At 71.1% G+C, this 111,883-nt stretch carries 106 protein-coding genes, 4 tRNA genes and 1 pseudogene (1 of these 111 running past the window's edge); 52 read left to right on the top strand and 59 right to left on the bottom strand.

Translation table 11 applies throughout. The features are described 5' to 3' along the window. On the bottom strand, positions 1-689 hold the beginning of the coding sequence (locus ACYVC6_RS04960) for a clostripain-related cysteine peptidase (RefSeq protein WP_460711572.1). It extends 1,300 nt beyond the left edge of the window; only the first 689 of its 1,989 coding nucleotides appear in the window; it begins with the start codon at positions 687-689; its stop codon lies beyond the left edge, outside the window. Positions 690-963: 274 nt separating this feature from the next. On the opposite strand from ACYVC6_RS04960, the gene ACYVC6_RS04955 reads away from it, so the two are divergent. From ACYVC6_RS04955 to ACYVC6_RS04935, 5 genes are all read left to right on the top strand, one after another. Continuing rightward, entirely contained in the window at positions 964-3,915 is a 2,952-nt protein-coding gene (locus ACYVC6_RS04955) for a (Fe-S)-binding protein (RefSeq protein WP_460711570.1), read from the top strand. A 91-nt stretch (positions 3,916-4,006) separates the two neighbouring features. Further along, positions 4,007-4,933 (top strand): hypothetical protein, encoded by a 927-nt coding sequence (locus tag ACYVC6_RS04950; RefSeq protein ID WP_460711568.1) that lies wholly within the window; start codon positions 4,007-4,009, stop codon positions 4,931-4,933. Positions 4,934-5,025: 92 nt separating this feature from the next. After that, a complete protein-coding gene (locus ACYVC6_RS04945) occupies positions 5,026-5,577 on the top strand; it encodes a toxin-antitoxin system HicB family antitoxin (protein ID WP_460711566.1) in 552 nt (183 codons plus the stop codon). Positions 5,578-5,671: 94 nt separating this feature from the next. After that, the gene (locus ACYVC6_RS04940) at positions 5,672-6,496 is read left to right on the top strand and encodes a DUF4097 family beta strand repeat-containing protein (protein ID WP_460711564.1); all 825 of its coding nucleotides are present in this window, start codon (positions 5,672-5,674) and stop codon (positions 6,494-6,496) included. Between the two features lie 73 nt (positions 6,497-6,569). Next, positions 6,570-6,716, top strand: coding sequence for a hypothetical protein (locus tag ACYVC6_RS04935; RefSeq protein WP_460711562.1), 147 nt, complete (start codon positions 6,570-6,572; stop codon positions 6,714-6,716). A 7-nt stretch (positions 6,717-6,723) separates the two neighbouring features. On the opposite strand, the gene ACYVC6_RS04930 is transcribed toward ACYVC6_RS04935, so the two are convergent. The 4 genes from ACYVC6_RS04930 to ACYVC6_RS04915 all read right to left on the bottom strand — a co-directional run bounded on the left by ACYVC6_RS04930 (position 6,724) and on the right by ACYVC6_RS04915 (position 10,738). Beyond that, positions 6,724-7,662, bottom strand: coding sequence for a siderophore-interacting protein (locus ACYVC6_RS04930; protein WP_460711560.1), 939 nt, complete (start codon positions 7,660-7,662; stop codon positions 6,724-6,726). Positions 7,663-7,695: 33 nt separating this feature from the next. Further along, positions 7,696-8,271 carry a dCTP deaminase gene (gene dcd, locus ACYVC6_RS04925; RefSeq protein ID WP_460711558.1) on the bottom strand — a complete coding sequence of 192 codons (576 nt, stop codon included), beginning with the start codon at positions 8,269-8,271 and terminating at the stop codon, positions 7,696-7,698. Positions 8,272-8,345: 74 nt separating this feature from the next. Next, positions 8,346-9,362: a cupin domain-containing protein gene (locus tag ACYVC6_RS04920; protein ID WP_460711556.1), complete on the bottom strand. Its 1,017-nt coding sequence runs from the start codon at positions 9,360-9,362 to the stop codon at positions 8,346-8,348. Then, the gene (locus ACYVC6_RS04915) at positions 9,359-10,738 is read right to left on the bottom strand and encodes an FAD-binding oxidoreductase (RefSeq protein ID WP_460711554.1); all 1,380 of its coding nucleotides are present in this window, start codon (positions 10,736-10,738) and stop codon (positions 9,359-9,361) included. Before ACYVC6_RS04915 ends, ACYVC6_RS04920 begins: the two co-directional genes overlap by 4 nt. 157 nt (positions 10,739-10,895) lie before the next feature. Here ACYVC6_RS04915 and ACYVC6_RS04910 point away from each other — a divergent pair. Together ACYVC6_RS04910 and ACYVC6_RS04905 are read left to right on the top strand one after the other, a co-directional pair. Then, positions 10,896-10,968, top strand: a tRNA-Gly gene (locus ACYVC6_RS04910). A 144-nt stretch (positions 10,969-11,112) separates the two neighbouring features. After that, entirely contained in the window at positions 11,113-11,751 is a 639-nt protein-coding gene (locus tag ACYVC6_RS04905) for a DUF2461 domain-containing protein (protein WP_460711552.1), read from the top strand. On the opposite strand, the gene ACYVC6_RS04900 is transcribed toward ACYVC6_RS04905, so the two are convergent. Next, positions 11,735-12,184, bottom strand: coding sequence for a nuclear transport factor 2 family protein (locus ACYVC6_RS04900; protein ID WP_460711550.1), 450 nt, complete (start codon positions 12,182-12,184; stop codon positions 11,735-11,737). The genes ACYVC6_RS04905 and ACYVC6_RS04900 overlap by 17 nt on opposite strands. A gap of 118 nt (positions 12,185-12,302) precedes the next feature. On the opposite strand from ACYVC6_RS04900, the gene ACYVC6_RS04895 reads away from it, so the two are divergent. Continuing rightward, the gene (locus tag ACYVC6_RS04895; RefSeq protein ID WP_460711548.1) at positions 12,303-12,911 is read left to right on the top strand and encodes a hypothetical protein; all 609 of its coding nucleotides are present in this window, start codon (positions 12,303-12,305) and stop codon (positions 12,909-12,911) included. Between the two features lie 4 nt (positions 12,912-12,915). On the opposite strand, the gene ACYVC6_RS04890 is transcribed toward ACYVC6_RS04895, so the two are convergent. Next, positions 12,916-13,374, bottom strand: coding sequence for an RrF2 family transcriptional regulator (locus tag ACYVC6_RS04890; protein WP_460711546.1), 459 nt, complete (start codon positions 13,372-13,374; stop codon positions 12,916-12,918). Positions 13,375-13,593: 219 nt separating this feature from the next. On the opposite strand from ACYVC6_RS04890, the gene ACYVC6_RS04885 reads away from it, so the two are divergent. Further along, positions 13,594-15,507: an acyl-CoA dehydrogenase gene (locus ACYVC6_RS04885; RefSeq protein WP_460711544.1), complete on the top strand. Its 1,914-nt coding sequence runs from the start codon at positions 13,594-13,596 to the stop codon at positions 15,505-15,507. A 58-nt stretch (positions 15,508-15,565) separates the two neighbouring features. On the opposite strand, the gene ACYVC6_RS04880 is transcribed toward ACYVC6_RS04885, so the two are convergent. Next, positions 15,566-16,441, bottom strand: coding sequence for a LysR family transcriptional regulator ArgP (locus tag ACYVC6_RS04880; RefSeq protein WP_460711541.1), 876 nt, complete (start codon positions 16,439-16,441; stop codon positions 15,566-15,568). 69 nt (positions 16,442-16,510) lie between these two features. On the opposite strand from ACYVC6_RS04880, the gene ACYVC6_RS04875 reads away from it, so the two are divergent. Beyond that, complete coding sequence (locus ACYVC6_RS04875) at positions 16,511-17,113, top strand: LysE/ArgO family amino acid transporter (protein WP_460711539.1); 603 nt, start codon at positions 16,511-16,513, stop codon at positions 17,111-17,113. Positions 17,114-17,135: 22 nt separating this feature from the next. Further along, positions 17,136-17,975, top strand: coding sequence for a maleylpyruvate isomerase family mycothiol-dependent enzyme (locus ACYVC6_RS04870; protein ID WP_460711537.1), 840 nt, complete (start codon positions 17,136-17,138; stop codon positions 17,973-17,975). A gap of 8 nt (positions 17,976-17,983) precedes the next feature. Here ACYVC6_RS04870 and ACYVC6_RS04865 read toward each other — a convergent pair whose 3' ends face one another. Further along, positions 17,984-19,576 (bottom strand): hypothetical protein, encoded by a 1,593-nt coding sequence (locus ACYVC6_RS04865; RefSeq protein WP_460711535.1) that lies wholly within the window; start codon positions 19,574-19,576, stop codon positions 17,984-17,986. After that, positions 19,573-20,628, bottom strand: a complete 1,056-nt coding sequence (locus tag ACYVC6_RS04860; protein WP_460711533.1) for a 1-aminocyclopropane-1-carboxylate deaminase — start codon at positions 20,626-20,628, stop codon at positions 19,573-19,575. The genes ACYVC6_RS04865 and ACYVC6_RS04860 overlap by 4 nt, the downstream gene beginning before the upstream one ends. A gap of 322 nt (positions 20,629-20,950) precedes the next feature. Between ACYVC6_RS04860 and ACYVC6_RS04855 the strand changes: the two genes are divergently transcribed. The 5 genes from ACYVC6_RS04855 to ACYVC6_RS04835 all read left to right on the top strand — a co-directional run bounded on the left by ACYVC6_RS04855 (position 20,951) and on the right by ACYVC6_RS04835 (position 26,158). Continuing rightward, positions 20,951-21,940 (top strand): AraC family transcriptional regulator, encoded by a 990-nt coding sequence (locus ACYVC6_RS04855; protein ID WP_460711531.1) that lies wholly within the window; start codon positions 20,951-20,953, stop codon positions 21,938-21,940. A 21-nt stretch (positions 21,941-21,961) separates the two neighbouring features. Further along, positions 21,962-22,453 carry a cupin domain-containing protein gene (locus ACYVC6_RS04850; protein WP_460711529.1) on the top strand — a complete coding sequence of 164 codons (492 nt, stop codon included), beginning with the start codon at positions 21,962-21,964 and terminating at the stop codon, positions 22,451-22,453. Positions 22,454-22,476: 23 nt separating this feature from the next. Further along, complete coding sequence (pgm, locus tag ACYVC6_RS04845) at positions 22,477-24,117, top strand: phosphoglucomutase (alpha-D-glucose-1,6-bisphosphate-dependent) (protein WP_460711527.1); 1,641 nt, start codon at positions 22,477-22,479, stop codon at positions 24,115-24,117. A gap of 125 nt (positions 24,118-24,242) precedes the next feature. Further along, positions 24,243-24,716: an SRPBCC family protein gene (locus ACYVC6_RS04840; protein ID WP_460711525.1), complete on the top strand. Its 474-nt coding sequence runs from the start codon at positions 24,243-24,245 to the stop codon at positions 24,714-24,716. A gap of 170 nt (positions 24,717-24,886) precedes the next feature. Continuing rightward, positions 24,887-26,158 carry a hypothetical protein gene (locus ACYVC6_RS04835; RefSeq protein WP_460711523.1) on the top strand — a complete coding sequence of 424 codons (1,272 nt, stop codon included), beginning with the start codon at positions 24,887-24,889 and terminating at the stop codon, positions 26,156-26,158. Here ACYVC6_RS04835 and ACYVC6_RS04830 read toward each other — a convergent pair. The 3 genes from ACYVC6_RS04830 to ACYVC6_RS04820 are packed head-to-tail and all read right to left on the bottom strand — an operon-like array spanning position 26,145 to position 28,000. After that, positions 26,145-26,744, bottom strand: a complete 600-nt coding sequence (locus ACYVC6_RS04830) for a hypothetical protein (protein ID WP_460711521.1) — start codon at positions 26,742-26,744, stop codon at positions 26,145-26,147. The two genes, ACYVC6_RS04835 and ACYVC6_RS04830, sit on opposite strands and share 14 nt — an antisense overlap. Beyond that, a complete protein-coding gene (locus ACYVC6_RS04825) occupies positions 26,741-27,328 on the bottom strand; it encodes a hypothetical protein (RefSeq protein WP_460711519.1) in 588 nt (195 codons plus the stop codon). The genes ACYVC6_RS04830 and ACYVC6_RS04825 overlap by 4 nt, the downstream gene beginning before the upstream one ends. 24 nt (positions 27,329-27,352) lie before the next feature. Further along, a complete protein-coding gene (locus tag ACYVC6_RS04820; RefSeq protein ID WP_460711517.1) occupies positions 27,353-28,000 on the bottom strand; it encodes a hypothetical protein in 648 nt (215 codons plus the stop codon). Positions 28,001-28,079: 79 nt separating this feature from the next. Between ACYVC6_RS04820 and ACYVC6_RS04815 the strand changes: the two genes are divergently transcribed. The 6 genes and pseudogenes from ACYVC6_RS04815 (at position 28,080) to ACYVC6_RS04790 (ending at position 35,319) form a co-directional block, all read left to right on the top strand. Then, complete coding sequence (locus ACYVC6_RS04815; protein ID WP_460711515.1) at positions 28,080-31,391, top strand: hypothetical protein; 3,312 nt, start codon at positions 28,080-28,082, stop codon at positions 31,389-31,391. Between the two features lie 26 nt (positions 31,392-31,417). Next, the gene (locus ACYVC6_RS04810; RefSeq protein WP_460711513.1) at positions 31,418-31,741 is read left to right on the top strand and encodes a lipopolysaccharide assembly protein LapA domain-containing protein; all 324 of its coding nucleotides are present in this window, start codon (positions 31,418-31,420) and stop codon (positions 31,739-31,741) included. Between the two features lie 56 nt (positions 31,742-31,797). Beyond that, positions 31,798-32,730 carry an ABC transporter ATP-binding protein gene (locus ACYVC6_RS04805; RefSeq protein WP_460711511.1) on the top strand — a complete coding sequence of 311 codons (933 nt, stop codon included), beginning with the start codon at positions 31,798-31,800 and terminating at the stop codon, positions 32,728-32,730. Next, positions 32,714-33,664, top strand: a complete 951-nt coding sequence (locus ACYVC6_RS04800; RefSeq protein WP_460711509.1) for an ABC transporter permease — start codon at positions 32,714-32,716, stop codon at positions 33,662-33,664. The genes ACYVC6_RS04805 and ACYVC6_RS04800 overlap by 17 nt, the downstream gene beginning before the upstream one ends. Before the next feature lie 76 nt (positions 33,665-33,740). Next, positions 33,741-34,589 (top strand): annotated as a pseudogene (locus tag ACYVC6_RS04795) (ABC transporter ATP-binding protein); the annotation flags it as partial. Positions 34,590-34,602: 13 nt separating this feature from the next. Then, on the top strand, positions 34,603-35,319 hold the full coding sequence (locus tag ACYVC6_RS04790) for an ABC transporter permease (protein ID WP_460711507.1): 717 nt from the start codon (positions 34,603-34,605) through the stop codon (positions 35,317-35,319). Between the two features lie 18 nt (positions 35,320-35,337). On the opposite strand, the gene ACYVC6_RS04785 is transcribed toward ACYVC6_RS04790, so the two are convergent. Then, positions 35,338-36,618 carry an HNH endonuclease signature motif containing protein gene (locus ACYVC6_RS04785; protein ID WP_460711505.1) on the bottom strand — a complete coding sequence of 427 codons (1,281 nt, stop codon included), beginning with the start codon at positions 36,616-36,618 and terminating at the stop codon, positions 35,338-35,340. 79 nt (positions 36,619-36,697) lie between these two features. On the opposite strand from ACYVC6_RS04785, the gene ACYVC6_RS04780 reads away from it, so the two are divergent. Next, entirely contained in the window at positions 36,698-37,141 is a 444-nt protein-coding gene (locus ACYVC6_RS04780; protein ID WP_460711503.1) for a hypothetical protein, read from the top strand. 23 nt (positions 37,142-37,164) lie between these two features. Next, complete coding sequence (locus ACYVC6_RS04775; protein WP_460711501.1) at positions 37,165-38,811, top strand: diguanylate cyclase domain-containing protein; 1,647 nt, start codon at positions 37,165-37,167, stop codon at positions 38,809-38,811. A 12-nt stretch (positions 38,812-38,823) separates the two neighbouring features. Here ACYVC6_RS04775 and ACYVC6_RS04770 read toward each other — a convergent pair whose 3' ends face one another. After that, a complete protein-coding gene (locus tag ACYVC6_RS04770) occupies positions 38,824-40,065 on the bottom strand; it encodes a fatty acid desaturase family protein (RefSeq protein ID WP_460711499.1) in 1,242 nt (413 codons plus the stop codon). 33 nt (positions 40,066-40,098) lie between these two features. Beyond that, positions 40,099-41,232: a ferredoxin reductase gene (locus ACYVC6_RS04765; protein WP_460711497.1), complete on the bottom strand. Its 1,134-nt coding sequence runs from the start codon at positions 41,230-41,232 to the stop codon at positions 40,099-40,101. A gap of 85 nt (positions 41,233-41,317) precedes the next feature. Between ACYVC6_RS04765 and ACYVC6_RS04760 the strand changes: the two genes are divergently transcribed. Beyond that, positions 41,318-42,520: a PucR family transcriptional regulator gene (locus ACYVC6_RS04760; protein ID WP_460711495.1), complete on the top strand. Its 1,203-nt coding sequence runs from the start codon at positions 41,318-41,320 to the stop codon at positions 42,518-42,520. Between the two features lie 100 nt (positions 42,521-42,620). Further along, entirely contained in the window at positions 42,621-43,262 is a 642-nt protein-coding gene (locus tag ACYVC6_RS04755; protein WP_460711493.1) for a fasciclin domain-containing protein, read from the top strand. Between the two features lie 15 nt (positions 43,263-43,277). Here the strand turns inward: ACYVC6_RS04755 and ACYVC6_RS04750 are convergent, their stop codons facing one another. Together ACYVC6_RS04750 and ACYVC6_RS04745 are read right to left on the bottom strand one after the other, a co-directional pair. Beyond that, positions 43,278-44,801, bottom strand: a complete 1,524-nt coding sequence (locus ACYVC6_RS04750; RefSeq protein WP_460711491.1) for an amidohydrolase — start codon at positions 44,799-44,801, stop codon at positions 43,278-43,280. A 123-nt stretch (positions 44,802-44,924) separates the two neighbouring features. Further along, the gene (locus ACYVC6_RS04745; protein WP_460711489.1) at positions 44,925-46,415 is read right to left on the bottom strand and encodes a DHA2 family efflux MFS transporter permease subunit; all 1,491 of its coding nucleotides are present in this window, start codon (positions 46,413-46,415) and stop codon (positions 44,925-44,927) included. A 197-nt stretch (positions 46,416-46,612) separates the two neighbouring features. On the opposite strand from ACYVC6_RS04745, the gene ACYVC6_RS04740 reads away from it, so the two are divergent. After that, positions 46,613-47,266 (top strand): hypothetical protein, encoded by a 654-nt coding sequence (locus ACYVC6_RS04740; RefSeq protein ID WP_460711487.1) that lies wholly within the window; start codon positions 46,613-46,615, stop codon positions 47,264-47,266. Positions 47,267-47,274: 8 nt separating this feature from the next. Here the strand turns inward: ACYVC6_RS04740 and ACYVC6_RS04735 are convergent, their stop codons facing one another. Continuing rightward, positions 47,275-48,768 (bottom strand): serine/threonine-protein kinase, encoded by a 1,494-nt coding sequence (locus ACYVC6_RS04735; RefSeq protein WP_460711485.1) that lies wholly within the window; start codon positions 48,766-48,768, stop codon positions 47,275-47,277. 71 nt (positions 48,769-48,839) lie between these two features. Between ACYVC6_RS04735 and ACYVC6_RS04730 the strand changes: the two genes are divergently transcribed. Both ACYVC6_RS04730 and ACYVC6_RS04725 read left to right on the top strand, forming a co-directional pair. Continuing rightward, positions 48,840-49,394: an RNA polymerase sigma factor gene (locus ACYVC6_RS04730; RefSeq protein WP_460711483.1), complete on the top strand. Its 555-nt coding sequence runs from the start codon at positions 48,840-48,842 to the stop codon at positions 49,392-49,394. Further along, a complete protein-coding gene (locus ACYVC6_RS04725) occupies positions 49,387-50,874 on the top strand; it encodes a M1 family metallopeptidase (RefSeq protein ID WP_460711481.1) in 1,488 nt (495 codons plus the stop codon). The genes ACYVC6_RS04730 and ACYVC6_RS04725 overlap by 8 nt, the downstream gene beginning before the upstream one ends. A gap of 13 nt (positions 50,875-50,887) precedes the next feature. Here the strand turns inward: ACYVC6_RS04725 and ACYVC6_RS04720 are convergent, their stop codons facing one another. Continuing rightward, a complete protein-coding gene (locus tag ACYVC6_RS04720; protein ID WP_460711479.1) occupies positions 50,888-51,499 on the bottom strand; it encodes a hypothetical protein in 612 nt (203 codons plus the stop codon). Next, entirely contained in the window at positions 51,499-52,839 is a 1,341-nt protein-coding gene (locus tag ACYVC6_RS04715) for an MFS transporter (RefSeq protein WP_460711477.1), read from the bottom strand. The genes ACYVC6_RS04720 and ACYVC6_RS04715 overlap by 1 nt, the downstream gene beginning before the upstream one ends. 78 nt (positions 52,840-52,917) lie before the next feature. Between ACYVC6_RS04715 and ACYVC6_RS04710 the strand changes: the two genes are divergently transcribed. Continuing rightward, on the top strand, positions 52,918-53,898 hold the full coding sequence (locus ACYVC6_RS04710; RefSeq protein ID WP_460711475.1) for an NAD-dependent epimerase/dehydratase family protein: 981 nt from the start codon (positions 52,918-52,920) through the stop codon (positions 53,896-53,898). A gap of 20 nt (positions 53,899-53,918) precedes the next feature. Here ACYVC6_RS04710 and ACYVC6_RS04705 read toward each other — a convergent pair whose 3' ends face one another. The 5 genes from ACYVC6_RS04705 to ACYVC6_RS04685 all read right to left on the bottom strand — a co-directional run bounded on the left by ACYVC6_RS04705 (position 53,919) and on the right by ACYVC6_RS04685 (position 61,864). Next, positions 53,919-55,925: an alpha/beta fold hydrolase gene (locus ACYVC6_RS04705; RefSeq protein WP_460711473.1), complete on the bottom strand. Its 2,007-nt coding sequence runs from the start codon at positions 55,923-55,925 to the stop codon at positions 53,919-53,921. 71 nt (positions 55,926-55,996) lie between these two features. After that, a complete protein-coding gene (locus tag ACYVC6_RS04700) occupies positions 55,997-56,890 on the bottom strand; it encodes an alpha/beta fold hydrolase (RefSeq protein WP_460711471.1) in 894 nt (297 codons plus the stop codon). Positions 56,891-56,960: 70 nt separating this feature from the next. After that, positions 56,961-58,010, bottom strand: coding sequence for a methyltransferase domain-containing protein (locus ACYVC6_RS04695; protein ID WP_460711469.1), 1,050 nt, complete (start codon positions 58,008-58,010; stop codon positions 56,961-56,963). A 104-nt stretch (positions 58,011-58,114) separates the two neighbouring features. After that, positions 58,115-60,391 carry a helix-turn-helix transcriptional regulator gene (locus ACYVC6_RS04690; protein WP_460711467.1) on the bottom strand — a complete coding sequence of 759 codons (2,277 nt, stop codon included), beginning with the start codon at positions 60,389-60,391 and terminating at the stop codon, positions 58,115-58,117. 18 nt (positions 60,392-60,409) lie between these two features. Next, positions 60,410-61,864: an alpha/beta hydrolase domain-containing protein gene (locus ACYVC6_RS04685; protein WP_460711465.1), complete on the bottom strand. Its 1,455-nt coding sequence runs from the start codon at positions 61,862-61,864 to the stop codon at positions 60,410-60,412. A gap of 53 nt (positions 61,865-61,917) precedes the next feature. On the opposite strand from ACYVC6_RS04685, the gene ACYVC6_RS04680 reads away from it, so the two are divergent. Together ACYVC6_RS04680 and ACYVC6_RS04675 are read left to right on the top strand one after the other, a co-directional pair. Next, positions 61,918-62,727 carry an SDR family oxidoreductase gene (locus tag ACYVC6_RS04680; RefSeq protein WP_460711463.1) on the top strand — a complete coding sequence of 270 codons (810 nt, stop codon included), beginning with the start codon at positions 61,918-61,920 and terminating at the stop codon, positions 62,725-62,727. A gap of 17 nt (positions 62,728-62,744) precedes the next feature. Beyond that, complete coding sequence (locus ACYVC6_RS04675) at positions 62,745-63,686, top strand: glycoside hydrolase family 6 protein (RefSeq protein WP_460711461.1); 942 nt, start codon at positions 62,745-62,747, stop codon at positions 63,684-63,686. A gap of 9 nt (positions 63,687-63,695) precedes the next feature. On the opposite strand, the gene ACYVC6_RS04670 is transcribed toward ACYVC6_RS04675, so the two are convergent. From ACYVC6_RS04670 to pdhA, 3 genes are read right to left on the bottom strand one after another with little or no spacing between them, the layout of a single operon-like run. Continuing rightward, positions 63,696-65,090, bottom strand: a complete 1,395-nt coding sequence (locus ACYVC6_RS04670; protein ID WP_460711459.1) for a dihydrolipoamide acetyltransferase family protein — start codon at positions 65,088-65,090, stop codon at positions 63,696-63,698. 11 nt (positions 65,091-65,101) lie between these two features. After that, entirely contained in the window at positions 65,102-66,112 is a 1,011-nt protein-coding gene (locus ACYVC6_RS04665) for an alpha-ketoacid dehydrogenase subunit beta (RefSeq protein ID WP_460711457.1), read from the bottom strand. Then, on the bottom strand, positions 66,112-67,272 hold the full coding sequence (pdhA, locus tag ACYVC6_RS04660; RefSeq protein ID WP_460711455.1) for a pyruvate dehydrogenase (acetyl-transferring) E1 component subunit alpha: 1,161 nt from the start codon (positions 67,270-67,272) through the stop codon (positions 66,112-66,114). Before pdhA ends, ACYVC6_RS04665 begins: the two co-directional genes overlap by 1 nt. A gap of 226 nt (positions 67,273-67,498) precedes the next feature. Between pdhA and ACYVC6_RS04655 the strand changes: the two genes are divergently transcribed. Continuing rightward, positions 67,499-68,566: a family 43 glycosylhydrolase gene (locus ACYVC6_RS04655; protein WP_460711453.1), complete on the top strand. Its 1,068-nt coding sequence runs from the start codon at positions 67,499-67,501 to the stop codon at positions 68,564-68,566. Here ACYVC6_RS04655 and ACYVC6_RS04650 read toward each other — a convergent pair. Continuing rightward, entirely contained in the window at positions 68,544-69,599 is a 1,056-nt protein-coding gene (locus ACYVC6_RS04650; protein ID WP_460711451.1) for a LacI family DNA-binding transcriptional regulator, read from the bottom strand. The genes ACYVC6_RS04655 and ACYVC6_RS04650 overlap by 23 nt on opposite strands. A 141-nt stretch (positions 69,600-69,740) precedes the next feature. Here ACYVC6_RS04650 and ACYVC6_RS04645 point away from each other — a divergent pair, with 141 nt between their 5' ends. The 3 genes from ACYVC6_RS04645 to ACYVC6_RS04635 all read left to right on the top strand — a co-directional run bounded on the left by ACYVC6_RS04645 (position 69,741) and on the right by ACYVC6_RS04635 (position 72,740). Further along, positions 69,741-70,817 carry a substrate-binding domain-containing protein gene (locus tag ACYVC6_RS04645; protein ID WP_460711449.1) on the top strand — a complete coding sequence of 359 codons (1,077 nt, stop codon included), beginning with the start codon at positions 69,741-69,743 and terminating at the stop codon, positions 70,815-70,817. 73 nt (positions 70,818-70,890) lie between these two features. Next, positions 70,891-71,937: an ABC transporter permease gene (locus ACYVC6_RS04640; RefSeq protein WP_460711447.1), complete on the top strand. Its 1,047-nt coding sequence runs from the start codon at positions 70,891-70,893 to the stop codon at positions 71,935-71,937. Continuing rightward, a complete protein-coding gene (locus ACYVC6_RS04635; RefSeq protein ID WP_460711445.1) occupies positions 71,934-72,740 on the top strand; it encodes an ATP-binding cassette domain-containing protein in 807 nt (268 codons plus the stop codon). The genes ACYVC6_RS04640 and ACYVC6_RS04635 overlap by 4 nt, the downstream gene beginning before the upstream one ends. Before the next feature lie 11 nt (positions 72,741-72,751). Here the strand turns inward: ACYVC6_RS04635 and ACYVC6_RS04630 are convergent, their stop codons facing one another. From ACYVC6_RS04630 to ACYVC6_RS04595, 8 genes are read right to left on the bottom strand one after another with little or no spacing between them, the layout of a single operon-like run. After that, positions 72,752-73,753 (bottom strand): adenylate/guanylate cyclase domain-containing protein, encoded by a 1,002-nt coding sequence (locus ACYVC6_RS04630; protein ID WP_460711443.1) that lies wholly within the window; start codon positions 73,751-73,753, stop codon positions 72,752-72,754. A gap of 1 nt (position 73,754) precedes the next feature. Then, positions 73,755-74,126: a Crp/Fnr family transcriptional regulator gene (locus tag ACYVC6_RS04625; protein ID WP_460711441.1), complete on the bottom strand. Its 372-nt coding sequence runs from the start codon at positions 74,124-74,126 to the stop codon at positions 73,755-73,757. 58 nt (positions 74,127-74,184) lie between these two features. Continuing rightward, positions 74,185-75,414: an arginine deiminase gene (locus ACYVC6_RS04620; RefSeq protein ID WP_460711439.1), complete on the bottom strand. Its 1,230-nt coding sequence runs from the start codon at positions 75,412-75,414 to the stop codon at positions 74,185-74,187. Between the two features lie 23 nt (positions 75,415-75,437). Then, entirely contained in the window at positions 75,438-76,034 is a 597-nt protein-coding gene (locus ACYVC6_RS04615; protein WP_460711437.1) for a TMEM165/GDT1 family protein, read from the bottom strand. A gap of 24 nt (positions 76,035-76,058) precedes the next feature. Continuing rightward, a complete protein-coding gene (locus tag ACYVC6_RS04610; RefSeq protein WP_460711435.1) occupies positions 76,059-76,871 on the bottom strand; it encodes an ion transporter in 813 nt (270 codons plus the stop codon). Continuing rightward, complete coding sequence (larC, locus tag ACYVC6_RS04605; RefSeq protein WP_460711433.1) at positions 76,868-78,076, bottom strand: nickel pincer cofactor biosynthesis protein LarC; 1,209 nt, start codon at positions 78,074-78,076, stop codon at positions 76,868-76,870. The genes ACYVC6_RS04610 and larC overlap by 4 nt, the downstream gene beginning before the upstream one ends. Continuing rightward, the gene (gene larB, locus ACYVC6_RS04600; protein ID WP_460711431.1) at positions 78,073-78,774 is read right to left on the bottom strand and encodes a nickel pincer cofactor biosynthesis protein LarB; all 702 of its coding nucleotides are present in this window, start codon (positions 78,772-78,774) and stop codon (positions 78,073-78,075) included. The genes larC and larB overlap by 4 nt, the downstream gene beginning before the upstream one ends. A 7-nt stretch (positions 78,775-78,781) precedes the next feature. Next, on the bottom strand, positions 78,782-79,633 hold the full coding sequence (locus ACYVC6_RS04595; RefSeq protein WP_460711429.1) for a prephenate dehydratase: 852 nt from the start codon (positions 79,631-79,633) through the stop codon (positions 78,782-78,784). 23 nt (positions 79,634-79,656) lie between these two features. Between ACYVC6_RS04595 and ACYVC6_RS04590 the strand changes: the two genes are divergently transcribed. Continuing rightward, positions 79,657-80,061: a DUF4446 family protein gene (locus tag ACYVC6_RS04590; RefSeq protein WP_460711427.1), complete on the top strand. Its 405-nt coding sequence runs from the start codon at positions 79,657-79,659 to the stop codon at positions 80,059-80,061. Between the two features lie 29 nt (positions 80,062-80,090). On the opposite strand, the gene ACYVC6_RS04585 is transcribed toward ACYVC6_RS04590, so the two are convergent. Continuing rightward, on the bottom strand, positions 80,091-81,665 hold the full coding sequence (locus ACYVC6_RS04585) for a bifunctional phosphatase PAP2/diacylglycerol kinase family protein (RefSeq protein ID WP_460711425.1): 1,575 nt from the start codon (positions 81,663-81,665) through the stop codon (positions 80,091-80,093). An 89-nt stretch (positions 81,666-81,754) separates the two neighbouring features. On the opposite strand from ACYVC6_RS04585, the gene serS reads away from it, so the two are divergent. The 4 genes from serS to ACYVC6_RS04565 are packed head-to-tail and all read left to right on the top strand — an operon-like array spanning position 81,755 to position 85,302. After that, positions 81,755-83,050, top strand: coding sequence for a serine--tRNA ligase (serS, locus tag ACYVC6_RS04580; protein WP_460711423.1), 1,296 nt, complete (start codon positions 81,755-81,757; stop codon positions 83,048-83,050). Positions 83,051-83,055: 5 nt separating this feature from the next. After that, on the top strand, positions 83,056-83,889 hold the full coding sequence (locus ACYVC6_RS04575; RefSeq protein WP_460711421.1) for an HAD family hydrolase: 834 nt from the start codon (positions 83,056-83,058) through the stop codon (positions 83,887-83,889). Beyond that, positions 83,882-84,700 carry an HAD family hydrolase gene (locus ACYVC6_RS04570; RefSeq protein WP_460711419.1) on the top strand — a complete coding sequence of 273 codons (819 nt, stop codon included), beginning with the start codon at positions 83,882-83,884 and terminating at the stop codon, positions 84,698-84,700. Before ACYVC6_RS04575 ends, ACYVC6_RS04570 begins: the two co-directional genes overlap by 8 nt. Continuing rightward, positions 84,697-85,302 carry a hypothetical protein gene (locus ACYVC6_RS04565; protein ID WP_460711416.1) on the top strand — a complete coding sequence of 202 codons (606 nt, stop codon included), beginning with the start codon at positions 84,697-84,699 and terminating at the stop codon, positions 85,300-85,302. Before ACYVC6_RS04570 ends, ACYVC6_RS04565 begins: the two co-directional genes overlap by 4 nt. A gap of 12 nt (positions 85,303-85,314) precedes the next feature. Here ACYVC6_RS04565 and ACYVC6_RS04560 read toward each other — a convergent pair whose 3' ends face one another. From ACYVC6_RS04560 to mobA, 4 genes are all read right to left on the bottom strand, one after another. Continuing rightward, the gene (locus ACYVC6_RS04560) at positions 85,315-85,929 is read right to left on the bottom strand and encodes a bacterial proteasome activator family protein (protein ID WP_460711414.1); all 615 of its coding nucleotides are present in this window, start codon (positions 85,927-85,929) and stop codon (positions 85,315-85,317) included. A gap of 390 nt (positions 85,930-86,319) precedes the next feature. Then, complete coding sequence (locus tag ACYVC6_RS04555) at positions 86,320-87,297, bottom strand: NAD(P)H-quinone oxidoreductase (protein ID WP_460711412.1); 978 nt, start codon at positions 87,295-87,297, stop codon at positions 86,320-86,322. Between the two features lie 29 nt (positions 87,298-87,326). Beyond that, the gene (locus ACYVC6_RS04550) at positions 87,327-87,650 is read right to left on the bottom strand and encodes a DUF6457 domain-containing protein (RefSeq protein WP_460711410.1); all 324 of its coding nucleotides are present in this window, start codon (positions 87,648-87,650) and stop codon (positions 87,327-87,329) included. Between the two features lie 66 nt (positions 87,651-87,716). Continuing rightward, entirely contained in the window at positions 87,717-88,292 is a 576-nt protein-coding gene (gene mobA / locus ACYVC6_RS04545) for a molybdenum cofactor guanylyltransferase (RefSeq protein ID WP_460711408.1), read from the bottom strand. Positions 88,293-88,310: 18 nt separating this feature from the next. Between mobA and ACYVC6_RS04540 the strand changes: the two genes are divergently transcribed. Genes ACYVC6_RS04540 through ACYVC6_RS04530 form a run of 3 tightly spaced genes read left to right on the top strand, consistent with a single transcriptional unit; the run spans position 88,311 to position 90,631 of the window. Further along, positions 88,311-89,105, top strand: a complete 795-nt coding sequence (locus tag ACYVC6_RS04540) for a carbon-nitrogen hydrolase family protein (protein WP_460711406.1) — start codon at positions 88,311-88,313, stop codon at positions 89,103-89,105. A 24-nt stretch (positions 89,106-89,129) separates the two neighbouring features. Then, a complete protein-coding gene (locus ACYVC6_RS04535) occupies positions 89,130-90,353 on the top strand; it encodes a hypothetical protein (RefSeq protein WP_460711403.1) in 1,224 nt (407 codons plus the stop codon). 41 nt (positions 90,354-90,394) lie between these two features. Next, on the top strand, positions 90,395-90,631 hold the full coding sequence (locus ACYVC6_RS04530) for a biotin/lipoyl-binding carrier protein (protein WP_460711401.1): 237 nt from the start codon (positions 90,395-90,397) through the stop codon (positions 90,629-90,631). A 45-nt stretch (positions 90,632-90,676) separates the two neighbouring features. Here the strand turns inward: ACYVC6_RS04530 and ACYVC6_RS04525 are convergent. Beyond that, a tRNA-Ser gene (locus ACYVC6_RS04525) sits at positions 90,677-90,765 on the bottom strand. A 26-nt stretch (positions 90,766-90,791) separates the two neighbouring features. Next, positions 90,792-91,169 (bottom strand): hypothetical protein, encoded by a 378-nt coding sequence (locus tag ACYVC6_RS04520; RefSeq protein WP_460711399.1) that lies wholly within the window; start codon positions 91,167-91,169, stop codon positions 90,792-90,794. A 154-nt stretch (positions 91,170-91,323) separates the two neighbouring features. On the opposite strand from ACYVC6_RS04520, the gene ACYVC6_RS04515 reads away from it, so the two are divergent. From ACYVC6_RS04515 to ACYVC6_RS04505, 3 genes are all read left to right on the top strand, one after another. Beyond that, positions 91,324-91,824 (top strand): hypothetical protein, encoded by a 501-nt coding sequence (locus ACYVC6_RS04515; protein ID WP_460711397.1) that lies wholly within the window; start codon positions 91,324-91,326, stop codon positions 91,822-91,824. Positions 91,825-91,874: 50 nt separating this feature from the next. Further along, a tRNA-Ser gene (locus ACYVC6_RS04510) sits at positions 91,875-91,965 on the top strand. A gap of 324 nt (positions 91,966-92,289) precedes the next feature. Further along, positions 92,290-92,427, top strand: a complete 138-nt coding sequence (locus ACYVC6_RS04505; RefSeq protein WP_460711395.1) for a hypothetical protein — start codon at positions 92,290-92,292, stop codon at positions 92,425-92,427. 176 nt (positions 92,428-92,603) lie between these two features. Here ACYVC6_RS04505 and ACYVC6_RS04500 read toward each other — a convergent pair whose 3' ends face one another. Next, positions 92,604-93,611 (bottom strand): LuxR family transcriptional regulator, encoded by a 1,008-nt coding sequence (locus ACYVC6_RS04500; protein ID WP_460711393.1) that lies wholly within the window; start codon positions 93,609-93,611, stop codon positions 92,604-92,606. 35 nt (positions 93,612-93,646) lie between these two features. Next, positions 93,647-95,527, bottom strand: coding sequence for a phosphoenolpyruvate carboxykinase (GTP) (locus ACYVC6_RS04495; RefSeq protein WP_460711391.1), 1,881 nt, complete (start codon positions 95,525-95,527; stop codon positions 93,647-93,649). A gap of 249 nt (positions 95,528-95,776) precedes the next feature. Here ACYVC6_RS04495 and ACYVC6_RS04490 point away from each other — a divergent pair. Beyond that, positions 95,777-95,849 (top strand) — tRNA-Arg (locus ACYVC6_RS04490). A gap of 360 nt (positions 95,850-96,209) precedes the next feature. Here the strand turns inward: ACYVC6_RS04490 and ACYVC6_RS04485 are convergent. The 4 genes from ACYVC6_RS04485 to ACYVC6_RS04470 are packed head-to-tail and all read right to left on the bottom strand — an operon-like array spanning position 96,210 to position 100,966. Continuing rightward, positions 96,210-97,742, bottom strand: coding sequence for a flavin-containing monooxygenase (locus ACYVC6_RS04485; protein ID WP_460711389.1), 1,533 nt, complete (start codon positions 97,740-97,742; stop codon positions 96,210-96,212). Beyond that, entirely contained in the window at positions 97,739-98,599 is an 861-nt protein-coding gene (locus ACYVC6_RS04480; protein WP_460711387.1) for an SDR family NAD(P)-dependent oxidoreductase, read from the bottom strand. Before ACYVC6_RS04480 ends, ACYVC6_RS04485 begins: the two co-directional genes overlap by 4 nt. Next, complete coding sequence (locus ACYVC6_RS04475; protein WP_460711385.1) at positions 98,580-99,599, bottom strand: alpha/beta fold hydrolase; 1,020 nt, start codon at positions 99,597-99,599, stop codon at positions 98,580-98,582. Before ACYVC6_RS04475 ends, ACYVC6_RS04480 begins: the two co-directional genes overlap by 20 nt. Further along, the gene (locus tag ACYVC6_RS04470) at positions 99,596-100,966 is read right to left on the bottom strand and encodes a cytochrome P450 (protein ID WP_460711382.1); all 1,371 of its coding nucleotides are present in this window, start codon (positions 100,964-100,966) and stop codon (positions 99,596-99,598) included. Before ACYVC6_RS04470 ends, ACYVC6_RS04475 begins: the two co-directional genes overlap by 4 nt. Positions 100,967-101,264: 298 nt before the next feature. Between ACYVC6_RS04470 and ACYVC6_RS04465 the strand changes: the two genes are divergently transcribed. The 4 genes from ACYVC6_RS04465 to ACYVC6_RS04450 all read left to right on the top strand — a co-directional run bounded on the left by ACYVC6_RS04465 (position 101,265) and on the right by ACYVC6_RS04450 (position 104,500). After that, on the top strand, positions 101,265-101,462 hold the full coding sequence (locus ACYVC6_RS04465; RefSeq protein ID WP_460711380.1) for a ferredoxin: 198 nt from the start codon (positions 101,265-101,267) through the stop codon (positions 101,460-101,462). Then, positions 101,459-102,841 carry an FAD-dependent oxidoreductase gene (locus ACYVC6_RS04460; RefSeq protein WP_460711378.1) on the top strand — a complete coding sequence of 461 codons (1,383 nt, stop codon included), beginning with the start codon at positions 101,459-101,461 and terminating at the stop codon, positions 102,839-102,841. The genes ACYVC6_RS04465 and ACYVC6_RS04460 overlap by 4 nt, the downstream gene beginning before the upstream one ends. 109 nt (positions 102,842-102,950) lie before the next feature. After that, the gene (locus tag ACYVC6_RS04455) at positions 102,951-103,634 is read left to right on the top strand and encodes a TetR/AcrR family transcriptional regulator (protein ID WP_460711376.1); all 684 of its coding nucleotides are present in this window, start codon (positions 102,951-102,953) and stop codon (positions 103,632-103,634) included. 92 nt (positions 103,635-103,726) lie between these two features. Further along, a complete protein-coding gene (locus ACYVC6_RS04450) occupies positions 103,727-104,500 on the top strand; it encodes a class II aldolase/adducin family protein (RefSeq protein ID WP_460711374.1) in 774 nt (257 codons plus the stop codon). On the opposite strand, the gene ACYVC6_RS04445 is transcribed toward ACYVC6_RS04450, so the two are convergent. The 8 genes from ACYVC6_RS04445 to ald all read right to left on the bottom strand — a co-directional run bounded on the left by ACYVC6_RS04445 (position 104,501) and on the right by ald (position 111,862). Next, positions 104,501-105,115, bottom strand: coding sequence for a TetR/AcrR family transcriptional regulator (locus tag ACYVC6_RS04445; RefSeq protein WP_460711372.1), 615 nt, complete (start codon positions 105,113-105,115; stop codon positions 104,501-104,503). A 216-nt stretch (positions 105,116-105,331) separates the two neighbouring features. Beyond that, positions 105,332-106,000, bottom strand: coding sequence for an MBL fold metallo-hydrolase (locus ACYVC6_RS04440; protein ID WP_460711370.1), 669 nt, complete (start codon positions 105,998-106,000; stop codon positions 105,332-105,334). Continuing rightward, complete coding sequence (locus ACYVC6_RS04435) at positions 105,997-107,112, bottom strand: S-(hydroxymethyl)mycothiol dehydrogenase (protein WP_460711368.1); 1,116 nt, start codon at positions 107,110-107,112, stop codon at positions 105,997-105,999. The genes ACYVC6_RS04440 and ACYVC6_RS04435 overlap by 4 nt, the downstream gene beginning before the upstream one ends. 67 nt (positions 107,113-107,179) lie before the next feature. Further along, positions 107,180-107,782 (bottom strand): biotin transporter BioY, encoded by a 603-nt coding sequence (locus ACYVC6_RS04430; RefSeq protein WP_460711366.1) that lies wholly within the window; start codon positions 107,780-107,782, stop codon positions 107,180-107,182. A gap of 70 nt (positions 107,783-107,852) precedes the next feature. Further along, a complete protein-coding gene (locus tag ACYVC6_RS04425) occupies positions 107,853-108,176 on the bottom strand; it encodes a 2Fe-2S iron-sulfur cluster-binding protein (RefSeq protein WP_460711364.1) in 324 nt (107 codons plus the stop codon). A 24-nt stretch (positions 108,177-108,200) separates the two neighbouring features. Next, complete coding sequence (locus ACYVC6_RS04420; RefSeq protein ID WP_460711362.1) at positions 108,201-109,439, bottom strand: NAD(P)/FAD-dependent oxidoreductase; 1,239 nt, start codon at positions 109,437-109,439, stop codon at positions 108,201-108,203. Positions 109,440-109,559: 120 nt separating this feature from the next. Continuing rightward, entirely contained in the window at positions 109,560-110,696 is a 1,137-nt protein-coding gene (locus ACYVC6_RS04415) for an MFS transporter (protein ID WP_460711360.1), read from the bottom strand. A gap of 32 nt (positions 110,697-110,728) precedes the next feature. Further along, entirely contained in the window at positions 110,729-111,862 is a 1,134-nt protein-coding gene (ald, locus tag ACYVC6_RS04410; protein ID WP_460711358.1) for an alanine dehydrogenase, read from the bottom strand. Between the last annotated feature and the right edge of the window lie 21 nt (positions 111,863-111,883).

The following is a 111,883-nucleotide window of genomic DNA, read 5'->3' as shown; positions in this document are numbered from 1 at the left end:
GCGGCCATCAGGCACGAGTCGTGGTCGATGAACTCGAACTCGTCGATGTCCCCGCGCTGCATGCCGGTGATGATCCCGGCGCGCATGTCGGCAATCGTCAGCTGCGACGTGGACGGGGGCCCGGTGTCCGCATAGCCGCCGGACCAGGCGCCGCCGTGGTCGGACAGCACCAGCCCGTACTTGCTGGCCGGGAACCGGTCCGCGGACTCCTCGATGAAGGTGGCCAGCACATCGGGACGGCCCATCGAGATCTCGCCGTAGTCCCGGATCTCGTTCCAGCGCCCGTCCTCGAGGACCACCAGCTTTGCGGTCGTGAACGGTGCGAGGCCGGGGAGCGTGGCCTGCGGGTAGCCGGGGTCGGTCTGCTCGGGCAGGTCGACCAGCGCCACGATGTTGACGTTCTCCATCTCGGGGATCGCGGTGAACGCGGCGAGGTTGGAGATCATGTCGTTGGCGATGTTGGAGGTGTCCGCGACGTCGTAGATCATCAGCGTCCAGTCCTCGTCGCCCTCGCCCGCGGCAGCCGCCGGGAGTGCGGTGCGCGCCGACCCGGCGCCCGACACACCGCCCGACACACCGGACGCGGACGAGCTGCTCAGCGCGGCCAGGCTGGTGAGGCCCAGCGCCGCGGCCAGTGCGGCAACCGCGAAGCGCCGCGCTCCTGGGCTGCGTCGAATCGTCGAACCCACGGCGGTCGTCCTTTCGTGGCGCTCGTGCCCACTTGCACGTGCCCCGTTGTCGAGCCGGCCACGATCCGGCGAGGGCTAAGTCTGCATAGTGCTGATCCGCTGGTAAAGCACCCATTCGGGTCATATCGACGCGCAGACGTCCTAGGTGGTTCCCCCGCCTGGACGGAAGTTACCGGACAGTAGACTCCGTCGGGACTCGGGCGCACTAGGCTCGCCGCTGCCCGTTGATCTGTCAGGCAATCCAGCTGGCAACCATCCGGCAACATCGCGAGGAGTGACCGTGGACCTGTGGGTGCTGATCGTCGGGCTACTGATGCTGGTCCTGGCCCTTCCGGTCGCCGGCCGCCGGGTCTTCTTCCTGTTCCGGCTCATCACCAGCGGCCAGCCCGCGCCGGACCGGCTCGAGAACGTCAGCCGGCGGCTGGGCCAGGCGGTGAAGAGCCAGGTCCTCGAGGTCTTCGGGCAGCGCAAGCTGCTCAAGTGGTCGGTGCCGGGCGCCGCCCACTTCTTCGTGTTCTGGGCCTTCCTGATCCTGGGCTCGGTCTACCTCGAGGCCTTCGGCATCCTCTTCAGCCGCAACCCACACTGGGCCATCCCGATCGTCGGTGAGTGGGACGTCCTCGGGTTCGCGCAGGACTTCATCGCCGTCATGTGCCTGGTCGGCCTGGCGACGTTCGCGCTGATCCGGCTGCGCAACAACCCTCACAAGCTCGGTCGTCGCTCTCGCTTCAGCGGCTCGCACCTCGGCGGCGCCTGGGTGATCCTCGGGATGATCGTCAACGTCATCTGGACGATGTTCCTGTTCCGCGGCGCGGCAGCGGCGGGCGGCAACCTTCCCTACGGCGACGGCGCCTTCGCCTCCACGGCGATCGGCAAGGTCCTGGACGGCCTCTCCCACGACGCCCTCGAGCTCCTCGAGGGAGTGGGGCTGCTGCTCCACATCGGCGTGATGCTGGCGTTCCTGGTGATCGTGCTCAACTCCAAGCACCTCCACATCTTCGTGGCGCCCCTCAACGTGCTCTTCAAGCGCGAGCCGGTGGCGCTGGGCGCGGTGAAGCCGCTGACCAACGCCGGTGTGCCGGTCACCCTCGACGACCTCGATGACCTCGACGAGGACGCCAAGCTCGGTGTCGGGTCCATCGAGGACTTCAGCTGGAAGGGCCTGCTGGACATGGCGACCTGCACCGAGTGCGGTCGTTGCCAGTCGCAGTGCCCGGCGTGGAACACCGAGAAGCCGCTGTCTCCCAAGATGCTGATCATGAACCTCCGCGACCACGCGTTCGCGAAGGCGCCCTACACGCTGGCCTCCGAGGCAGACCGGGCGAACCTGCCCGCCGACGTCCTGGCCGAGGCGGAGCGCCCGCTGGTCGGAGAGACCGAGGGCCTGGCGTGGGAGCCCGAGGGCGGCGCGGTCATCGACACCGACGTGCTGTGGTCCTGTGTCACCTGCGGCGCATGCGTCAACCAGTGCCCGGTCGACATCGAGCACGTCGACCACATCATCGACATGCGGCGCTACCAGGTGCTCGTCGAGGCCAACTTCCCGGCCGAGCTCAACCAGCTGTTCAAGGGGATGGAGAACAAGGGCAACCCCTGGAACATGTCCGCCACGGCCCGGCTCGACTGGGCCAAGGACCTGCCCTTCGACGTCAAGGTGGTCGGCGAGGACGTCGAGTCGCTCGACGAGGTGGAGTGGCTGTTCTGGGTCGGCTGTGCCGGCGCCTACGAGGACCGGCAGAAGAAGACCACCCGTGCCGTCGCCGAGCTGCTCGACATGGCCGGCGTCTCGTTCGCCGTGCTGGGCAACGGCGAGACCTGCACCGGCGACCAGGCCCGCCGGGCCGGCAACGAGTTCCTGTTCCAGCAGCTGGGCGCGCAGAACGCCGAGACCTTCAAGGAGTTCAAGGTCAAGAAGGTCGTCTCGACCTGCGCCCACTGCTTCAACACCCTGAAGAACGAGTACGCCGCGTTCGGTGTCGAGCTCGAGGTCACCCACCACACCCAGCTGCTCAACCGGCTGGTGCGCGAGGGCAAGCTGACCCCGGTCAAGGAAGGTGCCGGCGCCGCGAAGCGGTCGATCACCTACCACGACCCCTGCTACATCGGCCGCCACAACGGGGTCTACTCCCCGCCGCGCGAGCTCCTCCAGGTGCTCCCCGGGGCGGAGTTCGTCGAGATGGAGCGCCACTCCGAGCGGTCCTTCTGCTGCGGCGCCGGCGGTGCCCGCATGTGGATGGAGGAGAACATCGGCGAGCGGATCAACGAGAACCGCACCAACGAGGCGGTCGGCACCGGCGCCGACCAGATCGCCGTGGGTTGCCCGTTCTGCCGGGTGATGCTCTCCGACGGGCTCACCGCCGCGCAGGCCAAGGGCACGGCCCGCGAGGAGGTCGAGGTCCTCGATGTCGCGCAGATGCTGCTCGCCTCGGTCAAGGGCGAGTCGGCGACGAGGGCACGCGCCGGTGGCTCCGCGTCGGCGGCGGCACCGTCCGAGTCAGGTGGGGGCACCGCGACACTCACCGAGGAGCGCCCAGCCGAGACGGCGGAGAAGCCTGCACCTGCCGCGAGCGGCGGCGGGTCGCTGTTCGACGTGGGCGGCGACGAGCCCCCCGCGGCCGGGGAGAAGCCCCCCGCCGCGAAGCCCGCCGACTCCGGCGGCTCGCTGTTCGACCTCGGCGGCGACGAGCCCGCGCCGGCGCCGGACAAGGAGGCGCTGAAGAAGACCGACGCCGAGCCCGCCCCCAAGGCGGCCGAGCCGACCGCGGAACTCGGCTCCGGCGGCTCGCTGTTCGACATCGAGCCCGAGGCGAAGCCCGAGCCGGCAGCGGAGGCAGAGCCGGAGCCGGCAGCGGCAGCCGACTCCCCGATGGTCGAGCCTGTCGAGACCCCCGCAGCGAAGGCACCCCAGCCGACCCCGGCCGCCGACCTGTCGTCCGGAGGCTCGCTCTTCGACATCGCCGCGCCTGAAGCGGTCGGGGCACCGGCCACCAGGGACGCCGAGCCCGACGCGGATCCGGAGCCCGAGGCCAAGGACGAGGCGCCGGTCAGCGGCGGCGCAGCGCTGAGCCAGGCCGCCACCTTCGACGAGCCCGAGGTCGAAGAGGTCGAGCCCGAGCAGGTGGATGACGAGCCTGAGGAGAAGTCCAAGCCGGCCTCGTCCGGCGGGGCCAACCAGCCCAAGACCGACGTCGACATCTCCGGCACCAGCTCGCTCTTCGACCTCTGACGCCCAGAGGTCCAGGCGCGTAGCGGGCGTCAGGTCCGTCTGGGCCGAGCCGGAGGGCCCGTTGGCTCCGGAGACCTACCGTGGTCACGTCATGAACGTCGACGAGTACGTCGCCGCGCGCTACGGACGGCTGCTGGAGCGGGCCGTCGAGCTCGGGGCGCCCGAGGGCACGGCGAGCGAGTACGTCGACCAGGTGCTCCTCGACCAGCAGAAGGCGATCCGGAGGGCCGACGACCCCGACCCGGACGTCTACGCCGCGCTGGAGCGCGCCGTGCTCAACGTCCCCGAGCCCGGGCGCAGCCCCTGGCCGTGGGTGGGGCTCGGCCTGCTCGGCATCGGCGTCACCGTGGCCGTCGTGCTGGCCCAGGAGCCGGCCACCGAGCCGATGCCGGCACTGTTCGGCTACTCCGGTGAGCGGGCGGCGGCACTGCTCGAGGACCAGGGCTATGACGTGGTGCTGCGGCCGGTCAGGGAGTGCGAGCCCCTCGGCCAGGTGCTGACGTCCGCGCCGCAGGCGGGTGAACCCCTGGAGGAGGGCGGCCGGGTCGACGTCTTCACCGCCGTCCCGTCCGGCTCCAACTGCGAGGCGCAGTTCGTCAGGAGGGGTGACGCCTGGGACTTCATCGACTTCGCGGTCACCGGCGCGACCAGCCCGGAGTTCGCCCGGACCGTCAGCGTGGTCATCGACGGTGTGGAGGGAGAGCCCCGCTCGGGCGTGGGCGCCGCGCGCTCGGCGAGGTGGGAGGCCCTGCGGGCGCTGATCAGGAGGCAGGCCCACGCCCCGGCCAGCACACCGACCCGCCAGCCGATGCTGACCGTGACCCAGGGGGTGCCTCCGCCGGCGACCTGCGGCATCCCCCGCCCCGCAGCCGCGGGCGAGCGCACGGCGCTGCGGCTCCGGATCGACGGCCGCCGGATCGGGCAGACGCTCGGCTGCCCCCTGGTGATCGACCTCTACCGCGACTCCGAACGGGTCATCGACGGCGTGGTGATCTACACCGCGGTCGACCCGCCCTGACCGCGGTGTACCACCGATCTGATGTCATCTCGCCAATCACTGACATCAGTCTGCCCTTGACATGACATCACTATGGTGTCATTGTGGTGCACATGGACATCACCCCGTACGTCGAACGGTTGCGCGCCGACCTCGCCTCGGCTGCCGAGGCCTCGGGTCCTGAGGCCCGCGAGCTCGCCGAGCGGCTCGGCTACGCGCTCGACTCCTCGGCCCGGCTGGCGATGATGGAGGCCATCTCCCACGCCGCAGCCGAGATCACCTCCGAGATGGCGGCCGGCGGCGTCGACGTCCGGCTCGACGGCCGCGACCTCGAGTTCGTGGTCGACCAGGCCCCGGCCGGACCGCCGGCCCCACCCGCTCCCCCGAGCCCGCCCTCGCCCCCGTCCCCGGACGAGGTGGAGGACGGCAACGTCGCCCGGATCACCTTGCGTCTCCCCGAGGCGGTCAAGGCCCGCGCCGAGGAGTTCGCGGCGCGCTCCGGCCACTCGCTCAACACCTGGCTGGTCAACGTCGTCCGGGCCGCCACCCGCGAGGACGCCATCAACGTGGACGTCGACCTGTCGAGCATCCGGATGCTCGGCGACCAGCTGAGCGACATGTTCGGCAACAAGCGCGGTGAGCGCCGCATGACCGGCTGGCTCTGACCGGCCCACCCTCGACACCACCGACCAGCACCCACTTCCGGGACCGGCGTTCGCCGGCCCCGTGGACGAACACACCCTCGAACAGGAGCACGCCATGTCCGACCACCGCTTCGAGACCCACGAGCCCGTCGACCTCCAGGTCGAGATCGGCAAGGGCTCGGTCACGGTCACCTGCACCGACACCACCGAGACCCGCATCGAGGTGGAGGGCCGAGACGCCGACCAGACCCGGGTGGAGCAGCACGGCTCACGCATCGAGGTCATCGGCCCGAAGCAGCGCGGCGGGTTCTTCGGCGGCGACGCCGAGCTCTACGTGACAGCGGTCGTCCCGACGGCCTCCAACGTCGCGGCCAAGACCGGCAGCGCGGACGTCACCATCGAGGGCGACGCCGGCTCCACCGCGGTCAAGAGCGGGTCAGGCGACGTCAAGATCGACACCTCGCGCGGCCCCGCGGTCGTCGAGACCGGCTCGGGTGACATCCAGCTGGACCACGCTCAGGCCGACCTCCGGGTCAAGAGCGGGTCGGGCGACGTACGCGTCGGGCACACCGACCGCACAGTGGTCGTGTCCACCGGATCGGGGGACGTGAAGATCGACGCATCGCACGCGGAGACGGTCGTCAAGACCGGCTCGGGCGACCTCCGGGTGGGCCAGGCACACGACGACGTCAGCCTGGCCACCGGCAGCGGCGACTTCGTCATCGACCACGCCCACCGCGGCCGACTCACGGCCAAGGGCGCCTCCGGCGACGTGCGCGTCGGCATCCCGGCAGGGCTCCCGGTGTGGACCGACCTCACCACCGTCTCCGGCAGCATCCGCTCGTCCCTGGAGGGCGCGGGCCAGCCGGCGCAGGGCCAGGACCACGTCGAGCTGCGCGCCAAGACCGTCTCCGGGGACATCGTCCTCACCCAGGTCTGAACAGCACCGCGGGACCGCCGGGATGTCGGTGGTCACCGCAAGACTCATGACACGACCACCAAGGAGCACCGCCATGGACACCACGATGATCGAGGCCCAGGCTCGACACCAGATCGCCGAGCGCGTGGCCCGCGCGTCGGCACCACAGATCCCGGCCGCGCCGCGCCGACACCGGCTGGCCCAGGGCCTGCGCCGGTTCGCCGACAAGCTGGACAGCTGACCGGGCGCTATGCCATCGAGACGCCGAGGCGCCAGTAGCCCATGAACGCCACCTGACGCCGGTCGAGTCCGAGGTCCCTGACCAGCACGCGCCGCAGCCCGGTCACGACCTTCGACTCACCCGCGATCCAGACGTACAGGTCGTCATGGCTCGCCCAGTCGGTGCCGACCGCCTCGCCGGAGGACGAGTACGTCGGCGTCTCCCACAGGTCCGGGTCCACCTCGTCGTCGCCCACCTCGACGGCCACGGGTGCCACACCCATCGTCTCGAGCGCCGCCGCGTGCACCAGCGAGCCCAGAGGTCGCCGGTCCCTGGGCAGCCACCGCACCTTCATCCCGGGTGGCGCCACCAGATCCTGGACATCCTCGGTCAGCGGCACCTCCAGCAATGCCGTCCCTGTCGCGTCCGCTGGCAGGTCCCGCAGGATCCCCGCGATCGCGGGCACCGCGGTCTCGTCGCCGACGAGCATCACCCGGCGGGCCTCGCCGGGGGCGAACTCGATGCCGCCGTACGGGTGGCCGCGGCGTGGCGCCATCACCACGAGCCGGTCGCCGGCCTTGGCGCGCGACGCCCACGCGCTGCCCGGCCCGACCTTGCCCCCGTCGTGGTCGTCGTGGAGGACGATGTCGACGACGAGCCGGGTGTCCTCGCCCGACCCGACCACGGCGCGGACCGTGTAGGTCCGCAGGTGGCCGCGCTCCTCGACCGGCCGCGCGAGCCAGCTGTCCCACCAGGAGTCGTCGGCCCCCTCGAACGACGGCACCGGACCGTGCTCGTGCGGCAACACCAGCTTGATGCGCTGGTCGTAGGTCGGGCCGTCGCAGCCCAGCTCGGCGAAGGCCGGACTGCCGAGCTCGAACCGCGCGAAGCTGGGCGAGAGCCGCTCGACACGGCGCACCTCGACCTCCTCCAGGAGCATGCCGAGGTGGGGAAAGGTCACCGTCATAGTTAGGCAAGCCTAACCTGACCGGTGGAGTCGTCAGATGTGGGTGCGGTGGAAGTTCTGGAACGACCTCGAAGGGGTCGGGCCACGCTGGCCCTGGTAGCGCGAGCCGTACTTGTCGGAGCCGTAGGGATGCTCGGACGGTGAGGACAGCCGGAAGAAGCAGAACTGCCCGATCTTCATGCCCGGGTAGAGCTTGATCGGCAGGGTCGCGACGTTGGCGAGCTCGAGAGTCACGTGCCCGGAGAAGCCCGGATCCACGAAGCCGGCGGTCGCGTGGGTAAGCAGGCCCAGCCGGCCGAGCGAGGACTTGCCCTCGACCCGGGCGGCGACGTCGGCGGGCAGCGTGACGACCTCGTAGGTCGACCCGAGCACGAACTCGCCGGGGTGCAGGATGAACGGCTCGTCGCCCTCGGGCTCGACCACCCGGGTCAGGTCCGACTGGTCCGCGGCCGGGTCGATGTGCGGATATCGGTGGTTCTCGAAGACCCGGAAGTACCGGTCGAGCCGCACGTCGATCGAGCTGGGCTGCAGCATCCCGGGCTCCCACGGTTCCATCACCACACGACCCGCCTCGATCTCGGCGAGGATGTCTCGGTCGCTCAGCAGCACGGCGACAACCTACCGGCGGCGAACCGGCCGCGACGACGCCGGTGAGCGTCGCCGCGGCCGATGGCACCGGCGGATCAGTACGTCGGGGGGACGCCGGTCAGGTCCGGCACCGTCTGGACGACCAGCACCGGGCTCAGCCGGGTGCTGTCCTGCACGGTCTGCCCACAGAGAGTGACCACGTGCGCGCCGGGGGTGATGGTGACGACGCGGTCCAGGGTCACGGTCTGGTGGACCGGTGCGCTGGCGCCGTACGAGCCGGGGATGACGCGCCCCGAGCCCGTGCAGACCTCCGCGTCGACCACGGCGTACAGCAGTGCCTTTCCGGGCTGGCCCTCGAACGCCGCCACGCCGCTGATCCTCAGGGCCTCGACACCCGGCGGGACGACCAGGGCGAGCGGCTCGACGATCGGGACCGGCGTGGTCGAGGTCGTCGCACTGCCGCCCTGGTCGCTGACCGCGATGCGGTCCAGGTAGGCGGCCGGAGCACGTCCGCCCAGCCGGTCCGTGTCCCCCGCGACCTCGGCTCGCGCCGCCGTCGCCGCCTGGCCGGCCGTCACCGCATGCGCGACCGACAGCTTCGGAGCCTGCTGCTGGACGACCGTCGCGGACACCTTGGCCGCGATCTGCTGGACCTTGGCCTTCGTGAGGCCCGCAGCGGCTGCGGGTCCCGTCGTGCCCAGCAGGAGCAGCGCGACTGCCACGAGGCTGGTGGCCACGAGCCCGGCGGCCCGACGGGGCCGCCAGCCGATCCGCCGGTCGAAGCCCCCCGGTGAGTGGACGTTGAGGAACCGGACGTCGTCCGGCCCCTCGTTGTCCAGCGCGTGGTAGGTCCCCTCGGGCACGAGGACGAACGTCCCCGGGCCGGCCCGGAGCACCCGGCGGTCGTCCCCGACGGTGACCGTCAGGGTGCCGTCGAGGACTAGCCACGAGTCGTCCTCGGCGTCGTGTACATGGCCGGAGACACCCTGCCCCGGCGTCAGGGTGACGACGCCGAGGTTGAAGAACGGCGTGTCGACGGTGCGCGCGAGGAACTCGACGTTGCCGACGCGGTCACCCTGTCCGGGCTCGACCACGACCACTTCGCGGGTCATCGGGCACCCGCCTCGGTGAGGGCGGATGCGGTGACGACGCCGCCGAAGACGTCCGTCGGGTCGACGGCGGCCTTGACGCGCCGGAGCCGGTCGAGCACCTCCGGCGGCCAGGGGCTCGCGTGGGAGCCGTGACCCAGGAAGTTGACCAGCTGGGAGCCGGTCGACCAGGCGCCGAGCGCGTCGACCACCTGCGCGGCCACCGCCGGGGCCACGGTCGCCAGCGGTGGCGGCGCGGGCGCGACCACCGTCAGCGCGAAGGCACCGTCGCGGCCGGCGACGGCGTTCGGGACGGCCGCCTGACGACCGAGGGCGCCGCCCATCAGGCGGATCTCGGCCACGGCGAGCGGCACGTCGACGCCCGGGCCGGCGACCGCGAGCAGCGCGTCGACGAGCTCCCCGGGCATGGCGCTCAGGAGCGCGCCGCGGGTCACGGCCGGGACCGGCTCCGGCGGGTCCATGTGGATGCGGTCGACCTCGGCGTACGGCATCGGGCCGAAGCCGCCGAGCACGGGCTGCGCCAGCCCGGTCATGGGGGCGAGCAGCACCTCACCCTCCTCGGCGGACCCGGTGAAGCCGAACCGCAGCGACAGGGCGACGGTGCCCTGCAGTGGTGGCGGCACGCTGTCGAGAGGCGGAAGCCGTAGCAGCGCGACCGAGGTCGTCGCCTCCTCGGGCAGCGTCGGCGCCCACCTGCCGAAGGCGCGCAGGACCGGTTCGATGCCCTCGCCGGTGAAGAACATGGCGCCTCCGAAGAACCGTGGCACCGGCAGCAGGTCGAACTCGATCGCGGTCACGATGCCGAAGCTGCCCTGACCGCCGCGAACGGCCCAGAAGAGCTCGGGGTCGGTCGCGGCGGTGACGGTGCGCAGCTCGCCGTCGGCAGTGACCAGCTCGACGCTCGTCACGTGGTCGGCCGCGAAGCCGTGCCGCCGGGCGAGGTGGCCCATCCCCCCTCCCAACGTGTAGCCGACGACGCCCACCCCGGACGACGACCCCGACAGCGGGGCCAGTCCGTGCGGGACTGCGGCGTCGATGACCTGCCGCCACCGCACGCCGGCCTCCGCCCGCGCGGTCCGGGCAACCGGGTCGACCTGGAGACCCTGCAGGTGCCGGGTGGACACGAACACGGTGTCCTCGGCGGGGGCCGCGGCGCCGTGGCCGGTGGCCTGCACGGTCACCTGCAGCCCGGCCGCGCGGGCGAACCGCACGGCCGCCGCGACGTCGGTGGCGGCGCGGGCGGCGACCACGACGGCGGGTCGGTGGGTGACGCTCAGGTTGAACGCGGCCACCTCGGCGGCGGCCGCGGGGTCGGTGGCGGCGTACACCTCACCGGCCACGTGCTGCGCGAGCCGGTCGCGCAGGTATGACGTGTCCATCTCAGTCCTCCTCGAGGCCCCCGCACGGTGCGGTGGGCACGACGTCGAGGCTCGGACTAAGGGGTCACCTCAGGCATGAGGAATCCACGCAGACCTCGGTGCCCTCCGTGGCCCGGGCAGGCTGGGATAGCATCGCCCCGCCGGTTCCGACCGGTCTGCGGATGTAGCTCAGTTGGTAGAGCGCGACCTTCCCAAGGTCGATGTCGCGAGTTCGAATCTCGTCATCCGCTCGAGCGAGCAGCCGTCCGCGAGGAACGAGCGGACGGCGTCGCGAGCGAAGGTCGAGCAAGCCCCGCGGCCGAGGAACGAGGCCGCGACGGGCGAGTCGAGACCACCGCAGCGAGGGCTGGGACGCAAGCACGACCGGAGGGCGCATGGAGTTCAACGGGTTCCCCGTCGCCGCCCTCGACTTCTACGACGACCTCGAGATGGACAACACCAAGTCCTTCTGGGAGAAGCACAAACACGTCTACGACGAGGCCGTGAAGGCGCCGATGCAGGCGCTGATGGCCGCGCTCACGCCGGAGTTCGCGCCGGACGGTCAGACCGCCAAGATCTTCCGGCCCTACCGCGACGTCCGGTTCGCCAAGGACAAGACGCCCTACAAGACCCACCAGGGCGCCTATGTCGCGGTCGCCCCGTCGACCGGCTGGTACGTCCAGGTGTCGGCCGGCGGTGTTCGCACCGGAGCCGGGTTCTACGAGGCCAGCGGGCCGCGACTGGCGGCGTTCCGGGATGCCGTCGCCAGCGACCTGACCGGTCCGGAGCTCGCGAAGATCCTCACCAAGCTCGAGAGGTCCGGAGTCACGATCGGCGGCGACAAGCTCAAGACCACGCCCCGGGGATACGACGCCGACCACCCCCGCATCGACCTGCTGCGGCACAAGTCGCTGACCGTGGGCCGCGAGCTCGGGTTCGGGCCGGAGATCTCCACACCCAAGTTGCTCGACCTGGTCCGCAAGGACTGGCGCGCCTACCGGCCCTTCGTCGAGTGGGTCACGACGCGGCTGTGAACGACGCCATCGTGCGGTCCGGCTCCCAGTAGGCCTTCATCGACGCGACCGTCCCGTCCCCGTTGACGACGTAGACCATGATCAGGTCGGTGACCGTGTAGCTGCCGTCCGGGAACGAGGTCTTGATCCGGCCGAGGTTGGCGCAGGTGTTGCCGTTGGCGAACGACTCGTTGATGGTGAACTCGAACTTCTCGATCGGCTCGATCGCGAGCTTCCAGAACGCGGAGATTCCCTCGTGACCGTGGTGGCCCTTGCCCTCCGGGTCGAACATCGAGGGACCGACCGGGTCCTCGAGGACGGCGTCCTCGGCATAGACCGTGAGCCACTCGGCGAGGTCGCCCTTGGCCACCGCGGAGTAGCTGCGCTGGGAGGCCGAGCGCGCCGGGTGCTCCTCCGTCGAGGCGTTCCAGGTGATGGCGTCGGAGGTGATCATCCCGGCATCGTACGGCCGAGACTGGAACGTGTTCTAGTGGTGCACGTCACGTCGACCGGACCGCTGCGCGACACGTTGGGTTCACCGTGGCGTCGCAGGCCGCCGGGAGCCTGGACCCATGGCGAAGCAGAGGGCCTTCCTCCATGTCGGGCTGCCGCACAGCGGTGGCGCCCTGTTCGACGCGTCGCTGCGACGGCACGCGAGCACCCCCGTGGGCCTGGTCGACCGGGGCGGGCGGCGGGTCCGCCTGCCCGCCCGCTCCGAGATGGAGATGTTCAACGCCGCGGTCGAGATGCGCCGCGACCACCGCGCGTGGGACCTGCGCCGCAAGGACGTCGAAGGGGCGTGGGCACGGCTGTGCCGTCGCGCCATCAAGAACAAGGACACGGTGGTGTTCAGCCACCACCTGCTGGCCGGCGTACCGCCCGAGGGCATCGCCCTCATGGTCGACCAGCTCCCCGGCTGCACCGTGCACGTCGTCGTCACGGTCGGGTCGCCCGACCCGCGTGCCGCGATGTTCCCCGAGGACTACGACCTGACCTCGGTGGTCGACCGCTGGTCCGCGGCCGTGCAGCGCCCCGAGCGGCTGCACCTGATCCAGGTCGACCCGGCCCGGCCCGACGACGCGTGGAGCCGGTTCGGCGAGGCGCTCGGCATCCAGACCCGCGGCCTCGAGCTGCCGGCCAAGCCCGCCCCGGCCACCGACCCAGCCGCGCTGCGCGGGTGAGTAGCTAGTGCGGCTGCCAGGCGTCCTCGTCGGCGGTCCTGGTGGTGACCGCCTTGGGGAGCCGGCCGTCGGCGAGCTGCTGGATCGACACGTGCTCGAACACGTCGCGCAGCGAGTGGCGGGCCGCGATCCACACGTGCTGGAGCACCTCGGCGGTCTCGTTGTAGGACACCGCCTCGGGCCGCAGCCCGTAGACCGAGACCAGCGGCCCGTCCACGGCGCGGATCACGTCCGCGACACTGACCTGGTCAGCGGACCGCCCCATCCGCCAGCCGCCGGACTGGCCGCGTTGCGACATCACGATGCCGGCGCGGCGAAGGTCGGCCAGGATCGCCTGGAGGAAGCCGTGAGGGATCTCCTGCAGCCGGCCCAGCTCCTCTGCGCTGACCGGACGGCCGTCGACGCGCGACGCCATCTCGATCAGCGCCCGCAGGGCGTAGTCGGACTTGGCTGACACCCGCATGAGGGCGAGTGTGTCAGAAGTCGATACAGATTCCTCACTTACTACGTGTTGACGGCCGCTGCCCCGCCCGCGGTCCGCACGAGACGTGCCTCACGACCTTCGGCGTTCGGGTTGCGGAGCCGTAACCCGCCACCTACGCTTGAAGTTACTGACTAGTAGAACCCGCTGGTAACCCCAGCGGCACCGCCTGCAGCGACATCCGACGAAGGGGTGCGTCCCGTGAGCCACTACAAGAGCAACCTGCGCGACATCGAGTTCAACCTCTTCGAGGTGCTCGGACGGGACGACGTGCTCGGCACGGGCCCGTTCGCCGAGGTCGACGCCGACACCGCACGGTCGGTCCTCGCCGAGGTCGACCGGCTCGCCCGTGAGGACCTGGCGGCGTCCTACACCGACAGCGACCGCAACCCCCCGGTCTTCGACCCGGCCACCAGCAGCGCGCCGCTGCCCGAGTCGTTCACCAAGAGCTACCGCGCGTGGATGGACGCGGAGTACTGGCGTCTGCAGATCAAGGAGGAGATCGGCGGCACCTACGCCCCCTCCACGCTCAACTGGGCGATCGCGGAGATGGTGCTCGGGTCCAACGCCCCGATCTGGATGTATGGCTGCGGCCCGGCGTTCGCGGGGGTCATCGAGCGCAACGGCAACGAGCGCGACAAGCGCATCGCCCAGCTGATCGTGGAGCGCGAGTGGGGCACCACGATGGTGCTGACCGAGCCCGACGCCGGCTCGGACGTCGGCGCCGGCCGCGCCAAGGCCACCCTCAACGACGACGGCTCCTGGAACATCGAGGGCGTCAAGCGCTTCATCACCTCCGGCGAGAGCGACCTGCAGGAGAACATCATCCACCTGGTGCTGGCCCGCCCGGTCGGCATCGAGGGCGTCGGGGGCCCGGGCACCAAGGGTCTGTCGCTGTTCATCGTGCCGAAGTTCCACTTCGACCACGAGACCGGCGAGCTCACCGGCGCCCGCAACGGCGCCTACGTCACCAACGTCGAGCACAAGATGGGCATCAAGGTGTCCAACACCTGCGAGGTCACCTTCGGCGACCCGGGCGTGGGCGGCGGCGAGCCGGCCCAGGGCTGGCTCCTCGGTGAGGTGCACAACGGCATCGCGCAGATGTTCCAGGTCATCGAGAACGCCCGGATGATGGTCGGCACCAAGGCCATCGCCACCCTGTCGACGGGCTACCTCAACGCGCTGGACTACGCCAAGTCGCGCATCCAGGGCGCCGACCTGACGCAGTCGGGCGACAAGACCGCGCCCCGCGTGACCATCACCCATCACCCGGACGTGCGCCGGTCCCTGATGGTGCAGAAGTCCTTCGCCGAGGCGATGCGCGCGCTGGTCCTCTACACGGCGTCGTGGCAGGACAAGGTCCAGATCGCCGAGCACGAGGGCACCACGGACAGCGACGACACCAAGCTCGCGATGGCGGTCAACGACCTCCTGCTCCCGATCGTCAAGGGCTACGGCTCGGAGCGCTCGTGGGTGCTGCTCGGCACCGAGTCGCTGCAGACCTTCGGGGGCTCCGGCTTCCTCCAGGAGTACCCGCTCGAGCAGTACGTCCGTGACGCCAAGATCGACACGCTCTACGAGGGCACCACGGCGATCCAGGGGCAGGACTTCTTCTTCCGCAAGATCGTCAAGGACCAGGGCCAGGCGCTGGGTCACCTGGCGAAGGAGATCGAGTCCTTCATCGGCAGCGAGGCAGGCAACGGTCGCCTCAAGGTGGAGCGCGAGCTGCTCGCCACCGCCCTCGAGGACGCCAACGCCATCGTCGGCCACATGATCGACGACCTGATGTCCGCGGACCCGTCCTCCCAGAACTCTCAGGGGAAGCCCGGCGAGATCCGCAACATCTACAAGGTCGGGCTCAACACCACCCGGCTGCTGATGGTGCTCGGCGACGTCGTCTGCGGCTGGCTGCTGCTGCGCCAGGCGGAGGTCGCCCTGGAGAAGCTCGGCGGCGACCCGGCGTCGATCGGCGCCAAGGACAAGGCGTTCTACGAGGGCAAGGTCGCGGCCGCGCAGTTCTTCGCGCAGCACAACCTGCCCAGGATCAGCGCCGAGCGCGCAATCGCCGAGGCGACCGACCTGTCGGTCATGGACCTCGACGAGGCGGCCTTCTGACGCTCGGGCCCGCACGACACACCTGACCCGCCCGTTCGGAACCTTCCGAACGGGCGGGTCAGCGTCGTAGGTGGGCGGAGGAACACCGTCGTACGGCGTCGGTGAGCCTCGACAGGGCTGCCGAGTCGATCCGCCAGCGCTGCCAGTGCAGGTGCACGTCGTGGTGGCTCCGCCCGCCGAGCGTGACGAGGGTGCCCGCCTCGACGGCCGGGCGGAGCTGCGGCTCGGGCAGCATGCCCCAGCCGAGCCCGAGACGCACGGCCTCGAGGAAGTCCGCACTGGTCGGGACCAGGTGGACCACATCCGGGTCCGTGACCCCGCGAGCACGGAGCAGGTCGTGCTGGAGCGCGTCCTTCGCGTTGAAGACGACGACCGGCATCCGCTGCCAGTCCATGCCCCGCCCCGCGCGCCAGCGCCGCGCGAGCTCGGGGGTCGCCGCCGGCCGGTAGCGCAGGAACCCGAGGTGCTCGGCCCGGCAGCCCTGGACGGGGTGCGGGTCGCTGGTGACGGCCCCCAGGGCCTCCCCGCTGCGCAGCAGCTCGGCGGAGTAGGCCTGGTCCTCGACGACCAGGCGCACGACGAGATCCTCGCGGCGGGCGACCTCGGCGAGCACGTCGCGGAACCAGGTGGCCAGCGAGTCCGCGTTGACGGCCACGGTCATCTCGACCCGGCCGTGCTGGTCGCGGAGGGTGGCGCGCGCCTCGGCGTCCAGCAGCTGCAGCTGGCGACCGAGCCGGACCAGCGCGGTGCCCGCCTCCGTCGGGACGCACGGCGAGCCCCGGCGGACCACGACCTGTCCTGCCTCGTGCTCGAGAGCCCGGATCCGCTGGCTGACCGCACTGGGCGTGACGTGGAGCGCGCGCGCCGCTGCGTCGAAGGTGCCGTGGTCGGCGATCGCCACCAGGGCCTCGACACCGGCGGCGTTGAACGGCATGTAGCTATGCTAATGGTTGGTCAGAAACATTCGCTGGTCTAAAGCAGGCCCGCTGCCTAGCGTGGTGGGGTGCTCGACTCCTCGGCCGCCGGACTGCTCACCGGACTGACCCTCATCGTGGCCATCGGCGCGCAGAACGCGTTCGTGCTGCGTCAGGGCCTGGCCCGCGAGCACGTGGCCGTCGTCGTGGGGATCTGCGCGGTCTCCGACCTGCTGCTCATCGTGGGGGGCGTCGCCGGGATCGGGACGGTCGTCGAGCAGGCAGCCTGGGTGCTCGACGCGATCCGCTGGTTCGGCGTCGCCTTCCTCGTCGCGTACGGCGTCGGTTCGCTGCTCAAGGCCCGGCACAGCGGCGGCCTGTCCGCCGGCACCCCGGACCCCATCTCCCGGCGAGCGGCCGTGCTCACCGCCACCGCGCTGACCTGGCTCAACCCGCACGTCTACCTCGACACCGTGCTGCTGCTGGGGTCGATCGCCAACACGCACGGCAGTGACGGCCGCTGGTGGTTCGCCACATGTGCCGGCCTCGCCTCGGTGCTGTGGTTCTCCGGGCTGGGGTTCGGGGCGCGGCTGCTGTCTCCGCTGCTCGCGCTGCCGCGGGCCTGGCAGGTGCTCGACGTCCTCATCGGCCTGACCATGCTCGGTATCGCTGTCCTTCTGGCCCGGGGGTGAGCCACCACTAGGCTCCGGACGCATGGGTGCGACCACGGGTGAGCAGACCGACGACCGCGATGAGCTGGCCGGCTACGTCGAGATCTGGTGGCAGGCGATCAACGCCTTCCTCGACCTGCTCGAGTCGGTGCCCGAGGAGCAGTGGGACACCCCCACCGACCTGGCCGGTTGGGACGTCCGCGCGGTCGCGAGCCACACCGCACACCTCGAGGGCATCCTCGCCGGTGCACCTGAAGAGACTGCGGACGTCGGGGAGCCGCCCCACGTGACCAGCCTGATGGGCCTCTACACCGAGATCGGGGTGGTCAACCGTCGCGATGCCACCCCCGACGCGATCATCAACGAGATCCGCTCCGCCGTCACCGCGCGCCACACCGCTCTGCTGGCTGATCCTCCGACCGACGCCTCCGGGCAGCCGTCGCCGATCTTCGGCGGGGTGCCGTGGACCTGGCGGACCCTGCTCCGCAACCGCCCCCTCGACGTCTGGATGCACGAGCAGGACATCAGGCGCGCCATCGGCCGGCCCGGCGGGATGGACACCGCCCCGGCGCGGCACACCGCCGAGTACCTCGCGGAGAGCCTCGGCTTCGTGCTGGGCAAGAAGGTCGGCGCGCCACCCGGCACGACGCTGGTGCTCGACATGGACGGCAGCGAGCCCTTCGCGTTCGCGGTCAACGACGCCGGCCGCGGTGAGCGGCTGCCGCAGGCACCGGCCGACCCCACCGTCACGCTGCGCATGGACCGCGAGAGCTTCATCCGGCTGGCCGGCGGCCGCTGCGAAGCCGAGCCGGGTGCGGTCTCCGTCGAGGGCGACCAGGACCTGGGCGCTCGGATCGTGGTGTCACTCGCCACCACGCCCTGACCGAACCCTCAGTCCCCGTCGCGCAACCGCACCATGCCCGCCAGCGTGGCGACGTACAGCGAACCGTCGGGCGCCAACGTCACCGCGGAGTAGTGGTTGTTGAACATCGACCCGGTGCCGGTCCGCACGGAGAACGCGGTGTTCCCGGTTGCGGCGTCGATCGCGGTGACGTACCAGGCCTGCACGCCCCACCGGCTGGACCGCGTGGTGTAGGCGTAGACGAGCCCGTTGACCAGTGACGCCTTGGCCACCGAGGTGGGGGCGATCTCCTCGGAGGTCCAGGCGACCTGGCACTCCCGGCCACCGGTGCCGTCGGCTGGTACGGCGTCGACCCGGGCGAGCCCCCCGGGGGTGGCGCGGCCCAAGGTGGTGGTCAGCGGGCTGTCGTAGCCGTAGTTGTTCTCGACGACGACACTTGCCTCGCCCACCGCGACCAGTGAGTTGTCGGTGGCGCTCTCGGCCGCCGAGAACACCGGCGCCTCACAGACCAGGCTCCCGGAGCGGGCGTCGTAGAACTGCACGTGCATCCGCGGCTCGGCGTTGTCGGTGATCGCGACCAGTCCACTCGGCAGGACGGTGGGCGTGGTCCCGCTGCCGGCACTGAGCTGGCCCGGCTTGTGCTGGGTACCGTTGTCGTAGGCCGTGCGCCACAGCGTCTCCGGGGCAGCGTCGCCGACGGCGAGCTTGTAGAGCGCCTCCACGGTGACGACGTAGAGGCCCTCGGCGTCGACCGCCATCGAGTTGGCGATCTCCTCGTCCAGGTCGAGGACGGTGGACTCACCCGACTCGCCCGCGTGCCCGACCCGGCCATCCTGGCTGACCCACCAGGTGCCGAGGCCGTCCCAGTCGGGCATCAGGGCGACTAGGCAGTCGTCCTCGGGGATGACCCCGGTGAGGTCGATGGTGCGCTCGAAGGTGAGGTCGACGGTGTCGACGACGACGATCGTGCGCCGGGTGGTGCCGACGAAGGCCCGGTCGTCGCGGTCGAGGTAGAAGTAGGCGCCGCCGCAGATGTCCTCCCACGGCCGCTTGCCGTTGTTGCCGGTGCGTCCGGGCAGCTCCAGGGTGTCGACCGGGTCCATCGAGTCGGGGTCGACCACGTGGAGGACCGGGCCGGTGACGCTGCCACAGAGGCCGACGATCCGGTCCTTCGAGTCGAACGCCAGGGTCGCGCACTCCTTGACGCCGTACCACGCCGAGTCGACCTGGACGTCCTTGCCCAGCGGCCCCGGCCCGGCGTAGGCATCGGTGGCCCAGCCGTCGACGTGCATCGAGCTCTTGCCGTTCGTCGTCAGGTGGGGGTGCTGGTCGATCTGGAGGGAGATGGGCTTCGGGGTCGCCTCCTCACCCTCGAAGGACGGCGTCACGAGCAGCCCACCGCCCGGCGGGATCGGGAGGCGTCCGTCGGGGATGACCAACACCGCACCGACCGCGACCGCGATGACCACCGTGAACACCAGCAGCTGCCCCCAGGACGGCCACACCGCACGACGCACCCGCGGCACGAGCAGCGCCAGCACGGCGAGGAGCAGCGCCCACGGCCCCACCGCGAGGTATGCCGCCACCACCCCGACCAGGGTCAGGGTGCGCAGGAGCCTCACCCCTCGACCCGCTCGGTCGTGGCGAACAGGCTGGCGTAGGCGTTGATCGCCGGCTGGCCGCCGAGGTGGGCGTAGAGCACCGTCGAGTCGGGACCGATGTCCCCGTTGCGCACCAGGTCGATGAGTCCGGCCATCGACTTCCCCTCGTAGACGGGGTCGAGAATGACTCCCTCGAGCTGACCTGTCAGCCGGATGGCGTCCAGGGTCGACTGGACAGGCACCCCGTAGACGTCACCGGCCCAGCCCTCGAGCACGGTGATCTCGTCGTCGCGAAGGTCGCGGCCCAAGCCGATCAGCTCGGCGGTGCTCCGGGCGATCCGGGAGACCTGGTCACGGGTCTTGTCCAGCGTCGCCGAGGCGTCGATGCCGATCACCCGACGCGGCCGGCCGCCGGCCTGCTCGAGTGAGGCGAACCCCGCGACCATCCCGGCGTGGGTCGAGCCGGTGACCGTGCACACCACCACCGTGTCGAAGAAGACGCCGAGCTCGCGTTCCTGCTGCTCGACCTCGACGGCCCAGTTGGCGAACCCCAGGCCACCCAGCGGGTGGTCGGAGGCGCCGGCCGGGATGGCGTAGGGCCTCCCTCCCCGCGCCTCGACGTCCGAGAGCGCCTGGCGCCAGGAGTCACGGAACCCGATGTCGAACCCGGCCGGGTCCAGCCTCACCTCCGCGCCCATGATCCGGCTCAGCATGATGTTGCCGACCTGAGTGCTCAGCGGGTCAGTCCAGCTCGGCACCCAGTTCTCCTGCACCAGCACGCACCCCAGGCCGAGGTGCGCGGCGACCGCGGCGACCTGACGGGTGTGGTTGGACTGGTAGCCACCGATCGAGACCAAGGTGTCTGCGCCCTGGGCGAGCGCGTCGGGGACGAGGTACTCCAGCTTGCGAGTCTTGTTGCCGCCGAAGGCCAGGCCGGCGTTGCAGTCGTCGCGCTTGGCCCAGATCTGCGCCCCGGCTCCACCGTCGGCCAGGTAGGCGCTGAGCCGGGGCAACGGGTGCACCGGGCTCGGCCCGAAAGTCAGGCGGTGCCGCGGGAAGTCGGAAAGGGCCATGGCGCATTCAAGCGCACAGCCGTGGGTTCGTCCGGAGATGGTGCGGGGACCGCCTGCAACGCAGACGGCCCCCGGTGGCCGCCAACCCGGGGGGCGCCGGCGGCCGTGCGCGGGTCTCGCACAAGGCCCTGCGCTCCTCCAGAGTGGACCCAAGTGGTGCTCGGCCGGTGCCCTTCGCCCGGAACTGCGCAAGCCGGATAGGGGCCGTCGCGGCGTGGACACCGACGAGGGGGCAACTCGCGGTCCCGAGCACCACGGGTGCTCCATGATGGTCTCCGTCCGCAACCCCCCGGCGGTCAGACAGGAACATGGTGGCGTCACCGTGAGCGACAACCGCAGCGGCGCTGAGCAGATCCGCAGCCGCACGACCGACCCCGACGAGGCCGAGCACGTGGTCACCGAGGTCTACCTGCCACACCGGCTGAGCCTGCCCGCCGGCGTCTCCACCGTCGACCTGGACCTGGTCGCCGTGAGGTACGGCGCGCTCCTGGCTGGGAAGGTCTCCTACGGTCGCGCTGTCGACATCCGCACGGCCGACACCGCCGAGGTGCACATCAACCTGCAGCTGGCCGGCCGGGCCGTGATGCGCAGCGGTCGAGGCCCGGAGAGCCTGGTCGAGCCCGGCGCGGGCAACGTGCTCCACCCAGGCGCCCCGGCCCATCTCACGTGGTCGGCCGACACCGCCCAGCTCGCCCTGATGGTCTCGCAGTCCGCCCTGGAGGACGAGCTCTCCCGGCTGCTCGGACGCAGCCTCGTCCAGCCGCTCGAGCTCGAGTGGGACCTGGACCTGCACGGTGAGCTCGGGCTGGCCTGGGACCCCGTCGTCACGCTGCTCCTGGAATCGTTGGACGACCCGGGTCCGCTGGCCGCCCAGCCGGTCGCGGCCCGGCACGTCGAGGCGCTGGTGCTCGACGGCCTCCTGCTGGGACACAGTCACAACTACCGCGACCTGCTCGACGCGCCGGCGCCCGCCGGGAGCTACAGCGCGATCGCCCGCGCGGTCGAGCTCATCGAAGCGCGGCCCGAGGCGGGCTGGACGACGGTCCGGCTCGCGCGCGAGGTGCATCTGAGCGTGCGCGCCCTGCAGGCCGGGTTCCGCCGGGACCGCGACGTGTCACCGATGACCTACCTGCGCCAGGTCCGGCTGCGCCGGGCACGGGAGGTCCTGCTCGCCGCGACCCCCGAGACCACCACCGTCCGGTTCGTGGCGACCCGGTTCGGCCTCCTCCACCTCGGCCGGTTCGCGGCGGCCTATCGGGCGGCGTACGGCGAGTCGCCGGTCGAGACGCTGCGCCGTCCACCGCCTGGCTGACAGATGGCGCATGATCGAGCCATGAGCTACCCATCACCTGTCTATCTCGGCGACGGCGGCGAGGTGACCGCCCGGTTCCGCTCCGTCGACACCCCACCCGACCTGCCCCGCCCGGGCGGCGGCGCCGCGGCCTACCTGGCCACGGGCGCGACCACCAACGGTCGTTTCGGCCTCTACCGCTGGGACATGGGCACCGAGCCCGGCGGCGCCCAGCCGCACTTCCACCGGACCATGAGCGAGTCGTTCTTCGTGCTCTCCGGGGCACCCGAGCTCTACGACGGCAGCACGTGGACCCCCGGGAGGCCCGGCGACTTCCTCTACGTGCCCGAAGGCGGTGTCCACGGGTTCCGCAACCAGTCCGGCGAGCCCGCCTCGCTCCTGATCCTCTTCGCGCCCGGGGCGCCGCGCGAGGCCTACTTCGAGGGGCTCGTCGAGATGGCGGAGGGCCGCTGGACCCCGACCCACGACGAGCTCCAGGCGTTCCTCGAGGAGCACGACAACATCTACCTCTGAAGCCGTTGGGCATGATGGCGCCCATGGCCGACCCCCGCGCTGGACAGCCCGCCGAACCACACGATCTCGTCGACCTGCCGCACCTGGTCACGGCCTACTACACCGGTGTCCCCGACCCGGAGAACGTCGACCAGCAGGTCGCGTTCGGCACCAGCGGACACCGGGGGTCGTCGCTGAAGACATCGTTCAACGAGACCCACATCCTGGCGACCACGCAGGCGATCTGTGACTACCGCCGGGAGCAGGGCTATGACGGCCCGCTGTTCCTGGGCCGCGACACCCACGGCCTGTCCGAGCCGGCCTGGGCCTCGGCACTCGAGGTGCTCGCCGCCAACGAGGTGACGGTGCTGGTCGACGCCCGGGACGCCTACACCCCGACTCCCGGCGTCTCCCACGCGATCCTGACCGCCAACGGTGGGCGCACCACCGGCAGCGGCCTGGCCGACGGGATCGTGGTGACGCCCTCCCACAACCCGCCCTACGACGGTGGGTTCAAGTACAACCCGCCGCACGGTGGTCCGGCCGACACGGACGCGACGAAGGTGATCGCGGCCCGGGCCAACCAGCTGATCCGCGACGGCCTCGAAGAGGTGCGGCGCATCCCGTTCGCCCGCGCCCGCGAGGCGGCCGGCTCCTACGACTTCCTCGGCGCCTACGTCGACGACCTGCCGAGCGTCGTCGACCTGGCCGCGGTCAAGGAGGCGGGCGTGCGCATCGGCGCCGACCCTCTGGGCGGCGCGTCAGTGCACTACTGGGGCGAGATCGCCGACCGGCACGGCCTCGAGCTGACCGTGGTCAACCCGCTGGTCGACGCCACCTGGCGGTTCATGACCCTCGACTGGGACGGCAAGATCCGGATGGACTGCTCCTCCCCCTCGGCGATGGCCTCGCTCGTCGCGCAGAGGTCGGCGTACGACGTGGCGACCGGCAACGACGCGGACGCGGACCGGCACGGCATCGTCACCCCGGACGCGGGGCTCATGAACCCCAACCACTACCTCGCGGTCGCGATCGGCTACCTCTTCGGTGGCCACCGACCGGGGTGGCCGGACACCGCGCGGATCGGCAAGACCCTGGTGTCGAGCTCGATGATCGACCGGGTCGCCGCCTCGCTGGGCAAGCCGCTCGTCGAGGTGCCCGTCGGGTTCAAGTGGTTCGTCCCCGGGCTGCTGGACGGGTCGTTCGGCTTCGGCGGCGAGGAGTCCGCGGGCGCGTCGTTCCTGCGCCAGGACGGCCGGGCCTGGACCACCGACAAGGACGGGCTGATCCTCTGCCTGCTCGCGGCCGAGATCATCGCGACGACCGGGCGCTCGCCGTCAGAGCACTACGCCGAGCTGGTCTCCACGCACGGCGACCCGGCGTACGCCCGCATCGACGCCCCAGCGAACCGCGAGCAGAAGGCCGCGCTGGCCGCGCTGTCCCCCGACGCGGTCACCGCCACCGAGCTGGCCGGCGAGGCGATCACCGCGAAGCTGACCTCCGCCCCCGGCAACAACGCCCCCATCGGCGGCCTCAAGGTGACGACCGAGTCGGCCTGGTTCGCCGCGCGGCCCTCGGGCACCGAGGACGTCTACAAGATCTACGCCGAGTCGTTCCGCGGTCCCGAGCACCTCGCCCAGGTGCAGGCCGAGGCCCGGGACGTGGTGTCGGCCGCCCTGGGCTGAGACGCGCCGCCCCGGACACCTTGCGCAACCAAAGGTTGCATCAGCAGCCCGCGCGAGCTACGGTGACATGCAACCGTTGGTTGCACTAAATCGCCGCCGACACGACGAGACGGGATCCGATCACCATGACGACACAGTCATCCATCCAGGACACCAGCGTGGCCCGCGACTACTCGACGTCCTTCACGGTCGAGCAGTCACCGGACCAGGTGTTCGCCGCCATCGTGGACGTCGGCGCCTGGTGGACGGGCGAGATCGAGGGGCGGGCAGACGAGGTGGGCTCCGAGTTCACCTACCGGCATCCCCCGCAGCACGACAGCCGCCAGCGCGTGGTCGAGCTCGAGCCGGGCCGCCGCGTGGTCTGGCGGGTCACCGACAGCCACCTGTCCTTCATCTCCGAGCCGGATGAGTGGACCGGCAGCGAGATCGTGTTCGAGCTCGAGCCGGTGTCCGGCGGCACCGAGCTGAGGTTCACCCACGTCGGGCTGGTGCCGGACGTCGAGTGCTTCGGGGCGTGCTCCACGGGCTGGGCCCACTACGTCAACGGCAGCCTGCGCAGCCTGATCACCACGGGCGAGGGCCTGCCCGACCCGTGGTGACCGGTTCGCCGTCATGAGAACCGGGTGTGGCCGAGCGCACGGCCTGAGGTCCCACCGGCCGGCGTACCGGCCGCGACCCCGGAGGAGGTCGACGCGGCGCGCGCGATCTTCGCCGCCGCCGGGCTGAACGCGCCCTGACCTCCACCAGCGGGCCTACATAGACTGCTCCGGTGACGGTGCTGCGGGAGACGCGCGGTGCCGTCACCGATGCCGGGCACGTGGTGGTCGACGCCGCCCGGCTCCTGGTGCGACACCTACCCGCGCTGCTGACGGTCTTCCTGCTCGGCCTGGCCGCGCGCAACGGTGCGATGTGGGCGGCTGTGCTGCTCGGTCGCGACCACGTGGTGCTCGCCGCGCTCATGGTCCCGCTGGCACCGCTGTCGATGGTGGTGGCGTTCGTGGTGATGCTCCGCATCGTGGGTGGCCCGCTGACGACGGCCGGGAGTGACGGTTCGACGTCTCGACGGGTGGCGGTGCTGACGTCGGCGCTGGTCCCGTTCCTCGCCGTCTACACGCTGACCGGCGAGCTCAAGGCGGATCGGGACCAGTTCATCAACGAGAGCTACGCCGACGAGTGGTACCACGGCGCCTCGCTCGCGACCACCGGAGAGTTCGCCGACCGGACGCTGGCCGACGTGACCAGCTGGCAGATCATCCTGATCGCAGTCGTCCTCGTCATCAGGGTCGCCATCGACCTGCTCGACCTCGAGGAGCGGCACGCGGCGTGGGGGCTCGTCCAGGTCCTGGTCGAGGTGACGTGGCTGACCTGGGCAGCGAGTCTCCTCACGTCTCACTGGAGGGACGCGCGCGAGTGGTTGGGAGACCGGGCTGTCGTCGCCTGGGCCGAGGACGCCTGGCGATCGATGACGGAGCTGTTCGGGCCGCTGCACGCTGTAGGCGGCCTGGTGGCCGACCTGTTCGACCGGCTCGGGGTGATCGTGCTCACCCCGATGGCCTGGCTGGCCGTGGGCGCCGTGGTCATCGCCGGCGGGCTCCCCGTGAGCCGCCGGGCGCGGCTCGACCTGCCCAGCCCGGCACGACGGATCCGCGACCGGGTCACACCAGGGCTCGCTCGGTGGCGCGCCCCGCGATCGCGGGCCACCGCCAAGCTGGTCGAGCTGCTCGGTCGTCGGTTCGGGGACCTGGCGGACGGTCTGCGCATCCTCCTCCACGCAGGGGTACTGCCGGTGCTGGCCTTCTGCCTGGTCCTGCCCCTGGCCCGGGTGGCGGAGTGGGGGGCGGCCGGGGCACTGCGGACGCTTCTCGGCCCGCGCGACCCCGACACCATGGTCGCGTTCTTTCCCTACCTCGACATCGTCACGCGGGCGGCCTACACGGTGGTCGTCGTGGTCGTCGTCGTGGCCGCCGTCGACCGGCTCCTGCTCCGGCGGGGCACCTCCGAGCAGGAGCTCGCGGTCTCGGAGGAGGTCACCGCCCGATGACGTCGATCTCGACGTAGTCGGTCGGCTCCCACCAGAGCCGGACGGCGGCCGGCACCGCGTCCGCCGCCGCGACCGCGAACACCGCGACGCGGTAGGTCGGCAGCCGGGGCAGGACCTCCTCGTCGCGAGCGCCGTCGTAGTCCGGCCCCTTGCGGTTGCCCGGCTCGCACGAGGTGGACGGGAGGAGCACGTCGCCGACGTCCCCGCCGACCGCCACGGCCTCCCGGCCGTCGGTGTCGACGAGGGAGACCTTGCAGCCGCCGAGCGGGACCTCGGGGTCGACCTCGAACTCCAGCGAGATCCGCCACACCGCCACGCCGGCCGGGGGCTCCACGGGTTCCGGGCCGGAGTAGCCCTCGACCCACGTCGCGGGGCGGACGTCGACCAGCGTCACGGCGAACCTGCGCTCGTGCTCACTGCCCTTCTCGTCCACCCAGCGATCGACCATGTCCACGGGCTCGCCCTGGCGCCCGGAGGTCTCGGCCCGGAGCTCGCCGGGCCACCAGTAGAGCTGCAGGCGGCTCGCCGAGGTGGCGAGGACCAACAGCACCGCGACCGGCAGGAGGACCAGCCACCGCCACCTCACGGCCGCCCCCCGATCGTCGGCGCGGGCACCTCGAGGGCGGGGGCACCCGAGGCCCGGTCGGCATCCTCCGCGGTCAGGCCCAGGTCGACCTCAGCGACCACGTCGTACCGCTGCTCGAAGCGCTCACGGGCCAGTCGCAGGCGCAGGCTGCCCAGGGCATCGGGCGGCACCTCGAAGAACGCCACGCATCCCACCGGGACGCCAGGAGGCCCGGCCGGGCAGACGTTGTCGTTGCGTCCGCCGAGCGACCACACGCGGCCGGCGGCGTCGCTGAGCTCGGCGAAGCCCAGCGCCGTGTTCTCGCGCTCGGGCACGACGGTGTATTCGACCAGGACCCAGACGCCGGGGCTGTGCTGCTCGGTGCCGTACTCCACGAGGGTCCTCGCCACCCGGACGGCGTCGACCTCCACGGCCATCGTGCGCAGGTCGACGCGCTCAGCCATCTCGGCGGCCCTCACGAACGGCCGGGACCCCGGGTCGTCCATCTCGTCCGGGAGCCACCCGTCGAGCATCGTGCCCAGCCCGAGGAGCACCAGGCCGACGACGCCCACACCGAGCAGGTGCCACCACCTGCCCACAGTCACCATGCCACGGTCACCATGCCACGGTCACCATGCCTCCTCGCTCGGCCGCTCGTCCGGGAGCGGGGCGACGTCTAGCGTCACCCGGGCGAAGGGCTCGGGGTCGAACCACCCGACCGTCGAGACGTCGAGGGAGCTGGCTCGGCGCACGTGCTTCAGCAGCGTCACCGTCAGCTCCGTCGGGACGTCGGCCTCGTCGATGTCGAACACGACGAGGACCCGGTAGTCGAGCCCGGGCCCCAGCCCCAGGAGGGACGAGCCGTCGTCGGCGACCAGCAAGGAGGAGAGCTCTCCCTCGGTGCCCGGTTCGTTGTAGTAGCTGTAGGTCGTCGGCAGGTCCGCCGCGAACGCGGCCGTGACGATGTCGCTGCCCACCGACTCGTGATAGCCGAGGGCGAGTGCCCCCTCGACCACGACGTACGCCCGGCCGGGCTCGGCGGCCCGGCCGAACAGCTCGTACGCCGCCTCGGCCCGGTCGAGGCTCACCCGCAGCGGGGTCACCTCGACCTCGACGCCCGGCTCCAGGACACGCACGTCGTCCGGCGTGGTGCGCGCCCACCCGCCCAGCGCGCCGACCAGCAGGGCCAGCACGGCGAGGGCGACGGCGGCGCCGAAGGCACGCCGATGCCTGCGCAGCATGCTCCCGCGGGGTGTCGGCTCCCGAGAGTCAGGCACGGGCGGAGTCTAGGCATCGAGCCACGCCACGCCGGGCCGGGGCTTGTCGTGGGGGGCCCGGTGACGACACGGTGAGCAGGTGAGCGTCGACGTCCGCCAGGACGAGGTCCGGCCCGAGCTGCCCCGACCGGACGCCGGGCTCGCCGTCCTCATCTCGCTGGTTGTCGCGCTGCTCATCACCATCGGCGAGATCGACCACCTGCTGGCCCAGGTGCTCGACGACGGGCGGACATGGTCACCGACCGGGCTGACCGGCCTCACCTCGGCGCTGCATCCGGGCGAGACCCTGGACGGCTGGGAGTTCTTCGCCGACCGGGCCCAGACCGTCAACGGCCAGGTCGACGGCTGGCTGCGCATCTACGCCGCGGCCGACATCACCCTGGCTGCGACGTACGCGCTCCTCGGCTTCGTCTGGTTCCGCAGGTTCGTGCCCTCCAGGCTCGGCCGGGCCGGAGTCGTCCTGGTGCTGGCGGGCGCGGGCGCGGACTTCCTGGAGAACCTGCTGATCGGGCTGGGCGCGCCGCTGGGCTGGCTGCTGCTGACGGCGACCGTGGTCAAGTGGGTGACGTTGCTGCCCGCGGCGCTGCTCGCACTGTGGACGCTGCGCCGGACCCTGGCCCGCCTGCCCAAGGCGTTCTACACGCACCGCTACTCCGCGGTGATCGTGCTGCCATTGGCCCTGCTGAGCCTGGGGCGCGGACCTGACCTGCTCGAGCAGCTGCCCGACATCCAGCGCGCCTGGGCCGACCCCGGACACCACGCCGACTTCCTCTGGGCCGGTGTCGTGATGGCCGCACTGGTCGTGGCCACTCTCTTCATCGGGCGGCAGCGGACCGGCCACCTGTGGCGACGCACCTGTCCGGAGTGGGCCGGGGAAGGCCACCCGTGCACGGCAGACGAGTGCCCGGTGCAGGCCAGGCGCGAGCACGACGAGGCACCGAAGCCGCTGCTGCGCCTGTGGTTCCTCGGGCCCGCGGTGCTCGGTCTCGCTGCCGTCGGGCTGGGCCTGGCCGGTGCCGACATCGGCAGGATCCGGCTGCTGGTGTTCTGCTCGTTCCCCCTCGCGGTCGGGACAGTGTCGTTGGTCCTCCGTCGCCGGTGGGACGACCAGGACGACTCGCGTCGCCCGACGCGGGCGGCCATCGGGATCCAGCGCTTCCGGACCACCGCCCTGGTCGGTGACGTGCTGGTGGGGCTGCTGCCGGTGGTCGCCGGCCTCGGCGCGATCCGGGCGTTCGCGGGTCCGATCGCACTGTCGGGGGCGACCGCGTGGTCGGGTGCACTCTTCGTCGCCGGCTGGGTCGCCCTGCTGACCGCGTGGCCCGCCCTGGCCTGGGCCCACCACAGGCTGGAGCAGTGGGGACGCGGGCTGCCCGCCGACTTCGCCGCCGACGGGCCTGTCGAACGGCTGCTCGTGCAGCTCACCCCCGGGATCTCGATGAACCGGGGCGAGCTCCCCGCCGACGACCCCGACGCAGACATGGACGACCGGATCCGGAGGTTCTTCCGCGGCTTCGCCCCGCAACGGACCGCATGGACCGTGCTCCTGGTCAGCGGCGTCGTGATGGTGCTGGTCGGCCTGCTGCCGGTCCTGCTCGCCGACCAGGTCGGGGTGATCGCGACCTTCCAGCTCGCCCTGGGCAGCCTGAGCGTGCTCATCGCGTCGTCGGTGATCCTGTTCCAGCCCGGTGGCGCGCCGGAGGTCTTCTGGCCCCTGCGCATCCCCTTCGCACCCGTCACCACCCTGGTGGTGCTGGCCTGTCTCTTCGCCGCCCTGGCCGGCGGCGACGACGTCCACCGGATCCGGCCGTACGCCGGGCCGGGCGCGGACTTCGCCGCCGCGGACCGCCCCGAGCTCGACCGTGTCTTCACGACCTGGCTGAGGACGGGCCGCTCGTGTGCCGAGCCGCTGCCCGTCCAGTCACCGTCCGGCGCGACCGAGCTGAAGGTCCGGCCCCTGCTGCTCTACGCCGCGGAGGGCGGCGGTATCCGCGCGGCCTACTGGACCACCGCGGCGATCGACCGGCTCGCCACTCCGGCGGCCGCGACCGGCGACGCCGTCAAGCCGGTGTGCCGCAGCGCGATGCTGTCCTCCGGCGCCAGTGGTGGGTCGGTCGGCCTGTCCATCGCGTCGGTCCGCGACGCCGGCACGGCGGCCGACGCAGTCACCGCGATCGCCGGACCCGAGGCCCTGGGCGCGGCCTCCGACGGTCTCGTGGTGCGCGACACCATCTATGCGGCCACCGGCGTACCCGTCCCCTCGCTCCTCGACGACCGGCCCGGCCGGGCCACCTGGTCGGACCGCGGGACCCTGATCGAGCAGGCCTGGGAGGAGGGCATCGACGGCTTCGACCGTCCGTTCCTGCGGCCCCGCCCCGCCCTGCGCTGGGACTGGGGACCCACCGGGGCGCTGGTCGTCAACTCGGTCTCTCCCACGACGTCGTGCCGCACCCTGATCAGCCAGGTGCAGCTGCCCGGCGAAGGCACCTCGGAGTGCGCACCCGGCCAGCCCGCCGCCGCGAGCACGGACCTGGTCCAGTGCACGGGCCAGCTGCGCACGGTCACCGCCGCACTGCTGACCGCCCGCTTCCCCTACGTCACCCCGTCCGGCGTCGTCGACTGCCCCGGACCGGACGGCGTGCTGCCAAGTGGCGACGACGTCGCCACCCAGGTCGTGGACGGCGGCTACGCCGAGAACACCGGTGTCGGCACCCTGCTCGACCTGATGCCCCGGGTGCTCGAGGACGTGCGCCACCACAACAGCTGCGTGCTCTCCGCCGACACCAGCCCCGATTCCGGCCCCGACTCCAGCCCCGACTCCAGCCCCGACTCCAGCCCCGGCGGCGCCTGTCGGGGCGAGCCCGCCGCGGACACGCTCGTGGTCCCGCTTCTCGTCTACTTCGACAACGGCACCGGGTCCGACCTGGTCAGCCGGCCGCGCGGCGTCACCCTGGAGGCGCTGGTTCCGCCGATCACGATCCTGAAGGCCAAGGGCGCGCTCTACTCCGCCCGCGCCCAGCTCGAGCGGGCCCACGCGATGCTCGCCACCGACCAGCTCTGGTCGTCCTCGTCCGACCTCGGAGCCGCCGCCGCAGCGGCGGTCGACGAGTGGCGAGGCAACCAGGTCGCAGTGGCCTACCAGGCCACCCGGCCGGGCCTCGCCGCTCCGCTGGGCTGGGTGCTGTCCGCGGGCAGCATCGCCGCGATGGACGGTGCCCTCTGCAAGCAGGACCCCGTCGAGGACCTCGAGTTCGGCGCCACCCGTGACACGGTCGCGTCCGTCGACGACAGTCCGGACGCAGTCGAGGTCGACCCACCGACCCGGTTCGGCACGATCGACGACGTGCTCGACCTCCTGCCCGGGGGGTCGGCGGGCTGCTCTGGCCGCTAGCGCGTGGACGCGGGTACCGTCACCACATGGGAGAAGACTCGGGCCCGACCCGGGAGCAGATACTCCGCGACGAGCTGGACCGGCAGAACCACAAGGACCCCTTGCGTGGTTCCCGCACCAGCGGGTTCTGGGCAGCCACCGTCAGCCTGGGCGTCGTGCTGGTCCTGCTGATCGTCTTCATCGCGCAGAACACCCGGACGACCACGGTCTCGTTCCTGGCCTGGGACGGTCGGGTGCCGGTCGCCGTGGCCATCCTTATCGCCGCCGTCGCGGGGCTGTTCCTCGCGACCGTCGCCGGGACCCTGCGCATCCTCCAGCTGCGTCGCCGGGTCCGCCGCGACCGGCGTTAGCTGTCTCGTTCGCCGGCTGCGCCCGCTGGCTCGTGCTCAGCGCGTAGTTTGTCCGCGTGCACGTCATCGAGACCGCGGGCCTGACGATGAGGTTCCCCTCCGTCACCGCGCTCGACCAGCTCGACGTGTCGATCGGGGAGGGCGTGACCGGGCTGGTGGGCGCCAACGGCGCCGGCAAGTCCACGCTCATCAAGATCCTGCTCGGCCTGCTGCCCGCCACCGCAGGGACAGCGCGTGTGCTCGGCCACGACGTCGCCCACGAGGGCGCCGTCATCCGCTCCCTGGTCGGCTACATGCCCGAGCACGACTGCCTGCCCGCCGACGTGTCCGCGAGCGACCTGGTCGTGCACATGGGGCAGATGTCGGGGCTGCCGTACGCCGCGGCCCGCGAGCGCGCCTCGGACGTGCTGCGGCACGTCGGGCTCGCCGAGGAGCGCTACCGCCCGATGGGCGGCTACTCCACGGGCATGAAGCAACGCGCCAAGCTGGCCCAGGCCATCGTGCACGACCCGCGCCTGGTGCTGCTCGACGAGCCGACCAACGGGCTCGACCCGTCCTCCCGCGACGACATGCTCGCGCTGGTGCAGCGGATCGGACGCGAGTTCGGGATCTCGGTGCTGGTGACCTCGCACCTGCTCGGGGAGCTGGAACGGGTCAGCGACCACGTCGTCGTCCTCGACGCCGGCCGGCTGCTGCGCTCGTCGGCCACCACCGAGTTCCTGCACGCGACCGGCAGCCTCGTCGTCGAGGTCCAGGGCCGTCCCGACGCCGACCGGGAGCTCGGCCAGGCACTGGTGGATGCCGGACTGGTGGCCCGCCCGCTCGGTGGCGCCCTGATCGAGGTAGAGGTGCGCGACGAGACCACGCCCGACGTCGTACGCGACCTCACCGTCGACCTCGGCCTGGGCCTGGTGCGCATGCAGGAGCGCCACCACCGGATCGAGGACGTGTTCCGCGAGGGAGGGGCCGGTCATGTCCAACCCGTCTGAGCTCCCCCCGGCCGACCTCTCTCCGGCCGACCTCTCTCCGGCCGACCTTTCTCCGGCCGGCGTCATCCACGACCTCGGCTACCGGCCCTACTCGGGCCCCCGGCTGGGCGAGGGTCCGGTCGCGTTGGCGTTCTTCGTCACCGGGCTGCGCAACGCCTACGGCCTGGGCCGGTCGGGTCGCTCGAAGGTGCTGCCGATGATGCTCCTCGCGATGATGCTGCTGCCGGCGCTGATCCTGACGGGGGTGCTGGTGCAGGCCCGGGACGTGCTCGACCTCGACCAGCACATCGTGGCCTACTCGACCTACCCGATCACCACCCAGCTGCTCATCTCCGTCTTCGTCGCCGCGCAGGCACCGACCCTGCTGTCGCGCGACCTGCGGTTCCGGACCATCACCCTCTACCTCGCCAGGCCGATGCGCCGGTCGGTCTACGTCCTGGTGCGGGTGGCTTCCCTGACCGTGGCGACCTTCGTGCTCATCGGGGCACCGCTGCTGCTGATGTACGTCGGCGGGCTGCTCGCCGACCTGCCCCTGGGCCGTGAGACCGGGCGGTTCCTCGGCGGGCTCGTGGGCGCCTTCCTGCTCGCCGCCTGCCTTTCCGGCCTCGCGGCGGTGGTCGCGGCGATGACGGTCCGCCGTGGCCTGGCCGTGGCCGCGGTCATCGTCGTACTGCTCGTCAGCTACACCGTCGTCGCGACGATCCAGGGCATCTCGACCGAAGCCGGCAACGACTCGGTCGGCGAGGTCGCGGGGCTCTTCTCGCCCTACACCCTGGTCAACGGCGTCCAGGTCTTCCTCTTCGACTCGCCCGACGCCACGGTCACACCGCCGGACAGCACCGCGATGGGCCTGGTCTACTGCGCCGCGGTGGTGGTCATGGTGCTCGGCTCGCTCGGCGCCCTGATGGCCCGCTACCGGACGGTGCAACCATGAGCGGCCAGCCGTGAGCACCATCGAGATCGACCACGTGTCGCGCTGGTATCGCAACGTCGTCGCGGTCAACGACGTCTCGATGACCATCGGCCCCGGGGTCACCGGGCTGCTCGGGCCCAACGGCGCCGGCAAGTCCACGCTCATCGCGTTGATGTCGGGCTTCCTCGCCCCGTCCACCGGCTCGGTCACCCTCGACGGCGAGGCGCTGTGGCGCAACGAGGAGGTCTACCGCAAGATCGGGCTCGTCCCGGAGCGGGAGGCGCTGTTCGACTACCTGACCGGCCGGCAGTTCGTGGTCGCCTGCGCCGAGCTGCACGGACTGACCGACGCCGGTGCGGCGGCCCAGCGGGCCATCGCGCTCATTGAGATGAGCGATGCCCAGGACCGCGAGATCGCGACCTACTCCAAGGGCATGAAGCAGCGGATCAAGATGGCCTCCGCACTCGTCCACGACCCCGCGGTCCTGCTCCTGGACGAGCCGTTCAACGGGATGGACCCGCGGCAGCGGATCCACCTCATGGCGCTCCTGCGCACGATGGGCGCCGAGGGCCGGACCGTGCTGTTCAGCTCGCACATCCTGGAGGAGGTCGAGCAGGTCGCGCGCCAGATCGAGGTCGTGGTCGCCGGCCGGCACGCCGCTTCCGGCGACTTCGGGGCGATCAGGCGGCTGATGACCGATCGGCCCAACCGCTTCGTGCTGCGCACCGCCGACGACCGGCTGATGGCCTCGGTGCTCCTGGGCGACACGTCGGTCCGCGGCGCCCGGCTGCGCGCGGAGGGCGGCATCGAGCTCGAGGCCTCCGACTTCGGCCGGTTCAGCGAGGTGCTGCCCCGGCTCGCCCGGGAGCACGGCATCCGGCTGCACGAGGTGACCCCGACCGACGAGTCGCTGGAGAGCGTCTTCTCCTACCTGGTGTCGTCCTGATGGGGGTGAACCGGTGATCTCGCCGACCATCGTGCGGCTCGGCGTGCACGGCATCTTCGGGCGCCGGCGCGGCATCCTGCTGTTCGTGCTGCCTCTGCTCCTCGTGGGCCTCGCCGTGCTCGTCCGGGCGCTCGTCGGCCAGGACGACGACGCCACCGAGCTCACGCTCTACGGCCTCGGCCTGGTCGTCCTGGTGCCGCTCATCGCGCTGCTCGCGACCTCCGGGCTCCTGGCGCCCGAGATCGACGACGGGTCCATCGCCTACCTGCTGGCCAAGCCGATCTCGCGGCACACCATCGTGGCGAGCAAGCTCGTCGTGGCCCTCGCCTGCGTCGTCGTCTTCGGCGCGCTCCCGATGCTGGTCGCCGGGCTGGTCCTGCGCACCGACCTGCCCGAGGTCGGGGTCGGCTTCGCGATCGGCTCGCTGGCGGGCGGTGCGACGTACTGCGCCGTCTTCGCCCTGCTCTCGGTGATGACTCGGCACGCGGTGGTGATCGGGCTGATCTACGTGCTGGTCTGGGAGGGCCTGCTGGGCGGCCTGCTCGACGGCATCCGCTGGCTGAGCGTGACCCGCTGGTCGACCGAGGTGGTCGACAAGGTGGCCGACCTGTCCCTGGTCGACGACCTGCCGCTGGCCTACGCCGTGCTGGCGATGCTCGCCGTCGCCGGCGCCGCAGTCTGGCGGACCGGCTGGCAGTTGCGTGCCTTCAACCTCACGGGTGACGAGTAGCTGCCCGCTCGGGTCGGTCTAGGTCCGTCGGTGGAAGGTGAGGTCGCCGTCGGGGTGGACGCGGGTCTCGTAGCGGGGGTCGTGGGCTTTGTGGTGGTGGAAGCAGCACAGCAGGGTGCCGTCGTCGAGGTCGGTGGTGCCGCCTTGGGCCCAGGGTCGTCGTAGGTGGTGTGCTTCGGTCCAGGCGGCTTTGATGCGGCAGTTGCGGGCTCGGCAGCGGCGGTGGCGTAGCGCGAGGGCTCTGCGTTGGGCTCTGCTGAAGAGTCGTCGGGAGCGGCCCAGGTCGAGGACCTCACTCTGGCCGCCGAGGACGGCGGGGATGATGTTGGCGGTGCAGGCCAGGCGGCGGACCGCGGCCGCGGACAGTGGCTGGTCGTCGATGATCGCGACCCCGGAGCTGCCGACCTGGTTGTCCAGGGTGGTGTGGTCGATGGTCACGACCACGGTGGTGGCGTCGCCGCCGTGCAGTGGGAGCCGCTGGGGGTCGACGTGCTCGAGGAAGGACACGAACGCCGACCCGAGCCGCATCTCATAGGGCCGCCGGTCCTCGGGGTTGCCGGACTCGCCGGGCTCGTATGCGTGCTGCTGTCGGGGTTGTCTGGGTGAGGTGTAGGCCTCGAGGTAGGTGGTCAGCCGGTCCCAGGTGGCGTCGGGGAGGTTGCCGCGGACCTCGGTGCTGCCGTCACCGAGGCGCCGGCCGGTCAGGTAGATCTTCTTCGCGGCGTGGCGTTCCTCGGCCTCCAGGGCCTTGCGCTCGGCCTCCTCGCCGAGCTCGGGGGCGACGATGTCGAGGATCCGGCGGCCCATCACCTTCAGCTCCCGGGGCCCGAAGTGGGCGGCCTCGGCGACCAGCCGCTCCTCCGCGGCCGCCACGACCTCCGGGTCCAGGCCGTCGGGCAGGGCGTCCAGCGCCTGGGTGATGACGTGCGCCTGCTCGGCGTTGACCTCACCCTGACGCATCCCCGCCTGCACTCGCCGCCACCGCTCCTGGAGGCCCTCGGCCAGCCGCTGCTCACGGCGCGCGGTCGGCCGGTCCACCCGGTTGTGGTGGTCGACCCAGCCGGCGACGTCCCGCGCGCCCTCGTCGACGGCTACGTCGCCGCTGGACGCCAGAACGCGGAGGCCCAGCTCCTTGAGTCGGGCCTCGACACGCGCCTGACGCACCAACGCCGCCCGCTTGTCACTGGTGGACATGAACCCCGGGTCCACCAGTGCGAGATCCTTCAGGGCATCCTCGACCACATCGAGGGCCCGCAACACCGGGTGCGACCCCGGCGGGACGAAGGACTCCTGGCTCACGGCGTACGCCTCTCGCATCAGAGGTGCCGCCTGAGCTGGCCTCGTCTCAGGACTTCTGCCGGCCCGGTGCGTCCACGACGTGCCCCGGTCGCATCCGCCCGGAGATCACCGCGCCTACGACCCGCCATTCGGGAAGGAGCGCTATGCGACTATTAGAACACACTCTCGACAATGCGTCAACCGATCCTGGGGGATTCCCTCGGACCGGCCCCTATCGGGAAGCGGTCAGGAATCGAGAAGCCTGCGCCCGAAGACCTGGTACGGCTTCCCGTCCTACGCCCGCGACGGCAAGGTCGTCGTCTTCTTCAAACCGGCCTCGAAGTTCAAGACCCGCTACGCCACTCTCGGGTTCGAGGAGGCCGCCCAGCTCGACGACGGCGCGATGTGGGTGACGTCGTACGCCGTGGTCGAGATCGGCCGGGCCGAGGAGAAGCCGCGAGCTGGTCACCAAGGCAGCGGGCTAGCTCGCCGAGAGATTCCGGCAATCCGCTCCGGGCGCGCTGACGCGGTGTCACTCTGGTGAGACCGATCGTCGACGGGGAGACAATGCGGACGTGGGTTGGGGCTGCCATCGCGACGCTGCTGAGCGCCGCGTTCCTAGGCCTGCTCCGGGTGGACGCCTTCAGCGACTCCACGGTCACGCTGATCAGCAACAGCGGCCAGCTCCTGGCTGCCGCACTCGGCTCTGCCGGCTGTGCGGTCGCGGCGGTGCGCAGCAAGGGCCCCCGACGTCGAGCCTGGCAGTGCCTGGCCGCGGGCACCGGTTCCTGGGCGGCAGGGCAGGCCGTCTGGAGCTTCTACGAGGTCGGGCTCGGTCGTGAGGTGCCGTTCCCCTCGCTCGCCGACGTGGGCTTCCTCGCCTTCCCGCTGGTCGCCGGAGCGGGGTTGCTGATCTGGTCCGGCGCGCAGGGCAGCCAGGCGACCGCTCGCGGTCGCGACCTGATGGACGGCGCGATCATCGCCGTCTCGCTGCTGGTGCTGTCCTGGCTGACGGTGATGGAGCCCGTCGTGGAGACGAGCGGGGGCGCGTCGTTCTCCCTGGCTCTGTCGCTGGCGTACCCGCTCGGGGACGTCGTGCTGGTCACCCTGCTGCTGATCACGCTGCTGCGGTCCGAGTCGGAGCGGGTGACGCTGACCATGCTGGTGCTCGGGCTCGGCGGGTTCGCCCTCGCAGACAGCCTGTTCGTCTACATGACCACGACCGGCACCTACTCGTCCACGGACCTGGTGAGCAGCGGGGGCTGGGTGTTCGGCTTCCTCTTCGTGGCCGCGTCGGGGATGACGGCGAACCAGTCGGCCGACGCGATCGAGGCGAGCGACGCACGGACCAGGATCCGCGCCACGGCGTTCTGGCTGGTGTTGCCCTATGTGCCGCTCGTCGCCGCGGGGGTCGCGCTGTGTGCGGACCTGCTCCAGGCCGAGTCGTCCGTCCTGGCTGACCTCGTGCTCAGCATCACCCTCGTGGTCATGATGCTGGCCCGCCAGTTCCTGGCGATGATCGACAACCAGCGACTGTTGCTGGCCCTGGCCGAAGCCGGGGGGCAGCTGGAGCACCAGGCCAACCACGACGCGCTCACCGGTCTTCCCAACCGGGCGCTGTTCGGCAAACGGCTCGACCGCGCGCTGCTCGCGACATCCTCGTCCATCGACGTCCTCTTCTGCGACCTCGACAACTTCAAGGAGGTCAACGACGAGCTCGGGCACGCAGCCGGCGACGTCCTGCTGAGAACGGTCGCCGACCGCCTCGTGGCGTGTGTGCGCGTCGGAGACACGGTCGCCCGCTTGGGAGGTGACGAGTTCGCGATCCTGCTCGAGGACTGCCCCGACGCACGGGAGGTGGCCGACCGCATCGTCAGCGCCATGCGCACCGAGACCGACGTGCTCGGCCATCGAGTCTGTACGTCGATCAGCGTCGGTATCGCGCGCCACGAAGGAGACACCGCGCCGGCCACCCGCCCGACCCACCGGAGGGCGGCCATCGACATGACCCCGGACGCCGACAGGTCACCCTCGGCCGTCCAGGCCGGACTCGCAGCCAGCGACGCCGTCGAGGAACGTCAGGCGACAGCCGATCTCCTGCTCCGCCTGGCGGACACGGCGATGTACGCCGCCAAGAGCGCCGGCAAGGGTCGGGCCGCCTTCCTCGAGGAGGACCCGGTCCTGACCCGCCGCATGAGCACCGTTCCGACCTGACGGTCGGGATGACTAGGCGGCCTGGCCCTGCTCCTGGCGGCGCGCCTCCTGCTGCAGCCTGGCTGCGGCGGCACGGCGGACCTTGGGGCCCTTGGTGGTCATCGCCCACAGCAGCTTGAGCTGCTCGGGGGCGTTCTTGACGTTGGTCGTGGCCAGCCAGCCGTTGGGCAGCGAGAGCCGGACGACCTTGTGCCAGGCCGAGTAGACCTGCTGCGGCATCGGCGCCACGTGGTAGTTGAGGTCGTACTTCTCGAACAGAGCGCGCACCTTGGGCGCCACCTCGGCGTAGCGGTTGGACGGCAGGTCCGGGAACAGGTGGTGCTCGATCTGGTGCGACAGGTTGCCGCTCATCAGGTGCATGGCCTTGGAGCCGGAGATGTTGGCCGAGCCGAGCATCTGGCGGAGGTACCACTGGCCGCGGGTCTCGTCGTCGGGGATCGACTTCAGCTCGAAGGTCTCGACGCCCTCGGGGAAGTGGCCGCACATGATCACCGAGTGGCTCCACACGTTGCGGACGATGTTGGCGGTGAAGTTGGCGGCCAGGGTCGGCAGGAAGGCGCCGAACGGCAGGGCCAGCGCCGGGTTGACGACGTAGTCCTTGGTGGCCTGCTTGCGGATCTTGCCGAGGACCTTCTTGACGTTGCTCTTGAACTCGGCGGGGCGCTTCTCCTTGGGAATCCGCAGGTTGCGGCCGAGCTCGAGGTCGTAGGCCGCGATGCCGTACTCGAAGAAGCAGGCGTTGACGAAGTTCCAGAACGGCTGGGCGAGGAAGAACGGGTGCCACTTCTGGTCCTCGTCGACGCGCATGATGCCGTAGCCGAGGTCGTTGTCCTTGCCGACGATGTTGGTGTAGGTGTGGTGCACCTGGTTGTGCGAGTGCTGCCACTGCACGGCCGGCGTGGCCATGTCCCACTCCCATGTCGTGGAGTGGATCTTCGGGTCGCGCATCCAGTCCCACTGCCCGTGCAGGACGTTGTGGCCGATCTCCATGTTCTCCAGGATCTTGGCGACCGACAGGCCGACGGTCCCGAGGATCCACAGGGGCGGCAGCGCCGAGCCGAGCAGGACGGCGCGCGAGCCGAGCTCGAGCTTGCGCTGCACGTCGATGACCTTGCGGATGTAGGCGGCGTCCTTCTCCCCCCGGCTGTCGAGGACGTCCTGGCGGATGGCGTCGAGCTCGATACCGATCTGCTCGATGTCCTCGGGGGTGAGGTGGGCGGTCGGGTTGACGGCTTGCTTGGTGATGACGGTCATGGGACTCCTCGGGTGGAGGTCGGGGGAGGACGGTCAGTGGTTGAGGGTGCAGTCGCCGGCGGCGGCGTTGATGCAGGTCTGGATCGGTACGCCGTCCGGGGCGGTCTCGCCCGGGACGGCTGAGGTGAGCGCGCCGTTGCGCAGGTCGCGGACAGTGCCCGACTTGAGAGGGAGCACGCAGCCCATGCAGATGCCCATCCGGCAGCCGCTGGGCATCAGGACGCCGGCGTCCTCGGCGACGTCGAGGATCGGCTTGGCGCCGTCGGCCTCGAGCAGGGTGCCGTCGGCGAAGGCGACGGTGCCCCCCTCGCCCGCCTCGAGCAGCACGGTGCGGAAGCGCTCGGTGGTCAGCGAGAGGCCACGTTCGGCGTGGTGCTTCTCGAGCGCGTCGAGCAGGCCGGCCGGGCCGCAGGCATAGGCGAGGCGGTCGTCGAGGTCGGGCACCAGGTCGGGCAGGTGGGAGACGTCGAGCATCCCGTGCGTCTCGTCGTAGCGCTCGATGAGCGTGATCCGCCCACGGGCGTGGTGGGCGCGCAGCTCGTCGCGGAAGATCGCGGTCGACTCGTTGACGTTGACGTGCACGAGCACGATGTCCGTGGCGGCCGGCGTACGCCTCGAGAAGAGGTTGCGCAGCATCCCGATGACCGGAGTGATGCCGGACCCGGCGGTCACGAGGAGCAGCTTGTCGGGCAGCGGCTGGGGCAGCACGAACTCGCCCTCGGCCCGCTCGAGCTGCAGCATCTCGCCGGACCGCGCCCGGTTGACGAGGTAGTTGGACACGACCCCGCCGGGGATCGCCTTGACGGTGAGGCTGATGCAGCGGTCGGTGCGCGGGCCGTGGGTCAGCGAGTAGGTGCGCCAGAGGCGGACGCCGTCGACGTCGACACCGATCCGGACGTACTGCCCGGGGACGTGCCCGGCCCAGTCCTTGCCAGGCTTGACCAGGATCGTGGCCGACTCAGCGGTCTCGGCGGTCACCGACACGATGCGGCCGCGCAGCTCGGCGCCGGCGCGCAGCGGATGGAAGACGTCGAGGACGTCGTCGACGGTCAGCGGCGTGACCGCGGCGTCCGCCAGGCTGCGCAGGCGCTGGCGCAGCGACACACCCCGGAGACTGGGTGCGGAGAGACCGGGCGCAGAGCCGACCGGTAGCTCGAAGGTAGCCATGTCTCCATAGTCCTGCACCCAGGGCGTAAACTCCTGTGCACCGGACGTGAACCCTTGCCACACTATTGTTCGTAGAGGACAAAAGATGGTCAGATCGACCCCCCGCCGTGGCCACCGCCACACCGCCGACCACGGTCTGCGGGTCCCTCCGGACGCCATCACCCAGATGCGCGAGGAGCTGCCGAGGGTCGCCGAGCACGTCGTGGCCGCGATCATCGACGAGGTCCCCAGCTATACCGACGCCTTCAGCGGGCCGATGGGCGAGACCATCCGCAACGCCGTGCAGCTCGCGCTCGGCGGCTTCCTCTCGCTGGCGAGCGGGGGCCGCGGCGCCGATCTTCGGACCCCGGCCGCACCCGCTGTCGAGGGTGCCTACCAGCTCGGCCGGGGCGAGGCCCGCAGCGGCCGCAGCACCGACGCCCTGCTCGCGGCCTACCGGATCGGCGCACGCGTCTCGTGGCGGGACATGTCGCGTACGGCGGTCCGCAACGGGGTCGACGGTGACGTGCTCGTCGACTTCGCCGAGCTGGTCTTCGCCTACATCGACGAGCTGTCGGCGGCCAGTGTCGCCGGGCACACCGACGAGACCGAGACGACCGGCCGGGTCCGGCAGCGGCTGCTCGCCCGGGTCGCCCACCTGTTGCTGACGGCCGCGCCGGACGACGAGGTGCTGGAGGCCGCGGAGCGGGCTGGCTGGCCGGCGCCGTCGACGCTCACCGCGATCCTCGTTCCGCAGGCCCAGGTGCGGCCCGTGCTGGGGGTCGTCCCCAAGGGCACGCTCGAGGTCGAGGACGTGCCGGACCCGGGTGACACCGGGTCGGTGCCGGCCGGCTGGGCGCTCCTCCTCGTGCCGGACCTGCACCCGCGGCGTCGTCCGGCGCTGCTCCGGACGCTGGGCGAGCGCGGGTCGCTGGCCGGCCCCACCGTGCCGTGGCTCGAGGTGCGGGCGTCCTACGACCGGGCGGTCCGGGCGCACGCCCTCGGCATCGAGGTCGACACCGAGGCCCGGCTCCCCCAGCTCGTCCTGCACGCCGACGAGGCGGCCCTCGCTGACTTGCGCGCCCGAGTGCTGGCGCCGCTCTCGGGCCTGCGGCCGGCGTCCGCGGAGAAGCTCGCCGACACCCTGCGGATGTGGCTGCTGCTCCAGGGCCGTCGCGACGACGTCGCGGCCGCGCTGTTCGTGCACCCGCAGACCGTGCGCTACCGGATGGGCCAGCTCCGCGAGCTCTACGGCGACCGGCTGGACGACCCCGACGCCGTGCTGGAGCTGTTGATAGCGCTCGCCTGACGTGGCGTACGGAGAAGTGTCGTTGAAGAAGCAATCTCTTGTGCCGTCGGTATCGAACCACTCCCGCACGGAGGGAACCGACAACCAAGGGAGCACAGACATGACGCACGCACGCAACCGCTTCGGAACGACGATCCTGGGCCTGGCACTGGCCGCGACGGCCGGGGTCGCCGCGACGCCGGCGCAGGCAGCACCTGCCGCCAAGGCCGGCGACACCAGCCTGGCGGAGGTCCTCGGAGCCGACGGGCAGAAGCTCGACGGCAACTGGGGCGACTTCGACCTCGTCGAGGCCGCGGTGTTCGCGGTGCTGGAGGCGAAGCCCACCAGCCCCGTCGGCCTGCTCGCCGACGGCGACACCCGGCTGACGGCGTTCGTGCCCACGGACGCGGCGTTCCGCAGCTTCGTCAAGAGCATCAAGGGCTTCGCACCCAAGACCGAGGCGAAGACGCTCAAGCAGGTCGTGAAGATCGCCGGCAGCATCGACACCGTCGAGACGATCCTGCTCTACCACGTGGTCGCCGGGGAGACGCTGACGTCGCCCAAGGTGCTGGCGGCCGAGGGCGAGAAGGTCACGACCGCCCAGGGCGGCGCGTTCCGCGTGCACATCGGCAAGGCCGGGGTGTTCCTGGTCGACAAGGACCGGGACGCTGCCAACCCCTACGTCGTCGTGCTCGACGTCAACAGGGGCAACAAGCAGGTCGCCCACGGGATCAGCCAGGTCCTCCGCCCCGTTGACCTCTGAGCCCCAGCCGGTCCGCTAGCAGGACCGGTGCACGACGCGACCCGCGACCACGGTCAGCGCGACGGGCATGGTGCGGAGGGCGGCCGCCGTGTCGGCCGTGCTCCCACCCACCGCGAGCGGGTCGCGGTCGAGCAGCACCAGGTCGCCGCGGGAGCCGACCCCGACGGTCGGCTGGCCGTCGACGGACGCGGCCAGCGACTCGGCCGGAGTGAGGGACTGCTCCTCGTGCCAGGGGTCGCGGTCGTCGGCGCTGCGGTGCACCGCGGCGGAGATCGCCAGCCACGGGTCCAGGGGTGAGACCGGGGCGTCGGAGCCGAGCGCGAGCTCGACTCCGGCGTCCCGCATCCAGCGGAAGGCGAAACAACGGTCACCGCGTCCGGGCCAGATCCGCTCGGTCAGGTCACGGTCGTCGAGCAGGTGGGCGGGCTGCACGCTGGCCCGCAGACCGAGCTCGGCCATCCGCGAGACGTCCTGGCGCTGGACCAGCTGGGCGTGCTCGATCGACCCCTTCGCCCACGTCTCGGCGTACGCCGTCAGCGCCTCGCTGACGGCCGCGTCGCCGATCGCATGGGTGGCGACCTCGAGCCCGCCCTGGGTGGCCCGGCCGAGCAGGGACCGCAGCTCGGCGCCTGACTGGTTGGGCAGGCCGGCCGGGTGGTCCAGGACCTCGGCGTCGGCGTAGAGGTCGCAGCACCACGCGGTGCGGGTGTTGAGCGAGCCGTCACTGATGATCTTGAGCGGGCCCATGGTCAGGCGGTCGTCGTCAGCGCCGTGACCATGCTGTTCCAGGAGGAGGTCGCCGGTGCGCAGCCCCGACTCGAGGACCTCGTCGAGCCCGGCGGCGTACGTCGCCCAGCGGACCCGCAGCAGGTCGCAGCCCTGGTGCCAGCGGTCCACCCACGGCTGGAGGCGCCCGTTGAACTCGAAGTCGACGAAGCCGACCACCCCGAGCCGGGCGGCCGCGGTCAAGGCCTCGCGGTAGGCCTCAGGCGTGTCGGCCGTCGCTCCCGCGAGGACACCGATCCTGGGGTAGGCGTCGAACCACTCGTTCTCGCGCACCACGTCGTCGCGCACCGGCAGCCCGAGGAGGCTGAAGGCCAGGCTGTTGGCCCAGGCGTGGTGCCCGTCGCCGCTGACGAGCAGGATCGGCACCTCGGTCGAGACCGCGTCGAGCTCGGCGGTGGTCCCGTCCCGACCCATGAACGCCGACCGATGACCCCAGCCGATGACCGGGCTGTCGGGCTCCGCGGCGATCCGCGCCGCCACGATGGCGGTCGCCTCCTCGACCGAGGTCGCGCCGGCCAGGTCGAGCCGCTGGCGGCCCTCGACCCATTGGGTGAAGTGCACGTGCTGGTCCCAGAGTCCGGGGATGAGCCAGCGTCCCTCCGCGTCGACCTCCTCGACGCCGGCCGGCCGCTCGGCGGCGGGCCCGACCTGGGTGACCACCCCGTCGTCGACCAGCACGTCGGCGACGCCGTCGTACGGCGCCGCGTCCCCGACCGGCACCAGTCGGACGTTGCGGATGATGAGGTCGGACACGCGATCGACGTTAGGTCACGACTGGTTTGCGGCCGAGCGGCGGGCGTCGAGACACACCGAATGGCTGCTCAGAGCGGGCAGCGGCAGCCATTCCGTGTGTCTCGACGCCGGGTCGATGGGGGGTCAGTGCGCGGCCGGCGCACCCTCGGGCATGACCATCGGCTTGGGCCGCAGGAACAGCCCGCCGATCGCAGCCGCGGACGCAGCGGCGACCGCCCCTACCGCGAAGGCGACGTGCAGCCCGCCGTTGAGGGCCGCGACCTGGTCGGCACCGTCGGCCAGCAGGGTGGCCCGGCGCGAGTCGGAGACCGCCACCAGGACCGCCAGGCCGAGCGCGCCGCCCATCATGAACGCCGTGTTGACGACCCCGGACGCGAGTCCGGACTCGTGCGGCTCCACGTCGCCCATCGCGGCGAGCAGCACCGGGTTGAAGGCGATGCCGGCACCGATGCCGAGCAGGACCATCGACGGCAGCACGTGCACGACGAAGTCGCCGTCGACCGGAGCCATCGCGAACAGCGCCAGGCTGAGGCCGGCCAGGCCGAGGCCCGTCACCAGCGGCGGCCGGATGCCGAACCGCATCACCAGCCGGTCGGAGAGCTGCAGCGAGCAGAACATCATCACCAGGCTGGTGGGGATGAAGGCCAGGCCGACCTCGAGCGGCTCGTAGCCGAGGACGTCCTGCAGGTAGAGCGCGGCCAGGAAGAACCAGGCGAACATCGCCGCCGCCCAGAGGATGCCGACGACCTGCGACACGGTGAGGTTGCGCAACCGGAAGACCCGCAGCGGCACCAGCGGTGCGGCGGCCCGGCTCTCCCAGGCGACGAACACGGCGAACAGCACAGCGCTCACGCCGAGCAGGACGAGGGTGCGGGCCGAGGTCCAGCCGGCCTCGTTGCCGCCGACGATGCCGTAGACCGCGAGCATCAGGGCACCGGTCACCAGCACGGCGCCGGGCACGTCGAGCTTGACGCTGCCGGGGTCGACGTCGTCGCCGGGCAGGACCGCGCGGGCCGCGAGCAGGACGGCGACGCCGATCGGGACGTTGACCAGGAAGATCCAGTTCCACGAGAACAGGCCGGTCAGCACGCCACCGAGCAGCACGCCGACCGCGCCACCGCCGGACATCACGAAGCCGAAGACGCCCATCGCCTTGGCCCGCTCGCCCGGCTCGGTGAACAGCCCCATGATCAGGGACAGCGCGACCGCCGAGACCGCGGCACCGCCCAGGCCCTGCACCGCGCGCCCGACGACGAGCAGACTCGCCGAGGGGGCCAGGCCGCAGGCGACCGAGGCGACGGTGAAGAAGGTGGTGCCGCCCAGGAAGACCCGCTTGTTGCCGAGCAGGTCACCGAGGCGACCGCTGAGCAGCAGGAAGCCGCCGAAGGTCAGCAGGTAGGCGTTGACGACCCAGGCGAGCGACGACTGGCTGAAGCCGAGGTCGTCGCGGATGGACGGCAGCGCGACGTTCACAATGCTCTGGTCGAGCACGATCATCAGGTCGCCGAGGCACAGCACGTAGAGCGCCAGCCAGCGGGCGCGGCGGGAGGTGTCCGTCGTCTGCTCGGGGCCCGTTGTGGGCTCGGAGTCGGCGGTGTCACACGTGGCGGTCATGGTGTCCTCTCTCAGGTGTGGACGTCGGCCAGAAGGGTTGCTGCTACCACGTCCACGAACGGATGCCGGCCGATACGACAGACCCGTCGAACATCGTTTGCTCATCGGTGGCGAGCGCGGGTGGCGAGCGCGCCCGACCGGACTTGCTGTGCTTGCGGTGGCACGTCGGTCAGCACGCGGCGCTTAGTCTCCTGGGTGTGAACCGGCGCGTCATCGGGTTATTCCTGGTGCTGCTCCTCCTCGGGGCCGGGGCGGGGTATGCCTGGGCTGCCGCGACCACGGAGCCACCGGCCCGGTTCGACGCCGCCGAGCCAGTGCCCGCGAGCTCCCCGAGATTCCCTGCGGGGCACGTCGAGGTGCTGCCGGACCCGACGTCCCCGCCGATGCCTACCGCCCTCGAGCTCGACACGCAGAAGGTCGGGAACAAGGCCTTCGGCGTCGATGTCGGAACGCCGGTCGGGTGGCTGCGCACGGATCCCGACTTCGTCGAGTCGAAGTGGAACCCGCCTGCGCTGCCGCTCAACACCTACTTCCTGCGGGTCAAGCTGATCACCAGCCTGCGGCTGTCGGTCCAGCAGGCCCGCGACGCCCGGATCGCGGCCCTGCGCGAGGTCGTGGACGAGCTCGAGGTGGAGACCCAGACCGACGACACCTTCGTGGCGACCTACGTCAGCGAGGACCACCGTCGGCTGGCGATGGAGCGGTTCCTCTCGCTCGACGGGGCCGAGGACCCAACCGACCCGGCGTTCGTGACGGTCGTCGTGGTAGGCCGGTTGACCGACCGCGACGGGCTGGCCGACCTGCTCGACCGGGTCACCGAGTCCATCGTTCGCCGGACGCCCGTGGCATAGCGCGCGTCCTAGATGCCCGAGGTCTCGACCGAGTCCAGCACGCGGTTGGCCGTGGCCCGGTCAGCGCTGCGGATCTGGACCCACAGCAGCCGGTTGTCGCTGACCTGCACGACCCGCTCGACGGTCACGCCCCCCGGGCAGTCGGTGTGCACCACCGTCACCGACGGACCCTCGTCGGTCTGGTCGGCAACCGGCTCCTGCGCGTCGGCGCACTCGGGGTGCTGAGGCAGCTGCGGAGGCAACCGGGTGCCGGGCAGCAGCCCCACGAAGACCCCCTGGTCAGGCGACGACGTGTCGGTCCACGCGGCGGACGTCCCGACCGACAGAGCTGGAAGCACGATGCCGGAGTCGCCGGGGTCCTCCCAGCCCTGGTCCGCCACCGCTTGCTCCCACTCGTGCGGGACGGTGACCTGCACCGTGCCGGTGACGTCCTGAAGCGTCGGATCCGGCTCCTCCGGGACTCCCTGGGCGACGTACCCAGCCAGCACGCCGAGTCCCAGCCCCAGCAGCCCGACCACCGAGGCGACCAGGACCACTCGGCCACGGCGGCGAGCCGGCCGCTCGGTCGAGACCGGCTGCTGCTCCGCCCCCGGCCCGGACGTCGGCCGCGGCCCGGGCTGGGTGAGATCGGGGTCGACCGGTAGCCAGGCCTCGGCCACCGCGGCGTCCTCGACCGCCGGCCCGAGAGCAGCCTCCAGTGCGGTGACGAAGGCGCTGACGCTCGGGTAGCGGTCCTCGCGGTCGTGGGCCAGCCCGCGGTGGAGCACCGTGTCGACCTGGGCCGGGTAGGGACGCTCGGCGGTCGAGACCGACGGCAGCGGGCCCGGGTGGCCCGCCTCGACCAGGCTCAGCGGCGAGTACGGCGGCCGGCCGGCCAGCAGCATGAACGCCAGGGCGGCCAGCGAGTACTGGTCGGCGCGCGCGTCCGGCGCCTCGGCGCGGGCCTGCTCCGGCGCGACGTACGACGGGGTCCCGGCGACCATGGTCAGACGCGACGACATGTCGAGCGCCCGGCCGAGGCCGAGGTCGCCCACCATCGCCCGAATGGTGGCGTCGCCTCCACCGCTGTGCGCGCCGACGCTGCGGAACAGCACGTTGGCGGGCTTGACGTCGCGGTGCACGATGTCGCGGTCGTGGAGAGCCTGGAGGCCCGCGCCGACCTGGCGCACCACCTCCATGGCCTGCGCCACGGTCAGCCCCTCCACCTCGAGGCGGTCGGCCAGGGTGCCCTGGTCGGCGTACGACATCACCAGGTAGGGACGGCCGTCCTCGAGCTCCCCGGCGTCGTAGACCGACACCACGTGCGGCGACTCGACCTTGCGCAGATAGCGACCCTCCTCCTGGAAGCGCCGCCGGATGTGGTCGTCGTCGGTCCAGTTGTCCGCCAGCACCTTCACCGCCACGGGCGAGTCGAGCTGCTCGTCGTAGGCCAGCCACACGGTCGCGAAGGCACCGTTGCCGATCCGCCGCCGCACCACGTAGCGCCCCAACGGTTGGGGCATCGGCCGTTGGGGCGTCGGCCGTTGGGGCATCGGCCGCGGGGGCATGGACACCGGTTGATTATCGTCAGGGCGTGGAGCCGGACGACATCGATGCCCTCGCGCGCCGCGCCCAGGCGGGCGACCGCGATGCCCTCGACGACCTGCTCCGGGCGGTCCGGCCGCGGACGCTGGCGGTGTGCCGTGGGGTGCTGCCCTACTCCGGCGACGCCGAGGACGCCTGCCAGGAGGCGCTGATCAAGGTGGCCGGCAAGATCGACACCTGGGACGGTCGCGGCCGGTTCACCACGTGGCTGCACGTGGTCGCGGTCAACTCGGCGCGGTCCGCCTACCGCCGGATGAAGAACCAGGCGGTGGCCGCGGACCCGGAGGCGCACGACGGGATGCAGCGCCCCGACCCGCGCACCACCAGCGTCATCGCCGGCACCCGGCTCGACCTCCTCGAGGCGATGGAGGAGCTCGAGCGCGAGCACCCGCAGATGGTCGAGCCGCTGCTGCTCCGTGACGTCTACGGCCTGGCCTACGAGGAGATCGCCGCGCAGGTCGGCGTGCCGCTCGGCACCGTGAAGGCGCAGATCCACCATGGCCGCAGGCTGGTCCGCCCCATGCTGGCGGCCGGCGATGCGTGATCGCCGCGCGGTCGCGCCGGCGCTGTTGCTGACGACCCTGCTGCTCACCGGGTGCGGCGCGAGTCTGTCGGCCGTCAAGGGAGAGACGGTCAGCGGCGGGCCGCCACCGTCGGGGGCGGCGACACCGGAACCGGCCGCCGTGACGCCGGACGTCGACGACCCGGCGTACGACGTCGCGCTCAGCGACCCGGTCGAGGACTCCTACTACCCCGAGGTGGGCGACCCAGGAGTGGATGCGCTCCACTACGACCTGGCGCTGGCCTGGACGCCGGCCACCCGCACCCTCGAGGGCGTCGCGACGCTGGTGTTCCGCTCGACCGCCGACTCGGAGTCGTTCCAGCTCGACCTCGGACCGGCGCTCGAGGTCAGCCGGGTCACGGTCGACGGCGCCGAGGTGGAGGCCGCCCACGAGGGCAAGGACCTGGTCGTGGCCGCCCCCGTGGTTACCGACGAGCGCTACGCCGTGGAGATCAGCTATGCCGGCACCCCGGAGCCGGTCGCGGCACCGACCACCCGCGACGACTACAGCACCGCCGGCTTCACGATCACGCCGTCAGGTGAGGCCTGGACGATGCAGGAGCCCTACGGCGCGCACACCTGGTATCCCGTCAACGACCACCCGTCCGACAAGGCGCTCTACGACTTCACGCTGTCCGTGCCGTCCCCGTGGGTCGGTGTCGCCAATGGCGAGCTGACCGAGCGCCAGGACGCGGCGGGCACGACCACGACCCAGTGGCACCTGGCCGAGCCGGCGGCGTCCTACCTCACCACCGTCGCGTTCGGGGACTACACGACCACCTCCAACACCTCGGCCAGCGGGGTGGAGATCGACTACTGGGTGCCGGCGGACTCGCCCCAGCTCGCCGGCGGGCTCGAGAAGGCCGCGGCGGGGCTCGACTGGCTCGAGGAGCGGCTCGGGCCCTACCCCTTCGACACCCTGGGGTTCGTCCTCGTCGACTCGCGTAGCGCCATGGAGACCCAGACGATGATCACCCTCGGCATGACCGACTACGCCATGTCAGAGCAGGTCCTCGTCCACGAGATGGCCCATCACTGGTACGGCGACCAGGTGACTCCTGACGACTGGCGCGACGTCTGGATGAACGAGGGTATGGCGATGTACCTCCAGCTCATGTGGGATGCCGAGGCCCTGGGCATCACCATCGAGGAGCAGCTGGATCGCTACGCCGACGACGAGGAGGCCGCCCGCACCGAGTCCGGGCCGCCCGCAGCGTACGACGCCGGCGAGTTCGGCGAGGGCAACATCTACTACGGCCCCGCACTCATGTGGCACGAGCTGCGCGAGCGGATCGGTGACGAGGAGTTCTTCCGGCTCGTGCGCGAGTGGCCGGCCGCGCGCGACAACCGCAGCTCGGACCGCGAGGACTACTGGGCATGGCTCGAGGAGCAGACCGGCGAGGAGCTCAACGCGTTCCTCGAGGCGTGGCTGCTCGGCGAGACGACCCCGCCCCGGGACTAGCAAGCCACTGTGACTAGATCAGGTCGCGGAGCCGGGCGACGAGCGAGTCCTTCACGGCCTGGGTGACCGCCGCCTCCATCTGGGCGTTGAGGGCGTGCTGGTCGTCGAGGTTCTCCAGGATAAGGCGCAGGTCGAGGTCCTTGATCGCCCGGATGAGGACGTCGTCGGTCTTGACGGCGGCGTTGACCAAGGCGTCCGGCAGGGCGCGGATCGCGGCCTCGAGGAAGCCGTTGAGGTCCGCGTTGTCCATCGCCTCCTCGACCAGCTCCGAGGCCGGGGGCAGCGACCCGTCGTCCTTCATCCGGCCCACGGCGGCGACCAAGCCCTCGCGCAGCGCGTCGACCTGGGCGTCGGTGCGGGGGCCCGGCTGCGCGAGCTCCAGCGTGAGCGCCTCGCGGCTGACCTGCAGGCGGCAGGCGGCGCCGTCGATCCCGAGCAGCACCAGTCGCTCGGTCAGGCCGTCGATGCCCTCGGCCTGTGAGGTGACGGACCGTTCGGCACACGGGTCGGCCGGTCGCAGCGGCTCGAAGTCCCCTCCGCCGTTGGCCATCTGCACGCCGAGCACGCCGCTCACCAGGACCAGGGCGACCGCCGGCAGGCCCGCCATCCGCAGGAAGGTCCTCATCAGCTCCTCCGCCTACGGAATACGATGACGGCGACCAGGGCCACGAGCGCGAGACCCGCCCCGATGAGGAACGAGTCGCGGAAGGCCCGGGTGGCGGCCCGTTCCAGCTGGGCGTCGAGGTCGCGCTCGAGCTCGGCTGCGGCCGGGCGGGCCTCGGGTTCGAGGTCCGCCGTCACGAAGGCGCGGTGCAGGTCGGGGACCTGACCCCGCTGGTCCGACAGCTCGCGACCGAGCGCCTGGGCGATGGCGATCTTGTCCTGCGGCTCCAGGGGAGCATCCAGCACCAGCGACGCGATCGCCTCCTGGGCCGGCACCTCGGCGTCGCGCAGGTCGGCGGTGAACACCGGCGTCAGGATCGCCAGCCCCACGACGACGCCGAGGTGCCTCGCGCCGATGGTCCACCCCGCGTGCCTGACCCGGGGCAGGCGCAGCTCCATGGCCTGGGAGGTGAGCCGGTCGACGGTCAGGCCCAGCCCCAGTCCCACCAGCGCCTGCGGCGCGATGGTCCACGCGAGCTCCGCCGAAGGAGGAACGGCGAGACCGACCAGGCCGCCGGCGATGAGGAAGCACCCGGCCGCGACCTCGACCTCGGGTGGCGGTCGCAGGAGCCGGGCCAGTGGTCGTGCGGCCAGCGCCGCGACCGGCACGACGGACACCGTCAGCGCGGCCGTCGCCGGGGACCGGCGCCAGCCCTCGACCAGGAGCAGGACCAGCAGGAACAACGCCGCGGTGAGCGCGGCCGACAGCAGGGCGAGGGTCAGGTTGGGCTGCAGCGCCGGCCGGTGCCGGTCCGTTGTTCGCTCCGGGGCGGCCCGCACGGCGAGCGCGGCCGGCACCGCCAGCACGGCGAACGGCACCTGCACAACGAAGATGGCCTGCCACGAGATCGCCTGCGTGAGCAGCCCCCCGGCGACCGGTCCGGTCGCCGTGCCGATCACCCCGGCCGTGACCCAGGTCGCGACCCCGCGGCGCTCGCCGAGCTCCTCGACCAGGAGCTCCAGGGAGCCGACCAGGGCCAGCGCGCCGCCGAGCGCCTGCACGCATCGGGCCGCGATCAGCACGTCGATCGAGCCGGCCAGCGCGCACCACGCCGAGGCGCCGGCGAAGACCGCGATCCCGACGGCGGTCAGGAAACGCGGCTGCCCGCGAGCGAAGCCCATGGCGGTCGGCACGGCGCAGAGGCCCAGGACCAGGTTGAACGCGATCAGCACCCAGGCGACCTGGCCGACCGTGGTGTCCAGGTGGCGGAGGATGTCGGGCAGCGCGAGCGTGACCACCGCAGAGTCCGCGAGCACGAGGGCCACGGTCACCGCGAGCAGGGCAGCCACGGCACGACGCACCCGGCCATCCTGCCCGGCTCTTCCGCCCTCGGCTGAATCGCTTGTCGCGAGTCGCCCCCGTCGTGTTGCGTGGTCGTCATGAGGCTTCTCGTGCTCGGCGGCACCGTGTTCCTGTCCAGGGCGGTCGCCGCGGAGGCTGTCCGTCGCGGCCACCACGTCACCTGCGCCTGCCGCGGCGAGTCCGGCTCCGTGCCCGACGGGGCGACCCACCTCGCGTGGGACCGCGACCAGCCCGCGCCAGCACAGCTCACCGAGGCGGCGTACGACGCGGTGGTCGACGTGGCCCGTCACCCGTCCCGGGTCCGCTCGGCGGTCGCGGCGCTGCCTGGTCCTCACTGGATCTTCGTCTCGACGATCAGCGTCTACGCCGACACCGCGGTGCCCGGTGGAAGCCCCGGAGTGACGCCGGAGCTCGAGCCGATCACCGAGGACGTCGACCTGCGGGAGGACATGGAGGCATACGGGCCGATGAAGGTGGCGTGCGAGCGGACCGTGCTCGACGGCGCCTCGAGCGCCCTGGTGATCCGCCCCGGCCTGATCATCGGCCCCGGTGACCCGAGTGGTCGCTTCACCTACTGGCCGCTGCGGTTGCGGGACGGAGGCGAGGTGCTCGCGCCGGGCTCGCCGGACGACACCGTGCAGGTGATCGACGTCCGCGACCTGGCGACCTGGATCGTCGACTCGGCCGAGGCACAGCGCACCGGGGTCGTCGACGGGATCGGGCCGGTGCAGCGGTTCGCCGACCTGCTCGACCAGGTGGCCCAAGGTGTCGGCACGGTCCCGACCTTCACCTGGGTCGACCAGGAGTTCCTCGCCGAGCGGGGCGTCGAGGCGTGGGCGGGCCCCGACTCCCTGCCGCTGTGGCTGCCGCGGCCGGAATACGACGGCATGCTCGCCCACGACGCCGACCTGCCGGCGGCCGCCGGCCTCACCACCCGGCCGGTCACCGAGTCCGCGCGCGACACCCTCGCGTGGGCGGTTGTCACCCCGGACGCCGTGCAGACCGGTATCAGCCGCGAGCGCGAGCAGGAGCTGCTCGCCGCCTGGCACGGCCGCTGACCCCGCCCGCCAGCAGCGGCTCAGCCGGTCAGCACGCTCGCGAGCAGCGCCGCGGCCCGCTCCGCGCCACCGCGCCGGACGGGACGGGACGACGGGCGCGACCTCCGGGCGCTGATCATCGCGGTCGCCAGCTCGGGTGGTGTGGTCGAGGCGTAGTCCATCCGCACCCCGGCGCCGTAGTGGTCGAGACGGTGCGTCACGAAGTGCTGCTGCTCCCAGTGGTGCGCGAGCGGGAAGTAGACGAACGGCCGCCGGGCGGCGGTGAGCTCCATCGTCGTCGACAACCCGCCCTGGACCACCGAGAGGTCGGCGCAGGCGAGATGGGCGAACAACGAGTCGACGTACCCGCGCTTCTCCATCCCCTCCACGTCCGGCAGCAGCCCGGGGTCGAGCCGAGGCCCGGTGACCATCACCATCCGCGCGTCCGGCTCCTCCTTGCGGACCAGCTCGAACGCCTCGGCGGTCAGCTCGAGCAGGTCGCGGCCCACCGCGGTGCCACCCACGGCCGCCAGGTAGAGCGGGTAGCCGGTTCCGTAGCCGAGCTCGCGTCGCAGACGCGCCGGGCGGCGATAGGCGGCGGGGTCGAACGGCACGACGTACGGCACGCTGGTGAACCGGCGTTCGGTGAACTCGCGCACGGTCGGCAGGCCGGGACCGAGGGAGGCGTCGGGCAGCTCAGCGAAGCCGCCGATGAACACCGACCGGTCGCGGACGTACGGGAACCGCTCGCGGTGCTCGACCATCTCGGCGTTGTAGTCGGCGCACAGCTCGGCCTCGCGCGGGTCGTCCTCAGGAGCCACGGGCAGGAAGCCCACGACGTCGGTGAGGAACGCGTACGGCGCGATCTTGCGCTCGGGGTTCTCGTGGAGGAAGTGGTCGACCTCCCAGGACTCGTCGCCGACCCAGAGGTCGTAGGGCGTCTCGCGGACCACGTCGTCGAAGAGCATGTAGTTGGCGCAGAGGATCTCGTCCATCCGCCGGAAGGCGTAGAACGCGTGCAGGTCGTGGTGCGTCGACTCGCTCTCCCAGTGCGCCGACTCCGAGGCCAGCTCGGCACTGGCCGGGTGCACGATCTCGCCGTGCGCGGCCACGACGTCGGAGACCGGCGGCTGCGCGAGCCACTCGATCTCCAGGTCAGGCACCTGGGCACGCAGCGCCCTGGCGACGGCCAGGTCGCGGAGGACGTGGCCCAGCCCGATCGGCGAGCAGACCCAGAGCGCCCGGCGCTTGCGCTCCCGCGCGAACAGCCAGGGTGTCGCCGGTGCGGTCGTGGTGTGCATGTCGACGAACTCCTTGACCAGGGTGTTGACGAGCACCGGATGACGTCCGTGCGGGATGTGCCCGGCGCCCTCGATCTCGACCAGGCGACCGCCGGTGACCTGGGCCACCGCCCGGCCCCGTTCGACCGGCTGACAGTTGTCCTCGGTGCCGTGGATCACGAGGACCGGGCAGGTCAGCGTCGCCAGGGCCGCGCGCGCCTCGGCCTCGTCGACGAGCTCGAGGTCCGCCTGCATCCGCACCGCCAGCGTGGCGGCGTCGGTCTGCAGCGCCCACTCCACCAGGTCGTCGTCGAGCTTGGTCGAGTGGGGCTCGGCGTACATGAGCCGGGAGTGGTATCTCACCCACCCCTCGTAGTCGCCGTCCCAGTTCGGGTGCGTCACGTGCTCGATGACGTCGTGGTCCGGCTCAGCCAGCGGCACTGATGGCGCGATGGCGACGATGCCGAGCACCCGTTCCGGGGCGAGATGGGCCAGGTTCATCGCCCAACGGGCGCCGCCGCAGAGGGCGACCAGGAAGGCCGCGTCGACGCCCAGGTCGTCCATCACCGCGACGACGTCCCCCACGTTGAGCGCATCCGACTGCTGGGCCGGCGAGGTCGGCCGGCCCGACCGGCCGTTGCCGCGTGGGTCGATCGTGACCACCCGGAAGTGCCGCGCCAGGTAGGGGACCTGGGCCTTCCACTGGCGCCGGTCGACGACGGGGAAGGCGCCGAGCAGCATCACGGTGGCCGGCCCGGACCCGGCCACTTCCCCGGGCCCGAATTAGTTCGTAGTGGACCGGCACACCGTCGCGGTCGAGGTCCCCGACCCGGTCGGGTTCACGCGCCCGCACGACCGCTCACCTCCTCCAGGAACCGGCGTACGCGCAGGTTGACCCAGACCGGGTGCCTGGCCTGGATGCAATGCCCGCCGCCCGCGAGGACCTCGAGCGGAGCGCCCAGCGCCTCGGCGAACCGCCGCACGTCGGCCAGCGGAGTGATCCGGTCGTCGTCGCCCTGCAGGACGAGGGTCGGGCAGCGCACCCGTGCGGCAGCCGACAGCGCCTCAGCAGGGCCGAGGACCCGCCGAGCCCGTGACTGGGTGGCGACCAGCGTGTCCGCGTCGGTCTCCAGTGCCCACTCCACCGTCTCCTCGACCTGCCGCGTCGAGTGCGCCTCGGGGAAGACCTCGGCGAAGAAGAAGTCGGCGAACCCGTGGAGGTCGCGATGCCAGTAGTCGGCGTTCCAGCGCCACCACCCGTCCCACCGGTCCGGGTCGCCGTCTCGAAGAGGCTCCTCGAAGGCAGCCTCGACGGGATTGACCTCGTCGCGGACCACCACGGCCGGGGCCACGAAGACCGCGCCCCGCACCCTTTCGGGATGGTCGGCGGCGAGACCGAGCAGCACGCGACCACCCATCGACAGACTCACGACCACGGCATCGTCTACCTCCACCGCGTCCAGCACGGCGACCGCGTCCGCGACCAGCTCCGCGTCGTCGTACGCCGCCGGTCCGGCCGGCCGGTCCGACCGGCCGTTGCCGCGCGGGTCGTAGACCACGACCTGGGCGTGCCGCGCCAGGTAGGGGATCTGGAGCTTCCAGCAGCGCGAGTGCACGATCGCCCAGGGCGGGAGCAGGAGCACTGTCTGCGGCCCGTCGCCGTGCACCTCGTAGTAGAGGCGCACGCCGGCGCGCACCGCGAAGCCACTCCGGTCGGGCTCGCGGGCGCGCACGAGATCTACTGTCCCGCGCGCGCCCGCTGTGCGCATCCCCGTCAGCATCGACTGCCGCCTCGGCTGCTGCTCAGGGCCGTGCCTCGAAGACCAGGTTGAACGGCGTCTCGGCGGCCCGGCGGAACCGCGTGAAGCCGGCCTGCGCGACCACCTCGCCGATCGCCTTCTCACCCGCCTGCGCGCCGAGCGAGTAGCCGCCGCTCTGGGAGAGGGCGTTGGGCACGCAGAGGAACGTCGAGAAGCCGTAGTAGACCCGGCCCACCGGGTTGAGGTTGTCAGCGACGGTGTCGCCGGCGATCGGCTCGACGATCAGCCAGGTGCCGTCGTCGGCCAGCGACTGCCGGATGTGGCGGGCGGCGCCGACGGGGTCGCCCATGTCGTGCAGGCAGTCGAACGTCGCGACCAGGTCGTACCCCGTGCCCGCGAAGTCCTGCGCGCGTGCGGTCTCGAACGAGATCCGGTCGGACACGCCGGCTTCCGCGGCCCGCTTGCGGGCCAGCTCGATGGACTCCTCGTGGTAGTCGCAGCCCATGAGCTGCGCCGTCGGGAACCTCTCGGCGAGCAGGATGGTCGACGCACCCAGTCCGCAGCCGACGTCGGCGACCTTCGCCCCGGCCTCGAGCTTGGCCTCGACGCCGTCGAGCGCCGGGATCCAGCTCGGCACCAGGTTGGCCAGGTAGCCGGGGCGGAAGAACTGCTCGCAGCCGACGAACACCTCGTCGTCGTGCTCGTGCCACCCCATGCCCGCCCCGGTCCGGTAGGCCTCCTCGATCTGGTCGATCGCCTGGAGCGAACCGAGCGCCAGCACGTATGCGCCCGGGGCGTAGACCGCCCCCTCGGGGTTCGCCAGCACGAAGGCCTGCTCCTCGGTCATCGACCAGGTGTCGTGCTCCGCGTCGTAGGTGACGTAGCCGCCCGCGGCCTGCCCGCGCAGCCACTCCGCGACGTACCGCGGGTCGCAGCCGGTCCGTCGCGCCACGTCGTCGGCGGTCCCCGGCCCGTCCACCAGCGCTCGGTACAGCCCGAGCCGATGTCCGATGACGACGCCACCTGCGGTGATCGTCGCGCCGAGGTCACCGACGAAGCGGCCGAGCATCTCGTTCAGCTTGTCCTCGTCCATGTCGTGTCCCTCCTTGGCCCACTGGGGCCGGTGTCCGGGCCGCACCGTTGCGGCCTGTCCGGTGTCTACGAGCGACGGCCGGCCGGACACATAGGGGGAATCCCCTATGGGGTCGAGGGGTACGTCGAGGGTTGCAGCCCGCGTGCTGCCGCCCAGGCCGCGACGGCGGCGCGGCTCGGCACCTCGAGGCGCGACATGATGTTGTGCACGTGGATCTCGATGGTCTTCTCGCTGATCCCGAGCTCCTTGCCGATCTGCCGGTTAGTCCGGCCTGCGGCGACCAGGGCAGCCACCTCGAGCTGCCGGGACGTGAGCTCCACGGCGCTGGACGCCTCCGGCGGGGCGACGGTGGTCACCCGGCCCGCGAGCTCGAGCACCGCGTCCGCCGGCATGGTCCTGCCGGCGTGCCGCTCGTGGTCTGCGGCGACGCGCCCCAGGTGGCGCTGCAGCCGGGCGTCGAGCCTGGCCAGCCGGCGGCTCTCGACCTCGGTGGGCGCCGCGTCGACCAGGTCGCGTCGCAACGCCGCCGCGCCGGCGAGGCGCGCGGCGGTGGCCGCGGCACCTCGCGCCAGCGCCACCTCCGCCAGCACTTCCAGGCTCTGGGCGATGCCGCGCCGGTCGCCGACCCGGTCGTGCAGCGTCAGGGCCCGGCGCAGGAGCCCCGCGGCCTCGTCGACGTCGTGCGACTCCCCGGTGCGGACGAGCACGCAGGCCAACAGTGACGAGCAGACCGCGATGGCCCACTCGTAGTCGAGCGACTGGAACAGCCGGAGGGACTCGCGCAGCAGCGACTCCGCCTCCTCGGTCGCGTCCCGCTCCAGGGCCAGCAGTGCCAGGTCATGGCCGGCCCAGGCCTGGCCCCTGATGTTTCCCCACTGCTCGTACGCCGCCCTGGCAGCCGTGTACCTCATCGCGGCTCCCGCCAGGTCACCACGTTCCCGGGCCACGTGTCCGAGGAAGGCGCACGCCAGCACGCCGCGGCGGTCGTCGGGCCCGGCGTCGCGCGCCACGCGGGCGAGGTCGCGTTCCGCGGCCCCGTGCTCGCCGAGACCGTAGGCGACGACGCCCGCGGCCAGCCGTCCCGCCACCCGCGTTTCACCGCCCAGCTCCGGGCGGTCGACGAGACGCGTCAGCGCGGCGAGCGGCACGGGTGCGTCGACGAGGACGCCTCGGTGATAGCTGCGCCAGCACAGGGCGACCGCGAGCCACACGACCACGTCGAGGTCGGCCTCCGTGACCAGGCTGTGCTCGAGCGCCGCGCGCAGGTCGGCTCCCGAGGCCCCCAAGGGCGGCCAGGTCGCGGTCTCCGACTGGGTGCCGAGGGTGGCCTCCCACTCGCGGGCCCGGCCGGCGAACCACGCGGCGTGGCGGTCCCTCACCTCCGGCCCGTCACCCTCCTCGTCCAGTCGCTCGCCGGCGTACTCGCGCAGGCTCATGAGCATCGTGAAGCGAGCCTCGCCGCCGAGGTCCGCCCCGGACCGGCGCACCAGGTTCTTGTCCAGCAGCGACTCGACCATGCCGAGCAGGTCGGGCTCGCCACAGACGGCATCGGCCGACTCCAGCGTCCACTCACCCGGGAAGACGGACAGTCGCCGGAACACGGCGCGCTCGTGCTCCGGCAGCAGGTCGTGGCTCCACGCGATCGCCGTGCGGAGGTCGCGGTGGCGTACGGGCGTGTCCCGCGGGCTCGAGGTCAGCAGCGCCATCCTGCGCTCGAGGCGGAACGCCAGCTCGCTGGGCGTGAAGACGCGCAGCCGCGCCGCCGCCAGCTCGAGCGCGAGGGGCAGACCGTCCAGCCTCAGGCAGACGTCGGCGAGCGCTCGAGCCGTTCCGGGGGTCAGTCGCACGCCTGCGGGCGACCGGTCGAGCAGCATCGCGACGGCGGGGTTGCGACGCAGGGATTCGAGGTCGTCCACGTCCGCGTCCGAGGGCAAGGACAGGGGTGGGACCGGGTACTCCCGCTCCGCGGACAGCCGGAGCCGTTCCCGGCTCGTGGCGAGCACCCTCAGCCCAGGGTTGCTCGACACCAGGTCGCCCACGACGGCGGCGAGGTCGCGCTCCGGGTCGAGGTCGAGCAGGTGCTCGCAGTTGTCGAGCACGACCAGCAGCTCGCGGCCTGACCGCGCTGCGGCACCGATGGTCCTGGTGACCTCGGCGCGGGCCTGGACCGGGTCCTGGAACGGAGCCAGGTCGACCCAGACGGCCGGGCTGGGCGCGCCCTCGGCGCACACGGCCAGCGCCAGGCGGCTCTTGCCCACCCCGGGTGGCCCCGTCAGCGTCACCAGCCCGGGGCGCGCCAGCAGGTCGCGGACACGCTCGACCTCGGCATCCCTCCCGATGAGCGAGGTCGCCGGTGCGGGTGGCGGCGTCCCGCTGGGCACGCGTCGATCGTAGGCGCCCTAGCCGGCGAGGCGCTCGGGCTCGGCGTAGTCGAGCAGCGACTCGCGATCCTCCGGGAGCACGAACCCCGCGGCGATGGCGGCGTCGGCCGACCCCTCGAAAGCAGACACGTACGCCGCCCGGTCGGCGTAGAGCTCGGCGAGGCGAGCGTCCGGGAGCGGGGTCGTCGTCCCGAAGAGCAGGCAGTGCAAAGGACCGTCCGGTGCCGGGTCACCGGACAGCACGTCGACCGGCACGTCGACCAGCGGCGTGCGGATGCCGCCCTCGACAATGCCGTCGCGGTCGCGCTCGTAGGCACTCCCGGAGGTGGCCAGCCGGTCGGCGCTCGGAGGCTCGACGCCGTCCCGGACCCACACGTCGAGGGCCCGCAGGGCCGCCTTGGCGACCAGGTGCTGCGGGCCGTCGTTGACCGGCGCCGGGCAGCCGAGGGCATCGGCGAGCGGGCCGACCTGGAACCGGTCCGCGTGCGCGGTGCCGGCGACCTCCCACAGCCGGAACCGGTCACTGTCGGGCTGGCGCGCGGGCAGGTAGTCCAGGACCCCCACGACGTCGGACTCGCTCTCCAGCGTGAGCACCGGGACCTCGAGGTCATCGCGCACCACGGTGGGCGGCCCGGCCAGCGTGGCCGCGATGTCGATGCCGGCGTCGAAGACGCCCAGCGGCGCGGTCGCTCCGCCCCGGCTGTGGATCAGGAACCCGTCGAACGCCCCGGTCAGGGGTTGCACGCCGTTGGCGTACGTCGTGAGGGCGAACCCGGACTGCGACTGGCCGACGGCCAGCACCCGGTCGGGCTCCAGACCCCCGACGAGCTCGCCGGACCGGGCGGCCGCGGCGGCCTGGGTGTAGATGTCGTAGGAGAAGGCGTCGCCGGGATGGTGGAGGTGGCCGTAGCGCTCCGGGTCCATCGCGCGTAGCCCCTTGCCGGCTCCGGCGGCCGCGCTGACCGGCGTGGAGACGGCGACCGGCCCTCCCTCGATGCCCACGTACTGGGCCGACACCCCGATCCACGCGTAGCCGCCGCGGAGGATCTCGTCGGCCAGGTAGGTGTAGTCGGGATGCGCGTCGAAGCCGCCGCTCACGTTGAGCCACTCCACGACCACCGTCCCGTTGAAGTCCCGCTCCGGAGGACGGCGCACGACCACCCGGGTGGCATACGGCTCCTCGAAGGCGGTCCGGAGGTCGAACCGGCCGTCGGCGGGCAGGTCCGCCTCGCTCGTGTACGTCGTCGCGGAGCCGGAGAGGGCCAGCTCCTCCTCGACCCACCCGTCCGGTAGTGCGGGGAGGTCACTGGAGCTGGCCAGGAAGATGCCGTTGCCGCCGGTCAGCGGGCTGACCCGCGACCCACTCCCCTCGTCCTGCTCAGGAGTCCCGGTCGAGCACGAGCCGACCAGCACCAACACCAGTACCACGGTCAGCGGCAAGGGCGGCCGAGGCGAGAGCAGGCGGCGAGGCACGGTCCCAACGTAGGGCCGCACCGGCAGAACTAGAACTCGTTACAGTCCTCGCTGTGAAGACCTGTGTCGTCAGCGGCGGTGCCTCCGGCATCGGTGCCGCCACCGCCGCCCGCCTCCGCGCCGACGGGCAGCGCGTCATCACCGTCGACCTGCACGACGCCGACGTCGTCGCCGACCTGTCCACCGCGACCGGTCGCGACGAGGCGGTCGCCGGCGTACAGGCGCTCATCGGCCCCGACCAGCCCGTGCACGGGCTGGTCCCGGCGGCCGGGATCGGCGGATTCACCGGGGTGGACCCCGCGCTGCTCATGTCGGTCAACTTCTTCGGCGCCGTGGCCCTCGTGGAGGGGCTGCGGCCCCAGCTGGCGGCGGCCCGGGGGGCGGGCGTCGTCTTCCTCGCCTCGAACTCGATCACCGGCCAGCCCGGCTGGGACTCCGCCGTCGCCGGGCTGTGCCTGCGCGGCGACGAGTCCGCCGTCCGCGAGGCCGCCGCCAGGACCGAGGCGGTGATGGTCTACCCCGCCAGCAAGGCGGCACTGGCCTGGTGGGCGCGCCGCGAGGGCGTGAAGCCGGAGTGGATCGGTGCCGGCATCCGGATGAACTCGGTCGCCCCCGGCAAGATCGCCACCCCCATGGTCGACCAGCTCATGGCCGACCCGGTGTTCGGCCCGCTCTCCGAGGCCTACCCGAGCGCCATCGGTCGCGACGGCACCCCCGAGGAGGTGGCAGCGGCCATCGCGTTCCTGCTCTCGGACGAGGCGTCGCTGATCGTCGGCTCGGTGCTCTACGTCGACGGCGGGACCGACGCGATCCTGCACCCCGTCTCGCCCGATGGATGGGAAACCGCGCCCGTCGAGCTCTGACCCCCTACCGTCGATGGGTGCTTCGACGACTCCTCGCCGCCTTGCTCGTTCCGGTCCTGCTGGTGCTCGCCCCTGTCCAAGCCGGCGCCTCGGACCGCGGGGGCGACCCGCGGCTCGAGCGCAAGCCCTACGTGAGCAAGCAGTCGCAGGCCTACGTCGCCGCCCAACGCGACCACCGGTTCACACCGATCGGGCGCGAGCCGATCGCGCAGTGGGTGAGCGAGAACTGGTTCCCGCTGCGCACGGTCAAGAAGCAGGTCCGGGCCTACGCGCGCCGGGCCAACCGCGCGAACAAGACGCCCGTCGTCGCGATCTACGCCATCCCGGCCCGCGACTGCGGCGGCTACTCGGGCGGCGGCCTCAGCCACCGCGACTACAAGACGTGGGTCAGCCGGGTGGCCGCGGGACTGCGCGGGCAGCACGCCATGGCGATCCTCGAGCCCGACGCCCTCGGGCACCTCGGCTACTGCGGCGGGCAGGGCAACCGGACCGGCCTGCTCAAGTACGCGACCAAGAAGCTCAAGCAGGCCGACGTCTGGGTCTACATCGACGCGGGCCACTCGAGCTGGATCAAGCCCCACACGATGGCCAAGCGACTGATCCGCTCGGGGGTGCGGCACGCCCGCGGCTTCAGCGTCAACGTGGCCAGCTTCGTGCGCAGCGACCTCGAGCGCCGCTACGCCTCGCGCATCCTCAAGGCGCTCCGCAAGCGGGGGGTGGGGAAGAAGCACTACGTCATGGACACCTCGCGCAACGGCGGCGGCCAGACCGACGGCAACAACTGGTGCAACCCGCTGGACGCGCGGCTCGGTCGGCCGCCCGAGGTCGTCGCCGGGAGGAAGCTCGACGCCTACCTGTGGGTCAAGGCACCCGGCGAGTCCGACGGCACCTGCAACGGCGGACCATACGCCGGCGCCTGGTGGCCGGAGTACGCGCTGCGGCTGATGGGGCTGCTCTAGGACTGTCTCCTAGAAGAGCAGCGCCGAGGCGGGGTCCTCGAGGATCCCGGCCACGTCGGCCAGGAAGCGCGAGCCCTTCTCGCCGTCGATGTGCCGGTGGTCGAAGGACAACGCGAGCGTGGTGACCTGACGCACCACGATCTGGTCGTCGACGACCCACGGCTGCTTCTTGATCGCCCCGAAGCAGAGGATGGCGCTCTCCCCCGGGTTGATGATCGGGGTGCCCGCGTCGACGCCGAAGACGCCGACGTTGGTGATCGTGAACGTCCCCCCGCTCATCTCCGCCGGCTGCGTCTTCCCCTCGCGCGCCACGGCGGTCAGGTCGTTGAAGGCGGCCGCCAGCTCGAGCAGCGACATGTCCTGCGCGTCCTTGACGTTGGGGACCACCAGACCGCGCGGAGTGGCGGCCGCGATCCCGAGGTTGACGTAGTGCTTCAGCACGACCTCGTCGGCGGCGTCGTCCCAGAACGAGTTGATCTCCGGCGTACGCCGCATCGCCAGGATGCAGGCCCGGGCCAGCACCAGCAGCGGCGAGACCTTGACGTCGCGGAACTCGCGCCGTGCCTTGAGGCGGTCGACGAACTCCATGGTCCGGGTGGCGTCGATGGTGACCCACTCGGTGACGTGCGGAGCGGTGAAAGCGCTCTGCGTCATCGCCCCGGCCATCATCTTCCGGACGCCCTTGATCGGCTCGCGGGTCTCCCGGTCCCCGACCGGGGCGGCGTGCTTGGGGTGCGGCTGGCCGGAGCCGGCGCCCTCGAGGTCCGCTCGCGTGACCGACCCATCGGGTCCGGTGCCGGTGACGGTCGACAAGTCGATGCCGAGGTCCTTGGCGAGCTTGCGGACCGGCGGCTTGGCCAGGACCCGCGCCTCGGCGGGCTCGAGGTCCCGAGCGGACCTCGCCGGCACGGACTCCTCCGGCTCGGCCGCCTCCACCAGCGGGGAGGCCAACCCGGTCTCGAAGGACGCCTGGGCCTGGATGTGGGTGGCCAGCGTGCCGCTGGCGACCTTGCGCGGGCGTCGGGTCGGACCGCGGTCGGCCTTCATCCGGCCCACGAGGCTCTCGCCCTCGCCGCTCCCGGAGGCGGCCGGGTTGGACAGGTCGATCTCCATGTCCTTTGCGACGTCCGCGGCGGGCGTGCTCGGGGTCGGGGCAGCGTCGGCCTCCGACGGGTCGCCGACCGCGATGATCGGCGTGCCGACCGCCACGGTCGTGCCCTCCTCGACCAGGATCGCGGTCACCGTCCCGGCGTAGGGCGAAGGCAGCTCGACCAGGGACTTGGCGGTCTCGATCTCGACGACGATGTCGTTGACGGCGATGACGTCGCCGACCTTGACCTTCCAGGACACGATCTCGGCCTCGGTCAGGCCCTCGCCGACATCGGGAAGCAGGTATTCGGCCATCTCAGAACCCCTTAGTAGCCGAGCGAGCGGTCGACGGCATCGAGCAGCCGGTCGAGGTCGGGCAGGAAGTCCTCTTCGATCCGCGACGCCGGGTAGGGCGTGTCGAAGCCACCGACCCGCAGCACCGGCGCCTCGAGCGAGTAGAAGCACTGCTCGGTGATCCGCGACGCGAGCTCGGCGCCCATGCCCAGGTTGACGTGGGCCTCGTGCACGACCACGGCCCGCCCGGTGCGGCGCACGGAGTCGAGCACCGGCGCCATGTCGAGCGGCGACAGCGTGCGCAGGTCGATGACCTCCAGCGAGCGGCCCTCTCCCGACGCGGCCTCGGCCGCCTTGAGCGCGGTCTTCACGGTGGGGCCGTAGGCGAGCACGGTGACGTCGCTGCCCTGGCGCACCACGCGCGAGGTGAACAGCGGGTCGGGGGTCATCGACTCGTCGAGGTCGGCCTTGTCGGCGTGGTACTGCCGCTTCGGCTCCAGGAAGATGACCGGGTCGTCGCAGGCAATGGCCTGCTGGATCATCCAGTAGCCGTCGACCGGGTTGGAGCAGGCCACCACCTTGAGGCCGGGGGTGTGCGCGAACTGCGCCTCAGGAGACTCGCTGTGGTGCTCGACCGCGCCGATGCCGCCACCGAACGGGATCCGGATGACCATCGGCATCGGGATCCGGCCCTTGCTCCGGAACTGGATCTTGGCGACCTGGCAGACGATCTGGTCGTAGGCGGGGTAGACGAACCCGTCGAACTGGATCTCCACCACAGGGCGGTAGCCACGCATGGCCATGCCGACTGCGGTGCCGACGATCCCGGACTCCGCGAGCGGGCTGTCGATGACGCGGTCCTCGCCGAAGTCCTTCTGCAGTCCGTCGGTGATGCGGAAGACGCCGCCGAGCTTGCCGACGTCCTCGCCCATGATGAGGACCTTGTCGTCGGCCTCCATCGCCTTGCGCAGGCCCATGTTGAGGCCCTTGGCGAGGGTGATCTTCTGGGTACCTGGCTTCTGGGTACCTGTCGGGTCGGTCATCAGCGCGCCCCCTCGAAGCTGTCCAGGTAGGCCGCAAAACCGTCGCGCTGGGCGGCGAGCTCGTCGGTCATCTCGGAGTAGACGTGGTCGAACATGCTCAGCGGCTCCGGGTCGGGCAGCGCCTTGCACCCCTCGCGGAGCGTGGCCCCGAGCTGGTCCGCCTCGGCCGCGACGTCGGCGAAGAACGCGGCGTCCGCAAGGCCGTTGCGCTTCACGTATGCCTCGACGCGGGCGATCGGGTCCTTGAGCTTCCAGCTCTCCACGTCGCCCGAGAGCCGGTAGCGGGTCGGGTCATCGGTGGTGGTGTGGGCGCCCATCCGGTAGGTGTAGGCCTCCACGAGCGTCGGGCCCTGCCCGTCGCGGGCCCGCTGCAGCGCGGCCTGGGTGACGGCGTACGTCGCGAGCACGTCGTTGCCGTCGACACGCACGCCGGGAAAGCCGAACCCGAGGGCGCGCTGGTAGAGCGGGATCCGGCTCTGCCGCTCGATGGGCTCGGAGATCGCCCACTGGTTGTTCTGGCAGAAGAACACGACCGGGGCGTTGTAGGACGCGGCGAAGATGAACGCCTCGTTGACGTCGCCCTGGCTGGAGGCGCCGTCCCCGAAGTGAGCGACCACCGCGGCGTCGCGCTCGGGGTCGCCGGTGCCGACGACGCCGTCGCGCTGCATCCCCATCGCGTAGCCGGTGGCGTGCAGGCACTGGGCGCCGATGACGATCGTGTAGAGGCCGAAGTTGTAGTCCGCCGGGTCCCAGTTGCCGTGGTCGACACCGCGGAAGAGGCCGAGCAGCTTGAGCGGGTCGAGGCCGCGGCACCAGGCAACGCCGTGCTCGCGATAGGTCGGAAAGACGAAGTCCTGCGGCCGAAGCGCCCGGCCGGCGCCGACCTGGGCGGCCTCCTGGCCGAGGAGCTGGGCCCAGATGCCCAGCTCGCCGTGGCGCTGCAGTGCGGTGGCCTCGGTGTCGAGGCGGCGCACGAGCACCATGTCGCGGTAGAACCCGCGCAGCTGCTCCGCGCTGAAGTCCATGTCGAACTGTCCACCCGCTCCCGGCGAGTGGTGGACGCGCTCACCCTCGGGGGTCAGGAGCTGGACGAGCTCGGGACCGCCGTCGCTCTGCGAGGGACCGAACACCTCGGCCAGGTCAGGACCGAAAGGGTTCATCGGACTGTGCTCATGGTTCGGGCGCTCATGGTTCGGGCTCCTTCGCAGTCACGGCGGTGCGGGATCTCCGCGGGCCGGGCTCCGTCAGTGTTCGGGTCAGCTGGGTGGTCCGACCACGTCTCCGCGGGGGTGGTGCGGGCTGTGAGGCGGACCACATCCGTCCGCGCCAATGTATCGGTGGGACCGGCGCCCCGCGAATCCGGCGTCGGTGTGGTCGGATCTCTCCATGACCTTTCGGGGAGCGTTGGTCTCGGTGGTCCTCTTGTCGTCCCTGCTCGGCGCCTGGCCCGCACAGGCCCGGGTCACCCCCGAGGGCCCGCCCCGACCGGTGCTGGACGCGCATTTCGGCGATCCCTCCGTGGTGCAGTCACCGCGCGGCTTCGTGGCCACCGCGACCGGCGGCCACGCCCGCCGTTCGTCCGCCCCGTCCCCGAGCGGACCCTGGTCACGCGCCACCCCTGCCCTGGCCGCTCTGCCGGCGTGGGCCACCGGCCCCGCCCTCTGGGCGTCGGACCTGCACAAGGTGGGCGACCGGTGGTTGCTCTACTACGCCGCGCCGGTGTCGGGGCTCGGTGCCGAGGGCCGGTGCATCGGCGTGGCGAAGGCCGACGCGGCCCTCGGCTCTTTCGTCCCGGTCGGCGGACGCCCCCTGGTCTGCCCGCGGCGCGCGGATGCACCGAAGGGCTGGGACCACGTCCCGAGGTTCGACCAGGGGCTGCCGATCACCGGGGTCATCGACCCGTCGGTCTTCGTCGACGACGACCTGCTCTACCTCGCCTACAAGACCCAGGGCCTGCCCTCGACCATCCGGCTCATCCAGCTCGCCGGCCAAGGCACCCGGCCGCCGCGGGACGAGGGGGGCAAACGGGTGCGCAGCCGCGAGATCCTCCGCTCCAACCGCACGGTCGAGAACCCCGCCCTGGTACGGCGCGGCAACCACGTGGTGCTGTTCACCTCGGAGGGCGACTACGGACGCTGTCGCTACCGCACGACGTGGCGGCGTTCCGAGGACCTGTGGGACTTCTCCGCCTCCAAGCGGCACGCACTGCTCCAGCAGGGCCGGACCGGTGTCTGCGGGCCCGGGGGCGCCGATGTCGTCCAGCCCGGAGGGCGCACGCTGCTGTTCTTCCACGGGTGGATGTGCAGGGCTCTCGGTCCGGACACCCGTTGCCCCCGGCGGTTCCACCTCGAGTACGACGCCGCGCTGAAACCCCGGCGCGCGATGTTCGCGGCCCGGGTCGTCTGGAACGCGCGTGACCGGCCGAGGATCCTCAAGTACTTCGCGCCGAGGTGAGCGAGTCGGGGCCCGGGATCTCGCCGGACCCACGGCACACGAGCTCGGGTCGGAGCAGCTCCCTTCGGATCGGCTCCGTCCCGCCGTCGAGCCGGTCCATCAGGATGTCGAAGGCCAGCTCCCCTTCATGCGCGGCGTCCTGGCGGACCGCCGTGAGTCCCGGACGAAGCAGATCGGCGGTCGCGAAGTCGTCGAAGCCGACGACGGCGACCTGGCGCTCCAGGCCCGACGACTGCAGTGCCCGGACAGCGCCGATGGTGATCTCGTTGCGGCCGCAGAAAAGGGCGGTGGGCGGGTCGGCGCTGGCCAGCATCGAGGTGACCACCCTCTGCGCGTCGAGCTGGGTTCGCAGCCCGGGCGCCTCGAGCTCGGTGTCGCGGTCCGCGCCCATCGCCTCGCGGTAGCCGGCCAGCCGCTCCCGGGCAGTCTCGATGGAGAGGTCGTCCACGAGTGCCGCCACCCTGACGTGTCCGTGCTCCCGCAGGTGTCGACAGGCCTCCGCGGCGCCTGCCCTGTTGTCCACGGTCACCGAGTCCACGGCGACATTGGTCGGCGAACGGTCCACCACCACCACACGCAGGCCCGCCCGGAGCTCGGAGACGAGATAGGACTGGTCGCCACCGGCCGGCATCAGGATGAGGCCGTCGCACCGGCGGCTGACCAGCCCGGCGACGAGCTCGCGCTCCCGCTCGGGCTCGTCATCGAGGGATGCCGAGATGACCACGACGCCCTGTTGCCGGGCGCGCGCCTCGACCGCGCGCAGCAGCTCACCGCAGAAGTCGTTCGAGAGATCCTGGACCAGCACGCCGATCGAGGCCGTGCGCCGGCCGCGCCGGAGGTTGCTCGCTCCGAGGTTGTGCCGGTAGCCAAGTCGGGCCACGGCGTCCTGGACCCGCTCCACGAGCTGGGGCGAGACACCGCCTTCGCCGTTGACCACCCGGGACACGGTCTTGAGCGACACCTCGGCCAACGCGGCGACGTGCTGCATCGTGGGGAGCCCCGCCGAGCGGTCCGCCCCGTGATCCGTCGCCATGCGACAACGTTGTCACAAGTTCGGACTTAGTGGAACCAGAAGTCTTGACTCGGTGTGATCGGTGTTACATGGTGGTCGATGACAACGTTGTCACAGGGACAGCGGATGGACACGAGGACTCTCACGAGTAAGGGGCTCAGCATGGCTCAACACACCTGGCGGCGGCCGGTCACCCTCACGGCCGTCGGCCTGATGGCCACCTTCGGCCTGGTCGCCTGCGGCGACGACTCCGGGGGCGAAGGCGGCGACGACTCGGTCGCGGTCACGCTCATCACCAAGACCGACAGCAACCCGTTCTTCGTCGCCATGGCCGAAGGCGCCGAGAAGGCGGGCAAGGAGGCCGGAGTCTCGATCACCACCGCCGCCGGCAAGGAGGACGGTGACACCGACGCCCAGATCGCGGCGATCGAGGACGCCATCGCCCGCGGGGACGACGGCATCCTGATCACGCCGAGCGGTCCCGACGTCAACTCCGCCATCGAGAAGGCCCGCGACGCCGGCCTCTATGTGATCGCCCTCGACACGCCGCCCGACCCGCCGGACACCGTGGACATCACGTTCGCGACCGACAACTTCCTGGCCGGTGAGCTGATCGGTCAGTGGACCAAGGCCCAGCTCGGTGGGGAGAAGGCCACCATCGCCCTGCTGGACCTCTTCAACGACAAGGTCGTCTCCGTCGACTACGACCGGGACCAGGGCTTCCTGACCGGGATGGGCATCGACACCGCTGACCCAGAGGTCAACGGGGACGAGGCCGCGACCGGGTCCTACGACGGCGGCGACTACGAGATCGTCTGCAACGAGCCCACCGACGGCGCGGAGGACGGCGGCCGCACAGCAATGGAGAACTGCCTCCAGCAGAACCCCGACATCAACGTCGTCTACACGATCAACGAGCCCGCGGCCGCGGGTGCCTATGCCGCACTCGAGCAGGCGGGTTCGACCGAGGGTGTCCTCATCGTCTCGGTCGACGGCGGCTGCGCCGGCGTCGAGTCGGTCAAGGAGGGCGTCATCGGCGCGACGTCGCAGCAGTACCCCCTGAAGATGGCCGAGCTCGGGGTGAAGGCGATCGCCGATATCGCCGCCGGCGGCGAGCCCCCGGAGAACAGCGAGGGCCTCGACTTCTACAACACCGGCGTCGCCCTGGTGACCGACCAGGCCGCAGAGGGTGTCGAGTCCATCGACACGGCGCAGGGTTCTGAGCTCTGCTGGGGCTGACCCCGACCTTCCCGGCGGGGCGGGCCTTTCCGCCGCCCCGCCGGGAACACCACACCGACCTCGAGGAGTCGACATGCCTGCCACCCCGGCCACCTCCGCCCCGGAGGAGCCCAGCACCGCCGCGGAAGCCTTCGCGGCCCGCCGCCGGTCACCACTGCAACGGGTCCAGCACCTCCTGCACTCCTATCCGGCGATCAGCCCGCTGCTGGTCCTGATCGTCGCGTGGCTGGTGTTCTCCCAGCTCAACCCGCGCTTCGCCAGCGCCGGCTCGCTGTCTCTCGTCCTCCAGCAGGCGGCGGTCATCGCCGCCCTGGCGGTCGGTCAGACCCTGATCATCCTCACCGCGGGCATCGACCTCTCCGTGGGCGCGATCGCGATCCTCTCAATGCTCGTCGGCGCCAAGGTCAGCGTCGAGAACGGCGTCCCGGGGCCGCTCGCGATCCTGATCGCCCTCGGGGTGGGCCTGCTCGCGGGCCTGCTCAACGGGTTGCTGGTGACCCGGCTCAAGCTGCCACCGTTCATCGTGACGCTGGGGACACTGTCGGTGTTCACGGCGCTGGGGATCCTCTACACCAAGGGGCAGTCGATCCGGGCCTCGGACATGCCCGACATCATGTCCTGGACCGGCAACGTGATCCGGATCGGTGACTTCGTGATCACCTACGGCGTGGTGATGGCGGCCGCCCTCTACGTCGTGGTCGGGTTCGTCCTGGCCCAGACCATGTGGGGCCGTCACGTCTACGCGGTCGGCGACGACGCGGAGGCGGCGCGGCTGGCCGGCATCCCCGTCAACCGGGTCCTCGTCAGCGTCTACGCCGTCGCCGGGCTGATCTACGGACTGACCGCCTGGATCCAGATCGGCAGGGCGGACGCCGCCAGCCCCAACGCCATCACCGACGGCAACCTCGAGACGATCACCGCCGTGGTCATCGGTGGGACGAGCCTCTTCGGAGGGCGGGGCGTCCTCATCGGCACCGCGCTGGGCGCCCTCATCGTCTACTTCTTCCGCAGCGGCCTGTCGCTTGCGGGCGTGGACGACCAGTACCGCGTCCTCGCCATCGGCATCCTCGTCATCACCGCGGTCTCGGTCGACCAGTGGATCAGGAAGGTGCGCGCATGAACGCCACGGCGACCCAGGTGACGAGCCCGGTGCTCTCGGCCCGGCACCTGGTCAAGACCTTCGGGCGGGTCGTCGGCCTGGACGGCGTCGACGTCGACCTCTACCCCGGCGAGGTGCTCGCGATCATCGGCGACAACGGCGCCGGGAAGTCCACGCTGATCAAGTGCCTCACCGGAGCCATGGCGCCCGACGCCGGGGAGATCTCGCTCGACGGCGACCCGGTCTCGTTCAAGCGCCCCCAGGACGCCCAGCACGCGGGCATCGAGACCGTCTACCAGACCCTGGCCGTGGCCCCGGCGCTGGACATCGCGAGCAACCTGTTCCTGGGTCGCGAGCGCCGTCGCAAGGGACCGCTCGGCTCGGTGCTGCGCGTCCTCGACCACAAGGGGATGCGCGAGGAGGCCGCCAAGGCGATGAGCGACCTCGGGATCGGGACCCTGCAGAACATGGGACAGGCGGTCGAGACGTTGTCGGGCGGCCAGCGGCAGGCCGTCGCCGTGGCCCGGGCCGCGGCATTCGCGCGCAAGCTCATCGTGCTCGACGAGCCCACGGCCGCACTGGGCGTGCGCGAGACCAACCAGGTGCTGCGGATGATCGAGCGCGTGCGTGAGAGCGGGCTCCCGGTGATCCTGATCAGCCACAACATGCCCAACGTCTTCGAGGTCGCCGACCGCATCCACATCCAGCGGCTCGGGCGGTGTGCCGGCGTGGTGACCCCCAGCTCGCACACGATGAACGAGGTCGTGGCGATCATGACCGGTGCCACGACCCTGGAGGAGACCCCGGGCCGCGCGACGACCTAGCGCTGACCCGGTCAGTCGGCGCGGCGCAGCGCCCAGGGCTGCAGCCGCTCGTAGCCCTTGACGGAGGTACGCCGCAGCCTGCGGAACGCGAAGGATGACTCTTCGCCGGCCGCGAGCCGCTGGTGGGCGCCGTCGTCGACGAGGACCGTCCCGGGCCGGGCGATCGAGGTCAGCCGGGCCGCGATGTTGACGGTGGGGCCGAGGACGTCGCCGAGCCGGGCCACGACGTCGCCGTAGGCCAGCCCCGCACGCACCGCCGGGAACTCGTCGTCCTCGTCAGTGCCCCGGGTGGTCAGCGTCAGGGCGGCGTCGGCGGTGGCCTCTAGGTCCTCGGCGACGAAAAGGACCTCGTCACCGATGTTCTTGATGACCCGGCCACCGTGGTCGTGCACGCACGCGGAGCACTCGGCCTCGAAGAACTCGATCCACGCGACCAGCTCGACATCGCTGAGCTCCTTGCTCCGCGAGGTGAACCCCACGATGTCGACGAAGGCCACGGCGAGCTGCGAGACGTCCGAGCCGAGGGAGTCGGTGGTCAGCATCCGGCGGGACGCCTTCGCGAGATGCTGGCGCCACACATAGCTCTGCAGCGTCTCCAGCCGCGGCAGCACCTCCCCGGTCAGCGAGGCGACCTGCTCGACCGGGTCGTCGCCCTCCAGGGCCACCTCGGTCAGCAGCCGCGTCTGCCACTCGGCCAGCCGGGCGAAGCTGCGGCCCCAGGTGCGCACCAGCGCCGCCTGCCGCTCGGGGCTGAGGACCCCCAGCTGCATCAGGTCGTGGGTGTAGCCCAGTGCCTGGACGTCCGCCTCGGTGAACGCGATGTCGTCGTCGCCGTGCTCGGCGAAACCGAGCAGCCGCCAGAGCTCGCGCGCGATCTCGAGCGGCACGCCGGCCCGCTCCGCGACCTGAGCCCGGGTCAGGTGGGGCACCTCGCCGAGGATCAGCTCCTCGATCGTGTCGAGCGCAGCGGACAGGTCGACCTGGGGGTCGGTCGTCGGCTCCTGGTCGGTCAACTCAGCCTGAGAACCGCTCGGCCGCGGTCCGCTCCAGGGCCTCGTGGAACGACGGCATGTCGACGTTGAGCTGGTCGAGCTGCTCCTTGGTGAAGTGGATCAGCTCCAGCGGCGTCAACGCGACGACCGTGGCCGTGCGCAGCGAGTGGTTGAGGATCGCGGCCTCGCCGATGATCTCGCCGGCGCCGAGCTGGGCCACCTCCTTGCCGTGGGCACGGACGGAGACGGTGCCCTTGAGGATGACGTAGGCCTTGTCTGCGCCGGTGCGCTCCGAGATCGGCGCCCACCCCTCGGGCAGCGTGACGTGGGTTCCCGACGCGCTGATCCGCGCGATCTCCTCGGGGGTGAACATCGAGAAGAACGTCTCTGCCATGGGGTTCAGCCTTTCGTCGAGGACCTGCGACTCCCCAACGGGGAACCCTAGTGCTTGGTCACGCCGCCGGGAGCGGGTCACGCGAGATCGGGCACGACATGCAGCGTGGGCCGCCCCGACCCGAGCCGAGCTCGGACCCGGCGATCCGGACCACCTCGATCCCGGCGTCCTCGAGCCGGGCGTTGGTCTCGTCGTTGCGCTCGTAGGCCACGGCGACCCGCGGCGCCAGCGCCAGCGTGTTGTTGCCGTCGTCCCACTGCTCCCGCTCGGCCGTCACCGGGTCCAGGCCGGTGTCGATCTGGTGCATCCGGCCGATGCCCATCGCCCGGGCCGCCGCCACGAGGAACGGCTCCGGCTTCGCGACCTCGAGCACCAGGTCGCCGTCATCCTCCACCTGGCCCGTCGGGGTGACCGTGAACGCGACGAGCGAGTCGGCGACGTTGGGGTAGACGACCATCTTGTCGGTGTCGACCAGCGTGCAGATCGTGTCGAGGTGCATGGTCGCGCGCTCCTGCGCGATCGGCACGGCGAGCACGGTGTGGGCGAGCCTGGCCTGGAAGCACTGCCGGGCCAGCCGCTCGACGCCCGCCGGGGTCGTCCGTTCACCGACACCGACCGCGATCACTCCCGGCGCCATCAGGAGCACGTCGCCGCCCTCGACGTGCTCGAGGTGGGCGCCGTGCATCGTCGGTGTGCCGGCGAACCTCGGGTGCCGGGTGTAGATGAGCTCGGTCAGCTCGGTCTCCCGCTTGCGGGCGGGCATCGCCAGCGACGTGATCGCCACCCGGTCGCGCACCCACACCGAGGAGTCCCGGGTGAACAGCAGGTTGGGCAGCGGATCGATCAGGAAGTCGTCGTAGGCGAGCATCGAGGTGACCAGCCCGAAGCCACCGCGCACCTCGTCGTTGCGGATGCCCGCGGTGAGGTAGCCGGTCAGCTCGGCGGGCGAGGCGTCGCCGAGCAGGCCCTCGAGGTAGCCGCGCATCGTGTCACCGAGGTCCAGGTCGCCGAGCGCCTCCGCGATGGCGTGCCGTCGGGCGTCCTCCTGCTCGAGGGTCTCGGTGAGCAGGTCGGTGAGGTAGAGGACCTCCACGTCGCGGCTGCGGAGCTCCGCGGCGAACGCGTCGTGCTCGTCCTGGGCCCGCGAGACCCAGGGGATGCCGTCGAAGAGCAGCTTGTCGTTGTTGCGCGGGGTCAGTCGCTTCAGCTCGTTGCCCGGCCGATGCAGCATCACCGTGCGCAGCCGGCCGACCTCGCTGTCCGCCCCGTGCGGGGCCCTCGCCTCCATGGGCGGCACTCTAGGGGGTGCGGTCAGCGGACCAGGTCGGTGAAGGTGAGGACCGCCAGCAGCAGGCAGACGGCTGCGCCCACGTAGTGCAGCACGTGCAGGGCGACAAACCGCAGGAGTGTCCGCCCGGCCAGCACCGCGATACCGCTCACCACGAGCAGGGCACCGAGCGCGCCGACGAAGACACTGACCGGCGCCTCGTACCTGGCGACCAGCGAGATGGTCAGCAGCTGGGAGAGATCTCCCCACTCGGCGGCGAACAGCACCAGGAACGACGCCAGCACGGCCCGGAAGCCGCTGACGTCCTTCGCTTTCGCGACGAACTCGTCGCCCGAGTCCCGGTGATGGCTGCGACCCTCGCGCAGCAGGATGACGGCACCGGCCAGGAACAGCAGCATGGCGACCACCCGGACGACGTCGTCCGGCAGGAACGACGCCGCGTGCCCCAGCAGCACCGCCACCGTCGTCTGCACCGCGAACGCCGCCCCGACACCCAGCCAGACCAGGATCGGCCGGTACCTGGTCGAGAGGACCAGGGTCGCCAGGAAGGTCTTGTCGGGCAGCTCGACGACGAAGATCGCGCCGAAGGTGAGGAAGAGCGCCGCCAGGTCCAGGCTCATTGCTCACAGCTCATGGCCGGCAGCTCATCGTGGGGGCAACCGCGCCTCGAGCGCCGACACCTGGGCCTTGAGGTCTCCGAGCGCAGCCAGGATCGCCTCGGTCGACTCGTCGACCGCCTGCTCGACCTCGTCCACCTCCTGACGGAGCTCCTCGCGGTCCTCGTCGGCCTCCTTCTCGAGAGCCTCGACGGCGACCGCGATGAACAGGTTGAGGACGATGTAGGTCGCGAGCACGATGTAGACCACGAAGAAGACGTAGGCCCACGGATGCGCGGCCGTGGTCGGCGCGGTCACGTTGGCCCAGTCGTCACCGGTGGTGACCTGGAACATCGAGCGCAGGGACGCCGCGAGGCTGCCGAAGTGCTCGTCGTCCACGTCGCTGAACAGCTGGGTGGCGACCACGGCGGCGATGTAGATGAGCATCGCCAGCAGCGCCGCGATCGAGGCCATCCCCGGGACGGTGGCGACCATGGCGGCCACGACCCGCCGCATCGACCGGACGGTGGAGAGCAGTCGCAGCACCCGTAGCACGCGCAGCACCCGGAGCACCGAGTAGGAGCCGGCGCCGGGGACCAGGGCGATCGCGACCACGAAGAAGTCGAACAGGTTCCAGCCACCGCGGAAGAACCGCGCGCCGTAGGCGTAGAGGCGCAGGCTGATCTCGACGACGAAGATCCCGACGGTGGCCCAGCCGACGACGTTGGTCTCGGGCTCGTAGCGCTCCATCCAGCCGGGCGTGACCTCGAGGCCGAGCACCACGGCGTTGACCAGGATGACCGCGATGATCGTCCACTGAAAAGGGCTGGACTCGACCAGCCGGCGCACCCTCTCCCTCATCGGTGCCCCGGCGCGAGCAGGCTGCGGCAGGCAGCGGTCGCCGCGGCCAGCGTCTCGACGACCGGCTGGTCGAGCGCGGCCGCCACCCGCACCACGTCGTCGTACTCCGGCTGGGCGTTGACGACCGCCCCGTCGAGCCGGGCCACCTTCACCGACACCTCCAGACCGCCGACGAGCACGGTCGTCGTCTCACGGGGCAGCGCGTGCCGCTCGACCCTGCTGGTCCGGATGCCGATGGTCGAGGTCTCCCGGAAGATCACCCGACGCACCTCGGCTGCGGTATCCGGGTCAACCAGTGCCCGGAACGTGTGGGCCGGCCGCCCCTTCTTCATCACGATCGGGGTCAGCCACGCGTCCAGGGCCCCGGCGGCGAGGACCGCGCTGATGACCTCGGGCCACAGCCGTGGGTCGAGGTCGTCGACGTTGGTCTCGAGCACCAGCAGGTCGTCGACGCCCTCCTCGGACCGGACCGGGTCTCCGACGAGGAGCCGCAGGACGTTGGCGTGGCCGGCCGGGTCACGGCCACCCGCGCCCACTCCGATCTCGGCGGTGACCATCGGCGGCTGCGGCCCCCAGCCAGTGGCGAAGGCCGTGAGCAGCGCCGCCCCGGTCGGGGTGCACAGCTCCATTGCGGGGGCGCCGTCCGGGCCGGCGTACGACGGCACGCCGCGCAGCAGCTGGGCGACCGCGGGCGGCGGCACGGGCAGTACGCCGTGGGCACCGGTCACGGTGCCCGAACCGACCGCGACCGGGCTGACCACGACCCGGTCCGCGCCGAGGTGGACCACGCCGGCGCAGGCGCCGACCACGTCGGCGATCGCGTCGAGGGCGCCGACCTCGTGGAAGTGGACGTCCAGCGGCGGGCCACCGTGCACGGTGGCCTCGGCGACCGCCAGCCGCTCGAAGACCCGCAACGCGAGATCACGCACCGGCTCGCTGAAACCTGCGCTGGGCGGCGCCTCCAGCAGCAGTGAGCGGATGTCGCGCCAGGTGCGCTGGTGTACAGAGTCGGCCACCTCGACGTGGCACCGGGTCGCCGCGAACCCTCCGCGGGCCACGGTCTCGACGCGCAGGGTGGCCGGTTCGGGGCAGACCGCGTCGACCGCCTCCTGCAGCACGTGGAGCGGGACCCCGGCGCCCAGCAGGGCGCCCAGGAGCATGTCGCCGCTCGCGCCGCAGGACGCGTCGACCCAGACGACAGTCACGAGCCGGGCGCCGTCTGCCGGGCGACCCGGGCCGCGAAGACCCCCGCGCCGTAGCCGTTGTCGATGTTGACCACGGTGACGCCGGGTGCGCAGGAGTTGAGCATCGTGAGCAGCGCCGAGATCCCGCCGAACGACGCGCCGTAGCCCACGCTCGTCGGCACCGCGACGAGCGGGACGCCGACCAGGCCGCCGACGACGGAGGGCAGGGCGCCCTCCATGCCCGCGACGACCACCAGGCAGTCCGCCTCCTCCAGGCGGTCGCGAACGGCCAGCAGCCGGTGGATGCCCGCGACGCCGACGTCCTCGATCACGTCCACTCCGGCGCCGTGCACCCGCACGGTCAGCGCCGCCTCGGCCGCGACGGGCGCGTCGGAGGTCCCCGCCGACACCACGGCGACCGTGCCGCGGGCGGTCGGCATCGGCCCCAAGGTCACGGCCCGGGCCACGGGATGCAGCTCGGCCTCGGGCAGCGAGGTCGCCACCTGGGCGAGAGCCTCGTCGTCGAGGCGGGTGGCGAGCACCGCGCGCTCGGGGTGCTCGGCGTGCAGCGTGCGCAGGATCGCCACGATCTGCTCGGGGGTCTTGCCCTGGCCGAAGACGACCTCGGCGTCGCCGGTGCGGCGCGCGCGGTCGACGTCGACGCGCGCGAAGCCGAGGTCCTGGACCCTGTCCCCGTCGTCGTGCCTGTCGTCGCTCACCGGTCCGTCACCCGTCGGCCTCGGCCCGGAACGGGTCGGCAGGGTAGACGCCCAGGATCTTCACGTCCGTGGTGAAGAACCTCAGCTCCTCCAGCGCGCGGGCCAGCCCCACGTCCGAGGGGTGGCCGTCGACCTCGGCGAGGAACTGGGTCGCGGTGAACTCGCCGCCGACCATGTAGCTCTCGAGCTTGGTCATGTTGACGCCGTTGGTGGCGAAGCCGCCGAGGGCCTTGTAGAGCGCGGCGGGCAGGTTGCGGACGTTGAAGATGAACGAGGTGACCACCGGGCCGTTACCGGGCGCCGCCTCGACCAGGTCGCGGCTGAGCACGACGAACCGGGTCGTGTTGTGCTCCTCGTCCTCGACGTCCTCGGCGAGCACCTCGAGGCCGTAGATCTCCGCGGCCAGCGGCGGGGAGAGCGCGGCCTGCGTCGGGTCGCCGGCCTCGACGATCTCCCGGGCCGCCCCCGCGGTGTCGCCGGAGATGACGGGGGTGAGGTTGAGCGCGCGGATGATCTTGCGGCACTGGCCGAGCGCGTGCACGTGGCTGTGCACGGTCCGGACGTCCTCCAGCCGCGAGCCCGGGATGCCGAGCAGCTGGAAGCGGATGCGGAGGAAGTGCTCGGCGACGATGTGCAGCCCCGAGTCGGGCAGGAAGTGGTGGATGTCGGCGACCCGGCCCGCGATCGAGTTGTCGATCGGGATCATCGCGAGGTCCGCGTCCCCTCCCTCGACCGCGGCGAAGACGTCCTCGAAGGAGGCACAGGCCAGCGCCTCGGCCTCGGGGTAGTGCTGCAGGCACACCTGATGGCTGTTGGCGCCCGGCTCGCCCTGGTAGGCGATGCGTCGCGGTGCGGTCACCGCCGCAGTTTAGTGTCGAAGGAGTGGAGATCCTGACGGTGCTCAGCCTCGTGGTCGCGGTGCTTGCTCTCGCCGTTGCGGCGGCGGCCTGGCGCCGCCTCCCGTCCTACGCCGGCGACCCGGACGCCCTGCCCGAGGACGTCGTCGGGCTGCGCCAGGAGGTCGCCGCCCTGCGCACCGAGGCCGCGGGGGCGTTCCGGCACCTCGGGATCGTGCGCTACGACGCCTTCAGCGGCGCCGGTCCCCAAGCAGGCGGGCGTCTGTCGTGGTCGGTCGCGCTGCTGGACGACTCCGGCAGCGGCGTGGTCCTGACCGCGATCCACGGCCGCAGCGAGGCGCGGAGCTACGCCAAGAGCATCAGCGACTGGACCTGCGACCAGCCGCTCTCCCCCGAGGAGGAGCAGGCGGTCGCGTCGGCCAGGCCCTGATCAACCGCCAGCCCGTCGCGCCTACGTGCCTACCTCGGCACGCGCACCAGCAAGCGCCCGTGGATGCAGGTCATCCGCAGCTCGCGGCCGGCGCCGATCGAGTCGCCGTCGAGCTGGCGGGGGGTGTCGCTCATGGCCCGCAGGGTGACTGTGCGGCCGGTCATCCGGTTGATGGTGTCGTCGGTGCGCGGCCGCCTCGCGAGCACCCGGTAGGCCAACGGGATCCAGGAGAAGAAGTTGCGGGGGTGCAGGATCACCACGTCCAGCAGCCCGTCGTCGATGGACGCGTCCGGCAGGAGCGGCATGCCCGCCTGGAGGAAGCCGACGTTGCCCACCACGACCGTCCGGGCCCGGTGCTTGGTGAACTCGCCGTCGTCGACGGAGATCTCGACGCGGACCGCGGGGAACATCAGCGACTTGAGTCCCGAGAGGACGTAGGCCAGCCAGCCGACCTTCTTCTTGATGTCCTCGTTGACCCCCTCCATGATCGCGGCGTCGAAGCCCATCCCGGCCATCACCATGAAGTGGGTGTCGTCGATCCCGTCGCCGCTCACCTCGACCATGTCGATGGCCCGGTCCTGGCCGGTGAGGGCCACGTCGATCGCGGCCCTGATGAAGAGCGGGATGTCGAGGTTGCGGGCGAGCAGGTTGCCGGTGCCGGCGGGGACGATGCCGACGGGGATGCCGGTGCCGGCGAGCTCGGCACACACCTCGCGGACCGTGCCGTCGCCGCCGCACACCAGCACCAGGTCGGCGCCCTCGATCGAGGCCGCCTCGGCCATCCCGGCGCCGGGGTCCTCGATGGTCGTGTAGTGCCAGCGCGGCGGCAGCCAGCCGGCCTCCTCCGCCATCGCGGCCACCGTCGTCTTGAAGGCCTCGAGGTCCTCGAACTTCACCGGGTTGAGGATCACTGCGAGGTTGCGGTCGCTCGGGACCGCGTCCGGCAGCGGGTCCGCGTTGACGGCATGGCTGCGCGGCAGCGGCGAGTACACCGCCAGCCCCACGAGCACGATCCCGGCGCTCAGCAACACGCCGCCGACCACGTCCGAGGGGTAGTGGCGGCCCAGGAGCACCCGGTCGAGGCAGACCACCACGACGAGCAGCACCATCCCGGCGTACGCCGCCCGGCGCAGGTTGCCACGCCGCACGAGCATCGCCACGAGGACCGCAAGGACGCCGGCGAGCGCGGTGACCCCGGCGGCGTGCCCGGACGGGAACGCGGTGCTCGACAACAGGTCCTCGGTGAGCTGCCAGTCGGGCCGGTCGCGGCGGACCAGGGCTTTGGCCGCGACCCGGAGGACCCAGTCCGCGATCATCACCCCGGCCGTGAACACGGCCGCCCGGCGATGGCCCTTCACCCACATCACCACCGCGAGCACGGCCGTCATGACGAGCAGACCGAGGGTGTTGAAGAGGTCCTCGACGACCAGGAGGGGCTGCTTCAGCCAGCCGGCGTCGACCGCCCACTGCCGCACCGGGTCCCCCCGGTCGTCGAGACGGACCAGCGGAGCCCAGTCCTGCACCACCGCGAGGGTGAGCAGCCCGAACAGCACGAAGCAGAGCGCCGCCCACGCCAGCTGCAGGGGGCGAGGGCGATCGAGCACGGGCGCAAGTATGCGGGACCGCCCACGGCGGACGTATCTCGGATGAGCCCTGTCGACCTGCACGGATAGCCTGACTTCGTGATGGCCCAGTGATTGATCCGCGCATCCTCCGTGACGATCCCGACCGTGTCCGCGCGGCCCAGGGCAAACGCGGGCTGTCCGCGGAGATCGTCGACGTGGCGCTCGCGGCCGACGCCGCCCGCCGGCAGGCCATCGTCGAGTTCGAGGCCAAGCGCGGCGAGCAGAAGGCGCTCGGCAAGCAGGTCGCCCAGGCGCAGGGCGAGGAGAAGGCGGACCTGCTGGCCCGCACCAAGGCGCTGGCCGCGGAGGTCAAGGCCCTCGAGGCCACCCAGGCCCGGGCGGAGCAGGCCTGGCAGGACGCCCTCATGTCGCTGCCCAACCTCGCCGCCGACGAGACCCCGGCGGGCGGCGAGGACGACTACGTCGTGCTCGAGACCGTCGGCACCCCGCGCGACTTCGCGGCCGAGGGCTTCGAGCCGCGTGACCACATCGAGCTGGGGCGACTCCTCGGTGCCATCGACATCGAGCGCGGCGCCAAGGTCTCGGGCTCGCGCTTCTACTTCCTGACCGGGGTCGGCGCCCAGCTCGAGCTCGCCCTCATCAACCTCGCCATGGAGCAGGCCCGCAACGCCGGCTTCACCCAGGTCATCGCACCGGCGCTGGTGCGGCCGCGGGCGATGGACGGCACCGGGTTCCTCGGCCAGGCCGCGGACGACGTCTACAAGATCGACGGCGAGGACCTCTACCTCGTCGGCACCTCGGAGGTGCCGATGGCGGCCTACCACTCCGACGAGATCCTCGACTCTTCGGTGCTGCCGCTGCGCTATGCGGCGTTCAGCCCGTGCTTCCGCAAGGAGGCGGGCTCGCACGGCAAGGACACCAAGGGCATCATCCGGGTGCACTGGTTCGACAAGGTCGAGATGTTCGTCTACACGACCACCGAGGACTCCTACGCCGAGCACCAACGGCTGCTGGAGTGGGAGAAGGAGTTCCTCGACAAGCTCGAGCTCGCCTACCGCGTGATCGACGTGGCGGCCGGCGACCTCGGCCTCTCGGCGATCCGCAAGTTCGACTGCGAGGCGTGGATCCCGACGCAGGGTCGCTACCGCGAGCTCACCTCCACCTCCAACTGCACCGAGTTCCAGACCCGGCGGCTCGACACCCGCGGACGCTTCCCGGCAGAACACGGTGGCACCGGATCGGTGACCAGGCCGATCTCCACCCTCAACGGCACGCTCTGCGCGATGACGCGCACGATCGTGGCGATCCTCGAGACCCACCAGCAGGCCGACGGCTCGGTCACGGTGCCGCAGGCGCTGCGGCCCCATCTGGGTGGCCTCGAGGTGCTGAAGCCCGTCCAGTGAGTGCGATGGACGGCTGGCGACCCAAGGTCGTGGCGCTCGACATCGACGGCACCCTGCTGTCATGGGTCGACGGTCAGGGGACCACGCATCCCGAGGTGTCCCCGGCCGTCCACGACGCGGTCCAACGTGTCCTGGACGCCGGCGCCCACGTGGTGCTCGCCAGCGGGCGGTCGCCGCACGGCATGACGCCGGTGGCCGACATGCTCAGTCTCCACACCCGCGAGGACGACCCGCTCTGGATCGTGGCCAGCAACGGCGCCGTGGTCTTCCGCTACCCGCCGATCGACGTCGTCCTCGAGGAGACCTTCGACGCCCGACCGGCCGTGCGCGCGGTGCTCGAGAGACACCCCGATGCCCTCGTCGCGGTCGAGGAGCGCGGGGTCGGCTACCGGGTCTCCAAGGAGTTCCCCGACGGTGAGCTGTCCGGCGAGATGATCCTCACCGACGTCGAGGACCTGGTCGCCGGCCCGGTCAGCCGCGTGATCATCCGCGACCCCAACGCCACCTCCGACGACTTCGTCCGGCTCGCCGAGGAGCTCGGCCTGCACGGCACCGACTACGTCGTCGGGTGGACCGCGTGGCTCGACCTCGCCCCGGTCGGCGTCACCAAGGCGCACGGCCTGCAGTACGTCGTCGACCGGCTCGGCCTGACCGCGGCCGACACCCTGGCGATCGGCGACGGCCGCAACGACATCGAGATGCTCCAGTGGGCCGGCCGCGGAGTCGCGATGGGCCAGGCCGTTCAGCAGGTCATCGACGCCGCCGACGACGTCACCGGCGTCGTCGCCGAGGACGGCGCCGCCACCGAGATCGGGCGCTGGTTCCCTCCCGATGGTTGAGGTGCGACCGAAGGGAGCCTCGAAACCGCGGCTGGTCGCCACCGACCTCGACGGCACCCTGGTCCGCTCCGACGGGTCGGTGTCGGACTACACCCGCCAGGTCCTCACCGCGCTCGAGGACCGTGGGGTCCCGGTCGTGTTCGTGACCGGTCGCCCCCTGCGCTGGGCCGAGGAGGTCTTCGAGCACGTCGGCAGCCACGGCCTGGCCGTGGTCTCCAACGGCGCCCTGGTCTGGGACGTCGCCCGCTCACAGGTGCACCTGGAGCGGCCGGTGCCGCCGGGCACGGCGCGCGAGGTCTGCCGGCTGCTGCGCGCGGCCGTGCCGGGGTCGGCGTACGCCGTCGAGACGCTCGACGGGATCGGCCTCGAGCCGCAGTTCATGGAGCGCCACCCGGTGCCCGACGGTGCCCGGCGGGCGCCCATCGAGGAGCTCCTGAGCCGGCCGCTGCTCAAGCTGCTGGCCCGCCACGAGGAGCTCGAGCCGCAGGACTACTGGGACGCCGCGGAGGCGGTGGTCGGCCACCTGATGACGATCACGTGGTCGTCGACCTCGACGCTGCTCGAGATGAGCGGCCCCGAGGTGACCAAGGCCTCCACGCTCGCGCTGCTGGCTCGCGACCTCGGCGTGGAGGCCGACGAGGTCATCGCGTTCGGCGACATGCCCAACGACCTGCCGATGCTGGCCTGGGCGGGCACCTCCTTTGCGATGGCCGACGCCCACCCGAGCGTGCGTGAGGTGGCCCAGCACGTCGCCGGAGGGCACGACGAGGACGGAGTCGCCCGGGCGCTGGCTATGGTGTTCGGGCTGTGACCCGCACACTCCGCTCCCTCGCCGTCGCCCTCGTGGGGGCGCTGCTCGTCCTCCCGTTCACCAGCCCGGCGGCGGCCGACGAGCCGGCCGCGAAGTGCCCGTTCATCTCGGTCGCCGACAGCAGCAAGGCGGCGAGGGCGGTGTTCACCGGCCAGGTCACCGCGGTGACGAAGCTGGAGAAGCCGGCCGGCGAGCCGGGCGCCTACTACCTGCAGGACGTGACCGTCACCCGGGTCTACCAGGGCGAGATCGACACCGAGGCGGTGCAGGTCCGCTCCGAGAAGATCCCCAAGCAGTGCAGCCTCGGCGAGCTCACGGTGGGCACCGAGTACATGTTCTTCGCGGTCTCCTCGGGCGACCCGTGGATCGCCGAGAGCGGCGGCGGCACGGTCCCCGTCGATCCCGAGGTCGTGGAAAAGGTCGAACGGGTGCTCGGCGAGGGACGCGATCCCGTCCCGCCAGCCCCCGAGTCCGCCGAGTTCACGCCGGTGGAGACCGGTGAGCCGACCACGCTCTCCCGGGCCGCTGCCCCGGGCCTCGCGCTGGTCCTGATCGGGCTACTCGGTCTGGTCGTCGTTCGCGGTCTCGCCCGGCGCGGCTGAGCCCCTCAGGGGCTACAGGTACATCCCGCCGGAGTCGGTGGTGTTCTGCGGCTGGCTGTGCTCCTCGGGCTGCGCCTGGGGCACCCCCATGCCGGGAGGAAGTCCGCGGCGGATCTGCTCGAACTGCAGCTTCGCGGCCATCTGCTGGGCGTAGATCGCGGTCTGGATGCCGTGGAACAGGCCCTCGAGCCAGCCGACCAGCTGAGCCTGCGCGATGCGCAGCTCACCGTCGGAGGGCGTGGCGTCGTCGGAGAACGGGAGGGTGAGCCGGTCCAGCTCCTCGACCAGCTCTGGGGCGAGGCCCTCCTCGAGCTCCTTGATGGAGGCTTGGTGGATCTCCTTGAGCCGGTTGCGGCTGGCCTCGTCCAGCGGCGCCGCCTTCACCTCCTCGAGCAGCTGACGGATCATGCTGCCGATCCGCATGACCTTGGCCGGTTGCTCGACCAGGTCGCCGATCGCTCGCTCACCGCCCTCGTCCTCGCCCTCCTCGGCGTCGTGCACGACCTCGAGCGCCGAGGCCGGCACCTGCCCGATCGGGGTGCCGTCAGGGCCGACGATGACGACCGTCTGCTCCGGTTGCCCGGTCGTGTCCGCGTCGCCGTTCCCCGGTTCTGGGTGCTCGGTCATGACTCCAACCTAGCGACCCGGGTTCCTCCACAAGCGAGAGCCTCACCTGGGGATGAAGTGCCGCCATCTGTGGAGGGAATCATCCGGTTCTGTGGAGGACCCGCCGACTTCCGGTGGAACCAGAAGAATGTTCGCCGAACCCCTTGCGCCGCCTGCCCGGCGGGGCATAGAACTCTCCTCACGCACTCCCTCCGGGGAGAGCGGGACAGCTCGAAGCAGAAGGTCCGTACGACGCTGAACCAGCTTGCTGGGGACGTGTCGCGGAGGCTGGGTGACGAAGCCGCCGGGGCCGGACGTGGAGGGATGCCGACCGGGAGCGTCACCAGTACCGGTCAACCGAAGGGCCCTTGGGACTCATACTCTCGAGGGCCCTTCACCTATTTGCGGGCCCTACGTGGTGAGCAGGATCTTCCCGCTGTGCTCGCCGGACTCCATCAACGCGTGCGCCTCGCCGGCCCGGTCCAGCGGCAGCGTCGCGTGCACCATCGGCCGCACGGAGCCGTCGGCCACCAGCGGCCACACATGTTGGACCACCGAGGCGCAGATCGCGGCCTTGTCCTGGGCCGTGCGAGACCGCAGAGCCGTCGCGATGATCGCGCCGCGTTTGCGCAGCAGCGCGTTGATGTCGAGCTCGGCCTTGGTGCCGCCCTGCATCCCGATGATGACGAGCCGGCCCTGGTCCGCAAGGGCGCTGACGTTTCGCGCCAGGTAGGCCGCGCCCATGTTGTCGAGGATGACGTCGGCGCCGTGGCCGTCGGTGCGCTCCTTGACCACCTCGACGAAGTCCTCGTCCCGGTAGTCGATGGCCACCTCGGCGCCGAGCTCGCGACACAGGTCGCGCTTCTCGGCGCTGCCGGCGGTGGTGAACACCCGGGCGCCGTACGCCGCCGCCAGCTGGATCGCGAAGGTCCCGATGCCGCCGGCGCCGCCGTGCACGAGCAGGGTCTCCTCGGGGCGCAGTCCGGCGACCATGAAGACGTTGGACCAGACCGTGCAGGCGACCTCGGGCAGCGCGGCCGCCGTGACCAGGTCGACGCCCGCGGGTACCGGCATCAGCTGCCCGGCGGGCAGTGCGACCTTGGTGGCGTAGGCACCGGCCGACAGCAGCGCACACACCTCGTCACCGACCTCCCAGCCGGTCACGCCCTCTCCGACCGCGGCCACGGTCCCGCTGCACTCCATGCCGAGGATGTCCGAGGCGCCGGGCGGCGGCGGGTAGAACCCCTGGCGCTGGAGGAGGTCGGCTCGGTTGAGTCCGGCTGCGACGACGTCGAGCACCACTTCGCCGGGTCCCGGTGTCGGATCGGGACGCTCCCCGACCGAGAGGACGTCGGGTCCGCCGGCTCCGTCAGCCACCACAGCGCGCATGGAGGCGAGCCTAGGACGATGCGGCAGCCTCAGACCTCGTAGAGGTCACCCGTGTGGTCCACCAGGCTGTCGTCGGGCACCTCGTCGTCGATGTCGTCGGGGTCCGGCGCAGCTGCCGGCCGGTCCCACCCCTCGGCCAGCGCCTGCGCCTTGGCGGCGAGCCGCTCCGTCTCCTCCGGGTCCGCGAAGTGCGTCGCCGCGGCGAACCCCAGGAGATAGGCGGTCACCGGCGCGGCCAGATGCTCGACGTTGTTGGCCGCGACCTTCGTGAGGTCCGCCAGCAGACCCTCGTCGACCTCGGCCTCGACGTCGAGGACGTCACAGAGCTCGTCGATCCAGTCGTGGAGGTTCACGGGTCCACCGTGACGCGAGACCGGTGAGGTCGCAAGACCCTGTCTGGAGGATTGGCCTCCACGACGTCACGTGGAGAGGTCCCTGAGGTCCTCCCAGGTGTCGACGTCACGGTGCTCGTCGCCCAGCGCGGTCACGTCGGCGAGGTCGAGCCGAGCCAGCAACGGCTGCAGGGCGGCACCGTGCTGCGCCTCGTGGTCGGGGCGGACGGCGTCCAGGGCCGATGGCGCCACCACGAACGCCAGCTGCCGTCGTCCGTCGGGACCGACCAGGACCGCACCGTCCCGTCCCGTCGCGGCCTCGCGCAGTCGCCGGAAGGTCGACGGCGTCAGGTGGGGCATGTCGCAGGCCAGCACCGCGAGCCACGGCCGGTCCACGAGAATCGCGTCGCGCCCCGTGAGCAGGGCCGCGACCGGGCCGCCGTGCCGCGGGTCCTCGCGCGTGAAGGTCACCGGTCGCTCGGTCGGGACCGGGTCGCCGACGACCACCACCTCGCCCGCGTCGACCACGGCGTCGAGGGCCCAGCACAGCAGGGTCCGGCCGAGGTGCTCGACGGAAGCCTTGTCGACGCCGTCCAGGCGAGCCGCGGTGCCGCCGGCCAGCACCACCGCGTTGAAGGGCCCCGCATTGAACGACGCAGTCACACCGGTCAGTCTGGACTCATGACGGTCGTCACGGACCTCCGGGTCGCGGTGCTCCAGGAGGCCTCGAGCCTCGATCCGGCGGTGAACCGGGGTCGCCTGAGACACCTGGTGCCCGATGACACCGACCTGGTCGTGCTGCCCGAGGCGTTCGCCCGGGACTTCGGCGACGCCGGATCCGACGTCAGCCCGTTCGCCGAGCCGCTGCCCGGCCCGTTCGCCGACGAGGTCGAGCTCGCGGCCAAGGAGCACGGCACGACCGTGGTCGCCGGCATGTTCGAGACCTCCGCAGACCCGTCCCGCCCCTTCAACACGCTCGTCGTGCGCGGCGAGGCCGCCACGGAGTATCGCAAGATCCACCTGTATGACTCCTTCGGCTACCGCGAGTCCGACGCCATCAGCGCCGGGCCGGTCGCGCCGAGCACGGTGGAGGTCGGCGGCTTCCGGCTGGGTCTGATGACCTGCTACGACCTGCGCTTCCCGGAGCTTTCGCGGGCGCTCGTCGACGCAGGAGCCGAGGTCCTCGTCGTCCCGGCCGCCTGGGTGGCCGGGCCGCGCAAGGTCGACCACTGGCGCACACTGGCGCGGGCCCGCGCCATCGAGAACACCGTCTACGTGGTGGCGGCCGCCCAGCCAGGCCCGCGCTACTCGGGGCACTCCCTGGTCGTCGACCCTCTCGGCGACGTCCTCGCCGAGGCCGGCGAGGGCCCTGCGGTGCTGCGCGCCACGCTGACGAGGTCGGCACTGGACGCGGCGCGGTCCGTCAACCCCTCCCTGGACAACCGACGCCTCCACCTCGGGTCGGCCAACAGGTAGGGCCAGCAACTAGTCTGTGCCGACGTGTCTCGAACCGTTCCCCGGCGCCGCGCCTCGCGAGGCGACCGCCCGCACGGGAGGTCGACACGCCCGGCCGGCCCACCCCGGCCGGCGTACGTGGAGGACCCGGTCGAGGAGCCGGTCGAGGAACCGGTCGGGGACGCTGCCGAGGGCACCGTCGAGGACGCACGCGAGGAGCACGAGGCCGTCCGCGAGGAGGTGGTCCCCGGTCCCACGGTCGGCGAGATGCGGGTCAGGGTCAGCGTCAGGGACGAGACCCGGCACGCCTGGTGGGCGACGTCGATCTGGAGCCTTGTCGTCGCTGCCGGCCTGGCTTGTCTCGTCGCGGCACTGAGGCCGGTGGGGCCCGCTTGGCTGGACGGCGTCGGTGCCGTCGTCATCGTGACGGCCTACTCCGTGGCCCTCGCGGCCCGCACCGGTGGCCGGCCCATCGTCTTCGGCGGTCTCACCCTGCTGCTCGGTGCCATGGTGCTGCTCACCGACGAGACCTATCTGCGGACCGGGGCGGCGGTCATGACCTGTGTCGTCTCAGCCGTCCTCGCGGTGATGGTGACGGTGCCGGCCGAGCGGTTCGCCCGGGTCGCGTTCGAGTGCACTCTGGCCGTCCTCGTGGCGGCGGTCGGCGCACTGGCCGTGGTCGGGTTCGACCCCGTGCTGTCCCTGGTGCGGTTCGAGTACGTCACGCTCGGCTTGGCCCTGGTGGGGGTGCTGGTGCTCGTCCACCGGCTCGGCGCGGGCTGGCACGGGCTGGGCCGCCGTGGCCTGATCGGCGTACTCGTCGGCGGGGCGATCCTGGCCGTCCTGCTGTTGTACGCCGAGCTGCTCCGCCGCTACGGCCCGCCGGAGGTCGTGACCTCGCTCCTCGACGGCGTGCGCTGGAGCCGGGAACACCTCGGTGCCTTCCCCCGGCCGATCGAGGCCGCGCTCGGGGTGCCGGCGCTCGCCTGGGGCGTCCACATGCGTGCCCGCCGACGGCAGGGCTGGTGGCTGTGTGCCTTCGGCGCGGCCGGGACGACCGCCGTGGCCAACTCCCTGGTCAACCCCGCCATCTCCCTGCTCGAGTGTGGCCTGTCCGTGACCTACGGGCTGGTCGTCGGACTGGTCATCGGCTACGCGGCGATCCGGGCCGAGGTCGCCTTGAGCGGCGGTTCGGGTGGAGGCCGCCGGGCCGACGGCCCGGCCACGGTCGTCCGACCGGAGCCGCCGCGGTCCGCCGCGCTGCTGTGAGCGCTTCGCCGTTACGCACGGGTAGCGGCTAGTTTCACCGCATGGCCCGCGAACGCACGTCCGAGATCGTCGCGGAGATGGTCGCCAACGTGATGACCGTCAACGTGGCCGAGGGGGACGCCATCGAGGCGGGCGACACCGTGGTGGTGCTCGAGTCGATGAAGATGGAGATCCCGGTGATCGCCGAGGCGCCCGGCACGGTGCGGGCGGTGAAGGTCGCCGCCGCCGACGTCGTCCAGGAGGGCGACGTGCTGGTGGAGCTGCGGCTGCGCGACTGACTGGCGCCTGATTGGCGACTGACTGGCGACTGACTGGCGACTGAGCAGAGGGGGCGGGATTCGAACCCGCGGCTGACATCTCTGCCAGCGACCGCTTTCAAGGCGGTTCCGATCGGCCACTCCGGCACCCCTCCTGGGTGCCCACAACCCTAGGGGAGGGCTACTCCGAGCCGCCGATCTCCATCGCCACCTCGTCGTAGGCGATGTCGTTGAGCCGTTGCATGTGCCGGTTGATGTCGACCACGAGCCGCTTCAGCTCGAGGCGGGTGGCCTCCACGTCCGGCGTCTCCAGGACCCCGGCCGACAGCTCCGTCAGGCGGGAGAGAAGGGCGTTGCGCTCGCGGAACGCGGCGCCACCACGAGCGGCGAGCCAGCCGTCCTTGGACCCGGCCTTCTCCCCGAGCAGCTCGTCGCGGACCACTCCCATCCGCTGCCGGACCACCCAGCGCCAGTTGCCGAGCGGGATGCCGGTCCGGCGGGGCGCGTCCAGCGACTGGTCGAGGGCCTGCAGGGCGACGTGCAGGCCGGGAGTGGTCATCTCAGTGCCTCGCTCGCGCCCGTCGGGTGCGGCCGTCGGATGTGCATCGGATGGTCACAGTGTGACCCACGTCACGCAGGCCCACAACCCGCCGACGGCATCCGTCACCCCTTTGTGTTCAATCAGGGCTGTGTCCAATCGAGTGCCCAATCGAGTGCCTGGTCGACCCACTCCCGATACGTCCCGGCCGACGACCTACCGACTCGCGCCCCAGGTCGTCGCTCGCTTCGTCGGGCTCGCCCTGGTCCTCGGGGCCGTGCTCATGTTCGCGGGCACCGCGCTCGTCTCCGGCCTGGACCTCCCGGCGGACCTGTTGGTCGTGTTGCTTCTGCTGAGCATCGTGGGCATCGGCGCCCTGGCCTGGTGGCTGCGCAACCACGCCTGGGTGCTGAGCTGCACCCGGGAGGGCTACGTGGTGCGGCTGGTCCGCGGCGCCGGCGAGGCGCAGGCCCGGTGGACCGAGGTCGAGGACGCGGTGACCGCCACGCGCCACGACGTGCCATGCGTCGTGCTCCGACTGCGCGACGGGCGGACGACCACGATTCCCGTCGGCATCCTGGCCGTCGACAAGGAGCAGTTCGTCCGCGAGCTCCAGGAGCGGCTCCAGGTTGCTCGTGGACTCCGGCCTTACGAGCCGGACAAGCGCCCGGACTGACCAATTCGTCGCGCCGCGACACGGGCTTGTAGCCTTGCTGCGCTGTTCCAGGAGGCGTCGCCTAGTCCGGTCTATGGCGCCCGCCTGCTAAGCGGGTTTGGGGCTACAACCCCATCGAGGGTTCAAATCCCTCCGCCTCCGCAGCCGGCTCGGCCCCCATCTGCTCGCAGATGGGGGCCGACGCCATTTCTCGGCGTCTAGATCGGCCGAAGTGGCTCCAGTGGGAGCCACTGGGGCTGGCGAGGTGGACGCATACCACTGGGACGCCTGTTGCGCCATATCCCCTGGGGCATGGCGCAACTAGCACCGCCCTGCGAGAGTGCGTCAAGGCTGGCTCAATTGCACATTTTTGCAATGCAGTTTTGTGAGGCAACCGCGGACTCCCACCTCGGAAGCCCGCAAGAAGAGACTACTACTCCGAGGCCATCCAATGGCTTCGACAGACCAAGAAGTTGGGGGAGAACCATGAAGACGTTCGCTCGCCGGATCGCCATCGTACTGTCGGCTACCGCCGTCACCGTCGGTCTCATGGGCGCGGCCGCACCGGCGGACGCCAAGGTGGGAGTCGGCACTTCACTGCGCGACTCCAGCTGGCCGATCTGAGCCACCACAGGTTTGAGACGAGGACCCGACTTTCCCCCCACTTGTCCGGTCCCAGCGCCTAACCCCCCAGGCCCGTCTCAACAGCACGAGGGCGGTGACCATCTGGTCGCCGCCCTCGTGCAACATTTGCGACAGCTTCGCGACCTCGGCAACGAGCAGACGGGATCAGTCGTCGCTCAGTCGTCCTCGATCTCGACCTCGTGGCCCGAGATGCCACGCCGGCCCATGGTGTAGCCGAGCTGGAAGCGGGTCTCGGCCTCATACTCGGCCTTGAGATCGGCCACGTATCCGGCGTAGGTGCGCGGGCTGACCCCCAGCCGCTTGGCGCTGACGGGGTCGGAGTGACCCTCGATGAGCATCCGCATGGTCATCGCGCGCTGCTCGGCGGCGATGTCCTTGAGCAGCGACGTGTCGCGGTTGGTGAAGGGGCGAGCGCGTTCCCACGAGCGCTCGAAGACGTCGACGAGATAGTCGACCACGGCAGGCTCGCGCACGACGACAGCGACGCCGACCTGGTCCTGGTGCGGGATCACGGCGACCCGGCGGTCCACGACGATCATCCGGTTGAAGAACTCGTCCAAGGTGCGCACCTCGGCGCCCCGGGCGGTCACCGCGGCGACGTACTTGTGCGTCACCGAGCTGCGCCGGGCGCTGTGCTGGTAGAGCGTGCGCATCTTCGCGCCCCGCTCGAGCAGCCCGATGTCCCGCAGCGCGGCATTGGCGAGGAAGCGGGGATCCCGGCCGGCCTGGGGCTGCGCGGTGAGCATCTCCTCTTCACACTCACCGAGAAGCTGCTCGAGGAAGTTGGTGATCACGGTTCCGCGCAGGTAGGTGATGGAACGGCTCGCCGAGGCCTGCGGCGCCCGACGGAAGCTCTGGGCGAGGCTGCCGAACGCCGCGTTCCACTGCGAGGACTCCGAGAGCAGCTGCGCGGCCTGCTGGCTCAGCGGCGAGACGACACGTGACTGGACGCTGGCCGGATCCTCGGGTGACCACAGGTCCTGCTCGCTGTCATAGCTGAGCAGGCCCATCTCGACGAGCAGGTCGAAGGCACCCCGGAGCTCGCCGCCCTCGGTGATGCGGTGGTCGGAGGCAGCCAACCCGCCGCGCTGGCAGATCTCCTCGTAGAGCTTGGTCGCATCGTCCTCGAACAGCGCCCGCTCGTCCGGACCGTATGAGGGCACCTCGCCATGGTTCCACAAGCGGAACCCCGGTGGAGTCAGACGCCCAGCCGAGCCTTGAGGCCGTCGAGCTCGGTCCACAGCACCGTCGGCAGCTGGTCGCCGAACTTCTCGAACCACTCGGTGATCTGAGGGATCTCGGCCTTCCACTCCTGGGGGTCGACCGCGAGTGCGGCCGCGAGGGCCTCCTCGGTCATGTCGAGACCGTCGATGTCGAGCGACCCCGGCGCCGGCACGTGTCCGATCGGCGTCTCCTCGGCAGCGGCCTGGCCGTCGATGCGCTCCACGATCCACTTGAGGACCCGGCTGTTCTCGCCGAAGCCGGGCCACAGGAACCCGCCGTCACTGCCGTCAACGTTCTTGGCCCTTCGGAACCAGTTGACGTAGAAGATCCGGGGCAGCTTGGAGGCGTCGTTCTCCTTGCCCATGGTGATCCAGTGGTTGAAGTAGTCACCGGCGTGGTAACCGATGAACGGCAGCATCGCCATCGGGTCGCGGCGCACCACGCCGACCTGGCCCACAGCGGCGGCCGTGGTCTCGCTGGACAGGGTGGCGCCCAGGAAGGTTCCGTGCGTCCAGTCGCGGGCCTCGAAGACCAGCGGCACCGTCGTCTTGCGGCGGCCGCCGAAGAGGATCGCGTCGATCGGGACGCCGCGCGGGTCGTCGTACTCCGGCGCGAGGATGTCGCACTGCTTGATGGGCGTGCAGTAGCGGCTGTTGGGGTGGCTGGACAGCTCCCCGGTCTCAGCAGCCAGGGCCGGGGTCCACGGCTCGCCCTTCCAGGAGGTCGCCCTGGCCGGCGGGTTCTCCAGGCCCTCCCACCAGATGTCGCCGTCCTCGGTGAGCGCGACGTTGGTGAAGACCGAGTTGCCCTTGTTGATCGTCGCCATCGCGTTGGGGTTGGTGTGCTCGTTGGTGCCCGGGGCGACGCCGAAGAAGCCGTACTCCGGGTTGACCGCCCACAGGCGGCCGTCCTCGCCGATCCGCATCCAGGCGATGTCGTCGCCGAGCGTCTCGACCTTCCAGCCCGGGATGGTCGGCGCGAGCATGGCCAGGTTGGTCTTGCCGCAGGCACTCGGGAAGGCGGCGGCGATGTACTTGACCGTCCCCTCGGGGCTGGTCAGCTTGAGGATCAGCATGTGCTCGGCGAGCCAGCCCTCGTCGCGCGCCATCACGCTGGCGATGCGCAGCGCGTAGCACTTCTTGCCGAGCAGCGCGTTGCCGCCGTAGCCGGATCCGTAGGACCAGATCGCCCGTTCCTCGGGGAACTGGACGATGTACTTGGTGTCGTTGCAGGGCCACTTGACGTCGGCCTCGCCCTCGGCGAGCGGGTGGCCCACGGAGTGCACGGCCCGGACGAAGTCCGCGTCCAGCTCCTCCATGCGCTCGAGGACGTGGCTGCCCATCCGGGCCATCACGCGCATCGAGGCGGTGACGTAGGCCGAGTCGGTGAGCTCGACGCCGAACATCGGCTGCTCGGCGTCCAGGTGGCCCATCACGAACGGGATGACATACATGGTGCGGCCGGTCATGCTGCCCTCGTAGAGCCCGCGCATGATCGACTTCATCTCGTCGGGAGCCATCCAGTTGTTGGTGGGCCCGCAGTCCTTCTCGTCGACCGAGCAGATGTAGGTGCGGTCCTCGACCCGCGCCACGTCGATCGGGTCGGAGGCGGCGTAGAACGAGTTCGGCTTGATGGCCGGGTCGAGCTGGACGAAGGTGCCCGTCGCGACGAGCGCCTCGGTCAGCTCGATCCACTCGGCGTCGCTACCGGTACACCAGTGGATGCGGTCCGGCCTGGTCATCGCGGCGACCTCGTTGACGAAGTCGAGGATCCCCTGGTGGGTCGTCGGGCGGCCCGACGTGGTGGCCGGTGACGTGGACGTTGACGTAGAGGGAGCGTCCTGGGTGGCGGTCATGCCTGGTCCTCTCGCGCATTCGCGGGACTGCTGTTTCGCGCGGCATCGTTGCGGCGACTTGGGATGACCGGGACCTCGGCTGGTGCCACGGGCCCGGAATGCGGGCGAGGCTACCTGCGCGCCAACGGCGCGCATATTGGAACGATCAACGGTGCATGGCCCAGGTCACACTGCCCCTGGAGGGCGCAATTCGGCGCCCTCCGAGGGGTCGGGCTATCCTCGTCCAGTCCTGCGGCACGCCGTGGGTCTGCGCCCGTAGCTCAACGGATAGAGCATCTGACTACGGATCAGAAGGTTTGGGGTTCGAATCCCTACGGGCGCGCAAGACACCGAAGCCGCAGGTCAGCCCGCTGACCTGCGGCTTCGGCCGTTTTCGCCCTACACCGCTGACCCGATCAGGGTCGTCCCTCCGCCTGCCCGTGAGTGTCTTGGACAGCAGTCCTCGCGATTCGAGGCCCTCAAGCCCCTGGGTCCCCGGAAAGTCCCGGGAAGCGTCCGCTCATGGCGGCGAGACGCTCAGAAACCATCCGGTTATGGCTTGAGCGACCCGTCTTGGTCGCGCTGCCAGACGTTGTAGGCGGACAGGACGAGCAGTGCTGCCAGCAACGGCACTGGGACGTCGTTTGGGAAACGCCAAGAAGTAGAAGAATGAGCGAGCTCAAGCCGTAGAAGCTCGGGCCGATCATCCGTGCTCGGGCACGGATCGGGTGAGGGGCTCTGGTGCGGGTGCGCGGGTGGCGAACCTCATGTGGTCGGCGATGTCGGAGCGGCGCACCATCCGCAGATCGGCGAGGTAGTTCTGCTTGAGACGCCAAGGTTGTTCGGTCCCCTGCTTGGGGAAGTGGGCAATGCCCCGCTGGACGTATCCGGAGTTCAGGTCGACCATCGGAAGGGTCTCCTCGGCCTTCGGCGGCAATGGCTCGGCGATCGCATAGCCGTGATCGCGCATGTGCGACAGCAGCCGGCAGACATGTCGGGCCACCAGGTCGGCCTTCAGGGTCCAGGAGGCGTTGGTGTAGCCGATGGTCCAGGCGAAGTTGGGAACACCGCAGAGCATCATCGCCTTGTACGCGACGGTCGAGCCGACGTCGACCTTCCTGCCGTCGACCTCGAGGTCGATGCCGCCCATGCTCAGCAGATTCAGGCCGGTGGCCGACACGACCACGTCGGCCTCGAGCTCCTGCCCGCTGGACAACCGGATCCCCCGCGGGGTGAAGGTATCGATGGTGTCGGTCTCGATCGTGGCGCGGCCGGAGGTGATGGTCTCGAAGAGGTCACCGTCCGGCGCGAGGCACATCCGCTGATCCCAGGGTTTGTAGGTGGGGGTCAGGTGGCGCTCGATATCGAAGTCGGCTGGAAGCCGCTTGGCCGCGTCCTTGCGAACCAGATCGGCGACCAGAGCCGGTTTGCGACGGCTGAGCTCGTACTGCCCCAGCGCCACCAGGACGTTCTTCCAAAAGACGAGCCGTGCAGCCCGGTCCTGACCGATGGTCCGACCCAGGAACGCGGCGAGCTTGTCCCGGGCAGGGGCCGCTGAGATGTAGGTGGGTGATCGCTGCAGCATGGTGACGTGGTCGGCGTCCTTCGCCATGGCGGGCACGAGCGTCACCGCGGTCGCTCCGCTGCCGATGATGACGACTCGTTTCCCGGTGTAGTCGAGACCTGCGGGCCAGTGTTGCGGGTGCACCAGGGTTCCTTCGAAGGAGCCGAGACCCGGGAAGTCCGGCTGGTAGCCGCGCTCGTAGTCGTAGTACCCCGTGCAGAGGTACAGGAACGAGCAGGTGATGACCACCTGCTCGTCGCTGCCGGACGAGGCTTCGTTTCCGCCACGCTGCGTCAGTGACATCTCGACCGTCCACAGGGCCCGTTCGGAGTCCCACTGCGCTCGCTGCACCTGATGCCGGTAGCGGATCCGGTCGGTGACGCCGAACTCCTGGGCGGTGTCACGGATGTACTGCAGGATGCTGGGACCGTCCGCAATCGCCACCGGGTCGGTCCACGGTCGAAAGGTGTACCCCAGAGTGTTCATGTCCGAGTCGGAGCGGACGCCCGGGTAGCGGAAGAGATCCCAGGTCCCACCCAGCTCGTCGCGGGCTTCGACCACGAGAACGCTTCGGTCAGGGCACTCACGGACCAGGTGACAGGCGGCGCCGACGCCGGAGAGGCCGGCACCGACGACCAGGACGTCGACATGGGTCAGGTCGATCGTGTTCATCGCACGCTCTCCTTGGTGAGGGCGCCGGACAGCTTTGCTTCTAGGGCGCCGAGTGCATCTGCTGCTCTCGTGGGTGTCAGCCGGGCGAGGATGTCGACGAGGTGGGCGTCGGGACCGACGAGGATCCTGGGCTTCCCCTTGTCGACGCCGCGGTGGATGATCCGCGCGGCACGCTCGGGCGTGGTCATGGCGCTTGCGTTGAACTCTTGGGCCATCTCTGTCTGCGTCCGGCCTCGGCCGGCTGGGTCCTTGCGGACCCTGGCGTTGTTGGCAATGTTCGTCTTGATTCCTCCGGGATGGACGGTGATCGACCGGACACCGGTGCCGTGGAGTTCGTGGCGCAGTGATTCGGTGTAGCCGCGAACGGCGAACTTAGAGGCGCAGTAGGCGCTGTGGTACGGCACGGCGACGAGGCCGTAGACGCTGGAGAGGTTGACGACGGTGCCGCTGTCCTGCCGGAGCAGGATGGGAAGGAAGGCACGGGTGCCGTTCACGACGCCATGGAAGTTGATGTCGTGGAGCCATCGGTCGTCGGCTGGGTCCCCGTCGGCGACGGTGTTGTTGACCGCGACTCCCGCGTTGTTGAACACCGCGCCCAACGGAGCGGGCGTCCAGTCTCGGACCTCATCGGCGAGCGCGGTGAACTCCGCGGGACTGCGAACGTCCAGCACCTTGGACAATGTCGGCGAGTTCAGGGATCGGGCGGTTTCGGCCAGTCCGGTCTCGTCGACGTCGGCAATGACGACCGGGCAGCCAATCTTCGAGAGCCTCTGTGCGAGAGCCCTCCCGATCCCGGACGCGGCCCCACTGATGACGACGGTCTGTCCGGCCAGTCGTTCAGCTCGCGGCGTTCTCATGATTCTCCTTCGGGATGGTCGAGGTTGGTGTGGCGACCGCTGCCGGGGCTTTGCGCTTGCGGGGACCTGCGGCGCAGACCAGGGGGCCGCTCTGCGTTGCGGGGACGCGCGTCTCGGCACCGTCGGCGTGCGTGCCGACCCGCTCGACGAGCTCGGGCCACAGAGCCTGGGGGTAGTCGTGGCCCATACCAGGGACGATCCACAACGTCGAGCTCGGGATCGCGCGGTGCGTAGCGCGTGCACCCGAAGTGGCCACCATGCGGTCCCGGTCGCCGTGGATCACGAGAGTCGGCGCGACGACGCTTGTTAGCTCTTCAGTCCTGTCGCCGGAGGCCAGGATCGCCGCCAGCTGTCGGGAGACCCCGTCGGTCGTCGGGTCGCGCTCCCAGGCGGCAGCTGCCTGGCGGGAGATCCAGCTGGTGTCGAGCTCGAATCCGTGGGATCCGATGTGCCGGAACGTGCGCAGATCTGCCTTGATCGCCTCGTCCACCGTGCGCGGCGGCCGGGCGGCCATCATCAGCCATGTCGAGAGCGCGGGTCGGCCGATCTTCGGTGCTCCCGTGGTTGAGAACATCGAGGTGAGGCTGCGCACCCGACCGGGGTATCTGCTTGCCATGACCTGGCCGATCATGCCGCCCATAGAGGCGCCGACCAGGTGTGCGCCTTCGATGTCGAGTGCGTCGAGGAGTCCGCGGGTGTCGAGGGCCATGTCGCGCAGGTTGTAGGTGCCGGCGGGGAACCGGCCGGTCATCATGGCGATCGGTCCTGCTGGCCTGGTCCGCATGTGGGTGGACCGGCCGCTGTCGCGGTTGTCGAAGCGGATCACTCGGAAGCCGCGGTGTGCGAGCAACTCACACAGCGGCCGGGGCCAGGAGATCAACTGCTGGCCGAGGCCGGCGATCAGCAGCAGCGGCGGTGCGCTTGCTTCCCCCATCTCCTCGAAGCACAACCTGATGCCGCGTCCGACATCTGCGAACTGCTCGTTGGTCGCCTCGGTCACGACGTACGGCCCTCGTTCAAGGCGCCAGACCGGGCCGTCGAGACGACCTGGGCGGCGCTGCGACGGTGCACGACGGCCCGACCACCTCCCGCAGGTGTCCAGGAGACGCCCCTTGACTGCCACTTCTCGTCGGGGGCGTAGGTGGGACTGAGCTCATAGTGCTGAAGAACCGTGCGGAGCACGACGTTCATCTCGAGGTCTGCGAAGGCCGCCCCGATGCATCGACGGGTGCCGCCTCCGAACGGGATCCAGGAGTAGGTCCCCGGACGGGCGTTCACGAACCGGTCTGGGTCGAACCTTTCGGGGTTGGGAAAGACGTTCTCGTCCATGTGGACGAAGTCGACGGCAGCGAAGATGTGGTGGCCCTGCGGGATCCGCCACCTCCCCAGCTCCATGCTGGGCGCGAGGACCTTGCGGGCGATCTCGGTGATGACCGGGCGGGTTCGCTGGACCTCCAGGATGGTGGCTGCCATCAGCTCCGATCCTCCCTCGTCGACCTCGGCGGTCAGTCGGTCGAGAAGGTGCGGGTGGCGCGTCAGTCGCTCGACGGCCCAGGCCAGCGTGTTGGCCGTGGTCTCGTGACCGGCGCCGAGCATGGTCAGCAGCTCATCAGCGATCTCCTGGTTCGACATCGGCTCGCCATCCTCGTAGCGGCTCTGGATGAGCATGGCCAGGACGTCGTCGCGAGCTTCGAGGTCAGGGTCGGCTCGCACCGCGTCGATGAGGTCGAACGCCACTTCGTCGTACTCCCGACGCAGTCGGCGGTAGCGGGCCCAGGAACCCCACGAGCGTCCCTGGTCCGGGAAGGGCGAGTTCGTCAGGCGTGCGCCGAGCTCGGCCAGCGCTGGCATCACGTCGCGGAGTCGGTGGTAGTGCTCGCCCTGAGCTCCCAGCACGGCGCGCAGGATGATTGCCAGCGTAAGGCGGAGAAAGGCCGGTGTGGTCTCGAACTCCACTCCTTGAGGCCAGGTCTCCGCCTCGCGGATCGTCTCCTCGATCATGACGCCCTCGTAGGCGCGCAGGCGCCGTCCGTGAAAGGGCGGGACCATGAGCTTTCGGCGGCGCAGGTGTTCGGCGCCGTCCAGCGCGAAGGTGGATCCCGGACCGAGCACGTTCCCGAGGTTCGGCTCTGTGTTCCCGGCGATCGCGGGGGTGGTCGTCAGCAGCTGCTTGATCAAGTCCGCACTGCACAGCACCACGCAGTGCCCGAACGGCGGGATGGTGAGCGTGAAAGCCGACCCGTACCGGCGCTGCAGGCCTGCGAGGAGTTGCCGCCTGCCCAAGACCCAGGCACCTGCCGCAACCGGACCTGGCAACGAGGGGCCCGGGGGAAGTAGCGCGCCCTCGGGCGCCGTTCGGATGCTCATTCTCGCCCCTCTTCTCCGGGGTACTGCTCAGTACCCACGCGCACAATACTGCGGCGTGGAGGCGATCACAATGCCTCCGCAGCGAGCTCTTCCCAGTTCGGGTACTTGTCAGTACCCTCGCATCTCCACGTGGTGAGTTCCACTCGCAGCTGCACCAGCGAATGGCCACAGGCGGACTCCCACCCTGCCCGACGACTGCCGTTCAACCGGCCGAGTCCGCCGCGTAGGGCCAGGACGCTCATCACTCATCCGCCGCACCCGACATCCGCCCGGACGACACCTCAGGAGGTTTCATTCCATGCACGTGAGCATTGACCGAGTCGCCTGTGCCGGCGTCGGCACCTGCGCACTGACCGCTCCGGATGTCTTTGCCGTCGACGACGACGACGCGCTCGTGGTCCTCCTCGACCCAGAGCCCGACGACAGCCAAAGAGCCGACGTCGAGGCCGCTGTCATGTTCTGCCCGAACCAGGCCTTGGCAGTGAACGACGCATGAGCGGCCGGAGTCGTCCGCTCCGGATCGCCGTCGTTGGCGCCGGCCCCGCCGGGATCTATGCCGCGCACTCCCTGATCGAGTCCGGCACCGACGTCTCGATCGACGTGATCGAGCGGCTGCCCGCTCCCTTCGGCCTGATCCGCTACGGAGTGGCGCCGGACCATCCCCGCATCAAGGGAATCGTCACAGCACTTCACAAGGTCCTCGACCGGCCACAGGTGCGCCTGCTGGGCAACGTCGAGTACGGGACCGATCTCGACCTCACCGCACTGAGACGCTTCTACGATGCGGCGCTCTTCGCGACCGGAGCCGACGCGGATCGTGACCTCGCCCTTCCTGGAATCGACCTCGAGGGGTCGCACGGCGCCGCGGAGTTCGTCTCCTGGTACGACGGACATCCCGATGCTCCACGAACCTGGCCGCTCCACGCCGAGAAGGTCGCCGTCCTCGGCGTTGGCAACGTTGCACTCGACGTCGCCCGGATCCTCGCCAAGACCGGCGATGAGCTGCTGGCGACCGAGATACCTCCGAACGTGTACCGCGGACTCCAGCAGAACCAGGTCCGCGAGGTCCATGTATTCGGGAGGCGCGGGCCCGCTCAGGCCAAGTTCTCTCCACTGGAGCTCCGCGAGCTCAACGAAAGCCCCACCTTCGACGTTGTCGTCGACCCCAAGGACATGAGCTTCGACCGCGCCTCGCGATACGCACGCCGAGACTCCAAGCAGCTCGACATGATCGCCTCCACCTTGGAGCTCTGGTCAACACGCACCGCGGCCAGCCGGGCGCGCCAGGTCTTCCTGCACTTCTTCGAATCACCGGTCGCCGTGCTCGGTACGGATGGCCGCGTGACCGGGCTACGCACCGAACGCACCGCCCCCGACGGCACCGGCAACGTCGTCCCCACCGGGCAGAAGACCGACTGGCCGGTCGGCGCGGTCTATCGCGCGGTCGGCTACCGGTCGCGCCGGCTTCCTGACCTGCCCTTCGACGCGCTCCGCGGGACGGTCCCCAATGTGGCCGGACGCGTTCAGGCCTCCGATGGCACGGCGGTCCCCGCCACCTACGTCACCGGCTGGATCAAGCGCGGGCCAGTTGGCCTGATCGGGCACACAAAGAGCGATGCCAATGAGACCGTCACGAGCCTTTTGGCGGACTCGCGTGACTTCGCGGGAGCTGAACAACCCTCTGAGAGCGCCGTCCTGGACCACCTGTGCAACAGCCACGTGCAGTACACGACCTGGGAGGGCTGGTACCGGCTCGACGCTCACGAACGACGACTCGGCGAGCCGGAGGACCGCGAACGGGTCAAGGTCGTCGACCGCGACCAGATGCTCGCGATCAGCCGGAGATCCGCGGAAGGCGAGAGAGTCGAGACCTGACCCTCAGCCCCGCGACACCCCATCAACCGCGTACCCACAAGAGAGATGAGCGTCGTGACGTATGACATGGCACCGGTCCACGGGACGGGACATGGCGTAATTTCTCAACGTGACATCTGCGGGCCGGACGGCTTCGACGACGGGCGGAGAGCAGCGTCAGCGCTCGGCACCTGCGGATGCTCATGACCGGCTCCTTCTGGGCCTCGAGCAGTCGATCGAGCGTCGTGGCGGTTACCGGGAAACCACGCTGACGGACATCGTCGGCCACGCACGGGCGTCGCGCCGCACCTTCTACCTCGTGTTCGACACCAAGGACCAGGCTCTGCTTGCCCTCATCGAGAAGCTGGACGCTGACCTCATCACCGAATTGGAGGGTGCGGTCGATCCGCACAGCCATTGGCGCGACCAGGTGAAGCAGGCGGTCAACGCCCACTTCCGCCATATTCGTCGCCACACGGCGGTCTCCCTTTGCGCGATCAGGGAACTGCCGTTCTTGGGCGAGCTCGCGGCTCCTGTGATTCATCGCGGGAACGAAGGCATGTCGAAGGTGATCTACAAACTCACTGACAACGAGGAGTTCCGGAATGCCGGGCTTGCGCCCGCTCCACGACGGCTCGCCATGATGGTGATCGGCGCGCTGAACGAACTAGTGGCCGACATTCTCGACTCCGGTCAGGACATCATGAGCGGGCTGGAGTTGGCGACCGAGGCGACGACCGCTCTCCTGTCGACGAACTTTTCTGAGCGACGAACCAGCTCCGGCAGTCGGGGATCCAGACCTGAGGCGAGGTGACACTTCTGGAAGGCCGGGCCCGAAGAGCCAGTTGACCGCTGTCGTCAAGGAGTCGTATTTTAATGCAACGCCTGTTGCATGAAAGGATCGCGATGCCAGACCTCATGACGGCACCTGACGTCCCCGCTCTGCAGAGAGGACGAGATGTCGAGGAGGAGCGCACCCAGCGCAAGCGCGAGCTCGCATTGGCCTTCCGGCTCTTCGGGAAGTTCGGATTCTCTGAGGGGATTGCCGGACACATCACCGTGCGCGACCCCGGTGATCCGGAGTGCTTCTGGGTGAATCCTTTCGGGATGAACTTCAGCGAGATCTCGGTCTCTGACCTGCTCCTGGTCAACAGTGACGGCGAAGTCGTTGTCGGCAACCGGCCGGTCAACCGTGCTGCGTTCTGCATCCACTCCCAGGTGCACAAGGCGCGCCCCGACGTCACTGCCGCCGCCCACGCGCACTCGATCTACGGGAAGTCCTTCGCAAGCCTGGGCCTGCTCCTGGACCCCATCACCCAGGACGCGTGCGCGTTCTACGAGGACCACAGCCTCTACCCGGAGTACGGCGGAGTGGTCAACGACATCGAGGAAGGGCGCCGCATCGGTGTGGCGCTCGGCCAGAACAAGGCGGTGATCCTGCAGAACCACGGACTGCTGACGGTGGGGGCCTCCGTGGCGGAGGCCGCCTGGTGGTTCGTCACCATGGAGCGCTCCTGCCAGGCCCAGCTGCTCGCCATGGCTGCAGGCCGACCCAACCTCATCAAGCACGAGATCGCCAGCGACGTGCGGGACCAGGTCGGGGGTGCGCGCTCCGCGAAGGCGAGCTTCCGGTCTCTGCTGCACTCCGTGGCGCACGACGAAGCGGCGATCTTCTCCTGATCAGCGTGACGGTCCGGCGTCTGGCACAGGCGCCAGCCGGTCCAGGTGGTCCTCCAGCAGGACGACCTGGCGAGCGTCCGAGACCCGATCCGGGTGCATCAATGCGTCGACACCCAGTCCGTCCACGAACGCGAGCAGGCCCTCGGCCGTCCGACGCGGATCCAGCGACGCGTCCAGCTCACCCAGCGCCATGGCCTCTTCGACCAGTCGCTGGAGCAGCCGGAGGGACCGGTCGTGGCTGAGCAGGTGCACCTCGCGGCTCGACTCGTCGCTCACCGCCCGGAGCCAGACGTTGATCTCGATCTGCATCTCGAGCTTGCGCTCGGCGTCGAGCGGCAGCATCTGACGCAGCGCCTCAGCCAGCGCGTCGCGACCCGTTCGCCCCTCAAGGCGCCGCTGCCTGCGCTCTACGATGCGGTAGTGCGACAGGTCCAGGGCTGCCCTGAGGACCTCGTCCTTGTTGCGGAAGTAGTGAGTCACCAGCGCCGTCGAGGCGCCGGCCTCGAGGGCAATGGCGCGGATCGTGGCGCCCGCGATGCCGTCGCGTTCCACCACGCGCCAGACGGCCTCCAGGACGTCCTGCCTGCGCTGCTCCACGTCGACGACCTTCGGCACGTCGGGGACGATACCCGCGCGGCGCCGTGTCCCCGCGCCCATCCCGGCAGCCCCTCTCAACAACCACCACGTGAACACCCGACCCCCAGGGTGCGAGTCTCACGGACCCGGGGGGGCACCATGACTTGGTTCCAGGACCCGGGTCGGCGCGCACCTCGAGGCCGGCTTGCTCGATAGCCGTTACCACGTCACCGCGGGCACCCGTCCCGGCACCGGTCACGGCACCGCTTCCTCGCCTGGCAGGCGCCGGGCGACCCTCCTACGCACGGCCTCGGCCGCCTCCCTGGCTCGTTCCGCAGCGATGGTGGTGTCGTCGCCGTGGCCGGTGTGCACCACCGTGTCTGCGGGCAGCGGGAACAGCTTCTCGCGGATCGCGGCCTCGAGAGTGGGGCGGTCGGAGTACGACCGGCCAGTCGCCCCCGGACCGCCGTGGAACAGCGTGTCGCCGGTGAACACGCACCCCAGCTCGGGTGCCAGGAAGCAGGTGCCGCCGGGCGCGTGGCCCGGCGTGTGCAGGCTGCGCATCGTGGTGCCGCCGACGGTCAGCTCCCACCCGTCGGACAGGTCCATGTCCCACAGGTAGCGGTCGGCGTGGACCAGCTCCCACAGCGGCTTGTCGGCGGGGTTCAGGAAGATCGGCGCCACCACGGCATCGCGCAGCTCGGGCGCGATGCGGCAGTGGTCGTCGTGCGCGTGGGTCAGCAGGATCGCCTTCACCGTGCGACCGGCCACCACGTCGAGAACGGCATCGACCGAGTGCGGGGCGTCGATGACCACGCACTCGGTGCCGTCTCCGACGACCCAGATGTTGTTCTCGACGTCGTGGACCTCGCCGTCGAGCGAGAACGTCCCCGATGCGGTCCCCCTGTCGACCCGGGCGGTCACAGGACGACGACCGAGCGGAGGACGGCGCCGCCGTGCATCTTCTCGAACGCCGCCTCGACGTCCTCGATGCCGATCTCCTCGGTCACGAACGCGTCGAGGTCGAGGCGGCCCTGGCGGTACAGGTCGACCAGCAGAGGGAAGTCGCGGGTGGGCAGACAGTCGCCGTACCAGCTGGACTTGAGCGCTCCGCCGCGGCCGAACACGTCGATCAGTGGTAGGTCAGGAACCTTCATGTCCGGCGTCGGGACGCCGACCAGCACCGCGGTGCCGGCCAGGTCACGCGCGTAGAACGCCTGCTTCCAGGTCTCTGGGCGACCCACGGCTTCGACGACCACGTCAGCGCCCTCGGCGCCGTCGAAGTACTGCCCGCAGATCCGCTTGATCTCCTCGATCGGGTCAGACTCGGCGGAGTTGACGGTGTGGGTGGCGCCCAGTCGCTTGGCGGTCTCGAGCTTCCGCGGGTCGATGTCGACGGCGATGATCGGCGAGGCACCGACCAGCGCGGACCCGGCGATCGCCGCCACGCCGACGCCGCCGCAGCCGATGACCGCGACGGACTTGCCGCGGCCCACGGCACCGGTGTTGATGGCCGCCCCGATGCCGGCCATGACGCCGCAGCCCAGCAGTCCGACCGCCGCCGGGCGGGCGTCGGGGTCGACCTTGGTGCACTGTCCGGCCGCGACCAGCGTCTTCTCGGCGAACGCCCCGATGCCCAGCGCCGGCGACAGCTCCGCCCCGGCGTCGCGGCCCTCGGCAATGGTCATCCTCTGGGCGGCGTTGTGGGTGTTGAAGCAGTACTGCAGGTCACCGCGCTTGCACGCCCGGCACTCGCCGCACACCGCGCGCCAGTTGAGGACGACGAAGTCGCCCGGCGCCACGCCGGTCACGTCGGGCCCGACGGCCTCGACCACGCCCGCTGCCTCGTGGCCCAGCAGGAACGGGAAGTCGTCGTTGATGCCGCCCTCGCGGTAGTGCAGGTCGGTGTGGCAGACCCCGCAGGCCTGCACCTTCACCACCGCTTCACCCGGACCAGGGTCCGGCACCTCGATCGTCACCAGCTCCACCGGCGCGCCCTTCGAACGCGCCACCACGGCCTTGACGTGCTGTGCCATCTGCTCCTCGAATCGTCAGGTTTGCGGGTACGTGCTGGTGCTGGTGCGAGTCGCGAGGTCAGTGGCGTCAGCGACCGGTGCTTCCCGAGGCCGCGTCGCGGCCCAGAAGTCGCCAGCAAGTCGGGAGGACGGCACTGACGAGGCCGACCTTGACCGCGTCGCCCAGGAGGAACGGGAGCACGCCCAGCTGCCAGGCCCGCTCGGCGTCGACCCCGAGGCTGACTGCCAGCCAGCCCGCACCCAGCAGGTAGACCACCGCGCTCGGGATGAGCATGGCGACGACCGAGTGGGCGTACGAGCGGTCCCAGCCGCGGTCGGCGGCCGCGCCGGCCAGTCCGGCGGCCACGAGCATGCCGACGAGGTAGCCGCCGGTCGGCGACCCGAGGACGGCGGCACCGCCCGACCCGCCGGCGAAAACCGGTGCACCCACGGCCCCGACCGCCAGGTAGACGACCGCAGCCGCCAGCCCGCGGTGCAGCCCGAGCGCCCCGCCCGCGAGCAGGAAGCCCGCGGTCTGGCCGGTCAGCGGCACGGGGGTGAACGGCAGTGGCACGCTGACCTGCGCGGAGAGCGCGATCAGCGCCGCGCCGGCGGCGACGAGCGCTGCATCGCGGACACCGGCCGGGACGCGAGGAGTGGTGACCAGCGACGGGGCGAGGGCGAGGGACATGGGTTACCTCTCTGTAGAGGGGACGGGCGCGTGGAGGACCCAAGCGCGGGGAGGCAGCGGCCGGCGTCTCTCAGTGCTGGACCTCGGGGAGCCGGACGACGATGCCGTCCAGCTCCGAGGTCATGGGGATCTGGCAGGTGAGCCGGCTGTTGCGCTCGACCGGGGCCAGGATGCCCTCGAGCATCATTTCCTCGTCCTCGGTCGCCGCGGGAAGGCGATCGAGGTAGGCCTCGTCGACGTATCCGTGACAGGTGCCGCACTCGGCGAACCCGCCGCAGTCGCCGATGATCCCCGGGACGAGGTTGTCCATGGCGGCCTGCTTCAGGTTCTCGCCGTCCGGCACCTCGACGGTGTGGTCGGTCCCGTCGGCCTCGACGAAGTGTGCTGTGGACATGTCCTGCCCTTTCTGGGAGCGGGGTCAACGGGTCGCGACCTGGTCACGGACCAGGACGCCGAGAGGGAGGTCGGGGTCGATGGCCCGTCCGAGGTCGATCCGGGCCCCCTGCGCCATCAGCTTCCGGGCGGCGGCGAAGTCGCGCGGCCGGTCAAGGGCCTGGATGCCGACCAGGGTGTCGTCGCGAACGAACAGCACGCTGAAGTCGTCGCGGTCAGGCCCACCACGGCGCACCTCCTGGTCACCGGGCTCGGGTACTCCGGCCATCTGCAGCTTGTGTTCGTACTGATCCGACCAGAACCACGGGACGCCGGCTGCGGTCGGCGTCGCGCCCGCGAGCGTCGCCGCGGCGGTGCGGGCCTGCTCGGTGGCGTTCTGCTGCGACTCCAGCCGCACGCGGCGGCCGAGCCAGCCGTGCTGCTGGCGCGCGCAGTCGCCGGCCGCGACGACGTGACGGTCGCTGGTGCGGCAGTGCTCGTCGACGAGCACGCCGTCGTCGACGGCCAGGCCCGCGGCCGCCGCGAGCTCGTCGTTCGGCACTTGGCCGATACCCGCGAGGAGGTGGTCGACCACAACGTTCGAGCCGTCATCGAGGCGCACCTCGAACGCAGCGTCGTCGCGCCGCACGGCCTCGACGACACCGACGCCGACGCGCAGGTCGACCCCGCGGTCCCGGTGCACGGCAGCGAGGTGCTCGGCGACCACAGGGGAGCACGACCGGGCCAGCAGCCGCTCCTGGGACTCGACCAGGGTGACCTGAGCGCCGGCTGGCACCGCGGCCGCCGCGACCTCAAGGCCGACGAATCCCCCACCGACCACAAGCAGGCGCACGCCCGGACGCAGCAGTCCCCGCAACTGCACGGCGTCCTCGAGCCGGTAGAGCGAGAGCGCCTCGACTCCGTCACCGAGGACGAGCCGGCGGGGCCTGCCTCCCGTGGTGAGGCCTAGCCCGTCGTAGGAGATGACGGTGTCGTCCGCCAGGGTCACCGTCTGGCCCAGGGTGTCGAGCGAGCGCACCCCCACGCCGAGCACCAGGTCGACCGAAGCCTTCTCGTACGCTGCCTCGGCCCGGACCCGGATCTCGTGCTCCGAGGCGGCGCCCTTGAGGATCGCCTTGGAGAGCGGCGGTCGCTGGTAAGGCTGGTGCGGCTCGTCGCCGACGAGCACGACCGGCCCACGATGGCCCGCCTGGCGCAGCCCGATCGCTAGCTCGGCCCCGGCCAGTCCGGCGCCGACCACGACGACGCGGCCCTCTGGGCTCACGACGCTGCCTCCGCCTCGCTCCAGGACATGGCCGGAAGTGTCACATCGCCACGATGACGGCGCGTTCCGGGCGACGGCAGCATTTCGTCGCATCGCTGCCGGTCCCGGCAGTCGAGACGGTCAGGCGGTCCGGGCCCTCGCAGACTGGCAGGGACGGCGGGCGCCGAGCGCGAAGAGGACGAGGGCGGCGGCGGCCGCAGCGGCACCGAGCCCGGCCAGGGCGGCTCCCCCCTCGTCGATGACCGAGCCGCCGAGCACCGGCGCCAACGCGATGCCGCCGTACAGGGCGGTGCTGTTCCACGACGACGAGACCAGGGCCACATGGGGTCGCACTTCGAACAGCCGATGCTGCTGAGGCACGACGAAGGCCTGGGACGCGGCACCGACCCCGAAGAAGGACACCAGGACGACGGCCGACGAGTCGTGCAGGGTCAGACTGAGGCCGCACAGCCCCAGGAGGACGAGGGCCCCCGTCCCCACGAGCATCGAGCCCCAGGCGTCGCTGAGCGGTCCGCTCACGGCCGAGCCGATCAGGCCGCCGGCGCCGCACACCCCGAGAAGCAGGGCCAGCCGCGACCCGTCGCCCGCGGTGACACCGGAGGCGACGACCGAGCTGTAGACGTAGACCACGTTGAAGGCGATCGTCGCCCCGAGGTTCGAGGCGATGAGGAGCAGCAGGCGCGGGGTCACGAGCACGCTCGCGCTGCTGGCCCAGGTGAGCCGCTCGGTGCTGGGCAGGGCCCGCATCCAGACGCTCATGGCGGCGGTGACCACGCTGGCCGCCAGCGCGATGACGAGGAGCGCGACCCGCCAGCTCGTCACGTGCGCCACGGCTGTGCCGATGGGAGCACCCACGGCGACCGAGACCCCGAAGCCGACCTCCAGGACGGCCAGGGCCGAACCCCGCAGGTGCGGCGGGACCATGCCCGGCACGGTCGCGTAGACGGTCGGGACGAAGGCTGCCCCTCCCAGCGCGGCCAGTACCCGGCCGAGGACGAACGTGGGCAGTGTCGGAGCCACGACCGTGACGAGGGTCCCGGTGACGACCAGACCCATGCCGACCCCGATCAGGACGGAGCGCGGGACCCCCGAGAGGAAGAACCCGATGGCGGGCGCAACCGTGGCGACCACGGCCGCGTACCAGGTCACTGCGTACCCGGCCTCCCTCGTTTCGACGCCGAAGGAGTGCGCGACCTCCGGAAGCACCCCAGCGATCACGAAGGCGTTGGTGCCGACCAGGGACAACCCCACCGACATCAGGACCAGCCGAGGGTCCGCGATGCTCCTGACTACGACAGCACCTCGGCGGGGTCGATGGCGTCGATTCCGAGGGCTTCGCCGACCGGGCGGTTGGTGAGCCGGCCGGCGTGGGTGTTGAGGCCGAGCTCGAGGGCACCGTCGGAGCGCAGCGCGTCGGCCCACCCCCGGTTGGCCAGCGCCACTGCGTAGGGCATCGTCGCGTTGGTCAGGGCATACGTCGAGGTGTGCGGTACCGCGCCGGGCATGTTGGCCACGCAGTAGAACGTCGACCCGTGCACCTCGTAGGTCGGGTCCGCATGGGTGGTCCCGCGGGAGTCTTCGAAACAGCCACCTTGGTCGATCGCGATGTCGACCAGTACCGAACCCGGCTTCATTCGCGAGACCAGGTCGTTGGAGACCAGCTTCGGCGCCGCCGCGCCCGGGATCAGCACCGCCCCGATCACCATGTCGGCCTCCAGCACCTGCTGCTCCACCGCAAGCTTCGACGACGCGAGCCCGTGCACCCGGTTGTCGTAGCGCCAGAACGACATCCGCAGCTTGTCCAGGTCCGTGTCGAGCAGGGTCACGTCCGCACCCATCCCGAGCGCGATGTTCGCCGCGTTCTGACCGGACACACCAGCGCCGATGATGACCACCTTCGCGTTGGCCACACCTCCCACTCCGCCCATCAGCACGCCGCGTCCGCCTTGGGCCTTCATCAGGTTGTAGGCCCCGACCTGCGGCGCCAGACAGCCCGCCACCTCGCTCATCGGGTACAGCAGCGGAAGCCCACCCGAGGGCAGCTGCACGGTCTCGTAGGCGATCGCGGTGACCTTGCGGTCCAGCAGCTCCTGGGTCAGCGGCCGGTCGGCGGCCAGGTGCAGGTAGGTGAACAGCGTCAGCCCCTCGCGCATCCGCGGGAACTCCTCGACCACCGGCTCCTTGACCTTGAGCACCAAGTCCACCGCACCCGGTCCCCCCTCAGCGCCCCACGCCTCCTCGGCGGTGTCGACGATCTTCGCGCCTGCCCCGGCGTACTCGCCGTCCTCGATCGAGGAGCCGACCCCCGCACCCCGCTCGATCACCACGTCGTGACCATGGGCCATCAGCTCGTGCACCCCCATCGGCGTGATTGCCACCCGGTACTCGTGGTTCTTGACTTCCTTGGGCACACCGATCTTCACGGCAGGTCCTCCTCAGCTCTA

This window comes from Nocardioides dilutus (assembly GCF_054779555.1).
The sequence above is the reverse complement of the archived record's forward strand: the minus strand, read 5'-3'. Positions and strand labels throughout refer to the sequence as shown.

Bases quoted from the DNA above. Each gene is read 5' to 3' on its own strand.
- ACYVC6_RS04430 (WP_460711366.1), bottom strand. From the start codon at position 107,782: ATGTCCCTCGCCCTCGCCCCGTCGCTGGTCACCACTCCTCGCGTCCCG.
- ACYVC6_RS04915 (WP_460711554.1), bottom strand. From the start codon at position 10,738: ATGGACACGTCATACCTGCGCGACCGGCTCGCGCAGCACGTGGCCGGT.
- ACYVC6_RS04850 (WP_460711529.1), top strand. From the start codon at position 21,962: ATGAGCTACCCATCACCTGTCTATCTCGGCGACGGCGGCGAGGTGACC.
- ACYVC6_RS04665 (WP_460711457.1), bottom strand. From the start codon at position 66,112: ATGACCGACCCGACAGGTACCCAGAAGCCAGGTACCCAGAAGATCACC.
- ACYVC6_RS04725 (WP_460711481.1), top strand. From the start codon at position 49,387: ATGCGTGATCGCCGCGCGGTCGCGCCGGCGCTGTTGCTGACGACCCTG.
- ACYVC6_RS04775 (WP_460711501.1), top strand. From the start codon at position 37,165: ATGCGGACGTGGGTTGGGGCTGCCATCGCGACGCTGCTGAGCGCCGCG.
- ACYVC6_RS04890 (WP_460711546.1), bottom strand. From the start codon at position 13,374: ATGCGGGTGTCAGCCAAGTCCGACTACGCCCTGCGGGCGCTGATCGAG.
- ACYVC6_RS04770 (WP_460711499.1), bottom strand. From the start codon at position 40,065: ATGACCGTCATCACCAAGCAAGCCGTCAACCCGACCGCCCACCTCACC.
- ACYVC6_RS04935 (WP_460711562.1), top strand. From the start codon at position 6,570: ATGGACACCACGATGATCGAGGCCCAGGCTCGACACCAGATCGCCGAG.
- ACYVC6_RS04940 (WP_460711564.1), top strand. From the start codon at position 5,672: ATGTCCGACCACCGCTTCGAGACCCACGAGCCCGTCGACCTCCAGGTC.
- ACYVC6_RS04695 (WP_460711469.1), bottom strand. From the start codon at position 58,010: ATGGACGAGGACAAGCTGAACGAGATGCTCGGCCGCTTCGTCGGTGAC.
- ACYVC6_RS04540 (WP_460711406.1), top strand. From the start codon at position 88,311: ATGACGGTCGTCACGGACCTCCGGGTCGCGGTGCTCCAGGAGGCCTCG.
- ACYVC6_RS04735 (WP_460711485.1), bottom strand. From the start codon at position 48,768: ATGCCCCAACCGTTGGGGCGCTACGTGGTGCGGCGGCGGATCGGCAAC.
- ACYVC6_RS04900 (WP_460711550.1), bottom strand. From the start codon at position 12,184: ATGATCACCTCCGACGCCATCACCTGGAACGCCTCGACGGAGGAGCAC.
- ACYVC6_RS04755 (WP_460711493.1), top strand. From the start codon at position 42,621: ATGACGCACGCACGCAACCGCTTCGGAACGACGATCCTGGGCCTGGCA.
- ACYVC6_RS04470 (WP_460711382.1), bottom strand. From the start codon at position 100,966: ATGAGCATCCGAACGGCGCCCGAGGGCGCGCTACTTCCCCCGGGCCCC.
- ACYVC6_RS04425 (WP_460711364.1), bottom strand. From the start codon at position 108,176: ATGTCCACAGCACACTTCGTCGAGGCCGACGGGACCGACCACACCGTC.
- ACYVC6_RS04655 (WP_460711453.1), top strand. From the start codon at position 67,499: ATGACCTTTCGGGGAGCGTTGGTCTCGGTGGTCCTCTTGTCGTCCCTG.
- ACYVC6_RS04645 (WP_460711449.1), top strand. From the start codon at position 69,741: ATGGCTCAACACACCTGGCGGCGGCCGGTCACCCTCACGGCCGTCGGC.
- ACYVC6_RS04625 (WP_460711441.1), bottom strand. From the start codon at position 74,126: ATGGCAGAGACGTTCTTCTCGATGTTCACCCCCGAGGAGATCGCGCGG.
- ACYVC6_RS04555 (WP_460711412.1), bottom strand. From the start codon at position 87,297: ATGCGCGCTGTGGTGGCTGACGGAGCCGGCGGACCCGACGTCCTCTCG.
- ACYVC6_RS04870 (WP_460711537.1), top strand. From the start codon at position 17,136: ATGGGTGCGACCACGGGTGAGCAGACCGACGACCGCGATGAGCTGGCC.
- ACYVC6_RS04860 (WP_460711533.1), bottom strand. From the start codon at position 20,628: ATGGCCCTTTCCGACTTCCCGCGGCACCGCCTGACTTTCGGGCCGAGC.
- ACYVC6_RS04505 (WP_460711395.1), top strand. From the start codon at position 92,290: ATGAAGACGTTCGCTCGCCGGATCGCCATCGTACTGTCGGCTACCGCC.
- ACYVC6_RS04610 (WP_460711435.1), bottom strand. From the start codon at position 76,871: ATGAGGGAGAGGGTGCGCCGGCTGGTCGAGTCCAGCCCTTTTCAGTGG.
- ACYVC6_RS04450 (WP_460711374.1), top strand. From the start codon at position 103,727: ATGCCAGACCTCATGACGGCACCTGACGTCCCCGCTCTGCAGAGAGGA.
- ACYVC6_RS04800 (WP_460711509.1), top strand. From the start codon at position 32,714: ATGTCCAACCCGTCTGAGCTCCCCCCGGCCGACCTCTCTCCGGCCGAC.
- ACYVC6_RS04880 (WP_460711541.1), bottom strand. From the start codon at position 16,441: ATGCCGTTCAACGCCGCCGGTGTCGAGGCCCTGGTGGCGATCGCCGAC.
- ACYVC6_RS04460 (WP_460711378.1), top strand. From the start codon at position 101,459: ATGAGCGGCCGGAGTCGTCCGCTCCGGATCGCCGTCGTTGGCGCCGGC.
- ACYVC6_RS04575 (WP_460711421.1), top strand. From the start codon at position 83,056: ATGGACGGCTGGCGACCCAAGGTCGTGGCGCTCGACATCGACGGCACC.
- ACYVC6_RS04435 (WP_460711368.1), bottom strand. From the start codon at position 107,112: ATGGCACAGCACGTCAAGGCCGTGGTGGCGCGTTCGAAGGGCGCGCCG.
- ACYVC6_RS04710 (WP_460711475.1), top strand. From the start codon at position 52,918: ATGAGGCTTCTCGTGCTCGGCGGCACCGTGTTCCTGTCCAGGGCGGTC.
- ACYVC6_RS04615 (WP_460711437.1), bottom strand. From the start codon at position 76,034: ATGAGCCTGGACCTGGCGGCGCTCTTCCTCACCTTCGGCGCGATCTTC.
- ACYVC6_RS04650 (WP_460711451.1), bottom strand. From the start codon at position 69,599: ATGGCGACGGATCACGGGGCGGACCGCTCGGCGGGGCTCCCCACGATG.
- ACYVC6_RS04895 (WP_460711548.1), top strand. From the start codon at position 12,303: ATGGCGAAGCAGAGGGCCTTCCTCCATGTCGGGCTGCCGCACAGCGGT.
- ACYVC6_RS04765 (WP_460711497.1), bottom strand. From the start codon at position 41,232: ATGGCTACCTTCGAGCTACCGGTCGGCTCTGCGCCCGGTCTCTCCGCA.
- ACYVC6_RS04640 (WP_460711447.1), top strand. From the start codon at position 70,891: ATGCCTGCCACCCCGGCCACCTCCGCCCCGGAGGAGCCCAGCACCGCC.
- ACYVC6_RS04945 (WP_460711566.1), top strand. From the start codon at position 5,026: ATGGACATCACCCCGTACGTCGAACGGTTGCGCGCCGACCTCGCCTCG.
- ACYVC6_RS04720 (WP_460711479.1), bottom strand. From the start codon at position 51,499: ATGAGGACCTTCCTGCGGATGGCGGGCCTGCCGGCGGTCGCCCTGGTC.
- pgm (WP_460711527.1), top strand. From the start codon at position 22,477: ATGGCCGACCCCCGCGCTGGACAGCCCGCCGAACCACACGATCTCGTC.
- ACYVC6_RS04920 (WP_460711556.1), bottom strand. From the start codon at position 9,362: ATGACCCGCGAAGTGGTCGTGGTCGAGCCCGGACAGGGTGACCGCGTC.
- ACYVC6_RS04560 (WP_460711414.1), bottom strand. From the start codon at position 85,929: ATGACCGAGCACCCAGAACCGGGGAACGGCGACGCGGACACGACCGGG.
- ACYVC6_RS04840 (WP_460711525.1), top strand. From the start codon at position 24,243: ATGACGACACAGTCATCCATCCAGGACACCAGCGTGGCCCGCGACTAC.
- ACYVC6_RS04745 (WP_460711489.1), bottom strand. From the start codon at position 46,415: ATGACCGCCACGTGTGACACCGCCGACTCCGAGCCCACAACGGGCCCC.
- ACYVC6_RS04465 (WP_460711380.1), top strand. From the start codon at position 101,265: ATGCACGTGAGCATTGACCGAGTCGCCTGTGCCGGCGTCGGCACCTGC.
- ACYVC6_RS04635 (WP_460711445.1), top strand. From the start codon at position 71,934: ATGAACGCCACGGCGACCCAGGTGACGAGCCCGGTGCTCTCGGCCCGG.
- ACYVC6_RS04905 (WP_460711552.1), top strand. From the start codon at position 11,113: ATGGAGTTCAACGGGTTCCCCGTCGCCGCCCTCGACTTCTACGACGAC.
- pdhA (WP_460711455.1), bottom strand. From the start codon at position 67,272: ATGAACCCTTTCGGTCCTGACCTGGCCGAGGTGTTCGGTCCCTCGCAG.
- ACYVC6_RS04480 (WP_460711387.1), bottom strand. From the start codon at position 98,599: ATGAGAACGCCGCGAGCTGAACGACTGGCCGGACAGACCGTCGTCATC.
- ACYVC6_RS04620 (WP_460711439.1), bottom strand. From the start codon at position 75,414: ATGGAGGCGAGGGCCCCGCACGGGGCGGACAGCGAGGTCGGCCGGCTG.
- ACYVC6_RS04670 (WP_460711459.1), bottom strand. From the start codon at position 65,090: ATGGCCGAATACCTGCTTCCCGATGTCGGCGAGGGCCTGACCGAGGCC.
- ACYVC6_RS04485 (WP_460711389.1), bottom strand. From the start codon at position 97,742: ATGAACACGATCGACCTGACCCATGTCGACGTCCTGGTCGTCGGTGCC.
- ACYVC6_RS04530 (WP_460711401.1), top strand. From the start codon at position 90,395: ATGGCCCGCGAACGCACGTCCGAGATCGTCGCGGAGATGGTCGCCAAC.
- ACYVC6_RS04570 (WP_460711419.1), top strand. From the start codon at position 83,882: ATGGTTGAGGTGCGACCGAAGGGAGCCTCGAAACCGCGGCTGGTCGCC.
- ACYVC6_RS04415 (WP_460711360.1), bottom strand. From the start codon at position 110,696: ATGTCGGTGGGGTTGTCCCTGGTCGGCACCAACGCCTTCGTGATCGCT.
- ACYVC6_RS04810 (WP_460711513.1), top strand. From the start codon at position 31,418: ATGGGAGAAGACTCGGGCCCGACCCGGGAGCAGATACTCCGCGACGAG.
- ACYVC6_RS04760 (WP_460711495.1), top strand. From the start codon at position 41,318: ATGGTCAGATCGACCCCCCGCCGTGGCCACCGCCACACCGCCGACCAC.
- ACYVC6_RS04520 (WP_460711399.1), bottom strand. From the start codon at position 91,169: ATGACCACTCCCGGCCTGCACGTCGCCCTGCAGGCCCTCGACCAGTCG.
- ACYVC6_RS04495 (WP_460711391.1), bottom strand. From the start codon at position 95,527: ATGACCGCCACCCAGGACGCTCCCTCTACGTCAACGTCCACGTCACCG.
- ACYVC6_RS04950 (WP_460711568.1), top strand. From the start codon at position 4,007: ATGAACGTCGACGAGTACGTCGCCGCGCGCTACGGACGGCTGCTGGAG.
- ACYVC6_RS04930 (WP_460711560.1), bottom strand. From the start codon at position 7,662: ATGACGGTGACCTTTCCCCACCTCGGCATGCTCCTGGAGGAGGTCGAG.